Below are 115,343 nucleotides of genomic sequence, written 5' to 3'. Positions count from 1 at the left end.
GCTGACGATGCTCCATGAACTGGCATGATCGGGGCTCGCCCCAGAAGACCACCGAAGTCAACATCGTCTCCCACGGTCTTCCCAGGGACCGGAATAACTCGTACAGCAGTTGTTTTATGGTTCATCATACCGATTGCAGCTTCGTCGGCAATCATTCCGGAAATCGTCTCCGGGGGAGTACCGCCGGGGACCGCAACCATGTCCAAGCCCACCGAACAGATCGAGGTCATTGCCTCGAGCTTATCGAGGGTTATAGCCCCTTCACGGGCTGCATCGATCATGCCAGCATCTTCGCTAACCGGGATGAAAGAACCTGATAACCCGCCGACATGCGAGCAGGCCATCATCCCGCCCTTCTTCACCGCATCGTTCAGCAAAGCCAAGGCTGCCGTCGTGCCATGCGTCCCGACCTTGCCAAGCCCCATTTCCTCAAGGATGTGAGCGACTGAATCACCGGTTTCAGCAGTAGGGGCGAGGGAGAGATCGACAATTCCAAAACGTTTGCCTAGGCGGTCTGCAGCTAATGTCCCCACGAGCTGCCCCATTCGAGTCACTTTAAAGGCTGACTTTTTAATGACCTCCGCCATGTCATCAAATGAGCAATCAGGCACCTTTGCGAGGGCACGTTGGATAACCCCGGGGCCTGATACGCCGACGCTAACCACACAATCGGGCTCTTCAATTCCATGGAACGCGCCGGCCATGAACGGGTTGTCCCCAACAGCGTTGGAGAAGACGACGAGTTTGGCTGGCCCCAAGACCGAGTTCTCTGTGTCGGAGTGTGCCGATTCAACGATCACTTCACCCATCCGCCCGATGGCGTCCATATTCAGCCCAGCACGCGAAGAGCCAATATTGACCGACGAACATACCAACCCGGTGGATGCTAGAGCTTCGGGAATGGAATCGATAAGCGCCCGATCGTATTTCGTCATTCCCTTTTCGACGAGGGCAGAATAACCGCCCACGAAGTCCACACCGGTGGTTTTCGCTGCTTTATCCAGGGCCTGGGCGAGGGGTGTCGGATCCACACAGTCTGAGGCGGCGGCGACTAGAGACACGGGGGTGACCGATACGCGCTTGTTGACGATAGGTATTCCGAGTTCTCGGGAAATGCCTTCGGTCACCGGAACGAGATGCTCAGCGCAGCTCGTAATAGTGTCGTAAATATGAGTGGCAGCTTTATCGATATCAGAATTCGCGCAGTGGAGAATGTTGATTCCCATGGTCACGGTGCGAATATCGAGACGCTGCTCCTCAATCATGGAAATGGTCTCGAGAATATTATGCTTTGTATCCATACCAATACCGGCCTATAACTCGTGCATGGCACGGAAAATAGCTTCCGACTGAAGACGTATCTTGAGTTTCTGCTCTACCTCTACGGGTTTCATAGCATCCTGTAGAGCATCGAGACTTTGAGAATTCTCATCAAAATCTACTTGCAGAATCATGGTGAAATAATCACCCATAATTGTTTGAGACACATTAGTAATATTTGCGTCTACTTTTGCCAACTGCGTGGCCACAGCAGCAATAATTCCGGTGTGATCTAACCCGGTGACGGTCATGATCGCGATCATGTTATACAGAATAGCGGGAACCCATAGCAGGAAAACAACTGCACTTCCACCCCTCATACGTGCCTCGTGCGTGGAGCTCTCGCTCGCGCCTGGAAGTCTGGCACGGCGCCGTCAAGATATGCACGCAGCACCGTCAAAGGCGTAAAGGTATGAAAAAAGAGGCGCTACATAACGCAGCACCTCTGTGAGTGGCCTATCACGACCTATTTGCGCAAGCTGTCTTCCAAGACATCAAGAGCGAGGGGTAACTCCGGAGCAGTATCACCTACACCAACGGCAGAGAGCACCCCATCAAAAACGACGATCAGCAACGAACAAATGACCTCAGGGCTGACGTCGGTGCGCATGACACCGTCGTCTATCTGCTGGGAAACCCTTCGCCGCACCGCATCGTCGATACGCTTGTGTTCGCTATTCCAACGACAACGAAATGATGGGTCAGTCCGGACGAGCCTTCCCACTTCGAGCTGGGTTAGGGCCCATTGGTATCCATCAGGATTGTCGACGATGTTTCGCATAACGTCGATCAATCCGTGAGAGGCCGCAATGTCTGCCATGTGAATCGCGTCTTCGCGAGCTAGTTCAAAGAACAAACCTTGCTTATCGCCAAAGTGGTGGAAGATAGCTCCGCGGGTTCGCCCGGTCGCCTCCTCGAGCCGTCGTACTGTTGCGCCTTCGTAGCCGTATTCGGCGAAACATGTACGCGCGGCGTCGAGAATCTGTGACCTTCTTCTTTCGAGGTCAACGTCACTGACTTTGGGCATGACCAATACCTGTTGCGAAGGCAGTCTGCCTTAGCTGTCTTCCTTCATCATCCGGCGCAGGACGTACTGGAGGATGCCTCCGTTCCGGTAGTAGTCCGCCTCACCGGGTGTGTCGATACGAACAACAGCATCGAAGTTGACCGTTTCACCGTTTTCCTTCGTGGCGGTCACCTTGACCGTCTTCGGAATGGTGTCATCGTTGAACTTCTCGATGCCTTCGATGTCATAGGTCTCCGTACCATCGAGCCCCAGCGACTTCCAGGATTCGCCCTCTGGGAACTGAAGCGGGATGACGCCCATACCGATCAGGTTGGAGCGGTGAATACGCTCGAAGGATTCGGCAATGACGGCCTTAACACCCAGCAGCAGGGTGCCCTTGGCCGCCCAGTCACGGGACGAACCGGTGCCGTATTCTTTACCACCCAAGACGACGAGAGGAGTCTTCTCCTTCTCATAGTTCAGCGCAGCGTCATAAATGAAGGACTGCGGTCCGCCTTCTTGGGTGAAGTCTCGGGTGTATCCACCGGAAACCCCATCAAGGAGCTGGTTCTGCAGGCGAATGTTGGCAAACGTACCGCGAACCATGACTTCGTGGTTACCACGGCGAGATCCCAATGAGTTGTAGTCCTTACGGGCCACACCCATGGAGTCCAGGTACTGGGCCGCCGGGGTACCGGGCTTAATTGCCGACGCCGGGGAGATGTGGTCAGTGGTCACTGAATCACCCAACAGCGCGAGGACGCGAGCACCCTTCACATCCTCAACCGGATCTGGTTCGACGGACATGCCATCGAAGTAGGGAGCACGGCGAATGTAGGAGGACTCATCATCCCACGCGAATGTTTCTCCATCCGGGGTATCCAAGTTCTTCCAGCGGTCGTCGCCTGCGAAGACATCTTGGTAATCAGTCTCGTACATTTCGCGAGAAATGCTGGACTCGATCGTGGATTCGATCTCATCCGTGGAGGGCCAAATGTCTTTGAGGTAGACGTCGTTACCGTCCTGGTCTTGGCCAAGAGGCTGCTCGTCAAAATCGAAATCCATCGTCCCGGCAATTGCGTAAGCAATAACCAAGATGGGCGATGCAAGGTAGTTCATCTTGACGTCTGGCGAGATGCGGCCTTCGAAGTTCCTGTTACCGGACAGCACAGCCGTTGCGGCAAGGTCAGCCTGGTTAATGGCCTGTGAGATTTCGGCGGGCAGCGGGCCGGAGTTACCGATACAGGTTGCACAACCGAAGCCGGAGAGATAAAAACCGAGGGCTTCGAGGTCTTTCCAGAGGTCAGCGCGCTCGAAGTAGCCATTGACAACCTGCGAACCAGGGGCACAAATGGTCTTGACCCACGGCTTCGCGTGCAGTCCCTTTTCAGCAGCCTTACGCGCGAACAAACCTGCACCAACCATCACTGAAGGGTTGGAGGTGTTAGTACACGAGGTAATCGACGCAATCGCCACCATGCCGTGGTCGAGCGTGTATTCGCCACCTTCAGGGGACTTCACGACGATCGGGGATGAGGGACGGCCCTCAGCACCCTCTGCGGCAGATTCGCCGTGGCCAGGCCGAGACTCGTTGTAGTCGGCGACATCTTCCTTAGCAGGAGCATCTGCTTCGACGACGTCCTTGACTTCGCCATCACTGTAGTTGTGGAGGTCCTTGCGGAATTGGGCCTTGGAATCGGTGAGCTCGATACGGTCCTGTGGGCGCTTAGGTCCAGCGATGGACGCTACGACCGTCGACAGATCCAACTCGAGATACTCGGAGTACTCTACCTCAGGAGTGTTCTCATCAAGCCACATGCCTTGTTCTTTAGCATAAGCCTCGACGAGAGCGCACTTCTCTTCAGAGCGGCCAGTCAAGCGTAGGTACCTGATTGTTTCTTCATCGATCGGGAAGATGGCCGCTGTCGATCCGAATTCTGGCGACATGTTACCGATGGTTGCACGGTTAGCAAGCGGCACCGAAGAAACACCTTGACCGTAGAACTCAACGAACTTACCGACGACTCCGTGCTGACGGAGCATGTCGGTAATGGTGAGGACCACGTCTGTCGCAGTCACGCCGGCGGGAATCTCACCCGTGAGCTTAAATCCGACAACGCGTGGCACCAGCATCGACACCGGCTGGCCGAGCATGGCAGCCTCAGCCTCAATACCGCCGACGCCCCAGCCCAGAATTCCGAGGCCGTTTTCCATCGTCGTGTGGGAGTCAGTACCGATACATGTATCCGGGTAGGCAAGACCGTCACGGTCGAACACGACGCGGGCGAGGTACTCGATGTTTACCTGGTGAACAATGCCTGTTCCTGGGGGGACAACCCGGAAGTTGTCGAAAGCACCGGTGCCCCAACGGAGGAACTTGTAGCGCTCGTCATTGCGCTGGTATTCAATTTCAACGTTCTTCTCGATGGCATCTTCAGAGCCGAACGCTTCGATAATCACTGAGTGGTCAATGACCATCTCTGCAGGGTTAAGCGGGTTAACCGATTCTGCCTTGCCACCCAGAGTGACCACCGCGTCGCGAATGGTAGCGAGGTCAACGATGCAGGCGACACCCGTGAAGTCCTGCATGAGGACGCGGGCTGGGGTGAACTGAATCTCAGTATCGGGCTCTGCGCTCGGTTCCCAATTGGCAACAGCTTTGATGTGGTCAACAGTTGTGTTCTTGCCATCCTCGTTGCGGAGGAGGTTCTCTCCCAAAACCTTGAGGGAGTACGGTAATTTTTCCATGCCAGGAACGGCGGAAAGACGGAAATAGTCATACGACTTATCTCCAACCTTCAACGTCGATTTGGCATCAAAGGAGTTCTTACTTTCTGACACAGCGAGCTCCAGTCCTCTTCTCTTTCGACTTTCAGGGGTTACAGCTGTCAGAAAACTACTGACAAAGCTGCACAACGTCGTCATTCCTCATGATCCATTGTGGCAGCATTCAAGGCCGCCTGCGCGCAATACCTTGAACTTTGCTCTCAGAATCCCACGACAAGGGGGTTTGCCCAGCATATTGCAGCCCAAACTCTAACAGTACAGACGTACTGTAAGCGAATCTGAGGCCTTATCCACCCCCAAAAGTTACTTCCGGGGCCTGAAAGTTGAACCTGTGAGATCGGAAGGTCGCCCACGAGGCATTGATTCCTTTCCCTTACGACACGTGTTGGCGTAACACATTCACTTACGACGCGGCACGCAGCGTCGACAAACGCATGGAAGAGTGAAAGATGCGCGTCACAAATAGAGCGCTCGCTATCGCGTTACAGTCGGCGGCTTTCGTCGGGTTAGGGCAGAGGACTTAAAGAGGCCCGAGAGCGACCCCTTCTGGCGCATTTATTAGCTGATCCACAAACTAAGGGGAAGCGCCACAACGTTCCCAGACCTTCAACCTCAACTTGAGGTTCAAGTTGACACGCCGAGAATATTTAAAAAGTGGGGTAAATCACACTTTGTAATTATTCCGTTATCATCCCTGGTCAAGCCTTTAAGCGAGACTCGTGTCAGGATGTGAAGCTTGTTTTTTTATGTGATTAGAGTTTCTTCCGATGTTTACGTGCTCTACGGTGGCACTGTTCAAAAAAATAAAGCTGTGCAACCAAAGTTGATACGAGTCAACCCCTGAGGCTAGAGAAGTCTCTTCAACCATCCACCAACCGGGCATGCGGGGAAGTATGCCCGATTGACAGAAGGTGAGGGGATCGGCACGCCAACTTAGCTACAGTGGGCAGAAAGTCGTCAAGTTTTCACACTTGACTTTTCTGTGAACACTTCCGTAGGCCGCTAGGTTCCGTAACAAGGCTGGTTATCAGGTTTCTACCTCTATTGACTGACGGCTTCAGGCATAGCTCAGACGATGAATGCTTCCGATCAAAGGAGAAATGGCGTGGTAGACCGCAGGGCCTTCCGGACGTCCCATCCGCGACATGCAAGCACTCGGCTTGCGGCCGTCTTGCTGTGTGCCGGGCTAGGGGTAACCTCTGCTCCACATGCCATGGCAGCCCCCAACGACGGTCCCAATTCTGTCGCGTCGCTTGCCAACGATTTAACTCAGGCACAGAAAAAGCTGACTGAGCTGCAAAATGAACAAGGCGGCATCCGTCAAGAAGCAAATAAGACTGTGTATGAGCTGGATGAGGCCACCAGCGACGCAAACGATGCACAGGAGAAGGTTGTCCAGGCGCGGGCGAGGCTCGACAAGTCCCAAAAGGACGTCGAGGAAGCCCAGGACAAGTTAAACTCCCTGTCGCGTTCGCAGTACACGCAAGGACAGGATTCTAATGCGGTGACGATGGCAGCTGGGGAAGATGCCGTCGCTAATACTCTTGATCGCGCTTCATACTTGCGCACCGAGGCGGCGAAACAACGCAAAGTTGTCTCGCAGCTAGACAAGGTGCGTACTCAAGCTGCTAATGAGGAATCCTCTCTCCGCAAGCTGCTTGCCGACGCGTCCGCTAAGCGTAAGGACGCGAAGGAATCCAAGGACAAGGCTCTTGAAGCGATTCAAACCGCGTCACGAAAAGCAGCGGACCTGCAAAAATCTATCCAGGAAGCTGAAGCTCGCAAAAATGAGATCCAGTCACGCCTCGACGAAGTAAAGGGCGACAAGGCTGGCTCCTCTAGCAATTCACCATCGGCATCGGCTCAGAGCAACGCCAGTGACACAAGTGCGGCAGGTCCTTCCACCTCCGCCTCGGCAACGCAGGACACCAAACCGGCTTCGGATTCTGCATCACCAGCTGATAACGCCGCTGACAACCAGGACAACTCGTCGGACAGTGCTTCGTCTGATGACCAATCGAGCGCAAGCTCTGCGCCGACAACGGAGCAATTAGCGCACGACACGTCTGATAGTGGTGATCAGGGGATCGGCGAGTCCACGCAGGAATCCACGGAGCCATCGTCGGATGCAACTGAGCAGCCGTCTTCAAATGAGCCAGCTACGGCTTCCGCGGAGAATTCTGCCCAGGATTCTGCGCAGAATGACCAGGCAGACAGCTCCAGTAGTGCAGATAATGTGGACGACCAGGGCGCTAAGGCTGACCAGGGCATTGACTATGCTGCTGCGGATCAGACCGAAAAAGAGCGGTCCGAAGCTGCCGCGGACGCGAAGCAGAAAGCTGATAACGCTTTAGCTGCCGCCAAGGATGCCAAGGAGAAGGAAGACAACGGCGATCCAACCGTTGAGCAGGCACGTCAAAATGCAGCCAACCTGGCGACGATCGCTTCCGAGGCGGTCAAGCGTGTAGAAGAGCTGACCGAAAAGCTGCGGCAGATTTTGGGTGCAGCCTTCGATTCCTCGTCTAACGACGCTGACAAGGCGCTCATCGGGCTCACCTCGAGTGGCTTGGCGGCCTTGGCAGCCGGACTGAAGGCAGGCCAGGAAGGAAACGACCCGGTTGCTGCCGCCGTTAATGGCGGACGTCAGGCAGCGCGCCAAGCGTGGGACCAGATTCAGAATCAGTCCGATAACAGCGGCAGTAACGCCAGTAACACCGGTAGCGCTAACACCGGTTCCGGATCTGCGTCTACTGCAACGGGCACCACTGGCAACGGCACGGGTAGCGATAACAGTGGATCCACGGCCTCTGGTTCCAGCTCGCCGGGATCTGATAACTCGAGTAATGATCAGAGCAGCAGTTCAACATCGTCGGGTAGCACTGGATCAACCAGCACTGACACCGACAGCGATGGATCCGACTCGGACGACGAATCCACGTCGACTACTTCGCAGCTAGTCAACGGTCTCAAGAACAACTCTGACGCCTTGAACCGAGTGACCGACGGTACTGACCAGGCATCACTCGCTACCTCAATTGGCGGAGGAAACTCAGCCAATAGCTCCACGACCGGAACGACTAACACGGGCGACAATGCACAAACCGCAACCAGCGGTTCTGCAGAAACCCGGATCAACGCCGTCATCGCTCGTGCGCAATCACAGCTAGGGGTGCGTTACTCCTGGGGTGGCGGAAACTACTACGGTCCGACCGTCGGCATTAGGGATGGCGGGGTCGCTGACCAATACGGCGATTACGCTCACGCTGGTTTCGACTGCTCCGGCCTGGTGCTGTACGCCTTCTACATCGCTGGCTTCAAGTTGCCGCACTACACAGGAGCGCAGTACCAATCGGGAACTCAGCATCCTGCTTCCCAGATGAAGCGCGGTGACCTGATCTTCTACGGTCCTAACGCTAGCCAGCACGTCGCAATCTACCTGGGCAACGACCAGATGATTGAGGCACCCGAGTCCGGCTCAGTCGTCAAGATCAGCCCAGTTCGTTATGGTGGCATGACTCCGAACGTTGTCCGGCTCATCTCATAAACTAGGCTAGGTCTGCACTCCACACGCACTGCTCACTCGCGTCCTTATCGACGTGGGGATCACCTTGCCGGTACGGTCGTGTACTGGCACGGCACGAGCGCAGCGTGTGGCTTTTGCCGTTAACACCATTGTCTACTGAGAATTGAGACTGTTGAGATGGCCATAAACGATGCCCCGGCGTTGACAGAACGGCCTGGACAGAAGGACGATCGACCGGCGCACAACCAGATCAACGCCAACGATTGTGGCAACTCACAGACCAGTGAGTACCCCGTTGACGCTATCGTTGTTGCCTCATTCGGTGGTCCGGAGGGTCTGGACGATATTCGTCCTTTTCTCGAAAACGTAACCCGGGGTCGTGGCATCCCGCCCGAGCGTCTCGACGAAGTGGGAGAGCACTATCACCACTTCAACGGCATCAGCCCTCTTAACGGTTTAAACCGCGAGATCATTAGACACATCGAAGACGAACTCGAAAAGCAGGGGCGCAATCTCCCTGTGTATTTCGCTAACCGGAATTGGCATCCATTCTGGAACGAGACCATAGAGAAGATGATTCACGACGGAATTCGCCATGCGCTTGTATTTGCCACTTCTGCATGGGCCGGTTATTCGGGATGCCGTCAGTACGACGAGGACATTGAAAAGGCTCGGCGCCATTGCCAGGAACAGGGGATTACGCCCCCGGATTTAACGAAACTGCGTCAGTTTTATGACCACCCAGAGTTCATCGAGGCTGAGGCAGAAGCCGTCCAAGAAGCACTCGCCAAAATACCCAGTGACAGGAGAGAGAACTGTCGAATAGTTTTCACAGCTCACTCGATTCCGGTCTCCGCGGATAAGACGTCCGGAAACCCAGGTGATGGGGACTACCTGTATTCACGGCAGATCTATGAGGCAGCACGTTTAACTGCCGCCAAACTTGGACTGTCAGACGATGATTTCGACCTTGTTTGGCAATCGCGTTCCGGCCCCCCACACATCCCGTGGTTGGAACCCGATATTGTGGATCATATTTCAGCACTCCATGACCAGGGGATTCCGGCTGCGGTTGTGTCTCCTATTGGGTTCGTGTCGGACCACGTAGAAGTGGCATGGGACCTTGACACCGAACTTGCCCATGAGGCAAAAGATTTTGATATGGCCATCGAGCGGGCAGCGACAGTGGGGCCGACGCAGCGATTCACCCGAATGATCATCGATTTGATCGATGAATACATCGAAGGCAGAGAGCCTCTCCGCCTCGGCGTCGAGCCCCAGCATGGCTGCAGCCTCAACGGGGTCCCGTGCTTTGATAACTGCTGTGTTCCCCCGGCAAAGCATAAGCACCATAAATAGCCACAGAGATTACCTAGGGATTGTTCATCTTGGTATCGATTACCTAGGTATCGCACGAAGCATCTCGCGGACAGCGTAATCCAGCGAGGCTATCCGGGCCTGCCGAATAACCCTGAGCAGAGGGAGGACGTGCTCGTCCCACGTTGCTCCGTTGTCGGTAGCGCGCGCTGTATCAATAATTGCTGACAAATGATCAGCCCGCGCAGACAGTTTCTCTGCTCTCGGATTAAAACCTGCAGGAAAACCAGCGGAGTCATAAAAATCCGTCAGAGTTCCCACCCGAAGCCGCACATCCGGGACATCAGCAATAGCTGCTCGCATCGATGTAATCATCGACGCAGCGTTCCTCGTAGCCTCAGAAAGAGCTAAATCAGCTTCACCAATCGCTGGTGCCGGAGGAGCTGGCACGTCTTCCCCAATTGACGACGCCGTCAAACGTGGGATCCCGTCGGAACGAGAGGGAATAACCAATACACGCGAATCTGGATCCCCAGACGAAATCACCAATCCCGCTCCCGCGCGAGAAATAGCCTTCTGGTCATCCGAATGACCGAGCAGGTGCGGAGGATCACCGGGCGCTGCCAAAACTATACGGACGAGCGGGTCGTCGGCAGTGTGATCGGAATAATCCGTCGCTGCCTGTCGGAGTTCACCCAAGAAGTGGACCATCTCGTTGCGCGGAAGTGAATACAGATCATGCCACGCATCAATAGTGTCGTCCGTCGACGCCTCACCAATGAGCCAAAACGCTGTCCATGCTGCTAGACGGTGGATGCGCGCCCACTCATTGCACAGCCCCGAGATAGTTGACACATTCATGGCGTGCCACCATAGCACCTCTCACGGAATACTGTGTCCACGTCTCACCAGGTTCACGTCGCCTCAGTACACTTCCTCGGTATGAGTTTCCACGACCGCTATTCAGGCGACATCTATGCCGGGCATCCACGCTCCAAGCCCCGCGAGTTCCCCGTACTCCCAGCTAAACCTGGCTTAGTGGTTGAAGATATCGCCAGTGGTTATGTGGGAGCGATCGTCGAATTTGAGCGGACATACGACGGAGATTTCGTTCGGTTGGAGGACCGATACCGGCGAACGCGTCTGTTCAAAATGCGCAAAGGGGCGTTCCTCTACGAGGGAAAACCCGTCACATTAGTCCGCTATGTTCCATCAAAAGATCCACGACAACAACGAAGCGCATCCGGATCACGGCGTGTAGAAAACCTGCGTGCCAAAGTGGCTGCTCCATCACGAATCTGGGTCGAAGGCGTCCATGACGCGGCAATTGTGGAGCGTATCTGGGGCCATGATCTTCGCGTAGAAGGCGTCGTCGTGGAGTACCTTGAGGGGCTCGATAATGCACCACAACGGGTACAAGAATTTCATCCCACCGCCCAGCGTCGTATCGGTATCCTCGCCGACCACTTAGTTGAGGGTTCAAAGGAATCATTATTGACCCGGGAGCTTGGTCCGCATGTCATGGTGACTGGCCACCCGTTTATTGACATCTGGGCTGCCGTCAAACCATCGTCAGTCGGTATTAAGGCCTGGCCCGACGTTCCTTATGGTGAAGATTGGAAGACGGGTGTGTGTCGACGACTCGGGTGGTCGGATCCTAAAGAGGGGTGGAACCGCGTCTACAACAGCGTGAATTCTTTTCGAGACGTCGATTCATCGCTCATTGGTGCGGTTGAACGACTGGTCGATTTTGTCACCGTCGGGCCCGAGTAGGCAGAAACGACGACCCTGTTTTCTGTCATAGCCTTTATGTACGCTGGACAACGTGAATGCCTTAGTGTGGTTTATCGGTGCGGTACTTCTAGCTGTGCTGGAGCTTTTCGGTGGCGATTTCGCACTATTGATGTTGTCTGGCGGTGCTCTCGCCGCAGCAGGTGTGTCCTTTTTCCAGGCCCCGCTCTGGGTCTCAGTCATTGTTTTCGCTGTTGTGTCATTAACACTCATGTTCGTTCTGCGTCCGTTTTTGAAGCGCAAACTCAGCGAAAAGATCGAAACAGCGGATTTCTCACCGCGAGCCTTGGTGGGAACAACAGGGGAGACCGTCGAGCAGATTTCGTCGTCATCAGGGATTGTTCGGCTCAATGGCGATTTCTGGTCCGTTCGGAGTGCTTTTCATGACGACGTTTTCGAGCCTGGCGACACCGTCGTGGTGAGCCGCATTGAAGGCAACACAGCTTTTGTCTTAGAAAGGAGGGATTAATTCATGAGCGCTGGCACCATCGTGATCGCAGCCATCATTGTGGTCATCGTCCTTATCATCATGATGTCCATCAAGTTGGTCCCACAGGGGACGGCGGCAGTTATTGAACGGCTCGGGCGGTACACGAAAACTGTTGAAGGAGGAATAACTTTCCTCATTCCATTTGTCGACCGTGTTCGATCCCGCGTGGATACCCGCGAACGTGTCGTCAGCTTCCCGCCCCAAGCGGTGATTACGCAGGATAACTTGACCGTGGCAATTGATACCGTGGTCACGTTCCAAATAAACGACCCCATGCACTCCATATACGGTGTGGATAATTACCTCACCGGTGTTGAGCAGACCACGACGGCGACGCTTCGTGATGTCGTTGGTGGCATGACACTGGAAGAGACTTTAACGTCGCGCGAGGTCATTAATAGACGGCTCCGTGGTGAACTGGATAACGCCACGACAAAGTGGGGGCTGCGTATTAGTCGAGTCGAGCTCAAAGCGATTGATCCGCCACCGTCGATTCAGCAGTCGATGGAAAAGCAGATGAAGGCGGACCGCGAAAAGCGCGCCATGATTTTGACTGCGGAAGGTCAGCGCGAGGCTGATATCAAGACTGCCGAAGGTGAAAAACAAGCCCGTATCCTTGCCGCCGAAGGCGAAAAGCATGCTGCCATCTTGCAAGCGGAAGCCGAGCGCCAGGCTGAGATCCTTCGCGCCGAGGGACAGCGCGCAGCCCGTTACCTACGCGCACAGGGTGAAGCTCGCTCCATCCGTAAGGTGAACGCTGCCATCAAAACCTCGCAGGTCACACCGGATGTTCTCGCTTTCCAATACCTCCAAAAGCTTCCTGAAATGGCTGAAGGATCTGCCAACAAGATGTGGCTGATTCCGTCGCAATTCGGTGATGCCCTGGAGTCCTTCACCAAGCAGTTCTCAGACAAGGATTCCGACGGGGTATTCCGCTACGAAGCTCCTAGTGTCGACGAGGAAACCAAGGCAGAGGCAGCGACGGATGAGGACGACGACTGGTTTACCACTCAGTCGGCCCCAGAAATCGCCAAAGCCGTCGCTGAAGCAAACGCCGTCGCGAACAAAACGGTGGATGATCCATTAGACAGCGCTCTGGCCGCTAAGCGAAACACGGCGAAGAAGCTCGGGGAAGATCCCTCCACTGCGGGTTCAGAGAGCATCGACGTTGCCGATGCTGACGATCAACCGGACGTCGATTCGCCGGAGGACGCGTCGAACGAGTAGTTAAAGTTCCTCCGCCCGGGTCAAAAGGTGGACGGCAAGGTCCCATCCTGCTTGTTCTGCCTGCCAACCCGCCGCAACCAGACGCTGCGACATTGCTTGCTTAGAGATACCAAGCTCTGCCGCAGCGTCGTTTTGTGTATATCCCTGCCGCATAAGCGCTGTTGCTTCTCGGCCTTCCTCAGTCCGCCGGGTTAGCACATGGCCGATCAAAGAAAACGCCGCGGAAATATCTGAAGCGAGCTCCGAACTCGCTATGGAAGAGTTCTGGGAGATCGTGGCTATCGACGCGCCCACGGTACCGGCCCGTTTACCTGTACAACTACGAGCGACAACGGACGGATCGTGCCCCCCGATCCCAATCCCAATAGCCCACTCACCGGCAGAGAGGAAAGCCATCACTACTTGGGCTTCAGATTCTGCGTCGCGAGTAAGGAGCGAAATCTCCTCCACGCCTTCCACAGTGGACTTGAGAACCCCGGGCAGGTGCTCCATAGCTTGAGCACTATTCTTCACGTATTCCGCCCGTCTCATAGTCCGTCCACGGAACCGAGCATGCACTGCAAAAAGTGATCGAGCCGACGTTCCTCGCGTGTGAGCCATTGCCATGGAGTCAAGGATACTAGCTTGTCCTCTTCGTGTGCGTTCCAGTCGTCGTGTCGTCAGTATTCGCACGTGGCGGCCGCGCGATGTCCGTAATCAAGCCCGTCAGGCCGACTCCAAAAAGAACGACGCTGATCAAAATCGTTAAGGGGCTACCTTGTCCCGCCGCGGCGTCGCCAACGAGGACGGTGGCGATCGTACCTGGAGCCGATCCGACTATCGTCGCCAAAGTAAAGGGAAGCGCTTTGATCGACGACAGAGCACACACGTAGTTGAGGACAGAAAATGGAACAGCCGCAATCATGCGGAGGGAGCCGACGGCGAGCCAGCCCCGGCGTCGTAAATGGGCATTAACCCCGTCGACGGCAGGGTGAATGAGGCGGGACTGTACCCAATCTCGTCCAAGACGGCGGACAATGAGCAGGGATAATAACGCTGAACACCCCGTCGATGTCAGCGCGACACCTATGCCAATGAGTGGACCGAAGAGCACGCCGCAGCTGAGGGTAAAAACTGTCCGGGGTATCGGGAATTGGGTAGCAAGGATATAAACAGCCGAAAAGGCAAAGGGAAACCACCACCCAGCGCCCACGGACCAGTTCCTGAAAGTGGTCACCGAGGGAAGTGGAACGACGAATAGCGCTCCCACCAGCACAACGAGGATGACAACACTCAGTACTTGATTGAGACGTGTCCAGCGCAACCACCCATGGCACACGTCGCGAATGATGACGCCGATGATGTTGAGGAACTGCGCCAATGCTCGTGACGTTGCTGTAACGGCACGATGAATCCAGGATCGTCGGCTAGGTGGGTCGGCCTGAGGATCGGGTTGAGTCACCACGTCACGTCGTTGCATAACGTGGGCAAGCCTACCTTCTGGCGGCTCGGTGGATGAGAAAGGCGACCCCAGATTGTGGCTCACATTATTCACCACACATAGGGGAGAAGTACGTCACATCGCGCTGAAATTGACAGATAAATCGCTATCAAACGGGCGATAACGACGTGTAGTCGGGAAAATATCAACCAATGGGGACTACCCTGAGAAAGGAGTGAACGACGTGCAGGCTCCGTTGTGTTTAACGAAAACACCTGCAAGATAACCGTTATGAATGGTGTTGCCACAACATCGCTGAGCTAGACCACTGCACCGGTTCACCTGAAATGATTAACCTACTTTGAACGACCAGGACGGAGGGTCAGTTGTGACTGACTCACAGGTTGGCACGGAAGATGCCGCCCTGCAGCACGAATGGTATCGGGCAGTTGCGAAAGTTTTTGCCCGAACCCGCAAGCAGGATCCTTCCGACATTCCGGATGATGTGTGGAAGAAGCTCATCAAGCCGACTTACGACGGAATAGATGTCAAACCGCTCTATATGCGGACCGATCAAGGACCAGAGCCATCTGCTCCCGGCGAATTCCCTTACACACGTGGGGCTAAGCTCCTTGAGGCCGACAATGCCGGATGGGGAATTCGCGAGGTTTTCGGACCTGCCGTCGAAGTTAACGCAACTGCCGGTGGCCAGAGCGCGAAAGACATCAACAAGCGAATTCTTCACGCACTGAATGTTGGGACCACGGTCCTCGAGCTCAAGGGAATCCAACCCACGGACATCCCGGGAGTGCTCAATGACGTCTATCTTGACCTTGCCCCGATCGCGCTAGCTACTCCCTCGAAAGAACTGGGAGACGCTTTCCTCGATTTCCTTGAGACCAATGGCGATGACAAGACAACTGCTGACCTCGGTGCTTCACCGCTGACGTCGGGGTTCGATTCGTCGCAAAGCGTTGACCTCGACACTGCCATCGCATGGGCAAAGAAAGCATCTGAGCTTCCTGGGGCAGTGCACGCCATCACTGTGAATGGTGTCTCACTCAGCAACCAGGGCGCGACAGATTCCCAGGAAATTGGGCTGGTTCTGGCTGCAACACTGGAATACTTGCGGAAGCTTACCGACGCTGGTCTCTCTGTGGAAGACGCAGTCGATCAGATTTCGATCCGCCTCGCCGCCACCGACGACTTCTTCTCGACGATCTGTAAATTCCGTGCGCTGCGCTCACTTCTGGCGCGGGTGTGGGAAGTGCTGGGCATTGTGGATCATCCGCTGCCCGCAATCCACGCGGAAACAGCACCAGTGATGTTCGCCCAGCGTGACCCCTACACGAATATTCTTCGGTGCACGATCGCTTCATTTGCGGCAGGCGTCGGTGGGGCCACGAGCGTGCTGGTTCACCCCTTCGACTATGCGATCAAGAATGGATTGCCAGGAGCTCGACGTAGCTTCGCTCACCGCATCGCGCGAAACATCAACCTTCTACTTTTGGAAGAGTCTCACTTGGGATTTGTTGCTGATCCCGCTGGTGGCTCGTACTACGCTGAGTTCTTCACTGACCAGCTCGAGGAGAAGGCATGGGGCGTCTTGACGGACGTCGAATCTAAGGATGGCTTCATCGCTGAGACTGATAACGGCGATATTCAAAAGCTCCTCGATGAGTCGTATGAAAAGCGGCGCGATGATATTGCTCATCGCCGTACCAAGGTGACAGCGATCAACGAGTTCCCGAACTTGGCCGAAAAGCCTCTGGCGGCTGACCTGCGCATCGAGCCGACGGGTGTTCGCCGTTGGGGAGCTGATTTTGAGGCGCTGAGAAACAGGTCGGACGCCTTCTTCGAGAAGGAAGAGAAGCGGCCTGTCATTAAATTGGCGCCTCTTGGTCCGCTGGCCAAGCACAACATCCGCACTGGTTTCACCACGAACCTTCTGGCTTCTGGTGGTATTCAGGCGGATAACCCAGGACAAGTCACCCCAGACGACGAGAACTTCGCAACTCAGTTCAAAGACGCTCCCATCGTGGTCGTCTGCGGTACGGATGCGGAATATGCAGAGAACGCTGGTTCCGCGATCGATGCCCTACGAGCTGCGGGAGTGAAGAAGGTTCTCCTGGCTGGCGCTCCGAAGGCCGTTGAGAATCTCGATGATTCTTCGAAGCGTGATGACTACCTGAACATGAAGATTGATGCAGTCTCGACGTTGTCGGGCCTGCTCGATGAGCTCGGCGCATAATCGCTGTTAGGACTGTGACAACAATGAGCACAAGTATTCCGAATTTTGCCGATGTTTCGCGAGCTACAGAGAAGGCAGCGACGACATCAGCTGAAGAAGATAAGGGGACGTGGACAGTCCCCGAGGGTTTCGACGTCAAACGCGTCTACAACGGTGAAGATAGGGAACACGTCCTAAAGGCGGGGCATCCCCTCGATTCGTATCCCGGCATCAAGCCATTTATGCGTGGTCCGTATCCAACGATGTACACGAACCGCCCGTGGACGATTCGCCAGTACGCTGGTTTCTCCACCGCAGCAGAGTCGAACGCGTTCTACCGTCGTAACCTGGCCGCCGGCCAGAAAGGTTTGTCGGTGGCCTTCGACCTGCCCACTCACCGTGGTTATGACTCAGACAACCCGCGTGTTCAGGGCGACGTCGGTATGGCTGGTGTGGCCATCGACTCCATCCTGGATATGAAGCAGCTGTTCGAGGGAATTGACCTTGGCAGCGTGTCCGTGTCGATGACGATGAACGGTGCTGTGCTGCCGATTTTGGCTTTGTACATTATCGTCGCCGAAGAGCAGGGTGTTCCTCCGGAGAAGCTGGCCGGAACGATTCAGAATGACATTCTGAAGGAGTTCATGGTCCGCAATACTTACATTTATCCTCCGCAGCCGTCGATGAGGATTATTTCGGAGATCTTTGAATACACCTCTAACAAGATGCCGCGATGGAACTCCATTTCGATTTCCGGCTACCACATTCAGGAAGCTGGAGCGACGGCTGACCTCGAGTTGGCCTACACCCTGGCAGACGGCCTTGAATACATTCGCGCTGGACTGAACGCTGGCCTTAACATCGACGCTTTCGCACCTCGCCTCTCGTTCTTCTGGGGCATTTCGATGAATACCTTCATGGAAATTGCGAAGCTCCGTGCTGGCCGTATTTTGTGGAGCGAAATCGTCAGCAAATTTAACCCCGAAAACCCGAAGTCACGGGCTCTACGTACGCACTCCCAGACATCGGGATGGTCGCTCACCGCTCAGGATGTGTATAACAACGTCGGGCGTACCTGCATCGAGGCTATGGCGGCAACGCAGGGGCACACGCAGTCACTGCACACGAACGCCCTGGATGAGGCTCTCGCGCTCCCGACAGATTTCTCGGCTCGTATTGCTCGTAACACCCAGCTGATTTTGCAGCAAGAATCCAACACGGTGCGTCCGGTCGATCCGTGGGCTGGCTCCTACTACGTCGAATGGTTGACCAACCAGTTGGTCGAGGAAGCTCGCGAGCACATTCGCGAGGTTGAAGAAGCCGGCGGTATGGCGAAGGCCACCGAGCAAGGCATTCCGAAACTGCGTATCGAAGAGGCTGCAGCACGTACTCAGGCTCGTATCGACTCTGGCCGTCAGGCGCTCATCGGTGTCAACAAATATGTGAGCGTCGAGGACGAGGCCATCGAAGTTCTGAAGGTTGAAAACAGCCGCGTTCGCCAAGAACAGCATGACAAACTCGAGAAACTTCGTGCTGAGCGCGATCAAGGTGCCGTCGACCAAGCTCTGAATGCTCTCACCGGAGCTGCGGGCGTGGACGGATCCCACGGCAACCTCGAGCACAACCTTCTGAAGCTTGCTGTCGATGCTGCTCGCGTTGGTGCCACCGTCGGCGAGATGTCTGATGCTCTCGAGAAAGTGTTCGGTCGCCACCAGGCAGAGATCCACACGCTCTCGGGTGTGTATAAAGACGAGGTAGGTAAGGACCGTACCGTGGGTAATGTCGCTAAAGCCACCGCTATGGCGGATGCGTTCGCCGAGGAAGAAGGCCGCCGGCCACGTATCTTCATCGCGAAGATCGGACAGGACGGTCACGACCGCGGACAGAAAGTCGTTGCGTCCGCTTATGCTGACTTAGGCATGGACGTTGACGTCGGACCGCTCTTCCAAACTCCCGCCGAAGCTGCGCGGTCTGCTGTCGATTCCGACGTGCACGTCGTCGGCGTGTCGTCGCTGGCAGCTAGCCACTTGACGATCGTCCCCGAGCTTCGCGAGGAATTAAAGAAGCTGGGCCGCGAAGACATCATGATCATCGTGGGCGGCGTTATTCCTCCAGGAGATTTCCAAGAACTGTACGACGACGGTGCTGCCGCCATTTACCCGCCGGGCACTGTTATCGCAGATTCTGTGATCGACATGCTGACCAAGCTATCGGCACACATGGGAATCGAGCTTCATGTCGATGACGATGACAAATCGGACGACTCTGATGAAGCTGAGGACAAGGCGGAGGCCTAAGGCATAAAGCGACGGAATTACGGCACAATTATTCTTCCCGGTGGTGATTCTTCCGGGTGGTGCCGAGATTCCTTAGCTGCATGATGAGCGCTCTTTTCCCGGCCAATTGGGGTGGGGAAGAGAGCGTTTTGTCCTCATGATGGGCATTATGTAAAGAGTAACTTCACACGTCACGCGGTCCGTCGAGCGCTTCACGGTCCGTCGAGTTTTTAAACAAATAAATAATTAATTACACAATTTACTTATAGAATTATTTTTATGACGAGCTCTTCGTAGAAAGGCGGAGATATCAATGTCTTCCGATAGCCAAGCGCAGGGAGATGAATTTCTCGAGTCAACCCTCGGATCATTAACGACGACTGCGGGGACTGAAGTTCCAGGAAAATCAGCGGTTGCTCCGGAAGCGGTTAAGCGAGCCCGCCACCGCATCGACGTCGATGCTTTGTTCACCTCCGTACGGAATAATGAGCGAACCCAGCTTGCTCGAGCCATCACTCTGCTTGAGTCTTCTGCACCGGCGCATCACGTGTTGGCCCAAGAACTATTGGTGAAACTGCTGCCTTTCTCTGGAAAGGCATTACGAGTAGGCATTACGGGCGTTCCTGGTGTCGGTAAATCTACGTTCATTGAACGTCTCGGGTTATACCTTGTGGAAAACGGCCACAAAGTCGCGGTGCTCGCCATTGATCCTTCATCTACGCGTTCTCGTGGATCAATCTTGGGGGATAAAACCCGAATGACGAAGCTCTCGCAAAGCGAGAACGCCTACATTCGACCATCCCCAAGCGCCGGAACGCTCGGCGGAGTCGCTAAAGCAACCCGCGAGACGATGATTGTCATGGAGGCCGCCGGGTATGACGTTATCCTCGTCGAAACTGTCGGCGTGGGACAGTCGGAGGTCGCTGTTAGTGAGATGGTCGACTGCTTCACCTTCCTAGCTCTAGCAGGCGCCGGGGACCAGCTGCAGGGCATCAAGAAAGGCATTCTTGAGCTTGCCGACCTCGTCGCCATCAACAAAGCAGATGGAGACAATGTTCGCCGCGCAAAGCGGGCTGCACGAGAACTAGGTGCGGCGATGCGCATGGTTCGGCCAGCAAATGCATCATGGAAACCTCCGACAATGACGATGTCTGCCGCTGAAGGCGACGGTGTCGAAGAATTCTGGAAGGTGGTCGAAGAGCACCACGATCAAATGGTGGCCGAGGGCCGATTTGATGAGCAACGGAGGAACCAGCAGATCGGCTGGACATGGCAAATGGTCCACGAAACATTACTGACCCGGTTAAACACGTCTGAGGCAGTGAAGAAGGAAAAGAAGCTGATTGAAAGGCAGCTTCGCGCAGGGCAGGTAACACCGACGATTGCTGCGGAGCGCATCCTCAAGGCTTTTGACACCGGAGAGACGACTGACAGTCAGCTGAATAAACGCGAGTAGTTAGGGCAGTGTTCCGAGCATCGCAAAGCCCGGGTTCTCATCAGGATTTGATGGGAACCCGGGCTTATTATGTGTCCGGAGGGGGACTTGAACCCCCACGCCCGTTAATAGGGCACTAGCACCTCAAGCTAGCGCGTCTGCCATTCCGCCACCCGGACAGGGTAAAAAGTCAGCAATTAGCTGAGCACGAGGCAATACTCTAGTTGTGTCGAAGTCTGTACACAAATCTGCTGGTCACAAATCGTGACACACCCCTTGTAGGTCCCACGCGGTTCCGGACGCGCGGCAATGGAACTTACTTTCCCCTGCACATCGGGGCGAATCGATGACCGTTCATCCACCGATTGATGCTAGGCAAGGGCGCCTTAGTGCGCTACTATTAGGCCAGATTCGCACCGCACCCTGGGGGACGGGCATGTGGAGCGCAATGGGGGAATAAAGTTTGGGGGCTCTATCCACGATGGCGTGTTCATCACTCAATCGATGTTCTAAAAGATATCGTGTGCCGACGGTATCGCTATCGGCTTATCGCCGATACAAGAACGGGCTCGTTGAGTTTATTTATATCACTGCGACCGTATGGATGTTAGCGGGGTGTCACACAACCGCTGACACGCGCAGTGGAATAAATTCGGACCTTTCTGAGACGACGTTGAGTAGTTCGGTAATGACGCGTCCTCCTATTTCTTCACAATCACCTGTAGAGAAGTATGGCCCAAAGAAGAACAATGATGAGGTCCCGTTGTGGGAGCGCCCGGAAATATTGGCTAAGTATCCGGTGAAAGCAAAGAAGAACCCCGATGGCTCCTATGACTACTCAGACCCACGTTTTGAGAACGCCGACCTCTGCGAAGATGCTCCGCCAGGGTATTGGGAGAGTAGGGGATTCATAAAGAAAACATCCTCCAAAGATGAATTCTTGCATTTTAATGACTGCCTTTTGAGAGAGACGAATGAAACGCAGTCACTATTGGTGGATTTCGGTACCGACAAACGAAGTAGAGAAGAAGTCCCAGGTAAAAGGGTTGAGAACGAGAATCCTACAACCTTTACACGTTGGGGAAGGATAGTAGGAGATCCTCATTGCGTGGTCTACACCGAAACTTAACTCGGACGCGTTGCGGTTCAAGCTATAGATGAGACACAGACTTTGAACGAAGCAGAATTATGCGATTTAGTTAAGAAACTGAATGAGAGGTTAACTTAAAGTGGCTATTTCGATTGATACTTGTTCCCTAGATAGAGCTCTAGAATTCCTAGAGAATGGAAATGATATCTCTGGGGGCAAATATATTCTATATTCCAAAAAATTATCTGGGGATTACACTGGTGAACCTGGGTTGCGAATGTTGGGGGCGCAACATTGCCGGGTGATTAACGGTGAAACTGGTAGCGCAACGCACACGTTGCGGCAGCTACGTCAACTCATCCGCTGGTTGGCTGAAGGTACGAAAGCAATGCGAGGCGCCTTCGTCGGCCAAGACGATACCTCAGCGGCCATACTATGCGGACTTAAATCGATCCAAGCCGAAGATTTTACCTTCCCGACACGTCCGGATGGGGCATTTAGCCCCTTTGATTTCCCTGACCCCACTCACGGTGGCACCGATGACCCGGGCGCACTAGTTGCCATGCTCAATGCTGGCAACGATAGTGACATTTATGCCCTTGCCGATTACTGGCACAACTTGTCCAGTTCTTTGAACGATACCGTCGACGCCCTGGCACGAGCCCGCGCCCAGCTGGAAGAAAACACGGGAGAGGCCATTGATGCCGCCGCCGCGTGCTGTACCCAAGTGATGGCCACGGCTCAGTCCTTCGCCGATAACGCCACCGCCATGCACGCCTCTGTTTCTCAACTGCCCCATATCCGGCAGGCCGCCCGCACACAGATCGCCGCCATCGAAGCGGAGCACGCCGCAGCGGTCGCCGCAGCCACGAACCCCGCCGGAGTACGCGCAGCCGGGGAAGCAGCACGGGCAGCCACCAGAGAATTTATGGCCGGCCCTTATCAGGCCATGCTCACCGCGGCGGTGCCACCACTGCGCAACCTCACCGAAAGACCCAACGTCGGCCAGGGTGGAGGGCACCTCACTGCACATGCACCAACACCCATACACACCAGTGCAGCCGAAGTTGCCCCTACTAGCGTCATGAGCGCCGCACACGGCACACCAGCCGTCGGAACAACCGGGACATCCGTCGGGGGAACAACGACCAGCACAGGCGGAGGACCAGCAGGCGGAGGGGTAGTTGGCAACCCCACCACACCACCGACCTCAGCAAACACCATTCCCGCAGCGGTCCCTTCACAATTCCGGCCGCCTAAGGAAACGAACGGTTTTCCTCCTCCGCACACCAATCCCGGAGCATCCAGACATACCCACACACCAACGCCGTATGGGCCGTCGGCTACTAACGCGGTCAATCAATCGCCACGTGCCGCCGCACCCCACACCCCACGGACCTCGTATAACAATGGCCACAACAATCCCACAATGACGCCCAGGTCTCAAGAACCGTGGAACCGGAACAACGCGAACGATTACCACAAGTCAATGAAGCCAAATTCGCCAGCATCGTATCTCGATAAACGCCCAGCGGGTCCGTACAGCGAATCCCGTGCCCGCAGCGTCATTGTGCACCCCGGCCCTCATGACCAGAGCCCAATCCACGGCAACGACCGCAATAAGCTTTTACACAATGACACGACGGACCGTGGAAACCCATACAACGATCGAAATTACGCTCACAACGAACACTCCACAGGACGAAGTAACTCCTCACATCCCACCGGCCACGACGGTTCACGCCCGGCGATGGGCAGGACGGGCATCGCACCCATGGGCGGCTACGGAAACGCATCTAAAAACCAAAAACAAGAACCGGAAGGGAAATACAAGCCCATCACCAGCGAATTCGAGGCCGAGTACAACCTGCGGCAACTCCGGGGAGACATCGGACTCACCACACCACACGTCATCGGTGCACAACTGCGAGAAAACAAGTGAACCGCTGCAGCGAAGGAAGTATCCGGGCATACTGGTGTCATGAGCGATTCACCACAGGCAACCGACAACACGCAAGAACCCACCTCTGGCACCACAGCGACCAGCACGCCAAGCTACGTTGACCCGCGATTCAAAGCCGCGGACCCGTACGCGTACCTACCGGACGTTCCGACATTTCCGCTGAGCAGCGCCGACTTCGCGTCCGGCGATGAACTACCAGCCGACTTACAAGGACCCGACGGGGTTTCACCTCAACTGTCGTGGTCCGATCTCCCCGAAGGAACAAAATCCCTGGCAGTTACCGTCTATGACCCCGACGCCCCCACGGTCTCCGGGTACTGGCACTGGGCAGTATACAACCTCCCAGCAGATCTCACAGAGCTTCCCAAAAACGCCGGATCCGAAGACACACCATCCCTCCCAGAAGGCGCCCAAACGCTCAAAGGAGACTCAGGGAAACGCGGGTACTACGGCGCAATGCCTCCAGAAGGACACGGCCCACACCGCTACCTCTATGCCGTCCACGCCGTCGACGTTGACAAGCTCGACATCCCCGAGGACTCAACCCCGACAATTCTCGGGTTCAACCTCAACTTCCACACTCTCGCGCGCTCGATAATTTGGGGCTGGGCAGAAAACTAAGAAGCCGCTACGAGGCCGGGATCCAGGGGAGCTCCCGGCCGACAGCATCAGCGATCGAGCCCAACCCGTGGCGCCGGACCTGCTGTGCCAAACCACGATGGATATCGCGAATCCAATCGGGGCCACCATAAATCAACGCCGTGTACCCCTCGAGCAAACTCGCGCCGGCACCGATACGCTCCCACGCCTGCTGCGGGGTCTCAATTCCGCCAACAGAGACAAGAGTCAATGACTCACCCACGTGTTTGCGTAACAAACGCAGTACCTCCAGGGAACGGTCCGCCACCGGGCGGCCCGACACGCCACCAGCACCCATCGCTTCCACCTCAGAGGATGGCGTCGTTAAATGGTCACGGGAAATGGTCGTGTTTGTCGCCACAATCCCGGCCAGCCCCTTCTCCTGGGCCAAATCCGCGACCGCAAGAATGTCATCATCACACAGGTCAGGGGCGATTTTAACCAACACGGGCGTGTCCTCGACCTCGTCAAGAACCGCGTCCACAATCGGCCCCAACGAATCCACAGCCTGCAAATCCCGCAACCCCGGAGTATTTGGGCTCGACACGTTCACCACCACGAAATCGGCGTGATGCCCGAGCAGACGAGCCGATAAGCGATAGTCCTCAGCAGCCTTGTCAATCGGGGTTTTCTTCGTCTTCCCGATATTGACCGCAATCACGTCACGACTTCGACGGCGAGCGATCCGCCGTGCACACAACACGGCACCTTCATTGTTAAATCCCATCCGATTCAAAATCGCATGATCACGTCGCAACCGAAAAAGCCTGGGGGAGGGATTACCAGGCTGCCCCTCCGCCGTCACAGTACCCAGCTCTGCAAATCCAAAGCCCAAAGGAGCCCACACATCCGGGGACGTTGCGCTCTTATCAAACCCAGCAGCCAGGCCCAGGGGCCGCGGGAACTCCACACCAAAAACAGTCTGTTCCAGCGCTGTATCATGCACAGCCCACCATCGTTCAAGAGCCCGGTTGGCCATCGGCATGCGCTGAAAAATGCCCAAGGCCTTCGTCATTAATGAATGAATAGTCTCAGGGTCCAAGCGGAACATTTGTCGCAATGACCAGGAGTAGATAGCGCTTCGTACGGGATGCGACTTCCTGCAATCCTCAACATCGGCATCAATACGATCAGTGCTGGTCAACGACATGATTATGCTTCCTTCTTCACGGGATAACTCGGCTCACTGGAGGCGCCCTCATGGCGTGCCTCGCTCACCTGATCCTTCGATATGTGTTGCACGGTCGAGGACTGCGGCGACGCAATCAACAGGCCTCCATCGCCATCAACCACAACCGACTGAGCATCGGGAATCGTGTGCATCGTCGCCACTTTGACCGGGACACCCGACGAAATGTCATAACCAATGACAGTGTTCTTACCCGTGGACGTCACCCACACCGTGCGCGTGTTGGCATCCCACGCCACACCCCACGGAACAGAATCGGTATGAATTGTTTGGTGTTTCCTCAAAATGTCGTTGGCAGTAAAGACCTCAATCGAGTTCAACTTTGTTGACGACGCCACGACAACGCCATCCTGCCCACCGGCAATTTTCCCAGCACCTTGGCCGATCCGCAGCGACGATCCTTCCTTGTCCTCGCCGGGATACACACCCGTTAGACTCGACTGCTTCTTGTCGAACACCGCTGACATCTCTTTATCTGGCCCAGTTTTAGGATCAGGATCCACAATCAGTGATTGGATCGCTCCTTCACCGATAGAAACAGTTGACTTCCCATCCTTATCGGAACCGTCCAAGGGGAAGTACTTGATTTTCTTCTCACCGGCGAAAGTGACACTGGCAACATCGTTGGTCACAACTGCAGTCGTCGCGGTGCCGTCGACCTCGAGATCGTGAACCTTCTTGCCTTGTCCATCGAAAACGAGCACATGGTTCTCGCATGCGACAGAAAAACCGCCGCCCGCAGCGCGAGACAGATCTTTACAATCCTTGCCAAGATCCACCGACTTAGGCTTGCCGTTCGTCCAATCCGACGACGTCCCAATCACCATTTTTCCACCGGACAGCCCGGCAATGACTGGCGAGTCGGATTGACCGCTTACCACCACATCGGAAATACCGTCACCGGGAAGATCGACATCGCGAGTATCTCCCGACGGGGGTTCCGCGGCAGGTACCGACGTCGGCGAGACGTCTTCTGCCTTGGATAGCGCTTCTTGATCATCGCTGCGTGAGCAACCCGCCAGCATCGTGACGGCCAGCCCACTACAACACACGATGCTTAACACTCGCGCTCCGAGGCGTCGTTGTTTGCGCTGCGTTGGCAATGTACCAGTACGAATCGATTGACCAGGAGTACCGTCGGAAATCACTCTCGTAACGCTACTACAGGTCACGGAGCTAAGACACCGAGGCGACTGCCAGGAATGGGCAGTGATTCTCACACGCTTTCTTGTCTCCACGAATGCCCCATACGCTGGAAGATAACGGTGAGCCCATAAAGTTGCTAGCCTACTTGCCGTGTCTCTATCCATTTCCGGGCTCCTGGTCCGGGCTACACGACAGGTAGTTTCTATGGCCAATTCGGCACTCACCTCTATTTCAGGGGTAGTTCACGACGCGTTCACGCACGTACATCAACTCCATCAGGCTCACGGTTTTCTTGGATCAGCGGCGGGAAGGATCCACGAAACCGCATCCTCATTAGCGCAGTCGCCAGCCTCATGGCTGAGCCAGACGGGCACATCCGTTCACGCTGCTACCCATGCCCATGTGGCCACTGACCTCGCAGCCGCCGGTACCCAGACCCACATGAGTTGGATACAAACGATCATCCTGTCGATCATCCAGGGCCTCACAGAGTTCTTGCCTGTGTCATCGTCGGGCCACCTCCGGATCGTGTCCCAACTTCTGTGGAACCAAGATGCAGGCGCCTCATTCACCGCTGTCGTTCAGTTAGGGACAGAAGCGGCAGTGTTGGTATTTTTTGCCAAGGACATTTGGCGAATCATCACTGGATGGTTCGCTGGTCTGATGGACAAAACGAAGCGCGGGGCCGACTACCGCATGGGGTGGATGGTGATTGTGGGCACCATTCCCGTAGGAATTCTTGGATATCTCCTCAAAGATTTCATCCGAGACAATTTCCGCAACTTGTGGGTGACTGCCGCGGTTCTCATCCTGTTCTCGTTCGTATTCATTTGGGCCGAACGGGTGGGCCGTCACACGCGGACGGAGAAAGACTTGACCATGCGCGACGCCATCATCATGGGGTTCGCTCAATGCCTTGCGCTCATTCCCGGCGTTTCTCGCTCGGGTGGCACAGTGTCCGCGGGGCTCTTCCTTAACCAGGATCGCGAGGCAGCGACGCGTTTTTCGTTCTTGCTAGCTATCCCTGCTGTTCTGGCTTCCGGGCTTTTCTCCCTGCCTGATGCTTTTCACCCCACCGACGGGCAAATCGCTTCCGGCCCGCAGCTGTTGGTGGGCACGTTAATCGCATTTGCGCTGGGCTACGCCTCTATTGCGTGGCTGCTCAAGTTCGTCGCCAATAATTCATTTGCCTGGTTTGCTGCATACCGCATCCCGGTGGGGATTATCGTGATGATTCTCCTTGCTACGGGCGTGATGGCAGCCGCCTAAGCCATATCGCCAGGAGGGCCGTAGACTAAGGCTCATGCAGTCGTGGCAAAAACCCCTTGTTGCTGATTTCCGTTCCGTCGTCGGGGAGGACCAACCGGTTCCTCTCCACATGTGGGATACGGCATCCCGTGAAGTCACCCCTCTCACACCGTCCGACGAGGCGACGGTATATGTCTGCGGAATAACCCCTTACGATTCGACGCACTTGGGTCATGCTGCCACCTACGTCACCTTTGATGTTTTGAATAGGCAGTTATTGGCGAATGGCCACCGCGTGAACTTCGTGCAAAATGTCACCGACGTCGACGATCCGCTGTTCGAGCGAGCCCAACGCGACGGGGTCGATTGGCAGGAGCTGGGGGAGGAACAAACCGATCTGTTCCGCCAGGATATGGCGAAACTTGGAGTGATCCCGCCAACGTCATATATCGGTGCAGTTGAGGCCATTCCCGATGTCATCGACATGGTGAGCACGTTGCTCGACAACGGGTCTGCCTATGTTGTGGACGATCCCACATATCCGGATGTCTATGCCGATCGAACAGCGACCCCACAATTTGGTTATGAGTCGCGGTACGACGAAGCCACGATGGAACAATTCTTCGCGGAGCGAGGTGGCGATCCAGACCGCCCGGGGAAGCGAGATCCGTTAGATTCGTTGCTGTGGCGGGCAGAGCGCCCCGGTGAACCAGCATGGGATTCACCCTTTGGACGCGGACGGCCAGGATGGCACATTGAGTGCGCCGCTATTGCAGCGCGGTATTTGGGCAGCCATTCTGATGTCCAAGGCGGGGGAGAGGACCTCATTTTCCCCCACCACGAATACTCCGCAGCCCATGTGGAAGCGGCATGCGGCGTGGAGCGCATGGCTGACCATTACATGCACACCGGGCTTATCGCTCTCGGCGGCGTCAAGATGAGCAAGTCGCTGGGCAATCTTGTGTTTGTATCCAGGTTGTGTAATGCCGGAACTGATCCCTCGTCGATCCGTCTAGCCCTCTACGCAGGACATTATCGTGATCAGCGCAACTGGTCGGATGCTCTTTTGGCTGCCGCTTCACGACGTTTAGCTCTGTGGCGCACCGCCGTCGAGGCTGTTCATACTCGCAACGACGCAGATTCTGAAGCGCGAGCCCGTCGATTAGTCGACGACGTTCGCAAGGTCCTCGCAACTGATCTAGACACGCCAGCTGCTGTCGATCTCATCGACGAATGGGCCAGCGGTATCGTCGACAAAGAGAAGATTTGGGATCTGCCCGGTGTTGACGGGAAGAACGCCCATGAGTCTCTCTCTGTCCCCGTTCCCTGTGCGGCTCCAGCATCGGATGACAAGCTCAGTGTTGCTCAGGGGAAGATCACGATTCTCGACGACGGGAAAGACAGCGAAGCGGATGCCAAGTCTGTGGAGCTCGCGTCGGCAACGGCGGGTACTCAGCGGTGCGGGGCCCACTCGCATGCGTCGGGGGAGCTTACGGTAGACCTGTTGCCCACCCCCCATCAGCGTGGAGACGACCCTTCGGCTTTGTATTCTCATCTCTCGCCCGCTGCAGCGTTGGTTGCCGGGTGTGTTGATGCTCTATTGGGGCTAAAACTTTAGGTCACCGACGGATTTGGTCGAGCACCCCAATAGTAGACTAAGCTGTCTATCTGTGAATGATGAGCGTCAACCTTTGAATCCTACGAAATCCGAGTTTCTCCAGGCCCTCCATGACCGGGTGCTGATCGGTGACGGAGCCATGGGGACGCAACTTCAAGCCATTGACCTTGACTTGGATGCAGATTTCCACGGGCTCGAGGGATGCAACGAAATTCTCAACATCACCCGCCCCGACATCTTGGCCGACATTCACCGCCGATACTTTGAGGCGGGGGCCGATGCCGTCGAAACAAATACCTTCGGCTGCAACCTCCCCAACTTTGCCGATTACGACATCGAAGATCGCATTGAGGAGATTGCCTACACAGGCGCCCAGATCGCTCGGTCGGTTGCTGATGAGATGGGGCCTGGCCGAGAAGGCATGAAACGCTTCGTTCTTGGATCATTAGGTCCGGGAACAAAGCTTCCTACTCTCGGGCATGCTCCGTTCTCAGATCTCCGCGATGCGTACACGGAAGCAGCCCGCGGATTAGTCCGGGGTGGGGCAGACGCCGTCCTGATCGAGACCGCTCAAGACCTTTTGCAGGTCAAAGCTGCGGTACATGGCGTCCAGCAGGCTTTCGACGATTGTGGGACAACCTTACCGATCATGTGCCACGTGACGGTAGAAACCACCGGCACAATGCTGCTGGGTTCAGAAATCGGCGCAGCTCTCACTGCCCTGGAACGCCTGGGCATTGACGTCATCGGGATGAACTGCGCAACCGGCCCCGACGAGATGAATGAGCACCTGCGGTACTTATCCGCTCATGCGCCCATGCCGGTATCAGTCATGCCGAACGCTGGCTTGCCGGAGCTCGGCGCTAACGGGGCTGTCTATCCTTTGACTCCCGACGAACTTGCCGCAGCAAGTGTTCACTTCGTGCGTGATTATGGGCTCTCCATGGTCGGCGGCTGCTGTGGAACAACCCCCGAACACATTACGGCTGTTCGTGACGCCGTGATCGGTTCGCCGTCCTCACAACAGGACGCCTCGGAGTCTCCCGCCGTCACACGCCCGGCGCGCCATCACGATTTCGACGATAACGTCTCATCCCTGTATTCAACAGTGCCGCTGACTCAGGACACGGGGATCACCATAATTGGTGAGCGGACGAACTCCAACGGTTCCAAGGCTTTCCGCACGGCAATGCTCGAGGGCGACTGGAATAAGTGCCTAGATATCGCTAAGGCCCAGACTCGCGACGGCGCCCACATGATCGATCTGTGCGTCGACTATGTGGGCCGTGACGGCACCCACGACATGGCCGAACTCGCGAGCCGTTTGGCGACGAACTCGACGCTGCCGATCATGTTGGACTCGACGGAGCCCGATGTTATCCGTGTGGGTCTTGAGCACCTGGGTGGCCGGTGCGCGGTCAACTCGGTGAATTTTGAGGACGGTGACGCCCCAGGTTCGCGCTATGACCGGATTATGTCGCTGGTCAAGAAGCATGGCGCGGCGGTGGTGGCTCTCACTATTGACGAAGAGGGGCAAGCGCGGACAGCGGAGAAGAAAGTCGAGATCGCTGAACGCCTTATTGCGGACATCAACACGCGCTGGGGGCTTCGCGAAAGCGACATCATTGTCGATTGCCTTACTTTCCCGATTTCGACCGGACAAGTAGAAACCCGACGCGATGGTATCGAAACGATCAACGCCATTCGGGAAATTACCTCGCGTCACCCCGACATCCACACCACGCTGGGCCTGTCGAATATTTCGTTCGGCCTTAACCCGGCCGCCCGCCAGGTCCTGAATTCGGTTTTTCTGAACGAATGTATCGAGGCCGGACTTGATACAGCTATTGCTCACTCCAGCAAGATCGTACCGATGAACCGCATCGACGACGATCAACGCGACGTCGCCCTGGACATGGTTTATGACCGGCGCGGAACGGGAGGACAAGGCGGAACAGCCGACGAGGATTACGATCCGCTGCAAACCTTCATGGAGTTATTCGAAGGCGTGTCCGCCGCCGACGCCAAGGACGCACGGGCAGAAGCCCTTCAGGCACTGCCACTCTTTAAGCGGCTGGCGCAGCGCATCATTGATGGCGAAAAGAACGGACTTGAAGCTGATCTCGACCTCGCTCGCGATGAGAAAGACCCCCTCGAGATCATTAACCAAGACCTCCTCGCGGGAATGAAAGTCGTCGGAGACCTCTTCGGCTCTGGGCAGATGCAGCTTCCCTTCGTGCTGCAGTCAGCTGAAACGATGAAAGCAGCCGTATCCCACCTGGAACAGTTCATGGAGGCTACCGACGACTCCGCGTCCAAGGGAAAGATCATCCTGGCCACGGTCAAAGGAGACGTCCACGATATCGGGAAAAACCTCGTGGACATCATCTTGTCCAATAACGGCTACGACGTGGTTAACCTGGGCATCAAACAACCCATTTCCAACATTCTCCACGCCGCATCGGAACACCAGGCTGACGTCATCGGCATGTCCGGACTTTTGGTGAAGTCGACGGTCGTCATGAAAGACAATCTCCTCGAGATGAACACCGCCGGCGCCGCCAACTACCCCGTCCTCCTCGGCGGAGCAGCGCTGACCCGCACCTATGTCGAAAATGACCTCGACGAGCTCTACCAGGGCGATGTCCACTATGCGCGCGACGCCTTCGAAGGCCTGAACTTGATGGATCAGATCATGTCCATGAAGCGCGGCTCACAGCGAGAACTCACTGAGGAACAAATCGCTGCTGCCACGCGCGCACAAAAGAAGAAAGAAGAACGGAGAGCCAGGCACGAACGCTCACGGAAAATCGCGGCCAAGCGGAAAGCAGAAAGCGCCCCGGCGGTCATCCCTGATCGCTCCGACGTCGCCACCGACACCCCCATCGCAACACCACCATTCTGGGGCACACGAATAGTCAAAGGCCTCCCCGTCAGAGACTATCTCACCTGCCTCGACGAACGCGCCCTCTTCATGGGCCAATGGGGACTACGCGGAACACGCGGCGGCGACGGCCCCTCCTACGACGAACTCGTCGAAACCGAAGGACGCCCACGGCTCAGAGCGTGGATCAACGACCTCAAAGCAGAGGGAATCCTCAACCACTCTGCCGTCGTCTACGGCTACTTCCCGGCCGTCTCAGAAGGCAATACCGTCCACATCCTGCCCGTGCCCGACGAGGCAGAAGAACCAGATCCCGCGGCAGAACCCGTGACATCATTCGAGTTCCCACGCCAACAACGGGGACGGTTCCTCTGCATCGCAGACTTCATCCGCTCACGCGACGAAGCCCAACGCACCGGACACACCGACGTCTTCCCACTTCAGCTCGTCACCATGGGGCAGCCCATCGCGGACAAAGCCAACGTCCTCTTCAAAGACAACCACTACCGCGAATACCTCGAGCTCCACGGCATCGGCGTCCAACTCACCGAAGCCCTCGCCGAATACTGGCACTCCCGCGTCCGAGCCGAACTCACCTTCGCCGACGGCACCCACGCCGGCGACGACGACGGCACCGAAGACCGGGCATTCTTCGACCTCAAATACCGAGGAGCACGCTACTCCTTCGGCTACGGATCATGCCCCGACCTGGAATCGCGCCGGGCTTTGGTGGACCTTTTGCACCCTGAGCGGATTGGCGTCGAGTTATCTGAGGAGCTGCAATTGCACCCTGAGCAGTCAACCGACGCATTCGTGCTCTACCACCAGGAGGCAAAGTACTTTAACGTCTAATTCGTTGCCGTGACTGTGACCATCGTGAAAGCCACACGACGCGCCATTACATGAACTCCTCACGCTGTGGTGCAATGCCACTCCGTACACTGTGTTGCATGCGTGCGATTGCTTGGGACATGGATGGAACCCTCGTCGATACTGAACCGCGGTGGGGGATAGCCACCTACGAGATGGCCACGTTGATGGGAGTAGACCTCACGCCCGAACAACGAGCGGTCACCGTCGGCGGAACTGCGGAACACACCATTTCAACGTGCCTGGAATTCGCTGGACAGACCCCGAATCCGGCGCTCATTGACACCTGGAAAACGTGGTTTTTTGCGCGAATGGGCGAGATTCTTTCCGAGGGATTCGACTTTCGGCCCGGTTTTCCCACGCTCTTACACGATATTCACGCCGCGGGTATTCCCCAGGCACTAGTCACCAACACGGCCCGCGCATTGGTCGACCACTGTTTACCCGTTATCGGCGATGAGTTTTTCTCCACGTCAGTAGCCGGCGACGAAGTTCCTCGCGGAAAGCCCTATCCCGACGGATACGCGCGGGCATGCGACCTGATGGACGTCAATCCTGACGAGGTCCTCGTCGTAGAAGACTCACCCACAGGAATGTCTGCAGCTCGTGCGGCAGGATGCCGTGTCCTCGGTGTTCCGGTGGAGCCTGGTTTAGAGCTGCCCGAGGGGATAAAAACTCTCCACGAACTACGCGGAGTGACCAGTTTTGCTCCCCACGATGGGCATCCGTGGAGGATTGACGATTTCCGCGAACTATGGAACGAACTCTAGATGTGCGTACGCCACGACGAACATATGAAAGAATGACGACTGTGAAGAATTTTGATGAGCTTTTCGCTGAGATCACCGACCGCGCACAACAGCGCCCCAAAGACTCAGGAACTGTTGAAGCCCTGGACAAGGGCCTCCACTTCCTTGGAAAGAAAGTTGTCGAGGAAGCCGGCGAAGTGTGGTTAGCCGCTGAATATCAGTCAGACGAGGAACTGTCCGAGGAAATCAGCCAATTGCTCTACTGGCTACAGGTTGTCGCTGTTAAACGTGGTCTGTCCTTGGACGATATTTACCGGTATCTGTAGTCCTTCTACGTACAGCTATTCACCAACCACAGCGACTCCGGTTCGCCCCATTGTCCACCTTTTCTTTCTTGCCTTCAGGAGTTTTATTCCATGCTTCGCGTCGCCGTTCCCAACAAGGGTTCTCTGTCTCAGACTGCTACCCACATTTTGGAGGAGGCGGGCTACAGGATGCGCCGAGACTCCAAAGACCTCACGTCATGGGACGAACAAAATGACGTGGAGTTTTTCTTCCTCCGCCCCAAAGATATCGCCATCTACGTCGCTAAAGGCCACCTTGACCTAGGAATAACCGGCCGCGACTTAGCTGCAGATTCTGCCGCGAATGGAGTGGATGAACTCCTCGCTCTCGGTTTCGGTGCGTCGACCTTCCGCTATGCGGCTCCCGAGAATGAGGAATGGAATCTCAATAAGATTGAAGGAAAGCGCATCGCGACGAGTTACCCGCATCTCGTCAGTGCTGATCTTGCGAAGCGGGGCATCCAGGCCAGCGTGATTCGGTTGGATGGGGCAGTCGAGATTTCTATTCGCCTCGGGGTAGCTGACATCATCGCCGATGTTGTCTCGACGGGACGGACGTTGCGTCAACAGGGGCTGTCGCCGTTCGGGGACGTGATTTGCACGTCCGAGGCCATCATTGTCGGCCGGCACAATCAACCAGTCACCGATGAACACCGGATCCTGTTGCGACGGATTGAGGGCATTCTGCACGCGAAGAATTACCTCATGATTGATTACAACTGCCCAAAGTCACTTCTGGCTGAGGCTACCAAGCTCACACCTGGCTTATCTGCGCCCACAGTTTCACCACTTGCCGACGACGACTGGGTCGCTGTCCGCGCGATGGCTCCGCGCAAAGACGCTAACCAACTGATGGACCGTTTATCGGCATTGGGGGCTGAAGCAATTTTGGCAACGGATATTCGTATTGCCCGCCTTACTCGGTGACAACGCGCCCAGATGCACAGCGCGGGGATACTAGCTCCGCGCGTCGTCAGGCCAACCCGGATAGGGCAGCTCCGTTCCACCTTTGGCGGGACAAAGAGACTGAAAAGAGCACCAATCGCACAGTTTGGATTCTTTAGGCAGAAACCGGCCAGTCTTGCCGTCGCGGGTGATTTTCGACCACAGGTCCCCAACGTCCCGCTCGAGGTACTCCAACTCGACCTGGGAGGGGGCCAGGTACATAGAATCCATCACCTTGAGGTACATGAGGCGGAGTTGCGTCGGGATGATATTGAATAAACGCCAGTACACAAGCGCATAAAACCGCATTTGGAATACTGCCTGCTGGCTAAAACGCGGTATAGGTTTCTTGCCAGTTTTGTAATCGACGACGCGAATTTCTCCCGTCGGAGCGACGTCAACACGATCAATAAACCCTCGCACGGGAACTCCATTAGGAAGCGTGGTGTCCACCAACATTTCGCACTCGTCAGCGTCGAAGTTTTCGGGGTTTTCCATGGCGAAGTACCCCTTCAAGAGAGACCGGCATTCCACCAAGAAGGGAAGGAGCTTGTCATCGGGCACAAGCTCCCGTAGTTCCGGATCTTTCTCAACCATGTGTGCCCACTGCGGTTTGAGCATTTTGGTGGCTTTGGGGTACGTGCGCTCTGGACGCGGCTGACCGTACATATTCTCTAGCACGGCGTGCACTAAAGTCCCCTTGACCTGCGCAATCGTCTTCGGCTCAGGAAGCCGATCAATGGCGCGATACCGGTACAGCAGAGGGCACTGCCGGTAATCTCCTGCCCGGGAAGGGGATAAAGCCATACGACGTCGAGCACTCATGATCCATGACCCTAGCGCATCACCGTCGTTACCCATGCACCCCGTAGACTATCCGTGAGCTACCGTGAGACTACTCACGCACAACCGTCGTTTCTCTTCGTGAAGGAGCTTGCTCAATGGCCTATACGGGTGTCTTTCGCCCCGGAGATCGCGTTCAACTTACCGACGCGAAGCGTCGTCATTTCACCATTGAGCTGGCCGAGGGGGAGAAATTCTTCACGCACATGGGGGCCATTGCTCATGACGACATCATCGGTAAGGACGAAGGAACGGTGGTTGTTTCTACCGAAGGTGGCCAATATCTATGTTTCCGGCACCTGATGGTGGACTATGTTCTGTCCATGCCTCGTGGAGCACAAGTTATTTATCCCAAAGACGCTGCTCAAATAGTGATTGAGGGGGACATCTTCCCCGGTGCCAGAGTCCTTGAAGCAGGTGCTGGTTCGGGAGCGCTCACCTTGCCCCTTCTTCGCGCTGTCGGGGAGCACGGGACGGTGTTCTCCTATGAAATTCGCGACGATCACCTGAAGTATGCGTTGTCGAATGTCTCCGAATTCATGGGGTCGGCGCCGGATAATTGGCAGCCTCGGCTCGGCGATCTTCGCGACGTGACCGTCGATGACCTCGACGGCCCCGTCGATCGGATCATTCTGGACATGTTGGAGCCGTGGAAGTGCTTGGAAACGTGCCAGAATCTGCTTCTACCGGGTGGGGTGTTGATGGCTTATGTAGCGACGGTGCCCCAATTGATGAAGGTCATGGAGGGGATCCGGGCACGCGGATGTTTTACGGAACCTCGTGCATGGGAATCGTTGGTTCGCGAATGGAAGGTCGATGGGCTGGCGACCCGCCCTGAACATCGCATGAATGCGCACACGGCATTCTTGGTATGGGCGCGTCGTCTGGCTGATGGCACTGTTCCTCCCAAGCCCAAGCGTCGCCCCCAAAACTAGTTATCTCAGAGGTACTTATCTCGGGAAATAACACGCAATGAGGGTGTATAACGAGGTCATCAATCCAGGTGAGCCTGGGCTTAGCATTCGTCCTCAAGGAGGTTAGAACCGACACCGGTATGGAGCTCGATCGTCTTTGTAGACTGGTAGTTATGACGAGAGCTTCACAACAAACCTCATCCCACAGCACGACATCGAGCGCCGCGCGAAAGGACAACAATAACGACGCGACCCCGTCGCTAAAAGAACTACAATTAGCCAATCGGACTTTAGGTACACGCAACGCCAAACTTGTCGAGATGCTGAAGGCATCACGCGACAAATTAGACGCCCTTAATGAACAAATCCGGGCATTGTCCGATCCGCCGAGTACGTACGGCACTCTCCTCGAACTTAACCCCGGTGGGCACTCCGCCGAAGTATTTACATCTAATCGACGGATGCGTTTAGTGGTTGCTCCCGGGGTGGACACCTCGCAGTTAACGCCCGGCGCGCTTGTTCGGCTCGGGGAGGGGCAGGAAGTCGTCGAGCATTGTGGTTTCAGCGATTTCGGCGATATCGCTGTAGTTAAGGAGTTTCTCCCCGGCGGCTCGAGGGTCGTCGTCGCCGATACGATGGGCGATTTGCGCGTCCTCAAGATTGCCGCACCGCTCTACGAGTTGTGGTCGCAAAAGAACGTCGGCGCGGGGGATCAAGTGCTCGTTGATTATCGGGCGGGCTACGCCTTCGAATCCATTCCGAAGGCCGACGTCGAAAATCTTATTTTGGAAGAGATCCCCGAGGTGTCTTATGAGGACATTGGGGGTCTGCATAACCAGATTGAGATGATTCATGACGCTGTTGAGCTGCCCTTCACTCATCCTGACTTGTATCGCAAGTTTGATCTTCAGCCGCCGAAGGGTGTTTTGCTTTATGGCCCGCCTGGCTGCGGGAAGACGTTGATTGCCAAGGCTGTGGCCCATTCGTTAGCGGAAAAAATGGGAAGTGGAGGAGAAAGTTACTTCCTGAATATTAAGGGCCCGGAGCTGCTCAATAAGTTTGTGGGCGAAACGGAGCGGCAGATTCGGCAGATTTTCGACCGTGCTCGATCGATCGCTGAGGACGGGCGGCCGGTCATCGTGTTCTTCGATGAAATGGATGCGATCTTTAGGACTCGTGGCTCGGGTATTTCCTCCGACCTGGAAAATACCGTTGTTCCACAGCTTTTGTCTGAAATCGATGGGGTCGAGGACCTGCGCAATGTCATTGTCATTGGTGCCTCCAACCGTGAGGAAATGATCGATCCGGCTATTCTTCGGCCGGGTCGGTTGGATGTGAAGATCCGCGTTGAGCGTCCCGATGAAAAATCGGCGCGGGAAATCGCAGAGCTGTATCTTGTGGATACGCTTCCGCTGGATCCGGACCTGGTTGAGGAAACAGGAGACCGGCATACTGCTGTGGCTGCGCTGATCGATGAGCTCAGTAGTCGAATGTATGCGCAGCACTCGGATAATGAATTTGTTGAGCTCACTTTCGTGGATGGTAGCCGCGAGGTGCTTTATTACCGTGACTTCGCCTCTGGTGCGATGATTGCCAATATCGTCGACCGTGCAAAGAAGAACGCGCTGAAACGAGCGTTAGCGTCGGGGCAGCCTGATCATCATGGTGTCTCGCTCGAGGATGTCAGAACGGCAGTTGACCAGGAGTTCGCTGAAAATGATGATCTCCCCAACACCGCCAATCCCGACGAATGGGCACGGATCTCTGGACGGACAGGCCAGCGTGTCACAGAGGTAACGGTGGCGCACCATAACCGGAAGGCCACAACCGAGACAGAGGCGACCGAACCAGCAGGTACCGATTCGGGCAAAGGACATACCGATGCTTCATAACCAACCCAGAGTGATAGGGACAGAAACCGAATTCGGGATTTCGTGTCCCGAGAACCCCGCAGTCAGCCCTATTTTGACATCGACGGCCGCTGTCATGTCGTATGCCGACGCGCTGGGGCTCGGCGCTCGGCGGACGCGCTGGGATTATGAGCCTGAATCGCCTCTTCGCGACGCGCGCGGATTCGATCTTCGTCGATACGCTATGAACCACGCGCCCGTGTTGGAACCCAATGCCATGGGAGCGGCCAATATTATCCTTCGCAATGGCGCACGGTTCTATGTGGATCACGCGCACCCGGAGTATTCATCTCCCGAAGTCACAGACGCATTATCGGCGATGATCTGGGATAAAGCCGGAGAGATCATTATGCACCGGGCGGCGCGCGCTGCGACGCAGGCCGGAATCGGTCAAGATCAGGAGCATTGGGATCTCAAGATCTACAAGAACAATGTGGACGGCAAGGGTGCCTCATACGGAACCCATGAGAACTACCTGTATCGCCGCGACACCAATATGGCCACGATTGAACAAGGACTGATCCCTTTCTTTGTGACACGCCAGATTATGACTGGTTCTGGTCGCGTCGGTATCGGGCAGCAGGGGGATACTGCCGGATTCCAAATTTCGCAGCGTGCTGACTACATCGAAACCAAGGTATCGCTCGAGACCACGCTGAACCGGGGCATCATCAATACCCGCGACGAGCCGCACTCCAATGCCGACGAATGGAAACGCCTCCACGTCATCATTGGGGACGCGAACCTGTCCGAGTATTCACAGTTCCTCAAGGTTGGCACCACGTCACTTGTTCTCGACGCCATCGAGGCCGGTGTTGATTTCTCTGGCCTCGCCCTCGAATCACCCGTCGACGATGTCTATCGCGTCTCACGCGACCTCACGTGTACGGCGACCCTGCGGGGGGAGGACCGTAAAACTGAGCGCACGGCCATCGGTATTCAGCGTATCTACCGCGATCGGGTGATGGATGCCGCTGATCGCGGGGTTATCAGCCTGAGCGACATCGAAAAGAAAGTGATAGAGGTGTGGGACGAGATCCTTGATGACTTGGAGTCCGACCCCATGTCGACGGCTGATCGTCTCGATTGGACAGCGAAATATGCGCTGTTGGATGGTTTTCGACAGCGCGGGACAGGGGCGTGGGACGATCCCCGTCTGGCGCTCATTGATTTGCAATACAGCGATTGTGACCCCGAGAAGGGGCTCTATTACGCCCTGGTACGACGGGGGAAGATTCGAACACTCGTTGACCCCGACGATGTGACGGCAGCGATCGACACGCCGCCCACCGATACACGGGCCTGGCTCAGAGGACGATTGGTGGATCGTTTTTCCAGTGAGGTCATCGCGGCGAACTGGGATAATCTCATCGTCACGCCAGCTCACCCGCAACGGATCGATCTGAGTTCACCGACGGCCGCCAACGCCACCGCAACCTACGACATCACCGAAAGCGCTAAGAACATCGATGATGTGACGCGTTATCTCACGTCGTCGGGTGTTTGTGACGTCACGCCGCTGCCAAGTCCATAACCTGTACGTCATAGACAGTTATGGACCACTCATACGCGATAAGGTTATAACGGGCACTGAGATCGTCAGATTACAATGGATCACACATAGTGATAACACTCAAGAAGGCTTTTAAGCATGGAAAAATCATCGCAGATTCACGGCTCCAAGCCCGGCGACGACAACGCCGATGAACCCGAGAACGCCGCCGGCCAGTCACAGATTAGGGGACAAGGTGCCGACGACCTTCTTGACGAAATCGACGGATTACTGGAATCGAACGCAGAAGAATTCGTTCGTTCCTACGTTCAAAAGGGTGGACAGTGAGCGCTGACAAAGCCGTTTTCACCCGCCGAATCATGGGAATCGAAACCGAATTCGGGATTACCTGTACCCATGACGGAGCACAAGCAGTCGCTCCGGACGACATTGCGCGTCAACTTTTTCGGCCGATCGTCGACCGCTTCCGTAGCTCCAACATTTACACGCTCAACGGCGGCCGCCTATATCTCGACGTCGGTTCGCACCCGGAGTACGCCACTCCGGAATGTGACAGCCTCAATCAACTGCTCATCTATGACCGAGCTGGCGAAGTGACGCTGAACCGGCTCGCTGACCAGGCAGAACACGCCCTCGCCGACCAACACATTGAGGGCACTGTCCATCTAATGAAGAACAACACCGATTCGCTCGGGAATTCATACGGGTGTCACGAGAATTATCTTGTGGGTCGGGCGATCCTTCTGAAGAAACTGGGCCAAGAGTTCATCCCGTTCCTCATTACCCGACAATTAATCTGCGGCGCCGGGCACATTGCGCGCCCTCATTCGCGGTTTTCCGACGGGGATACCACCCCTGTTTATCAGCTGAGCCAGCGCGCTGACCACGTGTGGGAAGGGGTGTCGTCGGCGACAACCCGTTCACGCCCCATCATCAATACCCGCGATGAGCCTCACGCTGATTCCGAAATGTACCGACGTCTCCATGTCATCGTCGGGGATTCGTCCATGTCGGAGACAACTGCTGCTCTCAAAATCGGGTCAGCGCTCCTCGTCCTCGAAATGCTTGAAGCTGGTTACTCTTTCGACGAGTGGGAAATAGCTAACCCATCAAAAACTATTCGCGATATCAGCCGTGATCTCACCGGACGGGCGGAGTTTCCGCTCCGATCGGGGCAGATGAGCTGCGCTCTTGAGATCCAGCAGGCTTTCGCGAACAAAGCTCAGCAGTGGCTGGACGAGCGCCCCGAGGAGCAGCACGGTACACCCAATGCCGACATGCAGCGCGTCGTCGACTTGTGGAAGAAAGTGCTCACGGCCATTGATTCTGGGGACACCTCGTCGATCGCAGCAGATATTGACTGGGTGATCAAGAAGAACATTATCGACCGATATCAAGACAAGTTCGGCTGGGACCTTACCCATCCGAAACTGCAACAGATCGACTACGCGTATCACGATATTCGGCCTGGTAAGGGCATTTTCCGAACTCTTGAGGAGCGTGGCCGTGTCTCACGGTGGCTGGACCGTGCGGATTCACCTATCACCGATGCGGCCGATACACCGCCGCAGACCACACGAGCGAAAATGCGAGGAGATTTTCTCCGTGTCGCCCAGGAGAACGATGCCGACGTGTCTGTCGATTGGACACGGCTGAAAATCAACCGCCCAGAACCCCACGACATTGCGCTCCTCGACCCCTTTGCCGCGCACGATTCGCGGGCCGATGGCATGATCAGTTCGATTCTTGACCAATAACGTACGAGGCGATTAGCCATGACTCCACCGAGTGACCGCTCTCAGACCAGCTCGACGTCGCGACGCAACCAAGCCACCTACGAGCGGCTCATCAACCTTGTGCTCGCACTCAAGGATTCCTCCCGGCCTCTCAACGGTAAGTGGCTTATCGAGCATGTCAGCGGTTATGAAGATGGATCACCGGAGTCGCGCAGGCGGAAGCTCAACCGCGACATTGCCCAACTCCGTGATCTTGGGTTCGATATCGACGCCAACGATGACGGTTATCTGATGGACTTCACCCAAACTGTCGACGTCCACTTCACCCAAGACGAGATGGGAGTCATCGCCCTCGCCAGCCAATTCGCCCTGTCTGGAGATCTGGCCGCATTGGGGCGACGAGCATGGGTCAAACTTTCGGCGGCCGGATCACTGGGAACAGTAGCTCCGATACATGGCGTACCGGACAGTACCGACCTCACAGGGCCCGATTTTTCCACGTTGTTGCGGGCCATCACAGAGTCAACCGTCGTCCAGTTCCTGTACTATCCGTCGATCGAAGACGAGCCTTCGCTACGCGCCGTTGAGCCCTGGGCGCTTGTACCTGAGAGTGGGCGGTGGTACCTCGCATGCTTTGACCGTGACCGCGAGAAGCCACGTAGCTTCCGGCTCGCTCGAATTAACTCCATTCAGGAAACCGACACACCGGCTACTCACATTGATCAGCGGGCAGCTATTGCTCCTAGTGAGCTCGTCCGGTCACAGCTTCACCGTGATGGCGGTGGTCAATCTACGCACGCTGTGATTAGCGTGTCGCCAGCGGATAGCGGGCGGATTATTGAGCTCTTGCGCTCGCACAACCTTCATGCGGAGAAACGTACTGACACGCGCTGGGTTATTGCTGATGATGATGCGGGGCAGTTGCGGTCGTGTGCACTCGCGGAGGTTCCGGAGATCGTCATCGAGGAGCCTGGGGATTACCGAGTCACCATCGCGAATCAATTGAAATCTCTGATCACGGGGATAAAAAGCTCCGCAGAGTGGACTCTGCCGTCGAGTGTGCCCGCGCTCGAGGAGACCGACCATTCTGTTGACGCGCCAGCTGCGGTGAGTATTTCGGATCAGCACCACACGGAACTATTACGTCTCCTCACGATTGTTCCTTATCTTCGGCAGCATCCCGGGGTCACTCTCTTTGAGGCAGCGCATGACCTGGCGATGTCGCCGACACAGTTGAAAAACGATATCACCACACTCACGTTCTGCGGTCTTCCTGGATTATCCGGCGGGGACTTGATCGACATCGACGCCGATCCCCGGCACATTTCGTTGTGGGCGGATCAAGGCCTGACCGCGCCGGTGGGACTCACGATGGAAGAGGCCAGCGCGATCCTCATGGCGTTGGAGACTATTGACTCTATTCCGGGGATTGCCGACGCCGACGTCATTCATCACACCGAAGACAAGCTAAGAACGATGGCCGGCAATCATGCCGACGCCATTGCCCGCGCAACACAAGGCGGCGGAAATTCGCTGGTCAACGACCTTGCCGACGCTGTAAACACGCGCACAACCATCGCCATCACATACGCCGATTCCCTCGGCGATGCGGGGGCAACACCACGTCTCGTCGATCCGCTCTCGATTATGGTCGTCGATGGAGTGAGCTATCTCCGAGGACTATCCCTGACTGGCGCGCACGACCACGCAGACGCAGGAGACAACCAGTCCACGGGCGAGGCCCAGGCTCAGGCACAGGCTCAAGGAAACAGGATCCGACACTTCCGAATCGACCGAATCCAATCACTGGAGCAACGGGAACCGTCGACACTGAGTACTAAAAAACGAGACCGATTACGCTCCACCCTTAATCCGCTTGACCCCTTCGGTTTTGGGGAAAGCTCGCATTGGGCTCGAGTGTGGGTCGCACCTGAAGCGCGATGGGTTGTCGACTATGAACATGTATGGCCTGTGTCCGAATTCAAAGGCGGCCTTATTATCGACGTCCCCGGGCGTCCCGAGTGGATTCACAGCTTCATACTCAGGCACGGAGGATCGATCATTCCTCTTGAGCCCACGAACTTGCGCAATTCCGTCAGAGACCGTGCAGAAGACGGATTACTCCGGTATCGTTAGGCACCGTCCAGTCGCGCCCGCGCATCGACGAAGCTGCGGGGGTGGCTTCTGCGTTACTCGCCGACACGTCGTAAGGTGTACACCATGGCTAACCTAGGGTTTCCAGAACTCGTTCTCATCGCAGTTGTCATACTCGTCCTCTTTGGATGGAAGAAGCTTCCTGACGCCGCGCGTTCAGTTGGTCGTTCCATGCGCATCTTCAAATCTGAAGTCTCGGAAATGAAGAACGATGGCGCAGAGGCAGAAAAGACCTCGGCCGCAGCGACCAAGACTGATGAGATCACCTCAGCATCGTCAACCGATACGCCTCAGCCAACGGTGACGGTGGAATCTAAGGACGATAAGAAGCATCCCGCCTAAAGGCACACAACAGTATTGTCATAACACTGTCACGTTTGTGTTCTCTGTAGCTGTTTTCTACAGCTGTTCCCACTAGCTGGAGCATGACAGAAGCTTGTTCTCCTCAGAGTGACCGCCACCGCGGGTTGCATTCGCCATACAAAAAGAGTGGCCGTCGTGCTCATAACGACGGAATCAATGCATCTCGGCGCGAACACTTGTGTTAAGAAGCACGGGAGAACAGCCGCTCGTGACTCAATCAACGTCGGTAAGCAAGGGTGGACGCGTGTCTCGCAAAGCCAAGAAGAATCCAGATGGAACCATGTCCATCGTCGACCACTTGCGCGAACTCCGTACACGGCTATTGCGGGCTCTCGCGGCCATTGCCGTCACCACAATTATCGGGTTTATCTGGTACGAACACGGAATCCCGGCCTGGGCCATCGGGCCCCTCCACGTGCCACGGCTCCCTAGTCTCGGCGAGATTCTCAAAGAGCCGTACTGTTCGTTACCCCCGTCGGCCCGGGCAACGTTTTCTGCGGATAACGAGTGCCGTCTTCTCGCCACAAGTCCTTTCGAAATGTTCATGCTTCGTATGAAGATGGGCGGATTGGCAGGACTTGTCATGGCGTGCCCTATCTGGCTTATCGAAATATGGCGGTTTATCACCCCGGGACTTTTGAAAAACGAGCGACGCTGGACGCTATCCGTCGGAACCATCGCTGGGTTCCTTTTCGTCTTGGGCGTTGTTGCTGCCTACCTCGTCCTTCCGATGGGCTTAGACGTTCTGCTTCATTTAGGCGATAGCACCCAGATTTCCGCCCTGACCGGTGAAAAGTACTTCAACTTCGTTATCGCACTGGTTCTGGTTTTCGGCTTGAGTTTCGAAGTACCACTCTTTACTGCCATGCTTAACCTTGCTGGGGTTGTGCATTATGAGCAGCTCAAGGACAAGCGGCGAATCATGATTGTCGTGATCTTCATCTTCGCTGCCATTGCCACACCAGGGCAGGATCCGATCTCCATGCTGGTCCTCGCCCTCACGCTGGTTGTTCTGATGGAGCTAGCCCTCCAATTCACTCGAATCCATGATCGCCGCGCTGCCCGCCACGTGTCCGAGTGGGAGGGACTGAGTGACGACGAAGCCTCCCCGCTCAAGGTTGCTCCATCATCGATCCCCGCAGCAGAGTCAATTTACGACGGGGACCACAAAGGTATCGCCGGCGGGGGAGATGCCCACCCCGCGGGAGGATCAGAGCCCATACCGCAGCCCTCGCCCGTGACAGCTCCAACGGATACCCCGTCGACTAGTAAGCCGCCCACACCGACGCCGAGCCCTACACCGTCTGACGTCTCTCCGGCCTCAAGCTCACACCACGCTCCACCAGCAGCAGTGCTCCGTCGGGGTCCGCGCTCATGGAACGATTCCACTGGAGAAAGCGACGGTAAGCCCGGCCAGGACACAATCCAATCCAGCAGTTTCGACGACGTTCTCTAACCGCTACGTTGTGCACACGAAAACCGTGAACGCACAGCGACCACACAAAAAACCTCATAACCGACACCACAGTTAAGAACTGACCACCGACAAGGAGAAGCGTGACCGAAGCGTCAGCCGAGGACCTTCCTATTTTCCACCGCTTTGCCCACCAGCACGATTTCCCGTTCGACCAATTCCAAATTGACGGATGCCAGGCCATCGAACGCGGCCGCGGAGTACTCGTCAGCGCACCAACAGGCTCCGGAAAAACAATCGTCGGGGAATTTGCCGTATTTCTCGCACTAGAAACAGGCAAACGCTGCTTTTACACGACACCCATCAAGGCTCTGTCGAACCAGAAATACAACGATCTCCGCGCCACCTACGGTGATGACCGAGTGGGCCTCATGACCGGGGACGTCTCCATCAATCGGGATGCCGACGTCATCGTTATGACCACTGAGGTTCTGCGCAACATGATCTACGCCGACGCAGACTCCTTAGATAACCTCTCCCACGTCGTGATGGATGAGGTTCACTACCTTGCCGACCCAGAGCGCGGCCCAGTATGGGAAGAAATCATCCTCAACCTTGACGAGTCGGTATCCATCGTCGCCCTCTCCGCCACGGTGTCCAATATCGAACAATTCGGTGAGTGGATAAAGATGACCCGCGGCGACACCGACATCATCGTCTGGGAACACCGCCCCGTCCCACTTCACCAATACATGCTCGTAGGAAACTCCATAATCCCGCTATTCTCACGGGACAATGACGACGCTACGCAGGAACTATCAGCCCCGATCAACCCAGAATTAGTCTCACGATGCGCGGCAGCGGAACGCCGGAGTAACGGCCGACGTAAACGCCCACACCGGCCAGCCGTAATCGGGCAGCTGCAGGCAGCATCCATGCTCCCCGCGATCATCTTCATCTTCTCCCGAGCCGGCTGCGAAGGAGCGCTAGCCCAGTGCTACACAGCACGTGTACAACTCACCACGCGCGACGAAGCACGCGAAATTCTCTCCATTATCGACGCCGACACCGCTGACATCCCTCAAGAAGACTTGGACCTCATGGGATTCCGCCGATGGCGCACCAACCTCTCGCGGGGAATTGCAGCGCACCACGCCGGAATGCTGCCCGCCTTCAGACACATCGTCGAAAAACTATTCGTGCGCGGTCTGCTCAAAGTCGTCTTCGCCACAGAAACACTGGCACTAGGGATCAACATGCCGGCCCGCACCGTCGTCCTAGAATCACTCGTCAAATTCAACGGCGAAGCCCACGTTGATCTCACTCCTGCCCAATACACCCAGCTCACCGGCCGCGCCGGACGTCGCGGTATCGACGTTTTGGGAAACGCCGTGGTGCTCTGGCAGCCGTCGATGGATCCAGAGGCTGTCGCCGGGTTGGCGTCGACACGAACTTACCCGCTGATTTCGACGTTCCGCCCCGGCTACAACATGTCCGTCAATCTGCTCAATACGCTGGGGGTTGAGAAATCACATCGCCTGCTAGAGCGATCATTTGCCCAGTTCTTGGCGAATGAGGACGTGGTTGCTCGTGCTCATGAGCGACGCGCTCATCAGCGTCACGCGGATTCTCAGCATGATGAGCTGCTGGAGCTCCTCGGGCACCGATCCGAAAATAAACTGGCAGAATACGTCGCTATTCGTAAAAAGCTCTCCCACGAAGAGAAGAAAACTCAGGCGGAGAACCGAAAAGAGCGGTTTAAGGAAATCTCTCGTTGTCTCGGTTCACTCACCGTGGGTGACGTGATCGCGCTGCCCGAGGGGCGCAACCCCGCATTGGCTGTGTGCGTTAGAGCTGCTGGGGCAGGCAAGGGGTCTAAGGAGAAGCACCGTCATGATTCGTCGCGACGCTACCGCGGCCGCCGTCGACACCATGCCCGTGAAAACCCAGATATGGATGGTCAGGATCCACGGCCGATGGTGATCACGGAAGATGGGCGAGTGGGTCAACTTCATGCAGATGAACTAGGCAATGTCCCCATGACGGTGGGGCGGATGCGTCTTCCTCGAGATGTGTCTCGCCATCCCAAGCGAGCACGCTCACTTGTCCGCTCTGAGTTCCGTCGACAATCTTTTCATCGGCCTCGGTCTCTGAAGCCCAAAGCCCGCGTGAGAAAGAACGCCACGATCAAGTCTTTGCGGAAAGAGCTGCGCGCCCACCCAGTGCACAAGTGGGAGAATCGGGAAGAACTCGTGCGCGCCTATGCCCGTTTAGCACACACGCGGGAGAAAATAGCAGATCAATCGGACACACGGTCGGGGTCGCGTACCTCGGGAAGGGTGCTCGATGCGGATACGCTGGTCTCTACGTTCGATAGGATGATCGCGCTGCTGCGTGAGATGGACTATGTGGATCCGCCCATCGACGACGAACCCGGCACGGCGACCTCCAGCGACACGACCAAGGAAGATGCCGATGACACCCCTGACTTGTCGTTAACTGAAGAAGGCCTACGTCTGGCACGTATTCACAACCAGTCCGATCTGCTCATTGCCCAATGCTTGCGACGGAAGATTTGGGATGACTTGGACCCCGCTGAGCTCGCAGGGGTGGTGAGCACCTGTATCTTCGAGAACCGCAAGTCGGTTCCGGGAGACGTTGAGGTCCCGACGCAGCCATTAGCCACGGCGATAGAGAACACTGAGCGTCTCTGGGAGGAGATTGTGACAGATGAAGAGCGTCATCATCTCCCCATGACCCGGCCTATTGAAACCGAGCTGGCCACAGCAATGCATCAGTGGACGGCCGGCGTGCCTTTGGCGTATTGTGTTCAAGCCGCCGCAGCGAATGGCACGTCTTTAACACCTGGCGATTTCGTCCGGTCATGTCGGCAAGTTATCGACGTCCTCAATCAAATTAAAACAGCAGGCTATTCCAACGATATACGCGCACATGCTCGGCAAGCGGTGGAGGCCATGCGTCGAGGCGTCGTTGCCATGGGGAGCTAAGCGCGATCACCAAAATGCCTAGTAGTGTCTTAGATATGACTCAATCGACTTCGCAAACGACAAACGACGTTTCCTCAGGCGACCATTCATCGAGCGACGTGGCTGGTTCTCCAGCAGCGCAGTCGGGCACGGGCAGCGAGCACGATCGTGACGCGGCCTTCGCCAGCCGCCTTGAGCGCGCCCGTCGGTTGGTGAAGGACAACCAGCTGGAGGGCCTCGTTTTCGGCTCAGGCGTCGAGCTGGAGTATTTCATCGGGACGCCCTTGCTTTCCCATGAGCGCCTAACCGCTCTGGTCATTACGCGAGACCGTGCCGTTCTGGTAGCTCCCGCCGTTGAGCGCGGAGAAATTGAGGACAGCTACGTTCCCCGGTCTGAGGTCACCGTCGACTATTGGGTCGATGGACAAGATCCTCATGACCTGGTTATTAATGTGCTGACATCGAGCAGACCCAAGACTGACGAAGGGGAGACACCGTCGGGGACAGTGGGTGTCGGCTCGACGATGACCGCTGATCATCTTCTCCCTCTACAGGATCGCGGCTATCGCTGGATACTGGCCGGACCCGTGCTTCGCGAATTGTTGATGAGGAAAGACGCCTACGAGATTGAGCAGCTCACCGCCGCGGGCCAGGCCATCGACCGAGTTCACGCAGCAGTTCCGGGCCTGCTCCGCGACGGTCGCACTGAGCGTGATGTCGCTCGCGATATCGAAAAACTCATCCTCAAAGAACACCAAGCCGTCGACTTCATCATCGTCGGATCAGGGCCGAACGGTGCGAATCCACACCACGACTACTCCGACCGCATCATTTCCGCAGGCGACGTCGTGGTCATCGATATCGGCGGAACGCTCAACGGCTATCACTCGGACTGCACACGCACATATGTTGTGGGCGAGCCGACCGAGAAGCAACAAGAAATCTACGATGTCCTCCAACAGGCGCAGAAGGAGGCCGTGTCAGCAGCGAAGCCCGGTGTATCCGCTGCACAGATCGATGCCATCGCCAGGAATGTCATCGCCGAGGCGGGATATGGCGACAACTTCATTCACCGGACCGGCCACGGTATAGGCCTGTCCACCCACGAGGAACCGTTTATCGTGACCGGCAATGAATTGCTCCTAGAACCCGGAATGGCGTTTTCAGTGGAGCCAGGGATTTACCTCGAAGGCGAGTGGGGCGCCCGCATCGAGGATATTCTGATCATTACCGACGACGGTGCCACGTCAGTCAATAACCAAACCCATGACCTCGTCCGGACTGAAAAATAGTGAGCGCACTGTCATGACAAGCTCACCTCTACGGGCGGTAGACACCCCGCCACACGACGGCGACGATTCAGATTCGCCCCTATCCGGCACCAACCCGCACCGGCGTAACCCATTATTGGGGCACGACGGCAGTGGGTGGATCATCGTCGTCGGCATTGGGGCCGATGGGATGGACGGCATAGGCGAGCGCGCCCACCGGGCCATCACGAGCGCTGATGTGGTGGTCGGATCCTGGCGGCAGCTTCAACTCGTTCCGGATAGTTGTCAGGCAACGAAGAAGCCGTGGCCGTCACCGCTGGTTCCGCACATTGCGGAATTGTTCGACTCCCTCGCGGATCGTCGCGTTGTGGTCCTGGCCAGCGGGGACCCGATGTTTTTCGGCATCGGTACGACGCTGGCGCGGATTCTCGAGCCCGATGCGTTCACTGTGATCCCGGCAGCATCGTCGGCAAGTTTGGCATGTGCGCGTTTAGGGTGGGGGCTTAACACAACACCAGTCGTGAGCCTCTTGACCAAGCCCGTAGAGATACTCGGCCCACTGTGCGACGACGGAATCCCTTTCCTCGTCTTGTGCCGCGATAGCCATTCACCGTCGGATATCTGCGACTATCTGTGCTCGCGTGGGCTGGGTGACGCGCGGGTTGATCTGCTGTCAGATTTGGGGTCGTCGCATGAGGCCCATGCGGTCTCTACGGCGCGTCTGCCTGAGGCACTCGATGCCCAGTCGAACTTGTGCATTGTGGCAGTCACGCCCACGGAAGTTGGGCTCAGTCGTGCACCGGGTAGACCGGATGAGACCTACGCGAATGATGGGCAATTGACTAAGTCCGACATTCGCGCGCTGACCTTGGCTGCCCTAGCGCCGCATCCGGGAGAGATTCTTTGGGATATCGGTGGGGGATCGGGCTCAGTCAGCGTCGAATGGTGCCGGCTCGCGCGGGATGCAGAGTCGTATGTGATTGAGCATGTCCATGAGAGAGCTGCACGGATTACGACAAACTCGCTGGGCTACCCGGTCACTGTCGTGCACGGGAAGGCGCCCGAAGCTCTTGACGATTTGCCGTCCCCCGATGCGGTGTTCATCGGCGGGGGACTGACGCACCCCGGTGTCGTCGACCGTGCTTGGGAGGCGTTGCGCCCTGGTGGGCGGTTCGTCGCCAACGCTGTCACGGTGGAGTCGGAGCAGATGGTGCTCCAGCTTCAGGAAAAGCGGGGTGGCTCGTTAACGCGCTTTGAGGTTTCTCATCATTCAGCCTTGGGGTCGTTCCATGCGTGGCGGCCCGCTCTTCCGATTATTCGTTTCGTAACAACAAAACCGGTGGTGTAGGACGCGGCGGTGCTTCCGCTGGCGAATCACTACTGGTTGAAAAGGTGTGTTCTCATGACTGTTTATTTCATTGGTGCCGGGCCCGGCGCGGCTGACCTGCTCACCCTGCGAGCGGACGCGTTGATCCGGCGTTGCGAGGTGTGCCTCTACGCTGGGTCGATTGTCCCGCCTGAGGTTCTGGAGCATTGCCCCGATGGTGCCGATGTTATTAACACTGCCCGGATGCCTCTGGATGCCATCGTAGAGACCATCGCGAAGGCCGATAGTGAGGGCAAGGACGTTGCTCGGTTGCAATCGGGAGATCCTTCGCTCTGGTCTGCTCTGGCCGAACAGGCGCGGCGCCTCGCGGAGCGGAATATTGACTATGAAATCGTTCCGGGTGTCCCGGCTTTTTCTGCCGCGGCCGCGTCATTAGGCCATGAGCTGACGGTTCCCACCATTGGGCAATCGGTGATCTTGACGAGGATCTCGGGGCGTGCATCATCCATGCCGGAGGGGGAGTCGTTGCCGGAATTGGGCTCGCATGGTGCGACTTTGTGCATTCATCTGGCGGCACACGACGCCCAGCGCATCAGTGATGAACTCACCCCATCGTATGGTGCCGACTGCCCGGTGGCTGTTGTTGCGTTCGCGTCTCGTCCGAATGAGCGTGTTCTTCGCACGACGCTCGGCAAACTTCCTGACGATATTGCCGCGAAAGGTATCACGTGGACCGCGGTCATTATCGTGGGACAGACGTTGGCCGCAGATGAGTTCCCCGATAGCTTCCTTTATTCTGACGATCGACCCCGCGATGCCCACGGACGTACCATCCCCTGTAGCCACGACTAAACCGGCACCGAGCCGTCGGAGTAGATTCCGGCTCAATGACTGTTAAGGACACTTCTTCACCTATGCGCGCTCTCATACTTGGTGGAACCGCTGAAGCTCGAGAACTCGCTACTCTTTTAGTCAATAAAGGGTGGCATATCACGACGTCGCTAGCTGGGCGAGTGAAACATCCACGACTTCCCGCTGGGGAGGTCCGTATCGGTGGTTTCGGCGGGCCATCCGGTCTGGCACGGTGGATACTCGACGAAAAAGTTGACGTTATTGTCGACGCCACGCACCCCTTCGCCGAGCGCATTAGTACCTCCGCATATGAGGCAGCTCGTGCGACGCACGTTCCCTTGTTGGCGCTCCATCGCCCCGCCTGGGAGGAGCAGCCGGGGGATCGGTGGATTCACGTTTCCACCATGCGTGAGGCAGCGCTGAAGGCTCAGCGTTTCGCTCATGTTTTCCTGACGATCGGCCGGCAGCAGCTCGCTCCTTTTTCCGACGACCCGGATAACCTCTACGTCATCCGCAGCGTCGAACGACCGTCGGCGCCATTGCCGGCCCGCCACCGCATTATTCTTGACCGCGGCCCCTTCAGCCTCTCTTCGGAGAAGAAGACGCTCATTGACAACCAAATCGATGTTGTCGTCACCAAGAACTCCGGGGGATCGACATATCCCAAGCTTGAGACTGCACGGAGCCTTAATATTCCGGTCATTATCGTTGATCGGCCACCATTGCCGGCCTCATGGGTGGTGACTTCAGCGGATGAAGCCGTCGAAGCGCTCAGTCATCTTTGATGCCCCTGGGTGGGAACTCAGTCGTCTGTAGCGGGAGCCTCATAATGCCGAGCAGTAAAGACTCGACGACCATCGGGCCCGTCGTACACGTGTGTTGTCGATGCTCCCACGATCAGCATCGTCCGCATATCCACGACATCGGGGGCTAGCTCCGCCAACGTCGTCACGGTTACCGATTCATCCGCAGACCCCACCGCCCGGGCCACAATCACCGGGGTATCCGGCTTCTGAAACTCCAGCACAATATCCCGCAAGGCACCGACCTGCCACCGCCGCGACTTCGACGCCGGGTTATAAACAGCAAAAGCCATATCCGCGCCCGCCAAAGCACGAACGCGTTTGACCACCACGTCCCAGGGCTTCAACCGATCCGACAGCGACACCATGCCAAAATCATGACCCAATGGTGCCCCCACGCGGCTCGCCACAGCTTGGGCCGCCGTCATCCCCGGCACAATTCTCACCGGGACGTCGCGCCATTGATCATCATCTGCCGTCTCAAGAACGGCAGCAGCCATCGCAAACACCCCGGGGTCACCAGAGGACACCACAGCCACGCAGCTGCCGCGCCGGGCCATGTCCAAAGCCATGGCCGCCCGAACTGCTTCGACTTTGTTGTCCGAGAGATGCCGTCGCTGACCAGGGATTTCAGGAACACGCTTGACGTATGTGGAGTAGCCCACCACATCGGTGGCTCGGGCCAATTCTTCCGATGCCTCCGGAGTTATCCACTCAGAGTTGCCGGGCCCCAGTCCGATAACAACGACCTCGCCCATTGATGTGTGTTCCATTGTCATTTACTTCTTTCCACCGATCCTTCTGTCGACCGCCGCAATTCACTATCAGTCGGTGAGGGCACCACAGCGACAGCGAAGTACGGCACAGCAGCGGGGTCCACCTCCAGCAGAGGGATGACCTGCTCACCCTCCATCGTGGCCCGCACAACAACATAGGCACGATCAGCCTGGCCGGCACGCACCAGCGCCCGGCGCACCGTCGGAAATGTTCGCCCCAACTTCATCACGACGGCACCGTCGGACTGCGATAAACGCTGCACCAGCTCCTCTTCAGATAGCGTTCCCGGGATAACCCCCAGCGTTTCATCCTTTTCGACCAATGGGCGCCCGACGGAGGCTGCGGCAGCAGTGATCGATGTGACCCCAGGGATAACAGTAGTGGGGTAGCGGTCCGCTAAAGCGGGATGAAGGTGCTGGTAGGAGCTGTACAGCATGGGGTCCCCGAGGCTGAGAACTGCGACGGAGCGCCCCTGGTCAAGGTGGTGAGCCAATCGAGCGGTGGCGCTGGCATAAAACTCGCCCAACGCTCCCGCATAGCCACCAGCATGGTCGGCGACACCCGTCGTCACCGGGTAGGTGAGTAGCTCCTCGATCTGATCTGGATTGTCACTCGCCAAATAAGGGGCGGCGATACCACGCGCCGTCGAATGTCCATGAGTGCCAGCATGAAATGCCACCACATCGGCCGACCCAATGATCTTCGCAGCCGCAACAGTCACCAGGCCTGAATCGCCCGGGCCTAGCCCAACACCATACAAATGCCCCGACTCTGTCACCGGACTTCCGCCTCACCTTTGATGGCGACGTCGTTACTATCCGCCGCGCCTTTCGTCGAAGTCTGAGACTCATCCATGAGCTCATTCCGCCGGGCCAAAGCATTAATCGCAGCACACGTAATCGCAGAACCACCACGACGCCCACGAACCGTAATAAATTCAACACCCAGCGACTCGGCACGTTCCTCCAGCTCAGACTTCGACTCAGCAGCACCCACAAAACCAACGGGAATGCCGATAATCACCGCCGGCCGCTTCAGTTCAGGGCGCGCGGCCAACACATCCATCAGATGGAACAACGCAGTAGGAGCATTCCCAATCGCTACCACCGCGCCGCCCAACCGATCCGCGCACACGTCAATAGCCGCCGCCGACCGCGTCGTCGACAATTCACGCGCCTTCTCTGCGACACCAGGAGTATTCAGCAAACACTCCACGTCGTTATCCGCTGGAAGACGCCGACGCGTCACACCACTCGACACCATCCGGACATCCGTAAAAATCGGCGCACCCGACTCCAAGGCAGCACGCCCCACCCGGACAGCACCGTCGGAAAACACAATGTCGTCGGCCAAGGACACATCGCCGGCGGCGTGAATCATTCGCACCGCCACTGTCTCATCGTCGGCAGAAAAACGACTCAGATCGCTCTCGTCACGAATAATCGCGAACGAGCGTCGATAAATATCATTCCCCAACGAAACATAGCGATCCCGGCTATACACCGCACCACCAGTCCTCTCCGAACGTGCCGATCCCACGGCATCAGGCATGATGAGTCACCTCTGACGTCTCATAAACACCATCGCCCTCAGCGAGGAACTCCGTGTAATCCATATTCGGCGCACCGCAACGACGCTCACACCCCACAAAATGCACACGCCCACCAGGCAGGGACCCAGCATTAATGGCCCGCACCGCATCAGAACGAACATCATCACGAGACTTCCGACACTGAGGCAACCCCGTACACGCTGTCACACGAGCCAACGGAGACGCCGCATCAAAGACCAAACCGCGGGGAGCCAAAAAACGCACAGTCTCATCCGCCTCAGCAGGGGTCAAATCATGAACCACCACACCATGCCAACACGTCACCGTCGAGGGCTTACCCACAGCGCCCAACAAACGCGCACAGGCCGAATCCATCCGGCCAAAAGGCAACGCACAAGCCAAACTCACGCGCCCATCATCCTGATCAATCCACCCCATCGGCTGACGCAAGCCCAACTCATTGTCCGCAGACTCCTCATACGCCGGAAGCACATCATGAACTGGATCCTCCAGACCCACAAGGTTCTCACGGGCCCACTGAGCAAGATCCTCAGCCGCGCCGGGGGTTTCCTCGATTCGCCAATTCTTACCGCGCCGGGCCTGCCATTGGCGCGCCAACTCGACGAGGCTATCGACCACGCGCGCCCGGGGGAGCGAGCCCACCAGATAATCTCCTCCGATCACGACGTCGAAGAAGTCATGGGAGTCGGACGGTCGCGTCTTCGTCGTCGCGATGACTCCGAAATCCGGGCGCTCGGCAATCACGTCGCCACGTCCGTCGTCGAAAGCAAAGAGGGTTCGTCCAGGGAGATCTGCCGTGTCGTCATACTGAATGAGCTCGCGGTCAACAGCACGAGCCAAGGAGCGCACGTCGCCGACAGAGCCAGATCGCCCTGACAGGGGAGAGGCAAGATAATTACGCATCCGGTCATGGCGTGGATATGGCAGCAATCCTGCCTCAGTCACGGCAGAAGCGAAATCATCAACCGATTCCACACCGCGGATCTGGATATTTCCTCTCGACGTGATGTGGACATCGCCGTCCCCCAAGTCGTCAGCCATAGCGCCTAATGCCGTCCATTGGTGCGGCTGGATATATCCGCCGGGGGACCGAACACGGCCGATCATCCCGTCGGATGCAGTAAAAAGACGCAATGTACCGGGGCACATGTCTCCCCGATTCCGAGTCGTCGTCTGAGTACCGTCACTGTGCATGGTTTCTACCGTACCCCCGTGCACGCAGCGTCAAAGTATTATGAGACCTCGATGAAAGGTCGTAGCCACCGATAGCCACCCCGACCTCTAAGATAGTTGCGGGAAACGGGAATCCCTCAGGGAGCGGTCGCGCCACTGTCAAGCCAGACCCCGTATATGAACAACGTCCGGCGCGGTATCCGGAAAGGAAAACATGATTCTTCTGCTGTCCACTTCTGACACCGATCTGCTTACGGCAAAAGCGGCCAATGAGCACCCCGACGTGGAGTTCCGCTGGGCAAATCCGGCGCGATTGATGCTTGACGATGTTGATGCGCTCCTCGGTGGCACACCTATTCCAGGATCCGGTGGGGCTACGGGTTCCCAGCCAGACATCATTATCGTCCGGCTCTTGGGTGGACGGCGGGCCTGGGAAGAGGGGCTGAATAAGCTTCTCACCTCAGGTATTCCGACTATTGCCGTGTCGGGTGAACAGACTATGGACGCAGAGCTCACAGAGCTGTCCACTGCGCCGTCGAATGTGGTCACCACCGCCCACCGCTATCTTGCCGAGGGCGGGAAAAATAACCTCATCAACCTTCATAATTTCCTGTCCGATACTCTGCTTCTCACCGGCCTAGGTTTCGACGCCCCAATCCATCTGCCTGAATGGGGAATACTAGAAGGCTGGGAAGATAACCGCACGGCAGGCCTTCAGTCTGAGGGGGAGTCTGAGGCTCGACGCATTGCCGTCTTGTATTATCGCGCCCAGCATCTAGCTGGCAATACCCGCTATATCGACGCGCTATGCGAGGCCATCGCCGACCGTGGAGCAGTACCAGTCCCAATTTTCACGGCGTCGCTTCGTCAGGCGTCCGATGATCTCCTCCAGTTCCTCGGGACGATGGACACTCTGATCACAACGGTTCTCGCGGCGGGCGGAACAAAACCTGCCACCGCACAAGCCGGCGGTGACGACGGAGCATGGGACGTCTCCGCCTTGGCGGAGCTCGATCTCCCCGTTATCCAGGGGCTCGCTCTAACCAGCTCGCGCAGCACGTGGGAAGACAATGATGACGGCGCCTCACCGCTGGATGTTGCTACCCAAATCGCAGTCCCGGAGTTCGATGGGCGCATCATTACTGTCCCGTTCTCATTCAAAGAAATAGGCGACGACGGCCTCATTTCGTATAACCCCGATCCGGAGCGGTGCGCACGTCTGGCGGGCATCGCGGATCGACACGCGGTGTTGCGTCATAAAGCAAATGCTTCCAAGCGCATCGCGGTGATGTTGTCGGCGTACCCAACGAAGCACGCCCGGATCGGTAACGCCGTTGGCCTGGACACGCCGGCCTCCGTGTTGGCGTTGCTCCACGCCCTCCACGACGCGGGATACGACCTGGGGGATACGTCCAAGATTCCCGGCTGGCTTGACTCTGGCGACGAAACCAGCGAGAACTCGGACGCGTTTATGCACGCACTCATCGACGCTGGCGGCCAAGACCCCGATTGGCTCACCGACGAGGTGATGGCGGCCAATGAGCTCCGCCTCTCAGCAGCCGACTACCAGGAGTACTTCGACACTCTCCCGGATTCCCTCCAAAAGGACATGATTGAGACCTGGGGAGAAGCCCCCGGAGACCTCTACGTCCAACCAGAAACAAAGGATATTTACCTATCCGGGCTACGCTTCGGAAACATCGTTGTGATGGTACAACCGCCCCGCGGTTTTGGCGACAACCCCGTCGGCATCTACCACGACCCCGACCTGACCCCGAACCACCACTACTTAGCAGCCTATGAGTGGATCCGCCGTACCCCGGACCGTCACGGCTTCGGCGCCGACGCGATCGTCCACGTCGGAAAACACGGCAACATGGAGTGGCTGCCCGGCAAGACCGTCGCCCTTGGGCCAGACTCTGGCACCGACCAGTCCATCGGCGACCTGCCCCTGATCTACCCCTTCCTGGTCAATGACCCGGGGGAGGGTACTCAGGCGAAGCGCCGCGCTCACGCCACCCTCGTCGACCACCTCATCCCGCCCATGGCCCGAGCCGAAAGCTATGGGGACATCACCCGGCTCGAGCAGTTCCTCGATGAACACGCCAACATCGCCGCCATGGACCCCGCGAAGCTACCGGCTATTCGACAAGAAATCTGGACCCTGCTGACCGCGGCAAAAATGGACCAGGACCTTGGATGGGAGAAACGCCCCGACGAAGATGTCTTCGACGATATGCTCATGCACGTTGACGGGTGGCTTTGCGAAATCAAGGACGCCCAGATTCGCGGCGGGCTGCACATCCTCTCGCATGCGCCCGAAGGTAAGCAGCTCGTCGAAACTGTCCTGGCCATGCTGCGCGCTCGACAAATCTTCGGCGGAATCAACACTCTTCCCGGGCTTCGCGAGGCTCTCGGCCTCAACGAGGACGGTTCCGAAACACGGCACCGCACCGATGACATCGAGAACATCGCGTCGGCACTCGTGACCGCCCTGGCAGACCACAACTGGGACGATAACACCGTCAACAACGTCCTGGAAGAGATTCGCCGCGATCCAGGGCTCCCAGATAGTGCAGATGTTGCCGCCGTTCGGGACATTTTGCACTTCACCACCACGCAGATCGTCCCGCGGCTGCGCCAAACCAGCCGAGAACTAGACCAAGTCCTCCGAGCACTCGACGGAAAATTTATCGAATCCGGCCCATCAGGATCTCCCCTCCGCGGGCTCATCAACACCCTGCCCACCGGCCGAAACTTCTACTCCGTCGACCCCAAAGCAATTCCCTCACGCTTAGCCTGGGACACTGGACAACTCCTCGCCGACAGCCTCATCGAACGCTACAAACAGGACAACGACGGAAAATACCCCGTCTCCGTTGGCATCAGCGCCTGGGGCACCTCCGCCATGCGCACCTCTGGCGACGACATCGCCGAGGTCTTCGCACTCCTCGGCGTCCGACCGATATGGGACGAAGTATCCCGACGCGTCACACGGCTAGAAGTCATCCCACTCGAGGAACTCGGACGACCCCGCATCGACACCACCGTCCGCATCTCCGGCTTCTTCCGAGACGCCTTCCCGCACGTCGTCGCCCTTCTTGACGACGCCGTCCAAATGGTCGCCGCCCTCGACGAACCCGCCGACATGAACTACGTCGCCACCCACGTCAACGAAGACACAGCCAATGGAACCCCGGCCGAACGCGCCCACCGACGCATCTTCGGATCAAAACCCGGCACCTACGGCGCAGGCCTCCTCGAACTCATGGACGCAGGAAACTGGCGCAGCGACGACGACCTCGCCGAGGTCTACAGCACCTGGGGAGGCTACGCCTACGGACGCGGAGTCGACGGCGCACCCGCAGCCGACGACATGAAACAGGCCTACACACGCATCCAAGTCGCCGCAAAAAATACGGACACCCGCGAACACGACATCGCCGACTCCGACGACTACTTCCAATTCCACGGCGGCATGGTCGCCACAGTCCGAGCACTCTCAGGCCAATCACCCGAAGCCTACATCGGCGACTCCACACGCCCCGACACCATCCGCACCCGCACACTCCACGAAGAATCCCGGCGCGTCTTCCGATCCCGCGTCGTCAACCCCCGCTGGGTCGAAGCAATGCGCAACCACGGATACAAAGGCGCATTCGAAATGGCAGCAACCGTCGACTACCTCTTCGGATACGATGCTACCGCGGGAATGATGGACGACTGGATGTACGAACAACTCACCCAGGAATACGTCGAAAACGAAGAAAACCGGGAATTCTTCCGCGAATCCAACCCATGGGCACTCCACGACATTTCCGAACGGCTCCTCGAAGCCGCCCAACGCGGACTATGGAAAAACCCCGACCAAGACCGCCTCGACGCACTCACCGAAGCCCTCCTAGAAACCGAAGGAGAAATGGAAGACCGCTAAAAATACCGCCACCGAGATAACCGAGTACAGGCCCACCAAGTAGTAATCTTGACGCCATGCCTACACCGCGTCCACGATCAACACCCCGATGGGACGAGGCAGCGCACACACCCGGCCTGTACGACACCACACGCAGAGCCGACTACGGCAAGCGATTCCTCTACACAGTCATACGACTCTCGCTCGCCGCATTCGCAGGGCTGTGCGTCTACGCGTCATACGAACCAAACGGCCTATGGCTCGCAGCCCCACTCGGCATTGCCTTGCTGATCATCGCCCTCCAACCATGGGGCGATAAATCACCCGCACCCGGCGCGTGGCTCGGCGCCCTCATCGCCTTCACCCAAGGGCTCATCACCTACCTCTTCTACCTGCCCTGGATCGGGGAATACGTCGGTTCGCTACCATGGATCGCCTTATCCATCGTCGAAGCCCTATACTCACTGGCATTCGGCGCGGGAACTGTCTTTCTCCTCCGCGCCGGGCGTGCTGCCCGGAAGCGGGAGCCGCGTGTGTCACCTGCTCGCTCTCAGAAGGGGAGCTCGAAAGCTGCGCGGGATAGCTCGACGTCGAAGAAGGGTTCCTCGTCGGAGGATCGTTTAAGTGGTCGTGGCCGTGTTCGCGTCCATCGTACGATTACCGCCAACGAGTTCCTCTTTACTGTCATCGGGATTCCTACGTGGTATCTCGCCGTCGAGTTTGCACGGTCGCATTGGCCCTTCGGTGGCTTCGCATGGACTCGGCTTGCGTGGGGACAGGTCTCTGGCCCCTTGCTTTCTCTTGCCAGAATTGGTGGACCTGCACTGATCACTGTGGCAACCGTGACGATGGGGGTCGGAATAGCCATCATTTTCCGTCGGATTTGGATCCCTGGCTTGGTCATTACTCTTGTTATCCCGATCGTTGCGGGGTTGGCCTGGTCGCAGGTGGACGCGGGGCCGAATCCGTCGACCGAGCGCATTGATTCCTTCGCGAAGTCGAACGATGTCGCGTCATCGAACAATGGGGCAGACAACGGGGCAGAAGCCCACGAATCAGGCCCCCAGGCACAATCGATACAGATGGTGTCCAAAGAATCAGGTATCACCTACTACCGCACGAGTGATTCGTCGTCACCCGAGAATCTCGTGACGGTCGCGGTCGTACAGGGAAATGTCCCGCGGTTGGGGCTCGATTTCAATGACCAGCAGCGTGCGGTCTTAGCCAATCACCGTGACGCCACGCTGGCCTTGGCTCGTCGCATTGAGAACCATAAATCGCCGAAGCCAGATTTTGTTGTGTGGCCGGAGAATTCGTCGGACGTCGATCCTTTTCTCGATCCGCTTGCCCGGGATGAGATTCAACAAGCAGCGGAAGCTGCTGGGGTCCCGATTCTCGTCGGTACGCTCACGCACCCGGGTGATCAGGAGCGCAACACTGTTGTCGTCTGGGATCCAGAAACTGGGCCAGGGGAGAGGCACGATAAGGTCTATCTCCAACCATTCGGGGAGTACATGCCATGGCGGGGCTTTTTCCGGCACTTCTCGTCATACGTCGATATGGCGGGGAATTTCAGCCCTGGCGACGATAACGGCATCGTCCATGTTCGGTCGGGCAAAACGAATGCTCTCATCCCGGTGGGCGTCGGCACTTGTTATGAAGTCGCGTTCGATGGCGCCTTCCAACATGCGGTGGAGGGTGGTGCGCAAATCTTCACAGTCCCGACGAATAACGCGACCTTTGGCTTTACGGACATGTCCTACCAGCAGTTGGCGATGAGCAGATTGCGTTCTGTGGAATATGACCGCGCCACAGTCGTTGCCGCGACATCGGGCGTGTCCGCTATCATTCGGCCAGACGGTCGAGTGTCTGAGCGCACCCAGACTTTCACGGAGGGGATTCTTCATGCCCAGCTGCCTCTTCGTTCGACGCGAACCATTGCTTCCTATTCGGCGACGATCATCGAGTGGACACTGTGCGGGCTCGGCGTCGTCGTGGCTCTGGGTGCCGCTATCTCACAACGGAAGCCACAGCGGGTAAAGTCAAAGTAGTTATCAAGAGAGAGGATCACCGTTGACTCAACCGAGCGACAACACGTTGGTCATCATCCCGACGTACAACGAAAAGGATAATTTGCCCCTCATCGTGGGCCGTTTGCGCAAAGCAGAGCCTGACCGCGTAGACGTCTTGGTCGTCGATGACAATAGCCCCGATGGCACCGGTGATCTTGCCGACCAGATGGCATCCGATGATTCCCATATCCATGTCTTGCACCGCAAGGGTAAAGAGGGACTGTGTGCAGCGTATGTCGCTGGTTTCCGGTGGGGGCTTGATCAGAATTACGACGTGATCTGTGAGATGGATGCCGACGGCTCCCACGCGCCTGAGCAACTCCACCTTTTGCTCGACTCGGTCAATGATGGTGCGGACCTGACGATTGGTTCGCGGTATGTACCGGGCGGGGAAACCGTGAATTGGCCCGCGTATCGCCAATTCCTTTCCCGGGGTGGAAACACGTACATCAATGTCGTCTTGGGCGCGGGGATCCGCGACATTACCGCTGGTTACAGAGCTTATCGACGGTCTGTGCTCGAGGCCGTGGATCTCGACGAGCTGAGTAACGCAGGCTATATCTTCCAAACGGACCTTGCCTGGCGGATTCTCCAGCAGGGCTTTGATGTTCGGGAAGTACCGATTACTTTCACCGAGCGCGAGCTAGGGGAGTCAAAGCTCTCCGGGAACTTCGTGAAAGATTCCCTCCTTGAGGTAACCAAGTGGGGAGTGGCGTATCGAAGCAAGCAGGCAAAAGAGCTGTTCACGTCGTCGAAGCGCTTGATCAAGCACGAAGTGCATGAGCTAATCGAGAAACAAAAGCGACGTTTCAACTCGTAATAGTTGCGACGAAAAACGGATCCGGCCTCTGACTGCGAATATTCGCGGGGGAGACCGGATCCGTTTGTGAAAGGCGAGGGGGAGCCGAGTTACTTCGACTTGGCTTTCTCTTCGGCTTCTTTTTGTTCCTTCATCATCTTGGCAGCGATACGGCGGCGCTGCTTGAGCATGTCTAGACGCTCGTTGAGAAGCTTTTCGAGCTCATCGATGCTGCGACGTTCGCGAAGCATGTCCCAGTGTGTACGGGGTGGTTTGACGGGCTTGGCCTCTGTGCCTTCGCCTTCCACCAGCTCACCGATTTTGCCGTTCTGGCACGGCCATTCACCTGGGATTTCAGCGTCGTCGGCAAAAGGAACTTCCCATATCTTTCCGTCCTCGGTACGGTACTTGACAAGCTGCCGAGGGGCTAGATCATGGTCGCGATCCGTTTCGTAGGAAACGGCGCCCATTCGACTGCCACGGAGAACACGATCTGCCATGCGGGGAATCAGTCCTTACGTCATTGGGGTACGTACTGGTAAAGCTTTACAACTTGAGCGTAATGTCGCGCTAGGGTCTAAAGAAACCAGTTACTCATTATAACCGGCGTTACATACAACGATGTTAGCGGCAGATCTGTTCCATGATTGGTACATAACGTCGATCATTAAGCGTCATAGACCACGGATAATAATGGAAGATAATGATGGAAAAGGAACGTTCAACACAGGAAGTCCGTTGCCAGTGGTGCGGGAACCCAGTCGAATACTCGGGGCGTGGACGCAAACCTAAATATTGCTCACGATCCTGCCGACAACGAGCCTATGAGCAGCGCCATGAGGGGCGTGGAGTCGGAATATCGGACTCGGACATCGTCTTGCGGGGCAAGAAAGCACAATACCTATTCGATTCACTCTTTGAGTTACGCTGCGCTGCGGAGGATATCAACACGGCTGCGCAAGAAGGCGCAACGTCAAGTGAGCTTGCCGCCATGACTGGGGATCTTGTGTCCTTAGCGCGAGATATCGAGTCCATCCGCCTGGGCGTTGAGCAAGCTAATACATAAATACCTGCGGCTAGTACCATGGCGCTTATGAAGAAGCCTTGGATCACATTGGTTGTCATAGCAATTGTCACCATTGTCTTAGCATCTGTTGGGCCGGTCGTTTATAAAGCGGTTACCGACCGGGGGACAAAAACTGAATCGCTCACCGACGGCGACGCCAAGGCAGCAAGCACCGATATCAACGGCAGTTGGAAGATTGTGCGGGGCTCAGGGAAGAACGCAACATCTGCCGGATATACGTTCCACGAGATTCTTCCTGGTAAATCCAAGGAAACAAGCGGGTCAACGAATAAAGTTGACGGATCATTCACCGTATCGGATCAAAAGTTGACAGAAGGATCGGCAACTACTGATCTGACGTCGATTTCCAGTGATGTTGAGAAACGCGATATCAATGTCCGACGGACCATCCTGGACACCGATGAGTTCCCGAAGGCAGTGTTCACAATCAAAGGCCCAGTCGACGTTTCATCGTTGCCAGGCGACGGGCACGCTGATGAAAATACTGTGCCGGGGACCATGGAAATTCACGGTGTGAAAAAAGACATCGACGTCAAACTAAAAGCACTGCGTACGGGTAAGAAACTGATTGTTTCGAGTACTATTCCGATTAATAGGCGCGACTACGACATTGAATCGCCACAATTCGTTGCCGCCAAGATTGACGAAACAGGCGAGATCAATCTGCTGCTAACTATGGAGAAGCAGTAATGAGTGACGAAACACTAATTTGGACACGGTGGCTGCGATTAGCAGTCTTGGCCGTTCTTATCGTGATCGCGCTTATTCAGAAGTTGTGGATCATATTGGTTGTCTTCGCGGTGTTGTTCGTACTCACCATCGTCCAGCTGCGCCAGGTGTATCGATCGAAGAATAAGCAGCGGCCCGCTCAATGACGATCTCCGAAGTCTTGATGTTGTATGCCTTGGTGATGCGTGGCCGTGCGAGTACGACACCTCCGCGTTACACACGATTATTAAGTCACTGTGACAGAAAGAGTGTTAGGGAGTGCACCTTCAGAGATCTGCGGTTGAGGCCGGTTGGTCGCATATCATCCGCGCCCTATGGTAAAACACCTCTATATATTTAGCCGATAATCTACATTATGTCACTTTACGGATACTTCGTTACCGAGGTCCGGTACTCCACACTGTGATTGCAAGGAATACTGAAACTATGCGTATCTGGTCACTCCACCCCTGCCTGCTCGACCGTCGCGGACTCGTCGCATGTTGGCGGGAAACTTTACTCGCGCAAAAAGTTCTCCGCGGACTCACGAAGGGCTACACGAACCATCCGCAACTGGAAAGGTTTAAAGCCACCGACAATCCCGTGTTATCAGTTGCGACATATTTGCACGCACTCGCTGATGAAGCTGACTCTCGTGGCTATAACTTTAACCGCGACCGTATCGCTTATAGCTCGGACGATATAGCCCAGACCGCACAAACTCAGAATTCAATACCTGTAACAACAGGCCAGCTCCGCTACGAACTCCGTTTCCTCGGTACAAAGGTGGCCAGACGAGATCCCGAGTGGCTGTCGTCCACTCTCAACAGTTATCTCCAGCCCACTGACAGTGACGAAAATCTAACTATTCCCCCAGCTCATCCGCTATTCTCTGTTATTGAGGGCCCCATCGAATCATGGGAAAAGGTTAAAGATATCTGACCATACGAAAACACGTGTTTTCGTCTTCAGCCTGGCGATCGCCGATTTACCGTCGTCCGGTGGCCGGCCCTAGACCCGTCCTATATCCTGGCGACATGATCAGCGTCCGAGGGCTCAATAAAAGTTTTGGCGGCAAGCGCGCCCTCCACGATTTATCGTTTGATATTAAACCTGGGCTAATGACAGGCTTTGTGGGCGGCAACGGTGCTGGCAAGACCACCACTATGCGCATCCTGCTTGGCGTACTCTCCCACGACTCAGGTGAGATTCTCGTGGATGGAGAACCCATCACCAGCGATTACCGCGCGGGCATTGGCTACATGCCCGAGGAACGCGGCCTCTACCCAAAAATGCCAGTGATTGACCAGCTCGTTTATCTTGCGCGCCTGCACGGATCCTCGGCGAAGGCCGCGAAGACCCGGGCGATGAACCTGCTGGAACGGTTGGACCTCGACCACCGTGCGAAAGACAAGCTCGAAGAACTTTCTCTCGGCAATCAGCAGCGCGCTCAGGTGGCCGCCGCATTAGTACATGAGCCCAGCGCTCTTGTCCTAGACGAACCATTTTCCGGCCTGGACCCGCACGCAGTGGACATCACTCTGCAGGTATTGCAGGAAACTGCCTACACCGGTATTCCCGTCCTGTTTTCCTCTCACCAGCTCGACGTCGTGGAACGGCTCTGCGATGTGCTTGTCATTCTCGCCGACGGGCGCGTTGTGGCCAGTGGCACCCGCGATGAACTCATCGAGCAGCACACCGAGGCCGAGTGGGAGCTCGTCACCGCCACGGACACCGACTGGGTTCGCTCCGTACCCGGCGCGGACATCACCAGTGCCGACGAGGGGCAGGTCCGATTCCACGCCGACTCGGTGGACGTCGCCAACGAGGTTCTCCGGGAGGCCACCTCCCGCGGCCCCATCCACAGTTTCGGCCCTGCCCGCCATTCCCTGCATGAGATTTTCACGGAGGTCACCCGATGAACGCCTCGCCCCAGACCCACTCCTCCCCGGTTGATGAGAACGGTCATCTCGCCTCCGGCAGTACCGAACGTACGTCGTTCTGGACTGCCGTCGACCTGGTGGCTGGCCGTGAGATGAAGGTCAAGATGATGTCCAAAGCGTTCGTGGTTACCACGGTGATCGTGCTCGGGCTGCTCATGCTGGGTGTGCTTTTGGCTCCGCGCTTGGGCGATCTCTTTGATGGCGACGGGAAGAAAGTGGCCGTGACCGCCGAAACGTCCCAGGTGGTACAAGGTCTTGGCGACTCCTACAAGCCTCAGGTCGTGGACTCCGCGGAAGCTGCAAAGGACGCCGTACGTAACGGCGAAGCGGACGCCGCGGTGATCACGGACAAGTCATCCCCTGCCGGCATCACCGTCGTCGGGCTGGACTCCACGCCAGAGAATATGGTCCAGGCTCTGTCGGTGTCTCCGAACGTGGAGTTACTAGATCCAGACGCCCCTAACCCAGGCGTACGATATTTCATCGCCTTCGGGTTCGGCATCGCGTTCTTTATGATCGCTATCATCTACGGCCAACAGATCGCAGTCTCAGTTATCGAGGAAAAACAGTCTCGCATCGTAGAGATTCTTCTCGCGACAATCCCGGCGAAGGCCCTCATGACTGGCAAAGTCATCGGTAACTCCGTGATGGCTTTCTTGCAAGTGGTGCTGATCGCCGGGGTCCTTCTACTGGGCATGCGGTTTAACAACTCCGTTCTACCGCTCGACGGCCTCAGAGCACCGATCCTGTGGTTCGTGTTGCTGTTCGCGATCGGTTTCGTGATGATCGCTTCCCTCTACGCCGCGGCCGCCTCCCTCGTTTCTCGTCAAGAGGACATCGGTTCGACGTCGATGCCTGTGATGATGCTGATAATGATCCCGTACGTCGCGGTGATCTTCTTCAACGACAACCCAGAGGCCCTGCGGATCATGGCGCTTATCCCCTTCTCTGCCCCGGTAGCAACGCCACTGCGCGTGTTCTTGGGCCAGGGCACGATCTGGGATCATCTGCTCTCCCTCGGTATCCTGCTCGTGGCGACCGCACTAGCGATCTGGTTCGCGTCGGCGATCTATGAGCGCTCGATCCTTCGTACAGGGCAGGCCATTAAGTGGTCCCAGGCCTTGCGTGCGCGGAATGAGTAAAAATGACGCACTTCTAAGCAGCTATCCTTCAGTGGCAGCAAGCGCTTCATGGGACGAGGCAGCACACGAATCCCCTTCCCACGCTTCCTTACCTTCATGAAGAGCAAGAGCAGCCACAACCAAAGCAGCTACAGGGTCCGCCCACCACCATCCGAAGAGCCAATCCACAGCCAAGCCGACCAGCACCGCCACTGACAAGTACGCGCACACCAAAGTTTGTTTAGAGTCAGCCACTGCACTCGACGAGCCCAAGGCTCGCCCTGCGTCTCTTTCAAGAAAGGACACGAGAGGCATGATGATGACACTTGCTATCACCATGCCCAAGCCAACAGCGCTGTGATCAGGTTCCCGATGATTCACCAAAGCGATCACTGACTCCACAGTGACATACGCGGCCAGCAAGAAAAACAACCACGCGATCAACCGCAGCGTGGGCTTCTCCCACCGCTCAGGGTCTCGTCGGCTATATTGCCACGCAATTGCTACGGCAGAAGCAACCTCAATCGTCGAATCGAGGCCGAAACTTACCAAGGCGCCAGAGGAAGCAAGCCGCCCCGCACTCACTGTTACCACAGCTTCAACCACGTTGTATGCAATCGTAAACGCGACAATGAAACGAATACGCCGTTGTAACTGGTGAACACGGTGGGAACTACCTATTTCATTCACAGTTTTATTGTGCTCTCCAAGGCAGAGAACGACACATTCGCCCCCCATCTGCCTATCCGAGAACTACTCGTCCACGATCGTCAGTGAGGACAACCGACGTAGGCGCTCTAAGCTGGCGCCCGTCGCGCCCACAACCTGAACATGTTTACCGCGCTGGCGATACTTGTAGGCAATAGATTCCAAAGCTGATACGGCGGAGGAATCCCACACTTCGGCGTCGGAGACATCAATTTCGATAGTTTTCGCGGGGTCAGTGTAATTAAAGCTGAACACCACGTCATTACTCGACGCAAAAAACAACTGTCCCCGAACCCGGTACCGACTGGTCTCCGGAGAATGGTCCACCTGCTCCACCGTCACCATATGGGCCACGCGATGAACAAACATCACGCTTGCGCCCACTACCCCACACACGACGCCGACCGCGAGGTTATTGGTCACCACTGTCGCAATAATCGTCGCACCCATCACTGCCGTCTCGCTCAGCGGCATTCTCCGGAGCGTTCTCGGGTCGACCGAGTGCCAGTCCAACGTCGAAAAGGCGACGACGAACATCACGGCAACGAGCGCGGCCATCGGGATTTGCCCAACGATTTCCCCTAGCGAAACCACAAGAACGAGGAGAAATACGCCGGCGAGAAGCGTCGAGAGGCGCGTACGAGCCTGAGCATGGCGCACATTGATCATGGTTTGCCCGATCATCGCGCAACCGCCCTGACCTCCGACGAAGGCACTAGCGACGTTCGCAATCCCCAGCCCCCATGACTCCCTCGTTTTATCAGAGTGCTGGTCCGTGATGTCATCAACAAGTTTCGCGGTCAGCAACGACTCGATGAGACCGACGATGGCAGCCCCCAGCGTGTACGGCGCGATAACCCCGAAATGGCGGAACCCGAACACCACATCCGGAATGATCAACGACGGCACCCCATGGGGCAGTTCTCCCTGATCACGGACGGTGGGAACGTCGATATGCCCCAGAATGGCCAACGCTGTCACCACCACGATAGCCACCAAGGGACCTGGAATGACTCTGTTCACGCGCGGCCAGACAACCATAATGGCAAGGCTTATGGCGACCAGCACGTAGACCATCCATGGCACATGAATGACGTGTTGGAGTTGAGCGAGAAAGATGAGGATAGCCAGGGCATTCACGAACCCGTTCATCACGCTTCGCGGAATAAAGCGCATTAAATTGGCGACGCCGCCGAGTCCCAGAGCGATCTGAATCATTCCCGCCAACAACACCGCGGGAACCAGATACTCCACTCCGTGGTTTTTCACCAGCGGGGCCATGACTAATGCCACTGATCCTGCCGCCGCCGTGACCATCGCGGGCCTGCCACCGGTAAAAGCGATCCCCACACACATGACGAACGATGTGAATAAGCCAACTCGCGGATCGACGCCCTCAACGATCGAGAAAGAAATCACCTCAGGAATGAGAGCGAGCGAGGTCACCAACCCACCGAAGATCTCCGTACGGAACCGACCCCACGAAGAGAAAGCCGACCGGAAAGAACCGACCGTCGCTGGATGGTCGGTCACGGCATCCTTCACACTATTTCCGGGCAAATGTTTCAATCCGCTCTGGGCTTCCTGCCAGGATCAGCGCATCCGTAGATTCAAAATCACGGCCATCGGTCGCCGGAACCCACTGGCCACCGTCGCTCCGTACTGAGACAACGTGCACTTTGTAGTCCTCCCACAAGCGTCGGTTATCGAGTGGATCGCGAAGAAGCACTTTGTTCGGCTTGGTCATAATCATGCTGTAGCCCTTGTCGAACTGCACGAATTCCTGGATGTGACCTCCCAGCATGTGCGCGACCCGACGGCCAGTATCGGCCTCTGGGCGGACCACATGATGGACTCCTAGCTGAGTCAAAATCCGTCCATGGGCCTTAGAGTCCGCTTTGGCCCACACATCCTTAACTCCGAGCTCCATGAGGTTCGACGCGGTCAAGATGGAGGCCTCAAGGTTCGACCCAATCGCAACAACCGCACGGCCAACCTGATCAACACCCAACTGGCGGAGAGCCTCAATATCAGTAGAGTCAGCGACGGCAGTATTCGTGACGATATCGGCCGCATTCTGGACCATCCGCTGCCGACTGTCTATTCCCATCACTTCGACGCCGTGGTCCGTCAGCTCCCTAGCCATTGCGGAGCCGAAGCGCCCTAAACCGACAATAACGACCGGCGCGAGATTCATCTTCGGACGGGTTGTTGATGAAAAGAAATGCACCATCGGGATTGTCCTCCCCTAGTTGCGATTTTACTAATCCTGACGTGGACGGACGACGCTCTTCCACCGCGTCAGGTCTTTAAAAACTACTCTCGTTCCAGCGTCTAACCAATGACGTTTAACCAATGAACGGTCGTTCTTCTGGATACGAGAAACGTCGCGCTTTATCCTGACCAGCTAGTGCGGTGACCAAGGTGATCGGACCGATGCGGCCCAGATACATAATGAAGCACAAAATAATTTGCGACGAGCCCTGCAATGACGGTGTGATACCCGTGGTCAAACCGACGGTGCCGAATGCTGAGGTGACTTCAAACAGAATTTGGGAACCAGTGAACTTGTTTTCGATCAACATCAACGAGATGACACCGACCGCGACCAACATGATTCCCAACGCGAATACTGTCATCGCCTGCCGGACAACCGAATACGAGATTTTTCGATGGCCAATGACGGTGTCAGTCTCACCACGGAATTCTGCAATCATCGCTGCCACTAGAACAAGAAGCGTTGAGATTTTAATGCCACCCGCGGTTCCTGCCGAACCACCACCGATGAACATGAAAATGTCAGTGATAAAAAGTGTCGACGGATGAAACTGCCCGTAATCCACTGAATTGAAACCCGCGGTACGGGGGGTCACGGATTGGAAAAACGCGGTGAGAATTTTTTCACCTATCGGCATTCCGGACATGGCTTTGTTCCATTCCAAGACGCCGATCACAAGCCAGCCGCCTAAGAGCAAAACGGCGGTTCCGATGAGCGTCAGGCGCGACGTCACACTGAGATGGCCAAGTCGCTTGTCTCGGTTGGACCAGTTCCAGCCACGTGATACGCGGATCCTCAGCCGCGTGACCAGTTCACGAAGGACCGGGAAGCCCAAACCGCCAATGATGATGGAACCGGCCAAGGGTAGGAGGATCCACGCATCCGCAGCATACGGAACAAGATTGTCTTTCCTGAGGCCGAAACCCGCGTTGTTAAATGATGAAATCGCGTGGAAAAGACCTTCCCCCATGGCGCGGTCAACCGACATTCCGTACTTGTTGGCAAATCGCGATGCCAACATCAGAGTCACAGCACCTTCTACCAAGGCTGTAAAACCGAGGGTGGCAATGAGAGTGGACTTCACGTCGCCAATGGATAGTGTGCGCCCTTCCGCAGCAGCATTCATCCGCAGTCGAAGACCGAACCGACCCGTGAGAATCATCCCAGCTAGCGAGGTCAAACTCATGATCCCCAAGCCACTGAGCTGAATGAGGGTGGCAATGATGATCTTACCCGTGGTGCTCCAGTGGCCTCCCGTATCCACGACAGTCAGCCCCGTCAACGAGACCGCCGACGTCGACGTAAAAATTGCTGTTAATGGGTCAGTCACCGTGTGCGTCACACTGGAAAACGGCATCATCAGCGCTAGAGCACCGATAACGATGAGCCCAAAGAACCCGATGGACACTAACTGTGTCGGATTGAGGGAGCGCCCACCTATCCTTCTTTTTGCCACGAGAGGGAATAGTAGGCCTGCACTCGGCTCGGTGCTAGTCGGATGCATAAAATCCCATTAAAGAATTCCATTATATGAGACTTGTTTTTCGTATTTCGGGAAAGTATCCTATGCCTACTTGACGTGCCTAGATGGCGCCACCCCTGCCTACTAGTCATCCAAGGTCCTATAGCCACCCTCTTTGCTATATCAGTCATCTGCCCATAAATACGTGAAGCATGTACATACCTAAAGCGCGTATTGAATAATAAGGACGACTATTCGCGTGACTTCTGCTACCCGAGCGCCGGGTTCCACTACCGTCTCCCCTGGTACAGTCTCCCCAATGACAGACCCGTCGATGCGTCGGAAAATTATCGTCGCATCTATGGTGGGAACAACAATCGAATTTTATGATTTCTATGTCTACGCCACAGCTGCGGTAGCTGTTTTTCCCTATTTATTCTTTCCAGATAATGACGACCCGAACGTTAAACTTTTCGCATCCTTTGCGACGTTCGGGCTCGCTTTCTTAGGTCGGCCAATCGGATCGGTGATCTTTGGACACTTCGGCGACCGAATCGGCCGCAAAGCGACACTGGTTGCCTCGCTGCTCACCATGGGTATAGCGACATTTATCATCGGTTTATTACCGACGTACGAGACCATTGGCTTATTCGCACCTGCACTATTAGCACTCATGAGGTTCAGCCAGGGGCTCGGCCTTGGTGGAGAATGGTCGGGGGCAGCACTTCTGGCCACAGAAACCGCGTCAAAAGATAAAAGAGCGTGGGCTGCGATGTGGCCGCAATTGGGAGCGCCGATTGGTTTCCTGGTGGCCAACGGATCCTTCCTCATCCTCGCAACCACATTGGGTTACACCATCGGTGACACGTCTGGCGCATTCATGTCGTGGGGATGGCGTATTCCGTTCCTCTTCTCTTCAGTCATGGTCATCATCGGCCTATGGGTTCGCTTCTCGTTAGAAGAAACCCCGGTCTTCAAGAAAGCCGTTGAATCTGGAAAGCGGGTCGACGCACCATTGGCAGAAGTCTTCAAAACGTCATGGGTCCAAATTATCCAAGGCACTTTAGTCATGGTGTCGTGCTACACACTCTTTTATCTCATTACGACGTGGATTTTGTCATACGGCATTGGGAAACCTGAGGACTCGGCCGGGTTGGGAATTCCCTACGAAGAATTCCTTGTTCTACAGCTGATCTCTGTATTGATGTTTATGGGAACCATCCCATTTGCGGCCCTGGGCGCCGATAAACGGGGTCGTCGGAAATCACTACTCACGTCATCGGTCGCCATGCTCATTTTCGCGGCCTTGCTCCCCGTGTTGCTGAATTCCGAGTCAGCGAACAAAATGACCGTATTGATCTTCCTCATCGTGGGAATGGGTGTGATGGGTTGTATTTTCAGCCCGATGTCCGCAGTTCTGCCCGAGCTTTTCCCCACTAACGTCCGCTATACCGGCTCGGGAATTGCGTACAACCTTGCGTCAATTCTGGGAGCTGCCATCGCGCCCTTCATCGCAACATGGCTGGTCACACGGTTCAGTGTCGACATGGTCGGCCTATACCTCGCCGCCACCACTGTGATATCCATGATTGCTATTTGGGTAATCCCAGAAACTAAGCACAAAGATATGATCGAAACGTAATGAAACATAAATTGGTCTAGAGCGATGTAGAGCGACGGCCTCTACGTTTCTCTAGCCCACTCTCCTATTCCTTGTGACGCGACGGTCTGTTTTACAATCGGTACACGGCTTTCCAGCCGGAGCCAGTGTGACTCGTCGATCGTTCGGCCGACGTGCTGGCACGGATCAGTTCCCTGCGACAACGAGGACAAGGATATGACGGCGTCAACGAACTCATCAGACAAAAACAAGGGCCCAGTTATCGACGGAGCAACCGAAGGCGATCGCGAAGAGCTCACATACGAAAAGTTCGGTTGCGCCATGCGTGAGCTCGCTCAAACAGTCATTGATGATTACGAGCCTGACCTCATCTTGTCCATCGCGCGCGGCGGGCTGCTGATCGGTGGCGCGCTGGGCTACGCCATGGGGATTAAGAACGTATCGGTCATCAACGTCGAGTTTTATACCGGCATCAATGAGCGTCTGGAGACGCCCATCATGCTGCCGCCCACTCCGGACGCAGTAGATCTCACGGGAATGAAAGTCCTCATTGCCGACGACGTCGCCGATACTGGAAAAACACTGGAGCTCGTGCAGGAATTCTGCAAAGAAACGGTCAAAGAGTCCCGCACCGCGGTTATTTACGAAAAGCCTCGGTCGGTCATTAAATCTGACTACGTATGGAAATACACAGATAAGTGGATTAATTTCCCGTGGTCGACGCTGCCCCCGGTTAAGCCCACTAACAAGTAATCCCTGCCCCATAAGCAACGGAATGCTCGCCGTAGCCGCTCCGCTGCGCGTCGCAGGCAATATGGAGTAGCCTAGAGCGCTTGAGAGTAAGACTACTGCAGGAGCTCTCATCGACGACTAAACGATCTGGGTTGATTGGGGCGTGAGCGAAGCATGTTCGACGTCAATATGCTGATCAATACTTTCGGCTTTATTGGCGTCCTCGTCATCATCTTCATGGAAACCGGCATGCTCATCGGTTTCATCTTCCCCGGGGATACTCTGCTGTTCACCGCAGGTATTTTGGCAGCCCAACCTGACCCCTTCGCGCATGTGTGGCAACTCATGCTCACCGTCCCCCTCTCCGCAATCGCAGGCGACCAGGTTGGCTTCTTGTTTGGACGAAAAGTCGGCCCGCGAATTCTCGAATCCAGAGCGATGACCTGGATGGGCCCCCGAGCTCTTGAACGCACTCATCATTTCTTTGATCGATTCGGCGCCCCGACAGTGATGCTCGCACGTTTTATCGGCGTGGTGCGCACATTGACACCCGTGGTTGCCGGCGTTTCCGGCATGAAACGCCGGACGTTCACTCTCTGGTCGGTCATCGGCAGCACGATCTGGGGCGCAGGAGTGATCGCAATCGGGTACTGGTTAGGGGGCATTCCTCTGATCGACAAATATGTTCACTGGTTTATCGTTCTTGGACTGTTGTCCGTCATCATCCCGGCTTTGTTTAAGGTCAGCCAACTCTTGTGGAGGAAACACCGCAGTAATCGGGATCAGGCCGATCAGAATGCCCAGGGCACCCAGGACACTACGAAAAACTCCGCAGATGGCGCGTCACAATCCCCTGCCCAGTCTTCTAGCCGCTCTTCCTCTACTCGCTCTTCTTCGGCTTTAGAAGAACAAACTGAGCGACATCCAATTCACCGCGCATAAACAAGGCTTCTTGCAGCGCTAAGACATAAAACCACAAACGTCGGTAAACGCGATCAAAACCGGCAGCTGCTGCAGCATCGCGATTAATCGCGAATTCGCGCCGCCATAGTGGCAACGTGACACGCAAATGATCACCGCAATGAACTTCAGCCCGTTCCACCAGATCGGTATACCGCATTAGCGCGTCGCGGATGTTCTCCACCGTCGGGTATTCCAACGCTGGCCACACATAGCCCCGCATGATCCCTAGAGCTTGGATAGAGTTTTCCGACAGCCCAGTGTTGATGACGCTCTGTATGCACGCCCGACCGCCGGAAGACAGCATCCGCCCGATTGCTCGCAAAAACGGGCGCAAGCCTCCTACTCCCATCGTTTCCATGCGCTCAACCGACATGATGGCGTCATAAACACCTGACCATTGCCGCGGGCTCGGTATCGGCCCACTGATAGTTTCCACATGAACCGCGCCAGCTAGCTTCTCTTCCCGCACGATGCGCCGTATATCCTCAGCGTAAACGGGGTCCGAGGTGAGAACATCGACGGTGGCGCCTCGACGAGCAGCAGTCACGGCAAGTGTCGCACTCGATGCCGGGAATTCGAGCACTCGCGATCCAGGCCCGACGCGACACTCATCCAGCATCTGGTTAACGCGTCGGTACTGGGCGGACTCGATGTCGTCATATGACACAGACTGTGGCGATTCGTACCGTGTGGCGTCGACAATGGTGTTTTTGTTTTTCCAATTCAACGTCTCGGTGACTGATGTTCGCGAGCTTGTGGCAAACAGGGGGCTCCCCCAAGTTTTTGAGGGGCCGGTGCAGAGTTCGATGAGTTCGAGGGGTAGTTCACCTGCACGGGGTACGCCGGTCACTTTGTTTCGCGACCATCGGGACAGCATTTTTCCCCATCCTGCCTCGATGTCGTGGTCGAGCAGCGTTGCTAACACGTCGGCGAGGGGTATCGCGTCCCATTCCCCCGCGACATATCCCTCACCCAGGCCGAGGAAACCGGAGTCAACCATGCGGTTCATGACATTGGGGTCGTAGACCGACATCTGCATCGGTTCCGACGAAAATACTGCTTCAGGGTTGTAGGCAATAGGCGGTTCGGGATCGATGTCTCCAATTCCGATGGGTTCGTCCGGCACGGAGATGTCGACGGAGTCGAGGAATTCTTCGAGTCGATCGTGGACTGCACTAGCTCTCGCCCCCATCATGGGTGCGGAGGGTTCACGGACGAGGTTAGGCCACGTTGTGGGGTCAATATGCCCTTTATTTTTCACCTGTGCGGCTACTCCCTTCCGATTCTTCGTGCCGACGCTGACCCCACTTAGTGCTGGTATATGCGCCTTTTTACTACTTTCTACCCGCCCTAAAACTACCGCGGATAAGGGCTTGGTGGTTTGCACCACGCCACACGTCCCCGCAGGCCGTCATGAGTTACTAAGTAACCATTGACTAGCTTCGCGAATGAACCCGGCAATTACCACACTTACGCCTGACACTATAGTGTGATTGGTTACATACTGTGTGATCCGACATACACTGATGTGTGGCGACACTTTTTCGTGATCCCTGACCAAGCACGATATATCCCACCGAAGGAGACCTATGACCTCCGAAACAACGAACCACAACGCCCCCACTTCCCACGATTCTCAACACCGCGTCGTTATCATCGGCGCCGGCTTCGGCGGGATTTTCGCGGCAAAACGCCTTGCCAACGAAAATGTCGACGTCACAATCATCGACCGAAACAATACCCACGTTTTCCAACCGCTGCTGTATCAAGTGGCAACCGGCATTCTCTCCCCTGGTGAAATAGCCTCGTCGATTCGGCAAATCTTCCATGCCGATCCCAACATTCACGTCGCACGAGGCGAAGTTCAAAATGTCGACACAGACGCAAAGACTGTCACAGCGTCGCAAGATGGTCACGAGCTCGTGTTCCCTTACGATTCCTTGATTGTGGCGGCCGGCGCTGGCCAGTCCTACTTCGGCAACGACCAGTTCGCGAAGTACGCACCGGGGATGAAGAGCATCGACGATGCCCTCGAAATCCGTTCCCGCATTATTAGTGCATTCGAACGTGCCGAGATGACGACAGATCAGCGTGAACGCGATCGCCTTCTCACCTTCGCCATCGTCGGCGCAGGCCCCACCGGTGTCGAGTTAGCCGGGCAGGTCGCGGAAATGGCGAACCGCACACTGACGGGCGAATACTCCAACTTCGACCCTGCGGACGCGCGCATCATTCTTCTCGACGGAGCGCCCCAGGTACTCCCGCCGTTTGGCAAACGATTGGGCAGAAAAGCGGCTAACCAACTACGCCGAATGGGCGTCGAAATTATCCTCGGCTCCATCGTGACGGACGTTAACAAGCGCGGTCTAACGTACAAGAATCTCGAGTCCGGCGAAGAAACGACCATCGAGGCGTCATGCAAGATTTGGTCCGCCGGCGTTGCAGCCTCTCCCCTGGGCGCGATCATCGCGAAACAAAGTGGTGTCGAGGTCGACCGCGCCGGGCGCGTACCCGTCAATGCTGACCTCACCGTGGGCAACCACCGCGACGTCTTCGTCGTCGGCGACATGATGTCACTGAATAAACTGCCTGGTGTTGCCCAGGTGGCTATCCAGGGTGGCAAGTATGCTGCCGAACAAATCGCCCAAGAAGCACGGGGACGGTCATACGAGGAGCGCCCTGACTTTGAGTACTTTGACAAGGGCTCGATGGCCACAGTGTCCCGATTCCAGGCCGTCGTTAAGCTGGACAAAGTTGAATTCGCTGGATTCTTTGGGTGGGTCACGTGGCTGCTAGTTCACTTGGCCTTCATTGTGGGCTTCCGCAACAGGCTCGTGTCGATGGTCAGCTGGGGCCTCAATTCCATTTCCCCCAAGCGGTGGCACTTGGACACCACGCAACAGCAGCTTTATGCACGCAACGGGCTCGACAAACTAGCGGTCGAATCCCCCAAGGCTGCAGAGGTGCGGGAGACCCGGAAACTGGGTACCCCTAACCCTGCTGAGAAGTGGAAGACTGCGGAATAACCGACGTTCGAAGATTTGTCCGCGCAACAAGCTTCTCAGTGCGTTCATTCGCGATAAGGACTTCCCATACCTGGAAAGTTCTGCCAAGATTCACCGGCCTGGCGATCGCACGCAAGATATCCCCTGGTCGAGACGGGCGGAAGAAATCTGTGTTGTTATTTACTCCCATCACAGTTGCCTGTCCCCCAGTGGCGATATATCCCGCGATAGATGCAATAGACTCACCAATCGCGCAGTACACGCCACCATTCGTCACACCCCATGGCTGAACATGGCGCTGATCGATCACGATCCTCCCCTCAACTCTTTCGGGGCCAACAGCAGTAAAGGTCATACCTAGGGTTTGGTCTAAACCGTGCGAAAGAGCAGGGCTCGATCCTGTTTCAGGAGTTTCCTCTCCGTACACGGCACCGCCATTGAGCTCAGCCAATTCATCATCAGTGAGTTGACGCTGCGTGGAAATTCCGAATTTCTCGACAAAACTCATAGATCACCATCGTACTGATATATGCACTGTCAGACGTCGGAAATAGAACACGCTAGACTCGGGGGTCATGAGTGATACCTCCACAGCACAAGGCAACCTAGCCAATATCGGAGTCGTCGGGCTCGCAGTGATGGGCTCAAATATTGCCCGCAATTTTGCATCGCACGGCTACACGGTCGCGGTGTACAACCGTTCTCACGAAAAAACCGACGCTTTTATGTCGGACTTTGGTGACACAGGTTCATTCATTGCCTCGTCGACGATTGAAGAATTCGTTGCTTCTCTTGAGCGCCCGCGTCGTGCCCTCATCATGGTGAAAGCTGGTGCGGCGACCGATGCCGTCATTTCACAGCTTGCGGATGCTATGGAGGAAGGCGACATCATTATTGATGGCGGTAACTCTCTCTACACGGATACCATCCGCCGCGAACGGGAAATTGCTGCTCGCGGATTGCACTTCGTCGGAGCGGGAATTTCCGGTGGTGAAGAAGGTGCTCTCAACGGCCCCTCCATCATGCCTGGTGGCCCAGAAGAGTCATACAAGTCTCTCGGCCCATTGCTGGAATCGATTGCGGCACAGGTCGACGGCACTCCGTGCTGCACCCACATCGGTCCTAACGGTGCAGGCCACTTTGTGAAGATGGTCCACAACGGCATTGAGTATGCCGATATGCAGGTCATTGGCGAGGCCTACCACCTGCTCCGCTACGGCGCGAACATGGAGCCGGCAGAGATCGCCGACGTTTTCCGGGAATGGAACAAGGGCGATCTTGACTCTTACCTGGTTGAAATCACCGCAGAAGTCCTCTCACATGTTGATAGTGAAACCGGGAAGCCGCTCATTGACGTCATCGTTGACAGCGCAGGCCAGAAAGGAACCGGCCGCTGGACGGTGAAAGCTGCCCTTGACCTGGGAATTCCTGTCACAGGTATCGGCGAAGCGGTCTTCGCACGCGCCTTGTCTGGTGTTATCGCACAACGCACCGCCACACAGGGGAACCTCCCCAGCGGGTCTCTCCGCTCACCCATTTCCGCTGAGGAACGGGAGAACTTCATCGAGGATGTGCGACGGGCACTCTACGCATCGAAGATGGTGGCCTATGCCCAAGGTTTCGATGAAATTAAAGCCGGATCAGCCGAGCACGAATGGAACGTCGATCCCCGTGACTTAGCGACGATCTGGCGAGGCGGCTGCATCATTCGCGCGAAATTCCTCAACCGAATTCGTGAAGCCTATGACCAGAACCCGGATCTCCAGTTCCTCCTCTTGGATCCATACTTCACGGAACAGATGTCCAACCTGGTGGATTCCTGGCGGCGCATCGTCGTATCTGCGACGGAAATGGGGCTACCTATCCCCGTCTTCGCGTCGTCATTGTCATACTATGATTCGCTCCGTGCTGAGCGGCTTCCCGCGACACTCATTCAGGCACAGCGTGATTTCTTCGGCGCCCACACCTACCGCCGGATCGACAAAGATGGTTCCTTCCACACGCTGTGGTCGGGCGATCGCTCAGAGGTTGAAGCGTAACTGACGACTGGTCGCCCCCTCTGTCGGGATTACTCCCGTCGTCTGGCGGATCTACACTAGCTACCAACTATGGACATTGCATTAAGTATTCTGGGCATTATCGGTTTCATCGCGTTGACCGCCGGCACGGGAGTATTCGTGGCGGTGGAATTCGCGCTCACTGGCCTGGAAAATTCCACTATCCAGGAAGACACCTCCCCGTTGGGCAAACTGGTGGGAAAGGCACATCAAAACCTTTCCTTTCATTTGTCCGGGGCGCAGCTCGGTATTACATTAACGACGCTGGCCACAGGCTATTTAGCAGAGCCGGTGCTGTCCACATTTATAACGCCCCTACTTGAACTAGTCGGGATCTCCCCCTCTGCCTCGCAGTCCATTGCGTTGATCATCGCGATGATTATCGCGGCACTTCTGTCCATGGTTTATGGCGAGCTTGTTCCAAAGAACATAGCGATCACTAACCCTATGAAGGCGGCCAAGATCACGGTCCGGCCGGTTGTGTATTTCAACCGGTTTTTCTCGCCATTCATTAAAACTTTGAATTGGTCCGCCAATCATTTGGTGAGAAAGATGGGGATCGAGCCCGCCGATGAGCTAGCGTCGGCACGCTCTCCTCAGGAGCTGGGTGCGCTGGTGCGAAACTCGGCTCTTCATGGAGGTATGTCAAAAAATCAAGCCACACTCATTGACCGGTCACTGAAATTCGGAGATGTTTCGGCCGACGAAATTATGACTCCTCGTGCCAAAGTCGAGGCTCTCGAAAAAGACGCCTCGATGACGGATTTACTCACCCTTGCCATGGAGACAGGGCACTCGCGCTTCCCCATTACCGATGGCGATCTCGATAACACTCTCGGCGTCATCCACGTCAAAAAGGCGTTTACCTTTCCGACGGATCAACGTGATTCGACATTAGTGCTGGACTACGCCGATCCTGCGCCCGTCGTGCCTACCAGTCTCGACGGCGACAGTGTCCTGAAGATTGTTCGACAATCTGGGTGCGAAATGGCCATGGTTACCGACGAATATGGCGGAACAAGCGGCATCGTCACTATTGAGGACATGGTCGAAGAAATCCTCGGCGCTGTCTTCGACGAACACGATGACACCGAAACTGAGACGGAGATACGGCAATCGGGAACGTCGTGGGATTGCTCCGGGCTCGTGCGCATTGATGAGTTGGAATCTCGGCTTGGCTATAAAGCCCCTGAGGGGCCATATGAAACTCTGGGTGGCCTAGTCATGACGAACCTCAAACGGATTCCCGTCGAAGGCGACATCATCGTTTTGCCAGATCCAGACATCAATGTGGTGGAAACGAATCCTTTATCCTGGTCGGCCCGAGTGACATCGATGGATGACCGACGAGTAGATCGGGTGCTTTTGACCCCTATCACTCCCGAACAAGCATCTGCGATGACAAGTGCGGAAGACAACAACAATCTGCCACTGCGAGAGGGGGAATAAATGATCGGCGACCTATGGGCTCTCGTATTCGCCCTCTTCCTTATCGCGTTAAACGCATTCTTTGTGGGAGCAGAGTTTGCCCTCATTTCTTCCCGCAAAGACCGGCTGGAATCGATCCTCGAGTCCGGGGATGCCAGGGCACGCGCAGTGATTAATGCCACTGAGCATCTATCCATGAACCTAGCCGGAGCTCAATTCGGCGTCACCATCGCAAGTCTCCTCCTGGGTAAGGTTGGCGAGCCAGCCGTCTCCCATCTCATCGAAACCCCCGCGGCAGCTCTCGGCGTTCCCGACGGATTACTGCATCCCATTGGATTCGCGCTCGCGCTGCTCTTGGTCTCTATTCTTCACATCATTCTGGGCGAGATGGTGCCGAAGAATATTGCGCTCGCGGGGCCAGAAAACGTCGCGATGTGGCTCGTCCCGATCCACGTCATGTTCGTGAAAATAACGCGCCCCATCATTCTGTTCTTCAACTGGGTAGCACGTATCACGCTGGCAGCAGTTGGTATCACACAGAAGGACGAGTTAGACACCACTGTTAGCCCGTCGGAGCTAGCGCGCATGATTTCTGATTCACGTCAGGAAGGCCTGATCGACGCAGAAGAGCACTCTCGGCTGAACAAGGCGTTAGCGTCCCCACGTCGCCATATCGACGAGGTCCTCATTCCTGCTGACGAGGTCCGCACAGTGCCTTTGCGCGGCAGTGGTCCGATGATGGGCGATGTGGAAAAGGCTGTTGCCGACACCGGCTTTTCGCGTTTCCCCGTGACAGGTAGAGATGGCACCTACTTAGGCTACGTCCACGTCAAAGACATTTTGGGCCGCGAAATCCCACCCCACTCTGACCCGGAAACGGTGTTAGCGCGCAGGGAAATCCGACCGCTCATCACCTTCTCCCCCTCTACTCCTATGGACCAAGCGCTGCAGCTCATGCGTGGACGCTCTCGTCATATTGCGCAAGTGGTAGATGGCGGGCATCAATACGGAATCGTGACCCTCGAAGACTTGATCGAGGAATATGTGGGAACCGTGCGCGATAGTACCCACGATGACTAAGGCAGACGACTAACCTCGACGTGGCTACACCCCACGACAGTAAAGGAATTCGACCTCAGACACTATGCCGACTTCGACAACATTTCGCCCCACCATTCTTTTTCCATCAGAGTGGACAATGCCTCGGAATGCACATAAGGACACGGTCACAAGGTTGACTAAAGATCACCTTGAACGCGCCTCTCGCGGGCAACGGCATCCGGTGTGGGACTTTATCTTCCATTACTACCCTGTCACCCCAGGGAAACTCAGTCATTGGTCACCTGGCCACGGTGTGTATCTGGTCGATGCCCCTGCCATGAAGTATTTCACTGAGGTTGATAGCGAATCTGTCTCCACCGTTGCGCTTGAGGGCGCCGGTATCACTGCGGAGCAGCTTCGTGGCCATACCATCACAACATTGGACACTGCTGCGTTGTGGGCAGATCGAGGCTCGACGTTCCGCTACATTGAGAATCTGCTGACCCAAACACTGTCCAATCCCACGCACTTTGATTGTTTTGGCCTCCACGAATGGGCGATGGTTTATCGAGGACGGCCTCGACATCCAGAACCGCTCAGGCTAGGAGCAGAGGCGACGAACCGGGTGGTTGAAACTCATTCCGTGCGGTGCACGCACTACGACGCTTTTCGATTCTTCACACCCGACGCCGTCCCCCGCAATAAGTTCCACCCATCGCGGGAAACACAACCACGGTGTGAACAGGGCGCATGCTTGCACGCAAACATGGATTTATATAAATGGGCGACGAAGTTAGGTCCCCTCGTTCCCGGTGAACTGTGGCTGGATACATTCCGTTTAGCCTGCGATATTCGGAAACTTGATATGGAGGCCTCGCCCTACGATCTCACCGAGTGGGGGTTTTCCGCGGTCCCCATTGAAACGTCCGAGGGGAAAGCACAATATGTTGCTGCGCAACGCGAATTTTCTCAGCGCGCCTCCGACCTACGGACGAAGCTCATTGATATCATTCGCACCTCAGATTTAACGTTGTAACATTGCGTTATGGCGAATCATCGATCAGGAACACGACAATTACGCTTCGCGCGGTGGGTGTGGGTGGCATTTGTTATTGTCATCGTGCTCGCACTTCTCGCTGCCTTGTCTGTGGTTTTCGCCAGTCGGAATAAATCGTCGTCTAACGCTGCTGACTGTGATCGATCGACAGTTCTCAACGTCATTGCTGACCCTTCAGCCAAGGCTACGGCTGAGAAGTTGACGTCGGACTATTCGAAGTCGACTCCTTCCACCCATGATTCGTGTATTACGCCGAAGATCACATATGCGAATACGGCACAGGCGATAGCTTTGTTCCATTCGCCCGAGGGGGATCTCCCCGCAGCGTGGATACCCGCTGGTAGCCTCCCTGGTTCAACGCAGGATAACCCCGGCGGGACCGCTTTGGACGGCAGCGAAGCAGAAATCGATTCGTCGGTGCTCGTTGATCGTCAACAATTGGGAACGATTCATTCAAAGAACTCGGCACAAGACAAAGCACCGGGCGCGCCGATGTATCCGCGCGACTCGACCTGGTCTGCTTACGCGGCTAGTGCCCAATTCGTTAAAGATCATCCAGCCGGTATGGATCCTCAAGCGCGTGATGCGTCGGCACGTGAAGTTGCTGCCACCCTATCCCCCACTTCTCTTTCGGAAGCGGTCTCGTCCGTCTCAAGTGGGAAGGGCAATTCTTCTGTAGCGGCTCCGCAGTCGCTTGGGGGCGACAACACGGCGTTTTCACCGATCGGTGATGCGACGGTCGATTTCCCGCTTCTGACAATGAGCTCTAGCCCTCGGGTTACCGAGTATCAAGCACGGGCTGCCACTGATTTTTCAGAATTCGCCCGCTCTCATTCGGAATCGCAGGCTGCTGAGAAAACTCCTACCCATGATTCCCTATCGAACGACACCAAAGAACTGGCTTACGCTGCGTCGAATCAGGTCAGTGGCGAGCTTCCACCGGTGACAGTGACTAACTCCACCACGACGGAGATGAATAGCCAGGCGTCCGGACACACGGATGGTGAAGCCACGACCGATAAAGCGGCCGCTCAACAGTCCCCAGAAAAGAAGGACGCGGCAAAGGACCAGGCTAAGTCCACACAAAAACCTGATAAGGCGAATCAACAACGTCCTGCCCCGGCGTCGACACTGCTGCTGATCGACACGTCGGAATCTATGCGCAACCATTTTGACGTTATCCAGCGAGAGAGCGCCCGAAGCCTACAAGAAGCGGGACAGCACGGGCGGGTGACGTCGTTATGGAGTTTTTCCTCGCCCATGGAAAGGGTCCAACCCTATCGAAACCATGTTGACCTCAGTATCGGCGACCACGGGGCTCGGAGCGCATCAATGGTTAACGGACTCACGACAGGTGGCACCCCGTTCCTGTATGAATCGACCGTCGCAGCGATGCTCAATGCGTCAATTAGCGGACCTGCTCCAAAGCGTGTCGTTATCGTGACGGATTCAACGAATGCGGGACAATCCATGAACGCAGCTAACGCTCGCCTTCAGGCCGATATCATCAACAAGCAATCCGCTGTACAAGTCGATGTCATCGCTCTCGGCGACAAGGTGGACCCGTGGCTCCGCGAAGTGAGCCAATTAACTAATGGGCGCTACCACGCAATCCCGAATGCCACAGACAAGTCATTCCCCCAAGCAATGACCGACGCCCTGGCAGGTTAGATACGTAGCTGGCTGAAAAGCCAAGTGGGCCAGCCAGCTAGCTAACTGGTTTTACGACGCCGACGTTCCGCGAGTTCATCGAACCCAGCGACAGTGTGCTGAGAAGCCCCCTCAACACCATCGTCGGCAGTTCCCGCACGGACAACTTTCTCCGCCGGGAACTCTGAAATCGTCCCGGCAAGTTCTTTGACGATACCGGGAACGCCAATTCCGAATACGCCCTGTCCGCCGGTCAAGAGATCGAAAACTTCTTCGCTGGAACGGCATTCATACACCGTGGTTCCGTCAGAAACCAGCGTAATCGTGGAAAGATCATCGACGCCCAAGTTGCTCAACTTTTCAACAGCACGTCGGATGTTCTGCAGCGAAATGCCCGTGTCCAACAGGCCTTTAACGATCTTGAGAACAAGGATGTCGCGGAACGAATACAGCCTCTGAGTTCCTGAACCGTGTGCGGATCGAATGGATGGCTGAACGAGCTTTGTACGAGCCCAGTAGTCAAGCTGTCGATAGGTTATCCCCGCTACCTGACAAGCGATGGGAACGCGGTAGCCGACTTCATCGTCCGAATCCATGACGTCAAAGAGTGCGCCTTGGACGGGTGCCTGTTCCTGTTTCACTGCAGGCTCGCTTTCTGTGGTCGTACGTGTTGAGCAAGAGAGCGGGAATACTCACACTCATGTAGTTCGATGACGTCTAGGTTATGCCAATAATCTTTCGAGTCAACGCGACACGCTACACATGTGGCACATTTTTCACATGCGTCCATCAAATCACATGCTTAACTTACTATATTGTAATTAACAACTTTCACACTAGTCACATTGTCAAGTTGTGCTCACGCTCATCCAGCCGACGGACTGTCCCGTTCACACTCCAGCGGTCGCTGCCAATCTGAACTCTGCCAATCTCGTGCCGACAACGTCGTGCCTACGAATCCTCAGAACCGTTCTCACCGCGACGATCATCATCACTACCCTGGGTAAGATCATTCTCGCTCATACCCAAGTACCCCATGAGTTCCTCGAAATCAGCATCGCCGACGGCAAGATCACCCAAGTCTTCCGACAGATGTTCTTGATCATTGCCCTCTGACTGGGAATTGTCTCCCGTCATGTCAGCCAGCAACGATAGGCTCGATTCGCGTCGTCCAGACAAAGCCTGATTCGAACTATCGAGATGCTCAACGACCTCGGCCGTGACAGGAACCGACCAGGTTTTAACAATCGACTCCTCGGCGTAAATTGTCACGTCCTCATTAAGAGCAAGATCAATAGCGTCCGAGACCCGGATATCAAAGTTGTTCCCTGACTCGCAATGAATCGTTGCGTAGAAGGTGCCGTGGTTGACGGCGTCGATAGAAATATTCACTACCGCGTCATCGTGCGCTTCTAGAACGTCAACAATCACACTTGTCGACGTCGGCCGCCGCAGCTCTACGCCGATGTCTTTACCCGAAAGAATGGCTGCGGAGGACGCACCAACAAACACCGTCATGATGCGTCGGCGCTGGGGCCACAAAAACACTATTGCCGGATCGCGATCTGGGCCGAGGAGAAACAACCCTAAATACTCGAGTTCAACCATGATGATATGTGGCCTCCATCCTCATTCCGACCAATCGGTTCAATCGGTCAACGGCACCCAGTTTCTAATCGAATTCGCCGCGCAGGGAAGCTTTAATAAACGCCGCTTGTAGGCTCACGATTAATGCGGAGAGCTCGCGGGCTGTCTCTTCCGATCTGGCCTTCGCATCACTGCTCTTGGCATGGCCAAGCGGGCCGCTGACCTGAGTGATCACCCCCGCATACCGTTGGGCCGTAGCTCGCAGCGTTTTTAAGTGCCGCTCATCGAGCCCGAACCCGACCAGTTGGCTCGCTGTCCGCGCGATCGACACGTCGTCTTGGCAGTAGAGGCCTGACCTGTCGGCATTAACGAACCCCGCTTTAGCAAGCTGCGTGAGGAAAGTGTCATCGATCTCAGCGGCAGCACACACATCTGAATGGGTTAAACGCGTATTTTCTTGCTTGAACTGCTCAGCAGAAATCAATCCCGTAACAGGGGTGACGTTCCCCTCGTCCATTGCATCGAGGCGCTGCTTAATAACCTTCAGCGGGAGATAGTTATCACGCTGCGTCGTCAGAATATAACGTAGGCGCTGAACATCAGCGGACGAGTAGCGTCGGTAACCCTTCTCTGTACGCGCCGGGGAGACAAGCCCCTCAGACTCCCAAAAGCGGAGCTTAGAAACCGTGACATCGGGAAACTCGCGACGAAGTTGCTTAAGAACCGCCCCGATCGACAACGTGGAAGGGCGGTCGTGACGGACTTCAGGCAGCGGGCCCGTTTTCCGTAGAGCTGACACTGTTCTTAAGAATCTTTCTGACCGTTGAGGAACACGAGGCGGAACTTACCAATTTGGATTTCATCACCATTGGAAAGCTCTGATGAGTTCTTGGGCTCGCGATTGACGTACGTGCCATTCAGAGATCCAACGTCGACGACTTCAAATTGGTCATCATTCTTGCGGAACTCAGCGTGACGACGAGACACGGTGACGTCGTCCAAGAAGATATCACTATCGGGGTGACGGCCTGCTGTCGTCGTCGGCTGGTCGAGGAGGAATCGGGATCCTGCATTCGGACCACGTTTGACGACGAGCAATGCGGAGCCCTCAGGTAAACCATCAACGCCTGGGGCTGAGGAATCGGACGCGCCCGATTCCATTTCTTTCAAAAGATCGGCACGGAAGACCGAGGTGGTTTCCACCGAAGATTCTGAAAAATCGCTATTGTCACTCATCGATTCTGCCTCCTTAAGTTCGACCAACGGTTCATATCAGCCACTGCCCTATGCAACTGACTATCTCACATAGAGATGATAGCCAGACGATCGAGCGGTTGCCTGCCATTAAACTAGCTGAGAACCGCTTCCACTGGGTTATACAGATTTAGCGCCCATAGTAGCCGTTTATGCCCCTCCACATAGTGCCGAGGGGCATGTTATATTCACTCCCCCAGCCTAATCCATAGGATGGTGGCATGCGCGCGGTGCGGGTAAGCATCACCCCCAAAGACACTTTTTATCATGAAGAACCCGTGGGGCGATTCCGACCCCTCGTAACAGGAAATCGCCTCGATACAAGCACTGCTCGGTACAAATACAAAACCCCTGTCCACAAGTACAAAACCGTCCCCCACAGGAAAAGAGCTCGCGCCCAGGGGGTAAAGAAATGTGAAAATGACCACGCTGCAGCCGACGCTAAGTACAGCGGGAATGCCCACATGAGGGCGAAAGTCGCAGCTTTTCCGAGGTACATGACCTTCGGTCGTATTCCGCGATTGCGATAGATGAGCATCGTCGGGAAAAGGATAAGGTCGCGAGCGAAGAGAACGGCCACCCACCACCAACTCAGCAGCCCCGCGATGGCGAAACAAATGGGGGTGATAAGGATAAACAATCGGTCGGCGGCTGGGTCGAGGTATTGCCCTATCCGCGTGGTCAGGCCCCAGATCCTCGCAATTTTTCCATCAAGCCAGTCGGTGAACGACGAAATCGCCACGATGGCGAGTGCCCACCCATATTCCCCCGGACCGATGAGGAACCAGGCGTATATGGGCACCAGGCAGATACGCACGATGCTCAGGATGTTGGGAACAGTCAGGATCCGGGAGTATCCCGCGGGGTGAACTGTCACTTGTTCCCGCATACCCGGCGGTTCCATACCTGGGGGCACTGCGCGGGCGGTGTGCCCGTCCGGTGTGGGAAGCATCTTGTCCATCCGCGCTTCCACTCGGAGTCGGGTTTCGCGGGTTACTTTGCTCACCGGAGTGCTCCGAGTAAAACGCGGCTGCCGCGCGCTCTTAGCTCCTTGTTTTTTGGTTCCAACCGGTTGTTCATAACGAGGGATTTCGGGGTTATCACGATGCTCGTCATACTCCATCGGACTTATCCTCTCGTTACGTACTCATTGCTAAATGTGGCTATATGCAGCCGGCTGTCAGCATTCCATTGCTCATCCGATATTGCCTTACATACCACGGTTGTAAAGCAAGCCTATCGGAATAAGTTAACAACTGATCCTACGACCGATCCATTATTCCCGGACAGAGGATTGTCATTAACCATATAAGTCCAGGTAGAACTTGGGCGACGAAGACCGCGCTCACCGAGATGGGCACCATTGTTATCGATCGTGATATGCCTCCACGTTTCAACCGCATCACCGACGGCTCCGGTGGCAAGATTTTTAAACTCGGCAATCGACATACGGTGAAATTCATCGACCGGGTTCTCTCTGGCGAGTGCGCGGAGGTGAATTGATTCCCGAATGTCATCCAGATATTCGAGGTGCCGTGCCCAATGTTCGTCCAGGTGAAAGAGCTCAACATCACGGGCCGCCTGAACTTGGGCATCACGTGGCACGGTCAAGTCGCGGTGGGCACGACGCTGTAATTCCTTCAAGGCAACGTCGGAATCGAGAATATCGCTGCGTCGCTCGTCAATGATGACCCGTTGGTCATTGATAAGCTTGTTGTATTTCCACGTATTCGCGTGAATCTGAAGCATTTGACCTTCAGTGACACGCTGACAGTGATCCACAAAGGAATACACTTTTTTCTGCGTCAATTGCCCATTGTTATCGGGAATTGCGTTGATGGATTCACCTGCTCCACCGACTGCGATAACGTCGTCCTCGAGGGAAACGAAAATGACGCTGGACCCCGGATCGCCTTGCCGCCCGGCGCGGCCGCGGAGTTGGTCGTCGAGTCGGGCGCTGCGGTGGCGTCCGAATCCGACGACGGCGAGGCCTCCGGCTGTGACGACGTCGTCGCGGTACTGTTCGTGTGCTCCGCCGAGTTTGATGTCTGTTCCTCGTCCGGCCATTTGTGTGGATACGGTGACGCGTCCGGGGAGTCCGGCGTCGGCGATGATGCGTGCTTCTTTTTCGTGGTTTTTTGCGTTGAGGACGACGCAGTCGACTCCGATGGCTTGGAGTGCGTTTTGGATGTCTTCGGATTCGGCGACGTTGTGGGTTCCGACGAGGACTGGGCGGCCGGCTTGTTGGAGTTGCTGGATGTGTTCGATGATGCCGCGGCGTCGGTCGTCGGCGGTGCTGAAGATTCGGTCTGCTTCGTCGTCGCGGATGCAGGGGACGTGGGGGTCGATGACGGCGACGCCGAGGCCGTAGAACTGGCGGAGTTGTTCGGAGGCGGCGGTGGCGGTTCCGGTCATTCCGCAGAGGTTGGTGTAGCGGCCGAGGAGCGCTTGGGTGGTGATGGTGTCGAGTACTCGTCCGCCGTCGGTGACGTCGAGTCCTTCTTTGGCTTCGACGGCGGATTGTAGTCCGTCGGGCCAGCGTTGGAGGTCGGCTATGCGTCCTTTTGAATTGTCGACGAGGGCGACTTTCCCGTCGCGGACAATGTAGTGCACGTCTTTGACCAGGAGTTCTTTGGCGTGGAGGGCGACGTTGACTTGGACGAGTGTGGTGCTGATGTTTTCGGCGTCGTAGAGGGAGGATAGGCCGAGGCGTTTTTCGATGGTATGTGCGCCTTTGTCGGTGAGGAATACGTTTCGTTGGTCGTCGTCAATGCTGTAGTCCTCGTCTTTGGTGAGGTTGCGGACGACTTCGCTGATGCGGCCGGTGGGCGCGTGGCCGGGTGCGCTGCCGGCGAGGACGAGGGGGACGAGGGCTTCGTCGACCATGACGGAGTCGGCTTCGTCGACGATGGCGACGTCTGGTGTGGGTTGTACTTGGTCTTCGCGGCGTGTGATGAGGTGGTCGCGGAGGACGTCGAATCCTATTTCGTTGATGGAACCGAAGACGACGTCGTTTGAGTATGTGGCGCGGCGTTGGTCTGCGGTCATGTGTTCGTGGATGGCGCCGACGGTGACGTCGAAGAAGTTGAAGAGTGGTCCCATCCAGTCGGCGTCTCGTCCTGCTAAATAGGAGTTGACGGTGATGCAGTGGATTTTTCGGCCTTGGTGGGCGTAGATGATCGCTGCGAGTGCTCCGACGAGTGTTTTTCCTTCGCCGGTGGCCATTTGTATGACATTGCCTTTGAGGAGTTCTTGGGCTCCTCGGAGTTGGCAGTCGAATGGGGTGAGTCCGATTGTTCGCGTGGAGGCTTCTCGTAGCGTCGCGAGCATGGTGGCGGTGTCGTTGTCTCGTAGCGCGGTGTCGAAGGTTCTTCGGAGGTCGGCGTCGGTGAGTGTGGCTGTGTAGTCTCCGAGCGTGGTGGCGCGGGAGATCTCAGCTGTGTTTTTTCGCCGGGAACCGGTGAGTTTCCGAAGCCATGTGGCCATAGGGGTCGTCCTTGCTACGTGAAGAAGTTACGTGTGATTACGTTAGCGTTTTTTGGTTGGCGTCATGTTTCGCGTCCGGTGAGACCGGGCCGGCTCCCCAGCGTAGTCCAGATGATGGCGGCAATGGGGAGTCCTTTCTTGGCAAAGTCACACCAGGTGGGAGCGATTCAAGTTAATCTGCTGGTTATGAATAATAAACGTGAGTCCGCCCCTGAGAGCGCGGGTACCCAGGCGATCGTCCCCACGGCCGATATTGTCGACGTTGTTGGCCCGTCGGTGCGCTCGTGTGATGTGCAATTTCTCAATTATGGTGGCCGTGGTGAGTTTGCCGGCCGGATTTCGACGGTGCGGTGTCATGAGGATAACGCCCTCCTTAAATCAGTGTTGAGCACCGACGGCGACGGTGGGGTGCTTGTTGTCGATGGTGGCGGGAGCATTCATACTGCGTTGATGGGCGATAATGTCGCGGCCCTTGGGCGTGATCATGGTTGGTCTGGGATCGTTATTTACGGCGCAATCCGTGACTCTGCGGAGATCAAGGATATGGATTTCGGTGTGAAAGCTCTGGGCACGAATCCGCGGAAATCCAGCAAAACTGGCGACGGTGAGCGCGATATTGTCGTGAACTTCGGCGGAGTGGATTTTGTCCCCGGCCAGTATGTGACATGCGACGCCGACGGGATCGTCGTCACTGAGTCACCTGTCTCCCCACCTCAAGCCTAGTTTTTTGCGGTCGCAATCGGCTGCGGTATGCTGCAGTGGTTGCCTCTGATGGGGCGATCGGACTGTGGCGCAGTTTGGTAGCGCACTTGACTGGGGGTCAAGGGGTCGCAGGTTCAAATCCTGTCAGTCCGACACGATAATAATTGAGGCCGCTACCGTTGGGGATGTGTTGTGCATATAAACCCTGATGGAAGCGGTCTTTCTCATTTTCCCGATGGTGATTCGCACGCGATGACACCATCGAGGCCGGCGTATTCTCCCGGCCAGCAGATTCCTACCCGATCTCAACGTGATCGCCCTACTTTTGCCTCCTCCGAGAACCGTGTGGAAGCTGCCATCTCCTTTCACCGCGGGGTGTCGAATTATGGGTCTGTGCGCCCTGGTTACCCCGCTGAGGTTGTTGATCTCCTCGCGCGCCACATGGGCCAGACTAATCACCGCGATTTTGATGTCCCGCTGCGGATACTCGATATAGGCGCAGGTCCGGGCTCTTTGACGGTAGATCTTGACAAGCGGTTTCCGGGGAGCGTCCTCGCATCGGACCCTTCGCCTGAAATGACCTCTTCGTGTGTGGCACGTCTCCCCCATGTTCCGGTCATTCGATCTCGTGCGGAGTCAACCGGGCTCGCCGATTCGTACCTTACTGCGGCAACGTGTGCACAAACGTGGCATTGGCTCGATACAGACCAGGCATGCCGAGAGCTGGATAGGGTTCTCGTTCCAGGTGGCGTGTGCCTTCTCGTGTGGAACACCCTCAATGTCAGCGTCCCGTGGGTGCATCGGTTAGCGCGAATTATGCATTCTGGGGATATTTTGCGCCCCGGCTTTATCCCCCAGGCCGCGCCGCCGTGGACTATTTCTGACGAATGGCGTGGCACATTCAACCAGGCCATTACGGCGCACAACATGATCCACTTGGCCCATACCCGATCTTATTGGTTACGGGCCACGGAAAAAACTCGCGAGCACGTCGATAATAATCTCCGTTGGTATCTCTACCAGCATCTCGAGCTACCTGAGCATCAGCCCATCGAGTTGCCCTACAGGACGGACGCATTCATTATGCGCCGCCAGCACGAGGGGTAGGAAGAAAACTACTTCCTCCCCCGCTTTTCCCGCACACGCACAGCAATCCGCACGGGCGAACCGGTAAAGCCGAAAGTCTCGCGGAACTTCCGTTCGAGGAAACGTCGGTACCCATGTTCCAGGAAACCGGTAGTAAACAGCACGATCACCGGTGGCCGTGTGGATGCCTGCGTCGCAAACAAGACTCTCGGCAGACGACCGCCCCGCATCGGAGGAGGCGTCTCAGCAATGACCGCCCGCAGCCACGTATTGAGCTGACCTGTGGGAACACGGCCATCCCAGCTCTCTAGGGCCTCGATCATCGCGGGCTCGAGCTTGTGAATCGCCCGCCCGGTTTTCGCCGAGATGTTCACACGCCGAGCCCACGGGATGTGCGAGAGCTGCAGCTCAATCTCGCGGTCGAGCATATCCCGACGATCCTCATCAACCATGTCCCACTTGTTGTAAGCAACCACCAGCGCTCGCCCAGAATCCAAGATCATGCGCAGAACACGCTGATCCTGCTCGGTCACTGGTTCAGAAGCGTCGACAATAAAGACAACGACCTCCGCCGCATCGATGGCACCCCGCGTTCGCAGGCCCGCGTAATACTCGTGGCCCGTTGCCTTCTTCGTTTTCTTCCGGATACCAGCAGTATCGACGAAGGTCCAGGTCTTTTGGTCAAGCTCGACGAGCGAGTCAACGGGGTCGACGGTCGTTCCCGCAACATCATCGACGACGGCTCGATCCTCCCCCGTCATCTTGTTGAGCAAGCTCGACTTACCGACGTTAGGTTTGCCGACGAGGGCGACCCGGCGCGGCCCCGATGTGATGGATTCTTGCCGTGGTTTGTCGGGGAAGAGTCGGATGACTTCGTCGAGAACATCGGCGGCGCCGTGGCCGTGTTTGGCCGACACCGGGTAGGGGTTGTCGAGGCCGAGGGCCCAGAATTCCGCGAGGTCGCCGTATTGCGTGGGCGAGTCGAATTTATTGGCGACGAGAACGACGGGTTGCTCGGCGCGGTGTAGTTTGCGGGCGAGCATTTCGTCGGATGCGGTGATTCCAACTTGGGTGTCGACGACGAAGACGATGACGTCGGCTGTTTTCATCGCGCCTTCGGCTTGGCGGGCGATGGCCGCGTGCATGCCTTTAGCGTCGGGGTCCCATCCGCCGGTGTCTTGTACCCAGAAGCGTCGGCCGTTCCATTCGCCGAGGTATGAGATGCGGTCGCGTGTGACTCCTGGGAAGTCTTCGACGACGGCTTCACGGCGTCCGATGAAGCGGTTGACGAGTGTGGATTTACCTACGTTCGGTCGGCCGAGGATGGCGACGGTGCATAGTGCTTCGGAGGTGTATCCGGCGTCGTCGAAGACGCCGAAGGCTTCCTCGACAGAGTGCCAATCGGTGTCACTGTCGGAGGTGACGAGGAGGTTGTTGACCTCGTCGTCGGTGATGTCACCGTCGGTTGCGTCGCCGCTGGGTTCGTCAGTGTGGTCGCCGTCGTCGGCGCGGTCAGTGTGTTCATCCGCGTCAGTGGCGTCAGCGATGTCGACGGTGTCGGCACTGTCCTCGTCGCCAATGGCCTGGCCTTCTGTCGTGGTGAAGACGAGATCCTCGAGTGAACTGTCCTCATCAGGCCGGTCGTCGTCGGCTCGGTCGTTATCGCTGCTCGATTGGCGGACCAGGGAGATGATGGTCTCGACGACCTCGTCAATGCCCTGGTGGCTCGTGTCGACGACGATGGCGTCGTCGACTGGCATGAGCGGCGAGTCTGTCCGCGATGAATCCTTACGGTCGCGTTCTTGAACGTCCCGTAATACCTCGTCGAAGGTGACGTCTCGGCCAGCTTCGCGATCCTGGTCGTACCGTCGTTGGGCGCGGATGCTCGGCTCAGCCGTCATGAAGACTTTGCAGGGTGCGTCCGCTAGGACGACGGTGCCGATATCGCGTCCTTCGACAACACATCGTCCAGCCTTGTGGGCCAAGGAGCGCTGCAGGGCCACAAGGTTCTGGCGGACTTCAGGGATCGCTGCTACCGACGAGACCGCCCGTGTCACTCGTGCCGTCCGGATGTCATCGGCCACGTTGGTTCCGTCGAGAATGACTTCGGTCGAATGCGGGTCGTCGTTAATCGCGATAGGTAAGTCAGAGGTTGCCTCGATGACAGCGTCGGAATCCTCGGGGTCGATTCCGGCATTGAGCACGTGGAGGGTGGCCACGCGGTACATAGCTCCGGTGTCTAAGTAGGATGCGTTCAATCGCGAGGCGACGGTCCGGCAGACCGTGGATTTGCCCGTGCCGGATGGTCCATCGACCGCGACGATCACACCTCCCCCTGGTGTGTTGGCGAGTGTTGAGTCATCCGATGTACGAGTAATTGACATCACTAAACTCCTAATTATTCCGTTCTGCCATTGCATAATCCCGGTTACATCGGGTCACACGAAACTAGACGCGAGAGTTCTACATAGTACGGGTTGTTACATATCAACAGCATTAAACAAGCTGGTCAGTTCCGAACGGTTCAAGGCACGCAGTGTTCCCGGAGTCTGCTCACCCAACTGCACCGTGTGGATCTTCGTTCGAACCAGCTCCTGCACCGGGAAACCAGCTGCTTTGAGCATCCGTCGCACGATGTGCTTGCGCCCCTCGTGGAGCACTACTTTCACGAGCGAACGGCCTTGCCAGACGTCGATGATGTCAGCGTCGTCGGCGCGGGCGTTGCCATCGTCCAACTCAATCCCCTGCGTCAGGCGTCGGAGATCTTTCTTGTCGACTTCACCGAGAACGGTCGCGAGGTAGGTTTTCTTGATTCCGTATTTGGGATGGATCAACCGGTTCGCTAGCTCGCCATCATTAGTCAAAAGCAGAAGACCCTGTGTCGCAGCATCCAAACGGCCGACGTGGAAAATCCTCTGACCAGCGTCGACTTTCTCACCAACAATATCGCCGACGCAGGGCCGACCCATATCATCATGCATGGTGGACTGAACGCCGCGTGGTTTGTTCAACGCGAAGTACTGCATCGATTCGTCGACGACGACTCTGCTGCCATCAACGCGAATCACGTCATGATCGGGATCCACGCGGACGCCCTGACGGGTCACGATGTCCCCGTTGACCTCGACTCGCCCCTCGTCGATGAGTTTTTCTGACATCCTCCGCGAGGCGACGCCAGCAGCGGCCAAGACCTTTTGCAGGCGAATGCCCTCACCTGAATGATGGGCGGGCGATGTGCCCTTGACGTGTTGATGGCGGGCGGGCTTGGCCTTGGGTACGTATTCCGGTGTGCCGTCACGGCGAGCGGTAGAAGCCACGATGTGGACCTTTCCGTATTTATGCGTTATTTACACTTTTGAAAAACAGGGGATAACGTGGCGCCGGTTCATAGCATGAAAAATAAGCGGCCGTCCACGCAAAACATATGGTGACCGGTGAGTCTATCACGTTCTTCACTCGTGTCATTATCTTGACAAGCGTGGCGACGCAATCGCGTGGCAGCACATCTGCCAGGCGCAGACTCACTGGCCAACAAACGCGGTCACGTCACCATTCAGCCTCTAGCAATTAATCGCTCTCACGAGTGACCCGACCGACAACATCTGGTACGAAAAACCCAGGTGCCTCCTGCACGAACCGCTGCTGTGACCAGCCGCCAGCTCCCTCGGGTATGTACCCCAAGACATCGGTCCCGGTAACCACCGGCAAGTCTTCCTTATTGCACCGCGTCGCCAAATCTGGGGAGTCCGGAATGGACCCACCTATTAAACCAAGCACCGTCAGGCCCCGGCGTGTGGCAGCTTCCACCGTCAATTCAGCCTCGTTCAAACTTCCGAGACCTGTTGAGCACACAACAATAATCGGGGCACCCAGCTCTCGGGCTAGATCGGCAATGGTCCAGTCCTGACCGATACGCACAAGGAGCCCGCCAGCACCCTCGACGAGAACAACGCGGCCTGGCTTATCGAAAGACTTAATCTCTTCGGCAACGGTTGTGAGCTCGGGGTATGGCATATTCGCCCGGCGCGCCGACGTCGCTGGGGCAAGTGGTTCGGGGAACCGGTATAGCGTCTCCGCATTATCAATGCCGGTCAAGGCGGTGATGCGGGGAGCGTCGCCTTCGCCTTCGGGTTCACCAGTTTGCGCCGGCTTCACGATGAAGGGCTCATATCCCCCCTTCTGAAGGACGCAGGCAACCGCTCCAGTAGCGACAGTCTTGCCGACATCTGTCCCTGTTCCCGTCATGATGACAATGCTGATTGTTAATCTCCTCTCATTAGGTCAGTAAATAATCCCGACCGAACACCTCTGTGATGACTCCGGTCACTCAGGCCGACGCAGCGACAATGTTCCGCATCGCCGCGCAGATTTTTTCGATGTCACTGCTGGTCGATATGAACGGCGGCATGCTATAAACCAGCTTTCCGAAAGGTCGAAGCCACACCCCCGACTCCACGGCTACCTTCGTCGCGACCTTCATATCGACAGGGTGAGCTAGTTCGACGACGCCGATAGCGCCCAGGACCCGCACCGAGGACACCTGTTCAGCATCGGCAAGTGGGGCCAAACCGTGGCGTAATTCCTGTTCAATGCGCGGAACTGTCGATCGCCAGTAGCCGTCATCAATGAGGTCGCCCGCGGCGCGAGCCACCGAGCATGCCAGTGGGTTGCCCATGAAAGTCGGTCCGTGCATTAAGGCTCCGCCGCCCTGGGACGTCGAAATCACCTCGCCTACGTGCCGGGTGGTCAGCGTGGCGGCAAAACTCATCATTCCCCCGGTCAGGGCTTTGCCGACGCACATAATGTCCGGGGTGATCGTGGCCGCCTCGCAGGTAAAGAGACTCCCCGTACGTCCGAAACCTGTGGCGATCTCGTCGGCAATGAGGAGGATGTCGTGGTCATCGCACACGCGGCGAAGGCCAGCAACCAATCGTGGGTCGTGGAATCGCATGCCACCGGCCCCCTGCACGACCGGCTCAATAATCATGCCCGCAATGGTGTCGTCGATATATGTCTCGAATTCACGTAGATAAGACTCGAGCTCATCGTCGCTGAGGCGCGCACCACCGGAACCATCGTCATCGGCAGGATGGCCCACGTCGCAGCGCGGATCAGCTGGGGGTTCGGGGGCGAAAACTTGTTCCACCAAGGTGCCCCGCCACAGAGAGTGCATGCCGCCCTCGGGGTCGCACACACTCATGGGCCCCTGAGTATCGCCGTGATACCCGCGTCGCCACGTCACGAGCCGGTTGCGCTCTGGATGGCCATTCCCCATCTGATATTGGAGGGCCATCTTGATGGCGACCTCAACAGAGACCGACCCTGAATCAGAATAAAAAACCAGGTCAAGACCCTCTGGCGTGATATCTACCAGCCACTCGGCTAAATCCGCTGCCGGTTTGTGAGTCAGTCCTCCAAACATCACATGTGGCATCTGATTAATTTGTCTGTGCGCGGCCTCAACCAAGTGTGGATGGCGATGTCCGTGTGCTACAGCCCACCAGGAACTCATCCCGTCAATGATGTTTCGATCATCGTCAAGATGCAGCGTAACTCCTTCCGCGGACGTCACGGGGATGGAAGGTACTGCTGCTGGCATCGGGCCGTATGGATGCCAAATATGTTCTTGGTCGAAACGTGCAAGATCCTCCATACTTGCCACCCTACTGAACAGTGTTCAGTAATCTGCGATGGCCTCATCAATCGCTTCCACATCGGGCAACAGAGGTGCCAAGTCTGGCAGTTCAGAGACATCCGACAAGCCCATCGTCTCTAAAAACAACTCAGTTGTGGCATATAAATGAGCTCCCGAGGTCTGCTCCTCCCCCACTTCCTTCACCAAGCCCCGCAGCGCTAAGGTTCGCATGACCCCGTCACAATTTACGCCACGGACAGCTGCGACTTGGGAACGGGTTACCGGCTGACGATAGGCCACCACCGCGAGAGTTTCCAGTGCCGCTCGCGACAACTTTGTTTGTGCTCCGTCCAGCAAAAATGCCTCGACGGCGGGCGCATGCTCGGCCCTGGTGTAGAGCCTCCACCCATCGCCGACGTGACGCAGCTCAATGCCACTGCCCCGTTGATCGAGTTCGTCTCGCCACTCGTCGATGACCGCGCGCGTGTCTTCCTCCGACGCACCCACCGCGCGGGAAATGTCGGAAATAGGGGCAGGATCGTCCAACACCAGCATCACCGACTCCACTGCTGCACGAAGCGCAGAGATCTTCGGTAAATTATTCGGGTTCGTGGTGTTATCTGTCACTTCGCCGATCCTCGTGTCTGCCAATCCTCGTATGTGAGGTACTGACCCCTAGTCTCGCGACCAGGACCTACTCCCAGTTCGCGGCCGCAACGACAGCTGGATCAACCTCAAGACCCGTCCACGCCACTAACATTTCTCCCAAAGGCTCATCTTGGTCGATGTCAGTGGCATGAGCTTTAAATAACTCTAACAATGCTAAGAACCTGCCGACGACTTGCATCGATACCGTGCAGTCGGAGGTCAATTGCTCAAATGAGCACCACGAATACGCACCGACGGAATGCAGCATGGAAAGGATGCGCCCGGCTTGCTCCAGGACAGACACGGCCACAGAGTGAACATGGGACGTATTCACTGTCTCAGGTGGTCGGGGGCGGAACACGGCTGCAGCCATCTCCGCAAATGATTGCGGGGTGTGATCAATCCGTACCGGTGGCAGCAGCGACGCGAATTGTTCTTCCATCCCAACCGCCCGCGGATAACGTCGGGCTGCACGAGCGTGCCGCACGCGCAACTCGTCGGCGATCTCCTTATAAGCGCGATATTGAAGCAATCGAGCAAACAACAGATCTTGGGTTTCTAAGAGCGCCAGATCTTCTTCGCTATCGACCTCACCCCGAGGCAACAAGCGCGCCGTCTTCAAATCCAATAAGGTCGCCGCAATAACGAGGAACTCCGTGATCTCATCGAGGTCCTCGGTTTTACTCAAGCTCCGCGTATAGCTGACAAATTCGTCCGTGACCTGCGCGAGAGCAACCTCGGTCACATCCATTTTGTGACTGTGAATGAGTTGAAGGAGGAGATCAAACGGCCCCGTAAAATTCGCGAGGGCCACACGGAACCCTGTGATTTCCTCTTGGACGCCCTCGCCATTAGTGGGCATCGCAGCTTCCGCGTCGGTCACTTACTCAGACGCTCCACCATTTCACTGGCAACGCCCCGATATTGTTCCGCGGCTTCCGACGTCGGCGCCCAGGTCGTAATAGGTTCTCCGGCTACTGACGTCTCGGGGAATCTGACAGTCCGTGTAATAACGGAATCAAATACTTGATCTCCAAAGACTTCAATCACGCGCTCCATCACTTCCCGCGCATGAAGAGTTCGTCGATCAAACATCGTGACCAGTATTCCGATGATTTCCAGGTTAAAGTTCAGTCGATCGCGAACTTTATCAACGGTATCGGTCAAGAGAGCAAGGCCACGCAAGGAGAAATATTCACATTCCATCGGGATAATCACACCCTGCGAGCAGGCCAAGGCATTCACGGTGAGCAGACCAAGTGACGGCTGGCAATCAATAATGATGTAATCGTATTCGCCCATCACCGGCCGAAGAGCCCGGCCCAGGCATTGCTCACGCCCCACTTCATTGACTAACTGAATTTCCGCTGCGGACAGGTCAATATTGGCAGGAACTAAATCCAAACCCGAGACAGCGGTTCGGTGGATGGTCTCAAGGATCGACGTCGACGGATCCACCAACAAGTTAAATACCGTGAGGTCTAATTCATCATGCGGAATCCCCAGGCCAGCTGATAGTGCCCCCTGGGGGTCGAGATCAACAAGGAGGACCCGTCGCCCATATTCAGCTAAGGCAGCACCCAAGTTAATGGTCGACGTCGTCTTGCCGACGCCACCCTTCTGGTTACACATCGAGACGATCGTGGCCGGGCCATGGCGATCGAGCTGAGGTGGCTCCGGAATCTGTCGGCGTGGGCGACCAGTCAGCCCCAGCTCGGGCGTCGGATCGTCGAAAAGACCATCACCCTTATCCGACTCATGTGGAGACGATGCAACCACAGTCAATCCTTCCTCCGGAACTTGTCGTCGATACACGCACGCTGGCCATTGTCTCGAGCAATGCGATGCATTCGGTCATCATGCGTACAGTGCAGCAACGATGAAAACCATCGATGTAATTCGACTATTACTCTACAATACGAAGGGGCTATGGTGCAGATGTCAAGGTTTGACGCTTGACATAGTTCAAGTTCGTATTGAGAACTTAATGCAGCATTATGCCGAAAAACGGGCCGACGACGACGAACACACGTAGAGTCAAGGTCGAGACTATTCCACCGCCGACTTATGCCCGTGGATGAGACGTCGCATACACTTCCCGAAGATTATCAATGGACACAGCGGTGTAAATCTGCGTCGTCGTCACGCTTGCGTGCCCCAAAAGTTCCTGAACCGCCCTAATATCCGCTCCACCTTGAAGAAGATGAGTCGCATACGAGTGGCGCAACGTGTGAGGCCCCACCGAATCGCCGAGCCCACAACGTTCCGCTGCCGCGTGGAGAAACTTCCATACCGATTGCCGGCCCAAACGGTTACCCCGAGCATTCAAAAACAACGCTTTATCGCTCCGCTTGACCATCGAGGGGCGACCACGGACTAGCCACGCATCAATAGCATGAAGCGCCGGCGCACCGATCGGAACGAGTCGTTCCTTCCTCCCCTTCCCCACAACACGGACAAACGCGTGATTCCGGTCAATCGAATCGACGTCGAGATTAAGGGCCTCACTAATTCGCATTCCCGTGCCATACAGCAGCTCAATGACGGCACGGTCGCGAAGAGCAATCGGGCTACTCGACTCATTCACCGGGCACGCCTCAATGAGCCGATTGACTTGTTCCACAGTCAAAGCATGAGGCAACGATTGACCGGAACGCGGAACAGTCACTCCTGCCGTGACGTCCCGAGCTAGTTGCCCTTCCTCATGGGAAAACCGATGCAGAGAACGAACGGCGACGGTCGCACGCGCAGCGGACGACGCCGCCAGAGGCGACCACCCCAACGTCGAGTCCCCTCGTCGTAAATCCGCAATAAATTGCTCGATATCAGGTTCATCGACGCTATCGATGCTGAGGTTATGCAGATCCAACCACGCGACATATTTATTCAAATCACGTTGGTAATTCGACAACGTATTCGGGCTGGCGTTCTTTTCCACTGCGAGGTGATCGATATAAGCAGCCACCATGTGGGACGCGTCCGCTCCCGAGCGCTGCCCCTCGCGAGGCTCATCCGCAGAAGGGGTCAGCGGCCCTGGAGTCGACGTAGAAGACATAACCTCACACTTCGTTGTGCGCAGAGAACTCAGCTACATGTGTGAGACGCGCTCACTCATGGTGGGTTTCTCTAGGTAGTTTATCTGTCACCGTCACCTTGAGATCCGCAGTCGATTTCCCTGCTTCACACAACTGTGCTTCGCGGCGCTCAGCCAATCGATACGGGCGCAAAGTATAGGGTTCGTCGACGCTACGTGGAGAAACATCGTTTCGTATAACCTGTGCAGCCATCAAGATCCCGGATGTCGCGATAGCATTGCAAATCGTTCCATCCATGATCTGAGAGATGGCAGTATCCAGATCCACCCACGTTGACGTCAAGTCAGCCTCTTCATCATCCGATTCTGGGCGGTCAACGTCGCTAAGATCCCGCGCAAGATAAATACGGACGGCCTCTTCACAGAATCCGGGCGACGACACAAGATCCGACAACAGGTCCCAACGCTCAGCGGCGAGGCCCACTTCTTCCTGCAGTTCACGAGACGCAGCCTGAAGAGGGTCCTCACCCGCAGCGTCCAAGAGTCCGGCAGGCAATTCCCATAGTCGTCGTCCCACGCTATGCCGATATTGGTGGATCAGCTTCACACGTTCCCCGTCGAAAGCCACCACGGCGACGGCACCAAAGTGCTCGACGATTTCACGTCGTGCGGATGATCCCCCCGGCATGGAGACAGTATCTTGCCGCACCGCAATAATCGGTTTGTCGAGCAAATACGTAGATTTCTCTACCGTGAAGTCGTACGACCCCGGGCGGCTCTGAGCCGACGGGTTCGCGCCCTCATCTAATGAGCCGGTATCAAGTGTTTTGTCTGACGGATTCGTGGCTGGTCCTCCTCACTTACCGTAACTACTTTTCCTCACCATTCTTGTGCTTCAACCCAGCTTTAACCAGGGCAGCGAACAATGGGTGAGCTTTTGTCGGACGGGACTTATATTCCGGGTGAGCCTGCGTCGCGACCATGTATGGATGGTCCGGATACTCAATAAACTCAACAAGTTTTCCATCGGGAGAAGTACCAGAGAACTTCAGTCCAACACCATCGGTAATCCGCTGACGGTACGCATTGTTGACCTCATAGCGGTGACGGTGACGCTCCGAGACTTCTAGCGTCTGATAGGCCTCGGCTACCACCGAACCCTTGTCCAACACAGCAGGATAAGCACCCAAACGCATGGTCCCACCAAGATCGGCTTCTCCGGAGACAGCAGCCATCTGCTCGGCCATCGTCGAGACCACAGGCTCCGTCGTCTGGGGGTCAAACTCGGTTGAGGACGCATCGGTAATTCCTGCGGCACGTGCAGCCTCAATCACCATGCATTGCAAGCCCAAGCACAGACCCAAGAACGGAACGCGATGCGTCCGTGCGTAGCGGACCGCGCCGATCTTGCCTTCAATTCCACGAATGCCGAAGCCACCCGGTACGACGATGGCGTCCACGTTTCCAAGCTCTTTTTCTGCGCCTTCCTCGGTCTGGCACACATCCGAGGGGACCCACTTCACGCGGGCACGAGCATTATTCGCAAATCCGCCAGCGCGGATAGCTTCTGTCACGCTGAGATACGCGTCGGGAAGATCGATGTACTTGCCCACCAGAGCCACGGTCAACTCATGCTCCGGCTCGTGGACTTTCCGAAGCAACGAGTCCCATTCGTCCCAGTCAACATCGCGGAAAGGCAAATCCAGCCGACGAATGAGGAACGCATCCAGGTGCTCGCGGTGCAAAACCTTGGGAATTTCGTAGATGGAGTCGGCGTCGGCACAGGAAATAACACCTTCCTGATCAACGTCGCACATCAAAGCGATCTTTGCCTTGAGCGGCTCCGGAACTTCACGATCACACCGGAGGACCAGTGCGTCTGGAACTATACCGATCGATCGCAGGGCAGCCACTGAATGCTGAGTCGGTTTGGTCTTCAACTCGCCAGACGGAGCAAGATACGGAACAAGGGAGACATGGATGAAGAAGATGTTCTCTCGTCCCACGTCGTGCCGCGTCTGACGTGTGGCTTCAAGGAATGGCTGGGATTCGATGTCACCGACAGTTCCGCCGATCTCCGTAATAACGATATCGGGGCGAACGCCATTTTCATCCGGACGGTCCATCGTCAAAATGCGGTGCTTGATTTCATCCGTAATGTGGGGAATAACCTGCACGGTATCCCCGAGGTATTCCCCACGGCGCTCCTTGGCGATAACCTCGGAATAGACCTGCCCAGTGGTCACATTCGCGTTCCCCGACAGGTTGCGGTTTAAGAACCGCTCGTAGTGCCCTAAGTCAAGGTCGGTTTCCGCACCATCGTCGGTCACAAAGACTTCCCCATGCTGGAACGGGTTCATTGTCCCCGGATCCACATTCAAGTAAGGATCAAGCTTCTGCATGGTGACTTTCAGGCCACGTGCCGTCAGCAGTTGACCTAATGAGGATGCTGTCAATCCTTTACCCAGCGATGAGGCAACACCGCCGGTGACGAATATAAATTTGGTGACATGCTCGGCGCGCGATTGCGACACTATGCTCTCCCGAGGATCGATGATGGACGGTGATCAATGCAGGATAACCGCAACTGGCTTCGTAGAGCTCGCCAGTTAACGGAAAAATCCATCGGTCAAAGTGGCAATTATCGGTTGATATCCACAATCCCTCGGGACTTCAGCCTAACACGAAACTTTCACCATCGTCATTTTGCGGTACACAACCAGCTACAGCCCCGGGGCCCCTGGGCAACAAAGGGTCTTACTGCGCGACGGCCGCCGTTGCACCGTCCATAATTCCGTAAGAGCCAGTTTTCCCTGTGATGACGTCAGCTGAGGCACGAATTGCACTGACCTGCCCCGTGACATGGTTAATGTCATCGACGGTGGAGATCTTGGCTTGGGAGTTCTCTTGCCCATCGTGGGAATCGCGCAGTCGAGCGATCACCCCGTCATCTTCGGCCGCGCCGGGACAGGACGCGGCAACAACACCAGACCCGTTGTGACCAAGCCCCTCAGTGAAATCCCGGAGGAAGCCTGCTACATAATCATGGTCCCCCTTTTTGCCGTCAGAACCTCCGGTGATGAGAATAGCCACGTCGGCCGGTTCATCCAGGCCGTCGGCAGTCAGGAAATCTCCCTGAGTTAGTGAATCCCTGACTATTTTTCTCTCCGGGCCTGTCGATTGCTCTTCAGCATTATCTCCGCCCCCACTCTTCTTCAAGAAGGCACCGCCCATCAATTGTCCGATATGCCAGCCAGGTGACGAATTTCTCTCGGACAGTTGTACACCTGCCGGTAGCGTCGTCGCGGCAATGGACTTGAGGTCATCACCGCCGTCGCGAGAAACAAATTTGTCTTTCAGCCCAATAGTGCCAGCGATGTGGGCACCTGCAGGTTCAATGAGGCCATTGACAGCCTTCACATCATCTTTATTGACGTCGGGCGTGGTGATGATCAGCACAGCCTTATCCTGCAACCGCCCTTTGACCGCATCTGGGGCAAGCGTCACCCCGAGTTGGTCGGCCGCCTGAACACTCTTATTAGCCTGGTTACGCTCCGCGGTGACTGAGTCGACCTTGCGCTCGGTATCAACATTGTGCCGGGTGATGTGGCTGCTCGCGCCCGAGTGCGGACCTAAAACATACACGCCGAAGACGGTTCCCAGCGCAATTCCGCACGCCGCGCCAGCAACTGCAATGCCTGATCGATTGTGAGACAAACTGTGCTCCTATGGCTGTAAAACTGCCTTACTTGAACAGATTCTGAACACTAATCGCGAAACTGTTCCACGTATCTATCAGGTTGTTGATAAATGAATCATCACCTGACAACCCCGAAATAAGAATAATGGTGACGAGGGCGATAATAATGGCGATGACTGTCCACACCCATCCCAAGCCCGACGACCGCACCAAATAAAGCTCATTCACGGCGGAGGCATCGACCAACCGGGTACCGACTCGCGCACGAGTCAGCAAAGCTGACGGAGCAGCATCCCGCTGATTCTCATCAAACAACGTCTCAATATCAAAGGGTGAACCACAATTAACGACGAGTGACGCGCCGTGATAGCTAGCGATGAGCAACGCCAAATCCGTGGCTGAGTCTGTGGCCGCTGGGAAGGTCATCGCGCCGATGCCTAGGTCCTGGATTCGCTCCAAGCCTGCAGCGTGTCCGTCAGGATCGGCGGGCAAAATCACCGTTGCCCCGGAGCGCAACGCGCGGTCGTTAATGAGCTCAGGATCTCCCACGATGATCGACGGCTTATATCCCTTGTCCACCAGGACATCAGCTGCATTTTCCACACCGATAAGCAGCGGATCATATTCACGAATAAACGAGCGTAAATCTTTAAGCTGCGATTCGACGTCGGCAGACGGGCTGACGACGATAACTTTGCGGTCTTGAATGGGGACATCAACATCTGGGATGCCTAACCCGTCGATGAAAAGCGGCGATTCGGAACGCACGAATTCCGTCACGTTCCCGGATAACGCTTCCATATGATCCGCGAGCTGTTCACGCGAATCCTCAAAGACCGCTACGGCCCGGTCGAGAGTAATTTCCTTACCGCGAGCGACTTCGTCATCTCCTCGGTAAAAAGTGCCTTCGTCAAGGCGATATTTCTTCCCAGATTGAAGAGCCTGCCGCCCTTCAGAGCCTATGCCGTCGATAAAAACAACGCCCGCGTCGATAAGCATCTGAGGGCCGAAGCGAGGGATACTCCCCTGCTCTGTCTCTACCTCTGTCGCGACTGCGGAAACATGCATGTCAATAAGGCGCTGGGCCAGGCCTCGAGGGATTTCGGGCCCATCAATGATGGCAATATCGCCTTCAGCAAGCTTGCGCAGCTCTTTGGAGGAGTGAGCGATATCTCGAACCGTGGCGTTGAGCCCCGGCAGATCCGACTGCGACCGAGAGAACAGTTTCATGGGAGACATCATTCCTGATTACCAACCGTTATGCACAGAGGCGCGCCGACTAAAGGATCATCTCGGTCAGATATCTGCTGGTACGGGGACTATAAAACCGACGTTTCTCACGGGCGCTTCTTACGCCTGCGAGCGTTCGCGGGCTGCAGTGGCCAACAATTCCTCGGCATGTGCGCGTCCTGTATCGGTGTGGTCTAAGCCCGCAAGCATCCGCGCGAGCTCTTCGACGCGCTCGCTCTCCGCTAGGGTTTTGACGCCCGACGTCGCCGCCACAGAGGCATCGACGCTTTTCGTGACAACGAGGTGTTGATCGGCGAAGGCCGCTACCTGTGGCAGGTGCGTAACAACAATCACCTGGCACTGTCGCGATAGCCGCATAAGACGCCGACCAATCTCCACCCCGGCGCGTCCTCCCACTCCGGCGTCAACTTCGTCGAAGACGATCGTGGTGCCGCGTCGTTCAGCAGACAGGACAACTTCAAGGGCGAGCATGATTCGGGATAGTTCACCGCCTGAGGCTGCCTGTGTCAGTGGACGAGGCTCGGCGCCGTCATAAGATCGCAGTCGAAATTCGACTTCATCGGTCCCATTTTTTCGGAAAACGGTATTTGTTGTTACTGCGATGTCGAGTGACGAGGTCGGCATCGCCAAGCCCCTCATTTCTTCCGTGACTGCTTGTTCAAGTTTCCGTGCGGCACGTCGGCGAGCAGCAGTTAGTTTTTCAGCGATCTCGCGGGTCTTCGTGCCTGCTTCTTCTGCTTCCTGGGCTAACTTTTCGATGGTTTCGGTGGAGGTATCGAGGCTTTCCAACCGCTTGTAGGCGTTGTCACGCCATTCCAGAACCGCGTCAATATTCGGAGCATATTTTCTCGTTAGCTCATTTAACTGTGCCTGACGCTGAAGTACAGCATCGAGTTCGCCGGGGTCAGATGAGAGCCCGCCCAAATATCTGCTGAGGTCGGATGAAATGTCGCCTACCTGTTCAAGCAGGTTGTGAATTTGCGTTCCCAGGTTAACCAGCTGCGAATCACCGCTGGATGCCAACGCTGATTGAGCTTCACCCAGGAGGTCGATAGCCGATGACGTTTCCTCGGTATCGTCGGAACTCAACGCCTGAAAAGCTCTCCCCGCGGAGTCTCGGAGCGAATCAACATCCTGGAGTCGCTTAACCTTGTCAACGAGTAGCTCGTCTTCGTGCGGCGTGGGGCTCACGGCCTCGATCTCGTCGAGGGCGAATCGGAGCCGATCTTCTTCCTGAGCCATTTCTCGACGATGTTGTTGGCGTCTCGTGAGCTCCCGTGTCACGGACCGCCACTGGTCCCTCAACACTTGGTAGCGCGACTTAATGGTCTCAATCTCGGGGTCAAACGAATCGAGGGCATCCCGCTGCTGGTCCGTCGACAATAAACGTAATTGATCATTTTGGCCATGGATAACTAACAAATTATCCACTACGGCTGCTAGTCGTCCTGCAGTGACGGTTCGCCCGCCGACGTGGGCACGTGATCGACCTTTTGACGAGACTGATCGGGATACGACGACTTCATTGTTTTCGGTATCCCCGCCGACGTTTTCGATTTCATCCGTGATGGCAGCACGGTCAGCTTCGTCGATCTCTGAAAAGTCAAAGATCCCCTCGACGAATGCCTGGGACTGGCCTTCCCTGACCCGCGACGAATCAGCCCGTGCCCCCTGAATGAGTTTGAGGCCCGAAAGTAAGAAGGTTTTACCTGCCCCGGTCTCACCAGTGAGAACAGTAAGCCCAGGTGCCCACGATGCGGTAGCGCTAGGCAAAACTCCCAGGTTCTCAATGCTGAGCTCAACGAGCACTAGTTTCCCCTTTCATACACGTGCGTGCCGTCCGAAAACTCTTTCGACATCCGCGCCGTCTCCCAGCTCTGGCGACCGAGGCTCGTGCGTTACTTTTTGGGTCCCCGCCACCCGGACACAGGCAGGCGAAACTTCGACACTAGACGGTCCGTAAATGGTGCCGCGTCTAGCCTGACCCACCTGACTGGTTGATCGCCACGACGGACTTCCACCCTGGATCCGGGCGGGATAGGGATTCTTCTGATCCCATCCAGGTTCGCCGTCGCCGACTGCGTTGATGTGTTCGTCTCTATAGCGACCTCGGAGAAGGGGCTCACCACCAGCGGTCTTGCGAACAGTGCGTGAGCGTTGTTCGGAACAACAAGAATGGCGTCCAGCGATGGCCATAGAACAGGACCGCCGGCTGAGAACGCATATGCGGTGGATCCGGTGGGAGTAGAAACCAACACTCCGTCGCATCCGAAGGAACTCACAGGGCGTTGATCCACTTCCAACACTGCGTCGAGCACGCCTTGTCTATCCACGTTCTCAACGGCCACTTCGTTAAGGGCCCAGCCACGGCCAAGGTTTCGCCCGTCGGGACCGTGAACACTGACCGAGAGCGTCATACGGTCTTCCACACGCCAACTGTGATTGATGACGAGCTGAAGCGCCTCGGGGAGGGATTCTTGCTCCCATTCAGCCAAGAAACCGACGTGGCCAAGGTTGATCCCCAAGACGGGTAGATCGGCAGCATGAGCAATATCGGCGGCACGTAAGAAGGTTCCGTCGCCCCCGAGGACGAGTACTAGCTCAATCCGAGCCGTATCAACTTCTCCTGATCGAAAAATCGGAAATGTGCCGAGGACCGGGTGCTTCGTAATGGGGTCCGACGACTCACTGGCGAGGACCCATACGGTCAGCCCTGCGTCCTTCAGATATTCAGCAGCTTCCGCCGCCGCTGCCAAGTTTGAATCCCGCCCTGTGTTTGCAACAAGCAGAATTTCCCGATTCTTCTCCGTCATTGAGGTCCTTCCTGCACTGCCGCCGACACCATGGATTCAAGTTTACCGGGTTCGACGGCCCGGACCCCACCATCCTTAACAAGCCATAAAAAATACTCCACATTGCCGCTGGGCCCCGGCAGAGGCGACGCAACCACACCACGCAGCGACAGCCCAAGAGTTTGAGCATACTGCGCAACGTTCACAGTTGCGCTCGTCCGCAGGCTTTCCGATCGGACCACACCACCGTGCTCTAAACGGTCTTTCCCTACCTCAAACTGCGGCTTCACCATGGGTAGGAGATCTGCTCCCTCACCCATGCACTCAACGATCGCCGGGAGAACCAATTTCAGAGAGATAAACGACAGGTCCCCCACCATCAGGTCACATGGCCCGCCTGTTAATTCCGGGGTCAAGTGCCGTACATTCGTCCTGTCTACTACACGGACCCGTTCATCATTTTGTAGGCGCCAGATTAGTTGCCCATAACCGACGTCGACAGCGACGACTTCGCGAGCTCCGCGCTTAAGACAAACGTCGGTAAACCCTCCTGTTGAGGCTCCCGCGTCTAAAACCCGACGCCCCTCGAATGACAGGCCCTCGGGCTCAAAAGCATCACAAGCTCCAAGGAGTTTGTGAGCCCCACGCGATGCCCAATTATCGTCGACGCTTTTCTCCACTTTGATGGATATACCCGGTTCAACTCGGGTTGCTGGCTTGGTGGCTTGAAATCCGTTAACCATGACGCGGCCGCTGCGAATCATCTCAGCGGCCTGATCGCGGGCTCGCGCAACCTTACGGTTTACTAACTCAGCGTCGAGGCGACGTCGACTAGGCTGCTTAGTCACGAGAATCCTCCAAGGCCTGATGAAGAAGATCATGAGCCTTCTCGAGACGATCAGCTTCTGCAGAGAGATCAGAGGGGTCTCCGTCGAGGATTTCGTACATGTGCGCTGATAATTCGGCGTTTAATTCCTCGAGCGATTTATTCGCTTCAGCCAGACGTTCCTGCCTAAGACGCTGGACGTCGCCGGGTGTTATCGCCATGTATCGATCACGCTTTGCGCAGTCGAATCGGTCGCCGTCACCTGTGTCACGGCGGGAGCTCCGTCTTCCCATGCTGCAGCAATCGCAGTCAACAAGGCGTCATGGGAGCGTCGATCAGAAAAGCGAGCTTGCTGAGATAAATCCGCACCACCCAGGGATTCTTCGGACGAGCCCCCAGAAACCTCGCCGTCAACAGACGAAAGCTGCAGAACGCCATCCGACGTCAGCTCCGCTTTCCACCCTGCCTTCGGCCCAGGCGTCGAGCTATCGACCGGGTCGAACAAGGCCATCATATCGGCGGCGATATATGTGGGACGCTCAGCAGGATCCGCAGTCAGAAGATCTTTGTGCCCTGAGATCCCGGTAATGACCATCAAAGACGGAATCCCAGCCGCAACCCCTCCGGCAATGTCAGTGTTAAGACGGTCGCCGACAGCCAAGGGGCGATCAGAATGGAGTTCTTCCGCCGCCTGGGTAAACATGTCACCGGCTGGTTTTCCGGCAGAATCAGGGGTCACTCCCGTTGCCGTGGTAATCGCGGCAATCATCGATCCATTTCCGACGGTCAAGCCACGCTCGGTGGGCAACGTGGTGTCCATATTCGTCGCCACGTAGACCGCACCGTTATTAATTGCTAGTGCGGCCTCTGACATTTGCGGCCAGCCTGTCGTCGTCGCGTGACCTTGAATCACAGCAGCTGGTTGATCGTCGGCCGACGTGACGACGCTAAACCCGGCTTCGTTGACGAGGTCTTTGAGCGAGTCTGATCCCAATACGATGACGCGCGAGCCTACGGGAATTTTTCTGGTCAGCAGCGTTACTCCAGCTTGCGCGGAGGTTAAGACTTCGTCCTCAGAGGCGGGAATGCCCATCTCCTGCAGAGCCTCGGCAACCGCGCTAGGTGAGCGGGACGCATTGTTCGTTATGTACTTCAAACCGACGTGGGAGTGGGCCTTATTAAGAGCCGATACTGCTTCTGGAATTGGTCGTGCACCGTGGTACACGGTTCCGTCGAGATCGAGGAGTAACGCGTCGGTGCGGTCGATCAAACGCTCTTCAGACATACCAGCGCTGTCATTGCTTGAGGCGGCCATCAAATCTTCCTTACTGGATATCATCCGTAGGGATCAGTACATAACGACACCATACGGTGTGTTTATCTTAATTGAGCTCAGCTAAGCGTTCTTTTGCGTCGAGAAGCTCGTCGGGATCATGATCGATTGTCTTTTGGAACCACGCCTTCGCTTCTGCAGTTCGTCCTGCAGCAGCTAGCGAATCGGCGTAAGCGTAGAACAACCGAGGAGCTTCCTCATCTTTCCGCTTCTCATCGAGATTTTCTTGTTCGAGCCCGACGACAGCTGCGTCGTATTGCTCTAAGTCTCGACGGGCACCAGCCACGACGATCGCGAGTTCTTCGGCGGAGTTTGAGTCAAGGAGCTTCGCCTGATCCGATGTACCAAGGGAGATGGCTTTCTCGGGGTGTCCTAGTCCGCGTTCGCAGTCGGCCATGACGGCGAGCAGGCCCGGTCCTCCGGAGATTCGACGCGCCGCACGGAGCTCTGAAAGGGCCTCTTTCCATCGGCCGGCATGGTAAGCCGCGATGCCACAGGTCTCACGGGCGATGGACACTCGACCTGCCCGATCTTTCGCTGCGCGAGCGTGCTTAAGAGCGAGCTCGGGATCCTCTTCCATGGCTAAGGCACTGGCTACCATGTGTTTCGCTACGACCTCGGCATTTTGTTTCGAAAGGCTGCGGAGGTCCTGCCGGACGGTCGGATCTAAATCGCGTTCAGAAATATCGGGTGGAAGTGACGGTTCATTGAGGTGCTTCTTAGACCGCTCTTCCCGGTAACCGCTCTTCTTCGGAACCGAACGTCCTGACGCGTACTTCGCCTTACGGTTGTTACCACGGTGGGAGTTCTTTTTATTAAAGTCGCGGTTATTGCCCCGGTGTTTCCTGTCGCTAGAGCCGGACTTGTCGTAGCGCTTTCCGCGATTACCGCCGCTAAATCCACCCGAACCGTGTTTTCGGTTGGGAGCAGACCCACTGTGGCGTTTATTTGATTCGGATTCGTTCATAGTACTGCTCACTTCTTAACAGATTTTTGTAAAACACCTGTCATCACTGTGTTTTATATGCTGAAGCACCGATGACAGCAATGGCTTAACCGAGAAGATAATAGCAGAGGTTAAAAGAGTACTTTCAGCGGAACGGATGGTGGACGAAATCTCATTGGGGTCTATGCGGAATCAATATGCCCTGAATGGCTAGATACTCTATTCCCCGGTCTTCTTGAATGATTCCCTGTTTTTAGGTGGATACGAAAAGTGTGTGGTGCAGGCCCGCCGGGGCTCGCAC

Annotated in this window: 92 protein-coding genes, 2 tRNA genes and 2 pseudogenes (1 of these 96 running past the window's edge); 51 read left to right on the top strand and 45 right to left on the bottom strand. The window is 56.3% G+C overall.

Going from position 1 to position 115,343, the window contains the following annotated elements; genetic code table 11:
• The 4 genes from ACWORE_RS10075 to acnA form a co-directional block, all read right to left on the bottom strand.
• Window positions 1-1,301, bottom strand: the 5' portion of a protein-coding gene (locus ACWORE_RS10075) for a DUF711 family protein (RefSeq protein ID WP_455303707.1). The gene continues 58 nt to the left of window position 1, outside the view; 1,301 of the gene's 1,359 nt are visible here — the first part of the coding sequence; the start codon lies at window positions 1,299-1,301; the stop codon falls past the left edge of the window.
• A gap of 12 nt (window positions 1,302-1,313) precedes the next feature.
• Complete coding sequence (locus tag ACWORE_RS10070; RefSeq protein WP_041629296.1) at window positions 1,314-1,583, bottom strand: ACT domain-containing protein; 270 nt, start codon at window positions 1,581-1,583, stop codon at window positions 1,314-1,316.
• A 203-nt stretch (window positions 1,584-1,786) separates the two neighbouring features.
• The gene (locus tag ACWORE_RS10065) at window positions 1,787-2,347 is read right to left on the bottom strand and encodes a TetR/AcrR family transcriptional regulator (protein WP_296135563.1); all 561 of its coding nucleotides are present in this window, start codon (window positions 2,345-2,347) and stop codon (window positions 1,787-1,789) included.
• 30 nt (window positions 2,348-2,377) lie between these two features.
• Window positions 2,378-5,167, bottom strand: coding sequence for an aconitate hydratase AcnA (acnA, locus tag ACWORE_RS10060; RefSeq protein ID WP_455303706.1), 2,790 nt, complete (start codon window positions 5,165-5,167; stop codon window positions 2,378-2,380).
• 1,051 nt (window positions 5,168-6,218) lie between these two features.
• Here acnA and ACWORE_RS10055 point away from each other — a divergent pair.
• Together ACWORE_RS10055 and ACWORE_RS10050 are read left to right on the top strand one after the other, a co-directional pair.
• A complete protein-coding gene (locus tag ACWORE_RS10055) occupies window positions 6,219-8,657 on the top strand; it encodes an NlpC/P60 family protein (protein ID WP_455303705.1) in 2,439 nt (812 codons plus the stop codon).
• Window positions 8,658-8,813: 156 nt separating this feature from the next.
• Window positions 8,814-9,995, top strand: a complete 1,182-nt coding sequence (locus tag ACWORE_RS10050) for a ferrochelatase (RefSeq protein WP_406606006.1) — start codon at window positions 8,814-8,816, stop codon at window positions 9,993-9,995.
• Between the two features lie 39 nt (window positions 9,996-10,034).
• Here ACWORE_RS10050 and ACWORE_RS10045 read toward each other — a convergent pair whose 3' ends face one another.
• Window positions 10,035-10,814, bottom strand: coding sequence for a hypothetical protein (locus ACWORE_RS10045; protein ID WP_455303704.1), 780 nt, complete (start codon window positions 10,812-10,814; stop codon window positions 10,035-10,037).
• Window positions 10,815-10,895: 81 nt separating this feature from the next.
• Between ACWORE_RS10045 and ACWORE_RS10040 the strand changes: the two genes are divergently transcribed.
• Genes ACWORE_RS10040 through ACWORE_RS10030 form a run of 3 tightly spaced genes read left to right on the top strand, consistent with a single transcriptional unit; the run spans window position 10,896 to window position 13,461 of the window.
• Window positions 10,896-11,726 (top strand): DUF3097 domain-containing protein, encoded by an 831-nt coding sequence (locus ACWORE_RS10040; protein ID WP_296135553.1) that lies wholly within the window; start codon window positions 10,896-10,898, stop codon window positions 11,724-11,726.
• Window positions 11,727-11,778: 52 nt separating this feature from the next.
• A complete protein-coding gene (locus tag ACWORE_RS10035; protein ID WP_296135551.1) occupies window positions 11,779-12,213 on the top strand; it encodes an NfeD family protein in 435 nt (144 codons plus the stop codon).
• A 60-nt stretch (window positions 12,214-12,273) separates the two neighbouring features.
• Window positions 12,274-13,461 (top strand): SPFH domain-containing protein, encoded by a 1,188-nt coding sequence (locus ACWORE_RS10030; RefSeq protein WP_412523831.1) that lies wholly within the window; start codon window positions 12,274-12,276, stop codon window positions 13,459-13,461.
• Here the strand turns inward: ACWORE_RS10030 and ACWORE_RS10025 are convergent, their stop codons facing one another.
• Both ACWORE_RS10025 and ACWORE_RS10020 read right to left on the bottom strand, forming a co-directional pair.
• On the bottom strand, window positions 13,462-14,067 hold the full coding sequence (locus ACWORE_RS10025) for a MarR family transcriptional regulator (RefSeq protein ID WP_204088464.1): 606 nt from the start codon (window positions 14,065-14,067) through the stop codon (window positions 13,462-13,464). It lies immediately after the preceding gene.
• A gap of 13 nt (window positions 14,068-14,080) precedes the next feature.
• Window positions 14,081-14,920, bottom strand: coding sequence for a TVP38/TMEM64 family protein (locus ACWORE_RS10020; protein ID WP_455303703.1), 840 nt, complete (start codon window positions 14,918-14,920; stop codon window positions 14,081-14,083).
• Between the two features lie 349 nt (window positions 14,921-15,269).
• On the opposite strand from ACWORE_RS10020, the gene ACWORE_RS10015 reads away from it, so the two are divergent.
• The 3 genes from ACWORE_RS10015 to meaB all read left to right on the top strand — a co-directional run bounded on the left by ACWORE_RS10015 (window position 15,270) and on the right by meaB (window position 20,843).
• Window positions 15,270-17,132 carry a methylmalonyl-CoA mutase family protein gene (locus tag ACWORE_RS10015; protein WP_455303702.1) on the top strand — a complete coding sequence of 621 codons (1,863 nt, stop codon included), beginning with the start codon at window positions 15,270-15,272 and terminating at the stop codon, window positions 17,130-17,132.
• A gap of 23 nt (window positions 17,133-17,155) precedes the next feature.
• Window positions 17,156-19,408, top strand: a complete 2,253-nt coding sequence (scpA, locus tag ACWORE_RS10010; protein WP_455303701.1) for a methylmalonyl-CoA mutase — start codon at window positions 17,156-17,158, stop codon at window positions 19,406-19,408.
• Window positions 19,409-19,700: 292 nt separating this feature from the next.
• Window positions 19,701-20,843: a methylmalonyl Co-A mutase-associated GTPase MeaB gene (gene meaB / locus ACWORE_RS10005; protein WP_455303700.1), complete on the top strand. Its 1,143-nt coding sequence runs from the start codon at window positions 19,701-19,703 to the stop codon at window positions 20,841-20,843.
• A gap of 72 nt (window positions 20,844-20,915) precedes the next feature.
• Here the strand turns inward: meaB and ACWORE_RS10000 are convergent.
• A tRNA-Leu gene (locus tag ACWORE_RS10000) sits at window positions 20,916-21,001 on the bottom strand.
• A gap of 509 nt (window positions 21,002-21,510) precedes the next feature.
• On the opposite strand from ACWORE_RS10000, the gene ACWORE_RS09995 reads away from it, so the two are divergent.
• From ACWORE_RS09995 to ACWORE_RS09985, 3 genes are all read left to right on the top strand, one after another.
• Window positions 21,511-21,951 carry a hypothetical protein gene (locus ACWORE_RS09995; RefSeq protein ID WP_455303699.1) on the top strand — a complete coding sequence of 147 codons (441 nt, stop codon included), beginning with the start codon at window positions 21,511-21,513 and terminating at the stop codon, window positions 21,949-21,951.
• A 262-nt stretch (window positions 21,952-22,213) separates the two neighbouring features.
• Window positions 22,214-23,854: a hypothetical protein gene (locus ACWORE_RS09990; protein WP_455303698.1), complete on the top strand. Its 1,641-nt coding sequence runs from the start codon at window positions 22,214-22,216 to the stop codon at window positions 23,852-23,854.
• 39 nt (window positions 23,855-23,893) lie between these two features.
• Window positions 23,894-24,496, top strand: coding sequence for a YbhB/YbcL family Raf kinase inhibitor-like protein (locus tag ACWORE_RS09985; protein ID WP_296139613.1), 603 nt, complete (start codon window positions 23,894-23,896; stop codon window positions 24,494-24,496).
• Between the two features lie 7 nt (window positions 24,497-24,503).
• On the opposite strand, the gene ACWORE_RS09980 is transcribed toward ACWORE_RS09985, so the two are convergent.
• The gene (locus ACWORE_RS09980; protein WP_406605998.1) at window positions 24,504-25,664 is read right to left on the bottom strand and encodes a quinone-dependent dihydroorotate dehydrogenase; all 1,161 of its coding nucleotides are present in this window, start codon (window positions 25,662-25,664) and stop codon (window positions 24,504-24,506) included.
• Between the two features lie 2 nt (window positions 25,665-25,666).
• Complete coding sequence (locus tag ACWORE_RS09975) at window positions 25,667-26,851, bottom strand: YncE family protein (RefSeq protein WP_406605997.1); 1,185 nt, start codon at window positions 26,849-26,851, stop codon at window positions 25,667-25,669.
• Between the two features lie 439 nt (window positions 26,852-27,290).
• Here ACWORE_RS09975 and ACWORE_RS09970 point away from each other — a divergent pair, with 439 nt between their 5' ends.
• The 6 genes and pseudogenes from ACWORE_RS09970 (at window position 27,291) to hisG (ending at window position 35,489) form a co-directional block, all read left to right on the top strand.
• Window positions 27,291-28,118, top strand: a complete 828-nt coding sequence (locus tag ACWORE_RS09970; RefSeq protein WP_448234429.1) for an undecaprenyl-diphosphate phosphatase — start codon at window positions 27,291-27,293, stop codon at window positions 28,116-28,118.
• Window positions 28,119-28,152: 34 nt separating this feature from the next.
• Window positions 28,153-29,343: pseudogene (gene mshC / locus ACWORE_RS09965) on the top strand (cysteine--1-D-myo-inosityl 2-amino-2-deoxy-alpha-D-glucopyranoside ligase); the annotation flags it as partial.
• Between the two features lie 445 nt (window positions 29,344-29,788).
• Window positions 29,789-33,451: a methionine synthase gene (gene metH, locus ACWORE_RS09960; RefSeq protein ID WP_455303697.1), complete on the top strand. Its 3,663-nt coding sequence runs from the start codon at window positions 29,789-29,791 to the stop codon at window positions 33,449-33,451.
• A gap of 98 nt (window positions 33,452-33,549) precedes the next feature.
• The gene (locus ACWORE_RS09955) at window positions 33,550-34,239 is read left to right on the top strand and encodes an HAD family hydrolase (RefSeq protein ID WP_296139601.1); all 690 of its coding nucleotides are present in this window, start codon (window positions 33,550-33,552) and stop codon (window positions 34,237-34,239) included.
• A gap of 41 nt (window positions 34,240-34,280) precedes the next feature.
• Window positions 34,281-34,544, top strand: a complete 264-nt coding sequence (locus ACWORE_RS09950; protein ID WP_296139598.1) for a phosphoribosyl-ATP diphosphatase — start codon at window positions 34,281-34,283, stop codon at window positions 34,542-34,544.
• A 90-nt stretch (window positions 34,545-34,634) separates the two neighbouring features.
• Entirely contained in the window at window positions 34,635-35,489 is an 855-nt protein-coding gene (gene hisG / locus ACWORE_RS09945) for an ATP phosphoribosyltransferase (protein ID WP_455303696.1), read from the top strand.
• A gap of 30 nt (window positions 35,490-35,519) precedes the next feature.
• On the opposite strand, the gene ACWORE_RS09940 is transcribed toward hisG, so the two are convergent.
• Window positions 35,520-36,332: a RecB family exonuclease gene (locus ACWORE_RS09940; protein WP_455303695.1), complete on the bottom strand. Its 813-nt coding sequence runs from the start codon at window positions 36,330-36,332 to the stop codon at window positions 35,520-35,522.
• Window positions 36,333-36,448: 116 nt separating this feature from the next.
• On the opposite strand from ACWORE_RS09940, the gene ACWORE_RS09935 reads away from it, so the two are divergent.
• The 13 genes from ACWORE_RS09935 to ACWORE_RS09875 all read left to right on the top strand — a co-directional run bounded on the left by ACWORE_RS09935 (window position 36,449) and on the right by ACWORE_RS09875 (window position 53,576).
• A complete protein-coding gene (locus ACWORE_RS09935) occupies window positions 36,449-37,285 on the top strand; it encodes a tRNA (adenine-N1)-methyltransferase (RefSeq protein WP_455303694.1) in 837 nt (278 codons plus the stop codon).
• Window positions 37,286-37,437: 152 nt separating this feature from the next.
• Window positions 37,438-39,156: a proteasome ATPase gene (arc, locus tag ACWORE_RS09930; protein WP_455303693.1), complete on the top strand. Its 1,719-nt coding sequence runs from the start codon at window positions 37,438-37,440 to the stop codon at window positions 39,154-39,156.
• Window positions 39,146-40,708 (top strand): depupylase/deamidase Dop, encoded by a 1,563-nt coding sequence (gene dop, locus ACWORE_RS09925; protein WP_455303692.1) that lies wholly within the window; start codon window positions 39,146-39,148, stop codon window positions 40,706-40,708. The genes arc and dop overlap by 11 nt, the downstream gene beginning before the upstream one ends.
• 117 nt (window positions 40,709-40,825) lie before the next feature.
• Complete coding sequence (locus ACWORE_RS09920) at window positions 40,826-41,014, top strand: ubiquitin-like protein Pup (RefSeq protein WP_046202329.1); 189 nt, start codon at window positions 40,826-40,828, stop codon at window positions 41,012-41,014.
• A complete protein-coding gene (pafA, locus tag ACWORE_RS09915) occupies window positions 41,011-42,444 on the top strand; it encodes a Pup--protein ligase (protein ID WP_455303691.1) in 1,434 nt (477 codons plus the stop codon). The genes ACWORE_RS09920 and pafA overlap by 4 nt, the downstream gene beginning before the upstream one ends.
• 18 nt (window positions 42,445-42,462) lie before the next feature.
• Window positions 42,463-44,559: a WYL domain-containing protein gene (locus tag ACWORE_RS09910; protein WP_455303690.1), complete on the top strand. Its 2,097-nt coding sequence runs from the start codon at window positions 42,463-42,465 to the stop codon at window positions 44,557-44,559.
• 84 nt (window positions 44,560-44,643) lie between these two features.
• Window positions 44,644-44,919 (top strand): Sec-independent protein translocase subunit TatA, encoded by a 276-nt coding sequence (gene tatA, locus ACWORE_RS09905; RefSeq protein WP_296139569.1) that lies wholly within the window; start codon window positions 44,644-44,646, stop codon window positions 44,917-44,919.
• Window positions 44,920-45,148: 229 nt separating this feature from the next.
• Complete coding sequence (gene tatC, locus ACWORE_RS09900) at window positions 45,149-46,396, top strand: twin-arginine translocase subunit TatC (protein ID WP_455303688.1); 1,248 nt, start codon at window positions 45,149-45,151, stop codon at window positions 46,394-46,396.
• A gap of 101 nt (window positions 46,397-46,497) precedes the next feature.
• Window positions 46,498-49,362 carry a DEAD/DEAH box helicase gene (locus ACWORE_RS09895; RefSeq protein WP_455303687.1) on the top strand — a complete coding sequence of 955 codons (2,865 nt, stop codon included), beginning with the start codon at window positions 46,498-46,500 and terminating at the stop codon, window positions 49,360-49,362.
• Window positions 49,363-49,397: 35 nt separating this feature from the next.
• Window positions 49,398-50,633, top strand: coding sequence for a M24 family metallopeptidase (locus ACWORE_RS09890; protein ID WP_455303686.1), 1,236 nt, complete (start codon window positions 49,398-49,400; stop codon window positions 50,631-50,633).
• Entirely contained in the window at window positions 50,608-51,960 is a 1,353-nt protein-coding gene (gene cbiE, locus ACWORE_RS09885; RefSeq protein WP_455303685.1) for a precorrin-6y C5,15-methyltransferase (decarboxylating) subunit CbiE, read from the top strand. The genes ACWORE_RS09890 and cbiE overlap by 26 nt, the downstream gene beginning before the upstream one ends.
• 54 nt (window positions 51,961-52,014) lie before the next feature.
• Entirely contained in the window at window positions 52,015-52,791 is a 777-nt protein-coding gene (cobM, locus tag ACWORE_RS09880) for a precorrin-4 C(11)-methyltransferase (RefSeq protein ID WP_455303684.1), read from the top strand.
• A gap of 62 nt (window positions 52,792-52,853) precedes the next feature.
• Window positions 52,854-53,576, top strand: a complete 723-nt coding sequence (locus tag ACWORE_RS09875) for a cobalt-precorrin-6A reductase (RefSeq protein ID WP_296139553.1) — start codon at window positions 52,854-52,856, stop codon at window positions 53,574-53,576.
• A gap of 17 nt (window positions 53,577-53,593) precedes the next feature.
• On the opposite strand, the pseudogene cobJ reads toward ACWORE_RS09875, so the two are convergent.
• From cobJ to ACWORE_RS09860, 3 genes and pseudogenes are all read right to left on the bottom strand, one after another.
• A pseudogene (gene cobJ, locus ACWORE_RS09870) lies at window positions 53,594-55,149 on the bottom strand (precorrin-3B C(17)-methyltransferase).
• Window positions 55,146-55,922 carry a precorrin-8X methylmutase gene (locus ACWORE_RS09865; RefSeq protein WP_455303683.1) on the bottom strand — a complete coding sequence of 259 codons (777 nt, stop codon included), beginning with the start codon at window positions 55,920-55,922 and terminating at the stop codon, window positions 55,146-55,148. The pseudogene cobJ and the gene ACWORE_RS09865 overlap by 4 nt, the downstream one beginning before the upstream one ends.
• Complete coding sequence (locus tag ACWORE_RS09860) at window positions 55,915-57,138, bottom strand: precorrin-3B synthase (protein WP_455303682.1); 1,224 nt, start codon at window positions 57,136-57,138, stop codon at window positions 55,915-55,917. Before ACWORE_RS09860 ends, ACWORE_RS09865 begins: the two co-directional genes overlap by 8 nt.
• Before the next feature lie 193 nt (window positions 57,139-57,331).
• Here ACWORE_RS09860 and cobN point away from each other — a divergent pair, with 193 nt between their 5' ends.
• From cobN to ACWORE_RS09845, 3 genes are read left to right on the top strand one after another with little or no spacing between them, the layout of a single operon-like run.
• Complete coding sequence (gene cobN / locus ACWORE_RS09855; RefSeq protein ID WP_455303681.1) at window positions 57,332-61,051, top strand: cobaltochelatase subunit CobN; 3,720 nt, start codon at window positions 57,332-57,334, stop codon at window positions 61,049-61,051.
• A gap of 56 nt (window positions 61,052-61,107) precedes the next feature.
• Entirely contained in the window at window positions 61,108-63,081 is a 1,974-nt protein-coding gene (gene lnt, locus ACWORE_RS09850) for an apolipoprotein N-acyltransferase (RefSeq protein ID WP_455303680.1), read from the top strand.
• A gap of 22 nt (window positions 63,082-63,103) precedes the next feature.
• Window positions 63,104-63,922: a polyprenol monophosphomannose synthase gene (locus tag ACWORE_RS09845; protein ID WP_046202336.1), complete on the top strand. Its 819-nt coding sequence runs from the start codon at window positions 63,104-63,106 to the stop codon at window positions 63,920-63,922.
• Between the two features lie 89 nt (window positions 63,923-64,011).
• Here the strand turns inward: ACWORE_RS09845 and ACWORE_RS09840 are convergent, their stop codons facing one another.
• Window positions 64,012-64,401, bottom strand: a complete 390-nt coding sequence (locus tag ACWORE_RS09840; RefSeq protein ID WP_046202337.1) for an RNA polymerase-binding protein RbpA — start codon at window positions 64,399-64,401, stop codon at window positions 64,012-64,014.
• 203 nt (window positions 64,402-64,604) lie between these two features.
• On the opposite strand from ACWORE_RS09840, the gene ACWORE_RS09835 reads away from it, so the two are divergent.
• From ACWORE_RS09835 to ACWORE_RS09810, 6 genes are all read left to right on the top strand, one after another.
• Entirely contained in the window at window positions 64,605-64,967 is a 363-nt protein-coding gene (locus tag ACWORE_RS09835) for a hypothetical protein (protein WP_012731534.1), read from the top strand.
• Window positions 64,968-64,994: 27 nt separating this feature from the next.
• The gene (locus ACWORE_RS09830) at window positions 64,995-65,678 is read left to right on the top strand and encodes a YceI family protein (protein ID WP_367270431.1); all 684 of its coding nucleotides are present in this window, start codon (window positions 64,995-64,997) and stop codon (window positions 65,676-65,678) included.
• Window positions 65,678-65,863, top strand: a complete 186-nt coding sequence (locus ACWORE_RS09825; protein WP_046202338.1) for a hypothetical protein — start codon at window positions 65,678-65,680, stop codon at window positions 65,861-65,863. Before ACWORE_RS09830 ends, ACWORE_RS09825 begins: the two co-directional genes overlap by 1 nt.
• Window positions 65,864-66,143: 280 nt before the next feature.
• Window positions 66,144-66,638: a pyrimidine dimer DNA glycosylase/endonuclease V gene (locus ACWORE_RS09820; protein WP_455303679.1), complete on the top strand. Its 495-nt coding sequence runs from the start codon at window positions 66,144-66,146 to the stop codon at window positions 66,636-66,638.
• A 95-nt stretch (window positions 66,639-66,733) separates the two neighbouring features.
• Window positions 66,734-67,618 carry an ABC transporter ATP-binding protein gene (locus ACWORE_RS09815; RefSeq protein ID WP_448233863.1) on the top strand — a complete coding sequence of 295 codons (885 nt, stop codon included), beginning with the start codon at window positions 66,734-66,736 and terminating at the stop codon, window positions 67,616-67,618.
• A complete protein-coding gene (locus ACWORE_RS09810) occupies window positions 67,615-68,781 on the top strand; it encodes an ABC transporter permease (protein ID WP_406605977.1) in 1,167 nt (388 codons plus the stop codon). Before ACWORE_RS09815 ends, ACWORE_RS09810 begins: the two co-directional genes overlap by 4 nt.
• A gap of 21 nt (window positions 68,782-68,802) precedes the next feature.
• On the opposite strand, the gene ACWORE_RS09805 is transcribed toward ACWORE_RS09810, so the two are convergent.
• The 4 genes from ACWORE_RS09805 to ACWORE_RS09790 form a co-directional block, all read right to left on the bottom strand.
• Window positions 68,803-69,450, bottom strand: a complete 648-nt coding sequence (locus ACWORE_RS09805) for a cation transporter (RefSeq protein ID WP_012731528.1) — start codon at window positions 69,448-69,450, stop codon at window positions 68,803-68,805.
• 63 nt (window positions 69,451-69,513) lie between these two features.
• Entirely contained in the window at window positions 69,514-71,001 is a 1,488-nt protein-coding gene (locus ACWORE_RS09800; protein WP_455303678.1) for a SulP family inorganic anion transporter, read from the bottom strand.
• A 13-nt stretch (window positions 71,002-71,014) separates the two neighbouring features.
• Window positions 71,015-71,701: a potassium channel family protein gene (locus tag ACWORE_RS09795; protein WP_012731526.1), complete on the bottom strand. Its 687-nt coding sequence runs from the start codon at window positions 71,699-71,701 to the stop codon at window positions 71,015-71,017.
• A 115-nt stretch (window positions 71,702-71,816) separates the two neighbouring features.
• Window positions 71,817-73,202, bottom strand: coding sequence for a TrkH family potassium uptake protein (locus tag ACWORE_RS09790; protein WP_406605975.1), 1,386 nt, complete (start codon window positions 73,200-73,202; stop codon window positions 71,817-71,819).
• Between the two features lie 325 nt (window positions 73,203-73,527).
• Between ACWORE_RS09790 and ACWORE_RS09785 the strand changes: the two genes are divergently transcribed.
• The 3 genes from ACWORE_RS09785 (at window position 73,528) to ACWORE_RS09775 (ending at window position 76,503) form a co-directional block, all read left to right on the top strand.
• A complete protein-coding gene (locus ACWORE_RS09785) occupies window positions 73,528-74,850 on the top strand; it encodes an MFS transporter (protein ID WP_455303677.1) in 1,323 nt (440 codons plus the stop codon).
• A gap of 195 nt (window positions 74,851-75,045) precedes the next feature.
• A complete protein-coding gene (locus ACWORE_RS09780) occupies window positions 75,046-75,582 on the top strand; it encodes a phosphoribosyltransferase (RefSeq protein WP_296139514.1) in 537 nt (178 codons plus the stop codon).
• A 153-nt stretch (window positions 75,583-75,735) separates the two neighbouring features.
• Window positions 75,736-76,503 carry a DedA family protein gene (locus ACWORE_RS09775; protein WP_455303676.1) on the top strand — a complete coding sequence of 256 codons (768 nt, stop codon included), beginning with the start codon at window positions 75,736-75,738 and terminating at the stop codon, window positions 76,501-76,503.
• Here the strand turns inward: ACWORE_RS09775 and ACWORE_RS09770 are convergent.
• Window positions 76,442-77,785, bottom strand: a complete 1,344-nt coding sequence (locus tag ACWORE_RS09770; RefSeq protein WP_455303675.1) for a class I SAM-dependent methyltransferase — start codon at window positions 77,783-77,785, stop codon at window positions 76,442-76,444. The two genes, ACWORE_RS09775 and ACWORE_RS09770, sit on opposite strands and share 62 nt — an antisense overlap.
• A 328-nt stretch (window positions 77,786-78,113) precedes the next feature.
• On the opposite strand from ACWORE_RS09770, the gene ACWORE_RS09765 reads away from it, so the two are divergent.
• Window positions 78,114-79,550 (top strand): NAD(P)/FAD-dependent oxidoreductase, encoded by a 1,437-nt coding sequence (locus ACWORE_RS09765; RefSeq protein WP_455303674.1) that lies wholly within the window; start codon window positions 78,114-78,116, stop codon window positions 79,548-79,550.
• On the opposite strand, the gene ACWORE_RS09760 is transcribed toward ACWORE_RS09765, so the two are convergent.
• Complete coding sequence (locus ACWORE_RS09760) at window positions 79,516-80,037, bottom strand: PaaI family thioesterase (protein ID WP_455303673.1); 522 nt, start codon at window positions 80,035-80,037, stop codon at window positions 79,516-79,518. The two genes, ACWORE_RS09765 and ACWORE_RS09760, sit on opposite strands and share 35 nt — an antisense overlap.
• Before the next feature lie 67 nt (window positions 80,038-80,104).
• Between ACWORE_RS09760 and gndA the strand changes: the two genes are divergently transcribed.
• From gndA to ACWORE_RS09735, 5 genes are all read left to right on the top strand, one after another.
• A complete protein-coding gene (gene gndA, locus ACWORE_RS09755; RefSeq protein WP_455303672.1) occupies window positions 80,105-81,568 on the top strand; it encodes an NADP-dependent phosphogluconate dehydrogenase in 1,464 nt (487 codons plus the stop codon).
• A 69-nt stretch (window positions 81,569-81,637) separates the two neighbouring features.
• Complete coding sequence (locus ACWORE_RS09750; protein ID WP_455303671.1) at window positions 81,638-83,035, top strand: hemolysin family protein; 1,398 nt, start codon at window positions 81,638-81,640, stop codon at window positions 83,033-83,035.
• On the top strand, window positions 83,036-84,094 hold the full coding sequence (locus ACWORE_RS09745) for a hemolysin family protein (RefSeq protein ID WP_455303670.1): 1,059 nt from the start codon (window positions 83,036-83,038) through the stop codon (window positions 84,092-84,094).
• Window positions 84,095-84,158: 64 nt separating this feature from the next.
• A complete protein-coding gene (locus ACWORE_RS09740) occupies window positions 84,159-85,091 on the top strand; it encodes a 3-methyladenine DNA glycosylase (protein WP_455303669.1) in 933 nt (310 codons plus the stop codon).
• 9 nt (window positions 85,092-85,100) lie between these two features.
• On the top strand, window positions 85,101-86,783 hold the full coding sequence (locus ACWORE_RS09735; protein ID WP_455303668.1) for a hypothetical protein: 1,683 nt from the start codon (window positions 85,101-85,103) through the stop codon (window positions 86,781-86,783).
• A 41-nt stretch (window positions 86,784-86,824) separates the two neighbouring features.
• On the opposite strand, the gene ACWORE_RS09730 is transcribed toward ACWORE_RS09735, so the two are convergent.
• The 6 genes from ACWORE_RS09730 to secA2 all read right to left on the bottom strand — a co-directional run bounded on the left by ACWORE_RS09730 (window position 86,825) and on the right by secA2 (window position 93,089).
• Window positions 86,825-87,358 carry a MerR family transcriptional regulator gene (locus tag ACWORE_RS09730; protein ID WP_052292465.1) on the bottom strand — a complete coding sequence of 178 codons (534 nt, stop codon included), beginning with the start codon at window positions 87,356-87,358 and terminating at the stop codon, window positions 86,825-86,827.
• Window positions 87,359-87,713: 355 nt separating this feature from the next.
• Window positions 87,714-88,370, bottom strand: coding sequence for a bifunctional nuclease family protein (locus tag ACWORE_RS09725; RefSeq protein WP_455303667.1), 657 nt, complete (start codon window positions 88,368-88,370; stop codon window positions 87,714-87,716).
• 64 nt (window positions 88,371-88,434) lie between these two features.
• Window positions 88,435-89,148: a transcriptional regulator FtsR gene (ftsR, locus tag ACWORE_RS09720; RefSeq protein ID WP_012731511.1), complete on the bottom strand. Its 714-nt coding sequence runs from the start codon at window positions 89,146-89,148 to the stop codon at window positions 88,435-88,437.
• A gap of 5 nt (window positions 89,149-89,153) precedes the next feature.
• The gene (gene odhI, locus ACWORE_RS09715) at window positions 89,154-89,585 is read right to left on the bottom strand and encodes an oxoglutarate dehydrogenase inhibitor Odhl (protein ID WP_012731510.1); all 432 of its coding nucleotides are present in this window, start codon (window positions 89,583-89,585) and stop codon (window positions 89,154-89,156) included.
• A 283-nt stretch (window positions 89,586-89,868) separates the two neighbouring features.
• Complete coding sequence (locus tag ACWORE_RS09710; protein ID WP_296139484.1) at window positions 89,869-90,609, bottom strand: CDP-alcohol phosphatidyltransferase family protein; 741 nt, start codon at window positions 90,607-90,609, stop codon at window positions 89,869-89,871.
• 230 nt (window positions 90,610-90,839) lie between these two features.
• Entirely contained in the window at window positions 90,840-93,089 is a 2,250-nt protein-coding gene (gene secA2 / locus ACWORE_RS09705) for an accessory Sec system translocase SecA2 (RefSeq protein WP_455303666.1), read from the bottom strand.
• 186 nt (window positions 93,090-93,275) lie between these two features.
• On the opposite strand from secA2, the gene rraA reads away from it, so the two are divergent.
• The 3 genes from rraA (at window position 93,276) to ACWORE_RS09690 (ending at window position 94,898) form a co-directional block, all read left to right on the top strand.
• The gene (rraA, locus tag ACWORE_RS09700) at window positions 93,276-93,812 is read left to right on the top strand and encodes a ribonuclease E activity regulator RraA (protein WP_455303665.1); all 537 of its coding nucleotides are present in this window, start codon (window positions 93,276-93,278) and stop codon (window positions 93,810-93,812) included.
• Between the two features lie 58 nt (window positions 93,813-93,870).
• Window positions 93,871-93,944, top strand: a tRNA-Pro gene (locus ACWORE_RS09695).
• 99 nt (window positions 93,945-94,043) lie between these two features.
• The gene (locus ACWORE_RS09690) at window positions 94,044-94,898 is read left to right on the top strand and encodes a class I SAM-dependent methyltransferase (RefSeq protein ID WP_455303664.1); all 855 of its coding nucleotides are present in this window, start codon (window positions 94,044-94,046) and stop codon (window positions 94,896-94,898) included.
• An 8-nt stretch (window positions 94,899-94,906) separates the two neighbouring features.
• On the opposite strand, the gene der is transcribed toward ACWORE_RS09690, so the two are convergent.
• From der to ACWORE_RS09600, 18 genes are all read right to left on the bottom strand, one after another.
• A complete protein-coding gene (gene der / locus ACWORE_RS09685) occupies window positions 94,907-97,261 on the bottom strand; it encodes a bifunctional cytidylate kinase/GTPase Der (RefSeq protein ID WP_455303663.1) in 2,355 nt (784 codons plus the stop codon).
• A 96-nt stretch (window positions 97,262-97,357) separates the two neighbouring features.
• A complete protein-coding gene (locus tag ACWORE_RS09680; protein ID WP_455303662.1) occupies window positions 97,358-98,194 on the bottom strand; it encodes a pseudouridine synthase in 837 nt (278 codons plus the stop codon).
• A 250-nt stretch (window positions 98,195-98,444) separates the two neighbouring features.
• Complete coding sequence (gene bioD / locus ACWORE_RS09675) at window positions 98,445-99,137, bottom strand: dethiobiotin synthase (RefSeq protein WP_296139468.1); 693 nt, start codon at window positions 99,135-99,137, stop codon at window positions 98,445-98,447.
• A gap of 67 nt (window positions 99,138-99,204) precedes the next feature.
• A complete protein-coding gene (locus ACWORE_RS09670) occupies window positions 99,205-100,530 on the bottom strand; it encodes an adenosylmethionine--8-amino-7-oxononanoate transaminase (protein WP_455303661.1) in 1,326 nt (441 codons plus the stop codon).
• Between the two features lie 24 nt (window positions 100,531-100,554).
• Window positions 100,555-101,139, bottom strand: a complete 585-nt coding sequence (scpB, locus tag ACWORE_RS09665) for an SMC-Scp complex subunit ScpB (protein WP_221926563.1) — start codon at window positions 101,137-101,139, stop codon at window positions 100,555-100,557.
• Between the two features lie 67 nt (window positions 101,140-101,206).
• A complete protein-coding gene (locus ACWORE_RS09660; RefSeq protein WP_406606059.1) occupies window positions 101,207-102,022 on the bottom strand; it encodes a segregation and condensation protein A in 816 nt (271 codons plus the stop codon).
• A gap of 17 nt (window positions 102,023-102,039) precedes the next feature.
• The gene (locus ACWORE_RS09655; protein WP_204088408.1) at window positions 102,040-102,939 is read right to left on the bottom strand and encodes a ParA family protein; all 900 of its coding nucleotides are present in this window, start codon (window positions 102,937-102,939) and stop codon (window positions 102,040-102,042) included.
• A 286-nt stretch (window positions 102,940-103,225) separates the two neighbouring features.
• Window positions 103,226-104,128, bottom strand: a complete 903-nt coding sequence (xerD, locus tag ACWORE_RS09650) for a site-specific tyrosine recombinase XerD (protein ID WP_455303712.1) — start codon at window positions 104,126-104,128, stop codon at window positions 103,226-103,228.
• A 139-nt stretch (window positions 104,129-104,267) separates the two neighbouring features.
• On the bottom strand, window positions 104,268-104,927 hold the full coding sequence (locus ACWORE_RS09645; RefSeq protein ID WP_455303660.1) for an NUDIX domain-containing protein: 660 nt from the start codon (window positions 104,925-104,927) through the stop codon (window positions 104,268-104,270).
• Window positions 104,928-105,063: 136 nt separating this feature from the next.
• Window positions 105,064-106,728 carry a CTP synthase gene (locus ACWORE_RS09640; RefSeq protein WP_455303659.1) on the bottom strand — a complete coding sequence of 555 codons (1,665 nt, stop codon included), beginning with the start codon at window positions 106,726-106,728 and terminating at the stop codon, window positions 105,064-105,066.
• Window positions 106,729-106,951: 223 nt separating this feature from the next.
• Window positions 106,952-107,911 carry a copper transporter gene (locus tag ACWORE_RS09635; RefSeq protein ID WP_455303658.1) on the bottom strand — a complete coding sequence of 320 codons (960 nt, stop codon included), beginning with the start codon at window positions 107,909-107,911 and terminating at the stop codon, window positions 106,952-106,954.
• A gap of 28 nt (window positions 107,912-107,939) precedes the next feature.
• Window positions 107,940-109,133 carry a putative cytokinetic ring protein SteA gene (steA, locus tag ACWORE_RS09630; RefSeq protein ID WP_406606057.1) on the bottom strand — a complete coding sequence of 398 codons (1,194 nt, stop codon included), beginning with the start codon at window positions 109,131-109,133 and terminating at the stop codon, window positions 107,940-107,942.
• 111 nt (window positions 109,134-109,244) lie between these two features.
• Entirely contained in the window at window positions 109,245-110,954 is a 1,710-nt protein-coding gene (gene recN / locus ACWORE_RS09625; protein WP_406605958.1) for a DNA repair protein RecN, read from the bottom strand.
• An 89-nt stretch (window positions 110,955-111,043) separates the two neighbouring features.
• Window positions 111,044-111,958, bottom strand: coding sequence for an NAD kinase (locus ACWORE_RS09620; RefSeq protein WP_012731492.1), 915 nt, complete (start codon window positions 111,956-111,958; stop codon window positions 111,044-111,046).
• Window positions 111,955-112,818: a TlyA family RNA methyltransferase gene (locus ACWORE_RS09615; protein ID WP_455303657.1), complete on the bottom strand. Its 864-nt coding sequence runs from the start codon at window positions 112,816-112,818 to the stop codon at window positions 111,955-111,957. Before ACWORE_RS09615 ends, ACWORE_RS09620 begins: the two co-directional genes overlap by 4 nt.
• Entirely contained in the window at window positions 112,778-112,984 is a 207-nt protein-coding gene (locus ACWORE_RS09610; RefSeq protein ID WP_406605956.1) for a hypothetical protein, read from the bottom strand. Before ACWORE_RS09610 ends, ACWORE_RS09615 begins: the two co-directional genes overlap by 41 nt.
• Complete coding sequence (locus ACWORE_RS09605) at window positions 112,975-114,078, bottom strand: HAD-IIA family hydrolase (RefSeq protein WP_455303656.1); 1,104 nt, start codon at window positions 114,076-114,078, stop codon at window positions 112,975-112,977. The genes ACWORE_RS09610 and ACWORE_RS09605 overlap by 10 nt, the downstream gene beginning before the upstream one ends.
• Window positions 114,079-114,145: 67 nt before the next feature.
• Window positions 114,146-115,063 carry a tetratricopeptide repeat protein gene (locus tag ACWORE_RS09600; protein ID WP_455303655.1) on the bottom strand — a complete coding sequence of 306 codons (918 nt, stop codon included), beginning with the start codon at window positions 115,061-115,063 and terminating at the stop codon, window positions 114,146-114,148.
• Window positions 115,064-115,343 lie beyond the last annotated feature (280 nt).

It is taken from the genome of Corynebacterium sp. c7Ub_26 (assembly GCF_053760365.1).
Note: the sequence above shows the minus strand (reverse complement) of the source record. Positions and strands in the feature narration are given on the sequence as shown.

Excerpts from the sequence above, each read along its gene's own strand:
- xerD (WP_455303712.1), bottom strand. The coding sequence starts at position 104,128 with ATGGTGGCTGCTTATATCGATCACCTCGCAGTGGAAAAGAACGCCAGC.
- ACWORE_RS09670 (WP_455303661.1), bottom strand. The coding sequence starts at position 100,530 with ATGGAGGATCTTGCACGTTTCGACCAAGAACATATTTGGCATCCATAC.
- ACWORE_RS10045 (WP_455303704.1), bottom strand. The coding sequence starts at position 10,814 with ATGAATGTGTCAACTATCTCGGGGCTGTGCAATGAGTGGGCGCGCATC.
- ACWORE_RS10025 (WP_204088464.1), bottom strand. The coding sequence starts at position 14,067 with ATGGCAATGGCTCACACGCGAGGAACGTCGGCTCGATCACTTTTTGCA.
- ACWORE_RS09840 (WP_046202337.1), bottom strand. The coding sequence starts at position 64,401 with ATGGCAGATCGTGTTCTCCGTGGCAGTCGAATGGGCGCCGTTTCCTAC.
- ACWORE_RS10020 (WP_455303703.1), bottom strand. The coding sequence starts at position 14,920 with ATGCAACGACGTGACGTGGTGACTCAACCCGATCCTCAGGCCGACCCA.
- ACWORE_RS09780 (WP_296139514.1), top strand. The coding sequence starts at position 75,046 with ATGACGGCGTCAACGAACTCATCAGACAAAAACAAGGGCCCAGTTATC.
- ACWORE_RS09955 (WP_296139601.1), top strand. The coding sequence starts at position 33,550 with ATGCGTGCGATTGCTTGGGACATGGATGGAACCCTCGTCGATACTGAA.
- ACWORE_RS09890 (WP_455303686.1), top strand. The coding sequence starts at position 49,398 with ATGACTCAATCGACTTCGCAAACGACAAACGACGTTTCCTCAGGCGAC.
- cobN (WP_455303681.1), top strand. The coding sequence starts at position 57,332 with ATGATTCTTCTGCTGTCCACTTCTGACACCGATCTGCTTACGGCAAAA.
- ACWORE_RS09690 (WP_455303664.1), top strand. The coding sequence starts at position 94,044 with ATGACACCATCGAGGCCGGCGTATTCTCCCGGCCAGCAGATTCCTACC.
- odhI (WP_012731510.1), bottom strand. The coding sequence starts at position 89,585 with ATGAGTGACAATAGCGATTTTTCAGAATCTTCGGTGGAAACCACCTCG.
- ACWORE_RS09740 (WP_455303669.1), top strand. The coding sequence starts at position 84,159 with ATGCCGACTTCGACAACATTTCGCCCCACCATTCTTTTTCCATCAGAG.
- rraA (WP_455303665.1), top strand. The coding sequence starts at position 93,276 with ATGAATAATAAACGTGAGTCCGCCCCTGAGAGCGCGGGTACCCAGGCG.
- cbiE (WP_455303685.1), top strand. The coding sequence starts at position 50,608 with ATGACCTCGTCCGGACTGAAAAATAGTGAGCGCACTGTCATGACAAGC.
- ACWORE_RS09910 (WP_455303690.1), top strand. The coding sequence starts at position 42,463 with ATGACTCCACCGAGTGACCGCTCTCAGACCAGCTCGACGTCGCGACGC.
- ACWORE_RS09920 (WP_046202329.1), top strand. The coding sequence starts at position 40,826 with ATGGAAAAATCATCGCAGATTCACGGCTCCAAGCCCGGCGACGACAAC.
- ACWORE_RS09820 (WP_455303679.1), top strand. The coding sequence starts at position 66,144 with ATGCGTATCTGGTCACTCCACCCCTGCCTGCTCGACCGTCGCGGACTC.
- ACWORE_RS09970 (WP_448234429.1), top strand. The coding sequence starts at position 27,291 with ATGAGTTGGATACAAACGATCATCCTGTCGATCATCCAGGGCCTCACA.
- ACWORE_RS09610 (WP_406605956.1), bottom strand. The coding sequence starts at position 112,984 with ATGGCGATAACACCCGGCGACGTCCAGCGTCTTAGGCAGGAACGTCTG.
- ACWORE_RS09875 (WP_296139553.1), top strand. The coding sequence starts at position 52,854 with ATGCGCGCTCTCATACTTGGTGGAACCGCTGAAGCTCGAGAACTCGCT.
- ACWORE_RS09605 (WP_455303656.1), bottom strand. The coding sequence starts at position 114,078 with ATGGCCGCCTCAAGCAATGACAGCGCTGGTATGTCTGAAGAGCGTTTG.
- ACWORE_RS09750 (WP_455303671.1), top strand. The coding sequence starts at position 81,638 with ATGGACATTGCATTAAGTATTCTGGGCATTATCGGTTTCATCGCGTTG.
- ACWORE_RS10065 (WP_296135563.1), bottom strand. The coding sequence starts at position 2,347 with ATGCCCAAAGTCAGTGACGTTGACCTCGAAAGAAGAAGGTCACAGATT.
- ACWORE_RS09835 (WP_012731534.1), top strand. The coding sequence starts at position 64,605 with ATGATGGAAAAGGAACGTTCAACACAGGAAGTCCGTTGCCAGTGGTGC.
- meaB (WP_455303700.1), top strand. The coding sequence starts at position 19,701 with ATGTCTTCCGATAGCCAAGCGCAGGGAGATGAATTTCTCGAGTCAACC.
- ACWORE_RS09815 (WP_448233863.1), top strand. The coding sequence starts at position 66,734 with ATGATCAGCGTCCGAGGGCTCAATAAAAGTTTTGGCGGCAAGCGCGCC.
- ACWORE_RS09830 (WP_367270431.1), top strand. The coding sequence starts at position 64,995 with ATGAAGAAGCCTTGGATCACATTGGTTGTCATAGCAATTGTCACCATT.
- secA2 (WP_455303666.1), bottom strand. The coding sequence starts at position 93,089 with ATGGCCACATGGCTTCGGAAACTCACCGGTTCCCGGCGAAAAAACACA.
- ACWORE_RS10040 (WP_296135553.1), top strand. The coding sequence starts at position 10,896 with ATGAGTTTCCACGACCGCTATTCAGGCGACATCTATGCCGGGCATCCA.
- lnt (WP_455303680.1), top strand. The coding sequence starts at position 61,108 with ATGCCTACACCGCGTCCACGATCAACACCCCGATGGGACGAGGCAGCG.
- ACWORE_RS09765 (WP_455303674.1), top strand. The coding sequence starts at position 78,114 with ATGACCTCCGAAACAACGAACCACAACGCCCCCACTTCCCACGATTCT.
- ACWORE_RS09725 (WP_455303667.1), bottom strand. The coding sequence starts at position 88,370 with ATGGTTGAACTCGAGTATTTAGGGTTGTTTCTCCTCGGCCCAGATCGC.
- arc (WP_455303693.1), top strand. The coding sequence starts at position 37,438 with ATGACGAGAGCTTCACAACAAACCTCATCCCACAGCACGACATCGAGC.
- ACWORE_RS09730 (WP_052292465.1), bottom strand. The coding sequence starts at position 87,358 with ATGGATTCGGACGATGAAGTCGGCTACCGCGTTCCCATCGCTTGTCAG.
- ACWORE_RS09735 (WP_455303668.1), top strand. The coding sequence starts at position 85,101 with ATGGCGAATCATCGATCAGGAACACGACAATTACGCTTCGCGCGGTGG.
- ACWORE_RS09985 (WP_296139613.1), top strand. The coding sequence starts at position 23,894 with ATGAGCGATTCACCACAGGCAACCGACAACACGCAAGAACCCACCTCT.
- ACWORE_RS09825 (WP_046202338.1), top strand. The coding sequence starts at position 65,678 with ATGAGTGACGAAACACTAATTTGGACACGGTGGCTGCGATTAGCAGTC.
- ACWORE_RS09660 (WP_406606059.1), bottom strand. The coding sequence starts at position 102,022 with ATGCCCACTAATGGCGAGGGCGTCCAAGAGGAAATCACAGGGTTCCGT.
- ACWORE_RS09795 (WP_012731526.1), bottom strand. The coding sequence starts at position 71,701 with ATGGTGCATTTCTTTTCATCAACAACCCGTCCGAAGATGAATCTCGCG.
- ACWORE_RS09785 (WP_455303677.1), top strand. The coding sequence starts at position 73,528 with ATGACAGACCCGTCGATGCGTCGGAAAATTATCGTCGCATCTATGGTG.
- hisG (WP_455303696.1), top strand. The coding sequence starts at position 34,635 with ATGCTTCGCGTCGCCGTTCCCAACAAGGGTTCTCTGTCTCAGACTGCT.
- steA (WP_406606057.1), bottom strand. The coding sequence starts at position 109,133 with ATGTCTCCCATGAAACTGTTCTCTCGGTCGCAGTCGGATCTGCCGGGG.
- ACWORE_RS10050 (WP_406606006.1), top strand. The coding sequence starts at position 8,814 with ATGGCCATAAACGATGCCCCGGCGTTGACAGAACGGCCTGGACAGAAG.
- ACWORE_RS09860 (WP_455303682.1), bottom strand. The coding sequence starts at position 57,138 with ATGCACAGTGACGGTACTCAGACGACGACTCGGAATCGGGGAGACATG.
- ACWORE_RS09995 (WP_455303699.1), top strand. The coding sequence starts at position 21,511 with ATGACGCGTCCTCCTATTTCTTCACAATCACCTGTAGAGAAGTATGGC.
- gndA (WP_455303672.1), top strand. The coding sequence starts at position 80,105 with ATGAGTGATACCTCCACAGCACAAGGCAACCTAGCCAATATCGGAGTC.
- ACWORE_RS09865 (WP_455303683.1), bottom strand. The coding sequence starts at position 55,922 with ATGCCTGATGCCGTGGGATCGGCACGTTCGGAGAGGACTGGTGGTGCG.
- ACWORE_RS09745 (WP_455303670.1), top strand. The coding sequence starts at position 83,036 with ATGATCGGCGACCTATGGGCTCTCGTATTCGCCCTCTTCCTTATCGCG.
- ACWORE_RS09775 (WP_455303676.1), top strand. The coding sequence starts at position 75,736 with ATGTTCGACGTCAATATGCTGATCAATACTTTCGGCTTTATTGGCGTC.
- tatA (WP_296139569.1), top strand. The coding sequence starts at position 44,644 with ATGGCTAACCTAGGGTTTCCAGAACTCGTTCTCATCGCAGTTGTCATA.
- cobM (WP_455303684.1), top strand. The coding sequence starts at position 52,015 with ATGACTGTTTATTTCATTGGTGCCGGGCCCGGCGCGGCTGACCTGCTC.
- ACWORE_RS09615 (WP_455303657.1), bottom strand. The coding sequence starts at position 112,818 with ATGATCTTCTTCATCAGGCCTTGGAGGATTCTCGTGACTAAGCAGCCT.
- ACWORE_RS10030 (WP_412523831.1), top strand. The coding sequence starts at position 12,274 with ATGATGTCCATCAAGTTGGTCCCACAGGGGACGGCGGCAGTTATTGAA.
- dop (WP_455303692.1), top strand. The coding sequence starts at position 39,146 with ATGCTTCATAACCAACCCAGAGTGATAGGGACAGAAACCGAATTCGGG.
- ACWORE_RS09760 (WP_455303673.1), bottom strand. The coding sequence starts at position 80,037 with ATGAGTTTTGTCGAGAAATTCGGAATTTCCACGCAGCGTCAACTCACT.
- ACWORE_RS10070 (WP_041629296.1), bottom strand. The coding sequence starts at position 1,583 with ATGATCGCGATCATGACCGTCACCGGGTTAGATCACACCGGAATTATT.
- ACWORE_RS09935 (WP_455303694.1), top strand. The coding sequence starts at position 36,449 with ATGGCCTATACGGGTGTCTTTCGCCCCGGAGATCGCGTTCAACTTACC.
- scpA (WP_455303701.1), top strand. The coding sequence starts at position 17,156 with ATGAGCACAAGTATTCCGAATTTTGCCGATGTTTCGCGAGCTACAGAG.
- ACWORE_RS09600 (WP_455303655.1), bottom strand. The coding sequence starts at position 115,063 with ATGAACGAATCCGAATCAAATAAACGCCACAGTGGGTCTGCTCCCAAC.
- der (WP_455303663.1), bottom strand. The coding sequence starts at position 97,261 with ATGTCAATTACTCGTACATCGGATGACTCAACACTCGCCAACACACCA.
- ACWORE_RS09940 (WP_455303695.1), bottom strand. The coding sequence starts at position 36,332 with ATGAGTGCTCGACGTCGTATGGCTTTATCCCCTTCCCGGGCAGGAGAT.
- ACWORE_RS09980 (WP_406605998.1), bottom strand. The coding sequence starts at position 25,664 with ATGTCGTTGACCAGCACTGATCGTATTGATGCCGATGTTGAGGATTGC.
- ACWORE_RS09620 (WP_012731492.1), bottom strand. The coding sequence starts at position 111,958 with ATGACGGAGAAGAATCGGGAAATTCTGCTTGTTGCAAACACAGGGCGG.
- ACWORE_RS09810 (WP_406605977.1), top strand. The coding sequence starts at position 67,615 with ATGAACGCCTCGCCCCAGACCCACTCCTCCCCGGTTGATGAGAACGGT.